This is a genomic window from Enterobacter sp. WCHEn090032, assembly GCF_003986875.1.
Taxonomy (GTDB): domain Bacteria; phylum Pseudomonadota; class Gammaproteobacteria; order Enterobacterales; family Enterobacteriaceae; genus Enterobacter; species Enterobacter sichuanensis.
In genome coordinates this window covers 1-114,271 of the sequence record NZ_RXRN01000001.1, presented here as the reverse complement: position 1 = coordinate 114,271, position 114,271 = coordinate 1, and the positions used below count along the sequence as shown (strand labels likewise).

Here is a 114,271-nt window from a genome sequence, read left to right as displayed (position 1 = left end):
CCGTCAAAGCACCGTGGAAATACGGTCCATACGAAACTACTGAAGAAGCGTTCAAACGCCGCGGCCGCTCGGTTGACGAGTTCTCCGAAGTGATCGGCACTGATGTGGCTGACGCTACGCTGGAAGGCTACGTGAAATACGGCTTGAAGGCCCTGACGGCAGCAATTGGCGCCAACGCGGATATGGTGGTCACCGCCGATATCGAAACAGACGGCAAGAAGACCCTGACACGCGGCCTGCGTAAGTACGGCGACAAGTTCAACCGTGTCGTGCTCTTCGTTATGCACTCTGCCACCTACTTCGACATTGTTGATGAGGCGATTGCCAATAAAATCTACGAAGAAGCGGGCGTGGTGGTTTACGGCGGGCAGCCAGGCACCCTGGGTAAACCTGTGCTGGTGACCGACACCATGGACGCTGATGCGATCCTTGGGCTGGTAGCTGGTGCGGTTACCTTCGGAGCCAGCAGGGGCAATATTTGTCTGCCGCGTATGGTACGGATTCCGGCGACGAATACCAGCATGTTTTACAGCTGCGTTAAATCTGGTGCCGATAACTGATAAAGGTCGCTAACAATCACAGCCCGAAGATAACCGGCATTGGTGATGTTCGCCGGGGTGTTAATCCAACCTTTCATAATCCCACAGCTGAAATGGAAAGAGAAAACTGAATAAAACCGCAGCCCTTCCGGTCTAACCGGAGGACTGCGAAGGATCAATTTACTTAGCGTTCAGTAAATTAAAGCTCGTCATAAGGTTGCGATAATCGGGGATATGATTAGAGAACAGGTTACCCAGACCTTCAATATCATTGCGCCAGTCACGGTGCAATTCACATGCAACGCCAAACCATGACATTAACTGCACGCCAGCGTTAGACATTCGATCCCAGGCGGCATCCCGAGTTATTGCATTGAAAGTACCCGACGCATCGGTAACAACAAACACATCGAATCCTTCTTCAATGGCAGAAAGAGCAGGGAAGGCAACGCATACTTCAGTGACTACACCCGCGATGATTAATTGTTTCTTGCCCGTTGCTTTAACAGCTTTAACGAAATCTTCGTTATCCCATGCGTTAATATTGCCAGGTCTGGCAATATAGGGAGCATCAGGGAATTGTTCTTTAAGTTCAGGAACTAATGGGCCATTAGGACCGTTTTCAAAACTGGTCGTCAGAATAGTTGGAAGACCAAAATACTTTGCCAGATCACCCAGTGCAAGAACGTTATTTTTGAACTTGTCCGGGTCAATGTCGCGTACTAAGGACAGGAGTCCGGTTTGATGGTCTACCATCAGAACGGCAGCGTCGTTTTTATCTAAACGAACATATGGCTTACTCATAATGTCACCTTTTCCCTTTAGTTACAGTGTGTTGGTGGAAGTGTGTTGCCGCGAAGGGTGAATTTATTATAGTTTGTTAAATCCACTTAGAAAGTAATGTTATTAGGACGCATTGTTCAGTTACTGGAACAATGCGCTCTGCAATAGTTTCCGGCTCAGAAATCTTTTTTTCGGAAGCTATCGCGGATGGCATCCCCCATCAGGCAGGTCAGGTTCATCCAGGTTGGCTCGACTGCGAAAGACGCCATGTTCGCGGCCATGTTGTCGAAAGCGCGCTTGTTCGTGTACAGCATGTGCCCTGGTGACATAAACCTGGCTTCCATGATCGCTTTCTCGACGTTTTCGTAATTGAGCAAATTGCCGAAGTTGCCGCGACCAGAAACGAACTTTTTGCCGGCCTCATTTCCGCCCCAGGTAAGATAAGGGTTAAGAAAAATGAAAGATGGCATGGCATTGATGGCGACCGCACCATATTCCAGGTCAGACACAGCCTGTTCGAGTACTTTCTGATGGGCTTTTCTGGTGTCCTCATCGATCAGGATCGCACTGGCGAGCGTGCCCAGTAGCTGCGTGTTGGCGAACTTGACGGCACCAGGGAGGAAGCCCGTGGCATTGGCTGGCAGGTCAAGTGGCACCTCAGCGATTACCAGGCTGAACGCTTCATGTGAAGTGGCGTAGCCGCCGGGCTCAACTCCGGTGATCAATATGACATCGGAATGCGGATACTTGCCGCCTTCTGGGCGCAGTACTTCCGCCTCGGGATAGGCCTGTCGAAAACCCGCCACCACCTTGTCAGCTCCTGGGTAGTACATACCCATCGCCGGGGTCGTCTCCGCGAGTGCGACCCGCAGTGCATCAAGGAATTCCTTGCGCTGAGGCCAGTACTTACTTGTCACCAGGGTCTGAGGACGACCACAGTTCGCACCACCATTGAACTTTGCCATGGTGGCGATCTGCACTGCCTGGTGCTCAATTTCCTTCTTTGTCCAGGGCCGGTCGCCCGGCACGATGATGCACGGGTTGTTTCCGCCACATTCGGAGATCAGAGGCGTCTCAGTGGCTGACATGATGGCTTCGGCCGTTCCGGTTCCACCGGTAAAGTAGATCCTGGAGAGGCGGGGGTCGACGGTCAGGTCTTGTCCCTGATCGGCATCGCAGAAGCTCAGAACGTGCTGATCAATCAGTGGTTGCATGATCTTCGCCCAGATCCTGTCGGTTTCTTCGTTCAGGTGATGCGGCTTGTGCACGACCGCACAGTTCTCGAAGAAGATCGCTTTCAACACCTCGAGCGCCGAACTGTAGTTGCCGGCCCCCAGCACGGCAATAATACCGGCAGGCTTTTCCATCGGATTGATTTGTTTCGGTTCACCTTTCACACGGATGCGACTCTTCTGATCGGCGTACATCAACTTGTCCTTCCGCTCCTGCGGAAAGACATAAATGTCGTAGAGATCCTCGCTAACTTTTTCCACGCTCAGCGGCTGAGGCATCTTGCCGTCGAGAATGGATTCGTAAAGGAGAATGGCGGCCGAGACTGTACTCGCCATAGGAACGACGGTCGCAACCTTAGACAGGGGGTGTGAAAAAAGAGGCGCACCGAGGATGCCATTCTTCATCTTGCTGTCAGCGAGGGCAAGGTCATCACCGTACTTCTTCATGTTTGCACGGATTTCCTCCAGAAGGCGCAAACGTTCTGCGGGAGATGTTTCAGTCCATTTTTGGGGGGCCAGTTGGTTGATAGCGTTGGTAGCATTCATTGGAATTTCTCCATTGTTCAGATTGGACAGTTCAGGACAGATGGAGCGTGTCCGACCTGGTGCGATGTTTACAGCTCACTATAGGACGCAAGCCGCGACAACGCTCTGGCAATCCGCGCCACGTTTAATGCGAGGGATGCCAGTACAGGAGCCAGAACCCCGGAATGCTGCAGCATGGCGCAATGCGCTGTCATTGTGGCGCAGTTTGAAGGAGTATTAGCGCATGACTGCTCTATACTCTGAGCGTCGGTTGAATGAGCAATAATGACGGAGTTCTGAGGGTGCAAAACAAAACGTTTCCAATGGATATCGGCTGGCTGGCCATACTGAAGGACCTGGGTGTTGAGCCTGGTCATGTATTGCGTCGGGCCGGTCTTCCGGACGATTTACTCTCCCGTGCGAGACAAGGACTGTCTACCGAAGACTATTTTCGTTTCTGGCGCGCTTTGGAAGCTGAGGCAAGTAATGTCATGTTTCCCTTACACATCGTCGAGACCCTCTCGGCTGATTCTTTCAACCCGCCACTGTTCGCTGCCCTGTGCAGCGCTAATCTGGTACAGGCCATGCAGCGCCTCGCCAAATACAAGCAACTTGTGGCTCCCATGAGCCTGGAAGTAAACACGGGCGACGCAGGCGAGCTGGTAGTAACGCCTCGCTGGTTGTTGATGCAAACCGATGTGCCCCATTCGCTGCAAGTGGCCGAGATTGCGTTTTTCGTCCGACTGGCCAGACTCGCTACCCGTGAGCCCATTAAGGCGCATCGCGTCATTCTTCCGCCGCTTCCGTCCGCTCATTATCCCCGACGTTACGAGAATTTCTTCGGTGTGCCCGTGCAAAACGGGGAGTGTCCAGGTATCGCTTTCGCCGCTGTGGATGCTTTGCGTCCATTTCTGACGGTCAACGAAAGCATGTTTCGCGCGTTCGAACCTGATCTTCGCCGTCGGCTCAGTGAACTCGATGCGACGGCGTCTACAGCGGATCGCGTGCGTGCTGTCTTACTGGAACTGTTGCCTGGTAATGCGGCTACCATCGAGAAAGCTGCAGAGCGACTGGGCTTGAGCAAGCGTACGCTTCAACGTCGCCTCGAGGAGGAGGGGGAAAACTTTCGAACCCTGGTCAATAGGGTGCGTGAGAGCCTCGCCCGCCACTACCTGGCAAATACCACGATGTCCGGCGCAGAGATCGCGTTCCTCCTCGGCTTCGAAGATCCCAACTCCTTTTATCGCGCATTTCAGCTCTGGACCGGGCAAACACCTGACAGCGCCCGCAATGCCATGCGCTTGAATTGAAGAAAAACATGGCGGTAGCCTTGTTGTTTGAAAGTGTGCACAGATGCAACCTGATTTGAGAGAAAATTACCGATCCCTTATATGGTATTTCTTTGTTTATCAACCATGCTTAAGACGATAACAATTCCACTCTGGTCGAGAACCTTAAATGCGCCATGCATCTATCCCCTTAGCTGCAGCCACGACAATTTTTATCCTGGGCGTTTTTATTATCAATTTACAGGTCTGGTATTCTGCACGAGCTGACAGCCTTGCCGGGGCCAATTATGTCGTCAGGAATATGACTGTCATTCTTAAAGAGGCGCATCATGCCAGCCAGATGGCGATGCAGCTTGCTGAGTATGAGTGTGATGTGGAAGGGCAGTATCGGCTAGGGACTGAGGCAGCGCTACAGCCTCATCTCAGAACGATCGTTATTTTGAAAAATGATGCGGTCTGGTGCTCCTCGTTGCCGGGAAACCGCGTACTGCTGGTCAACAGCTCTATGCTACCTGAAACAACGTTGCTACTGGTTCCTTCCGGCAGTACCGTCAACGGCCTGCCTGTTCTCATCTATCAAACGCATCATGCCGGAAGCCGCGTGATGGTGAGCATCAGCGACAGCCATGTTCGGGATGCCCTGGATATGCCATTAAATGGCGTGAAATATTCACTACGCGTCGGCAATCGTCTTTTAGGTTTGTCGGGCGATGTGGCGACAGCTGCACCTTCAAATAACGAGATTTTAGCGGTTAAAGCATCTGATTATCCTTTCTCAATTGAATTTAACTCTCCGCCATTTTTTAGCCTGACGAGATTATTCAATCGGGCGGGCGGGGTGCTGTTATTCCTGCTGCTTATCTCCGCTTTTTCTGCGTATCTTCTTCAGCGATATCGTTCTAAGGACGTTTCCCCGGCAGAGTCGCTGCGCACCGCCATAGACAGAGATGAAATCATTCCCTATTACCAGCCCGTGGTGAGCGGTAAAGAGGGATCGTTGCGCGGGGTAGAAGTGCTGGCCAGATGGAAGCATCCGCAGTCAGGGTTTATCTCTCCCGCTTCATTTATTCCTCTTGCGGAGAAATCTGGTTTAATCATTCCCTTAACCCAGAGCTTAATGCGCCAGGTTGCCGCGCATATGAATTCAATCTCAACGTTGCTGCCCGAAGGGTTTCATGTCGGTATTAACTTCAGTGCGCCTCACATTGTCTCCTCCACTTTTTTTGACGAGTGTCTGCATTACAAACGCTGCTTTGTTCGACAGGATCTTAACCTTGTCGTTGAGGTGACCGAGCGTGAACCGCTTCATGTTGATGAACATCTCGTGAAGACCCTGAATGCGCTGCATGAGATAGGGTTTGCCATTGCCCTGGATGATTTTGGAACGGGATATTCAGGTTTGTCCTACCTGCAGGATCTGCACATTGATTACATCAAAATCGACCAAAGCTTTGTGGCGAGGGTGAATGCCAGTGAGGACTCAACCGTGATACTGGATTCGGTACTGGAGCTGGCAAAAAAACTGTCAATCAGTATTGTGGCGGAAGGGGTTGAAACACAAGAGCAACTTGATTATCTCACCCGAAATCACATTAAGTTTTTACAGGGTTTTTACTTCTACAAACCCACGCCGTTTAAGGAACTGGTAAAAGTCCTGTTGTCGAAGCCGAAAGTGAAGGTAATGGTGGAATGAGGTTTGTCACATCGTAAAAATGGGGGGACATCACCCCCCTAAAGGTATGCAGACATTATTCTTTTAACTACGGTGATATTTTGTTATTCCTTGACCATCTGGTCAAATTAATTGTGTGCAACAGTAATTTTAAACGCTGGGCATTACGCGACACGCCTGAAAATTCGCTGCCTGTTTTTTAAATTGATCTTCATCAATATTCCCGTTCCCTCTATTTAAACAATCGGTGCATTCGTTTTTATCTTGTTAAAGGTATGCGCGGGCAATGTCTTTTTGCGGTGAGACGTTTCAGGATAATTTTTTAAGAAAAAAATGTTCACTTCCCGATTATAATGAAAGGCGGCTTCACTGATTAATGCTGTTTAAATGTTAATCAGGCTACATCAGGCGTTCAGTCTGTTTTACAGAATTAAACTTCCTCATTTTTGGGTATACTGTGTCGTCGAAAACATTTAACAGCCTCTGGTTTGAACAATGACTCTCAATCGCTTTTGCTATCTACTCCTGATTTTCGCTGCCATCGGCAGTCTGTTGACCCCGAATTCATTGGTTATCTGGTTTCTGCTGATCAATGTGCTGACGATGGCCATGTATGGCGCGGATAAAATAGCGGCGCGTAAAGGGATGCGCAGGGTCCCGGAAGCCACGTTGCTGATCTTCGGCGTGACGGGCGGCTGGCCTGGCGCCATTGTAGGCCAACAACTCTTTCGCCATAAAACCCAAAAACAGCCTTTTAAAACCTGTTTTTTTATCAGCGTCGTTATCAGCATCGCGGTGATGGCGGCTGCTTACCATTTCTTCCCTTTTTCTCCTGTTTGAGCGTAGTGCAGGTCGCTTATTAACTCTCCTTCACTGCCAATAGTGGTAGGGTTATTTTTGAGGGGTTGCTGTTTTTTGCACAATCTGAATAATATGTGCAACAACACGGACGACAACATCCCATGAAAATAGCCTCTATTACACTGGCAGTACTGGTGGCCTTTTCTGCACCTTGCTGGTCTGCTTTTCAGGAGCGGGAATATAATACCTGGTATCTGAAGAATGCGGTGCTTTATGACATGACGCAAACCTCAGAGGGTTTCCCCGTCATGGTCAGCATATCTCAACCCGAGCGGCGTTCTGCCAATTTGCTGGTGTCCTATATCACTGAAGGGCAATGCAGCGAGAATAAACCACTGCTCAACGTTAACGGTAAAGTGCTGCCGGCAAAATATTTTTGTGTTCAGGTCGGGCGAAACAAAATTGAGCATTTTTCTGTGATCGATGCACAGAGCGTCAATGAGATGGTGACGCATCTGAAATCTGATTTCACTATCCTTCTGCAAAACGATATCAAAATTTGGGCCGCCAATATTAAAACGCCAAAATACGGGCTGACGCCGCGTTTTTAAAAATCCTGCTAAGCTTGTGGATTGTACCAGGAGCATGCGCATGATGAATAACGATGAACAAACAGGGCTAGTGGGGCTGGCGATTGGGGCCGCGGTTATTGGGCTGGTTTCAGCACAAACACCGATCCATCGCGATAGCATTGTTGATGAACTCGTCAGGCTCGGCAGGCAAAAAGGCGATGGTGTTGAAGATGAGGTTTTCCTTAAAGCTGCCGAACTGGTAAGAAAAGGGGTATAGCCAATGGCTGAAAAACGTCATGCAAAGTGCCATTGCGGCGCGGTGGCATTCACCGTTGAGCTCTCTGATGGCCTGAACACCGCGCGGCGCTGCAGCTGTTCCTTCTGTCGAATGCGGGGCGCGGTCGTTGTCTCCGCGCCGCTGTCGGGGATTACGGTGACGAAAGGTCAGGATAAGCTCACCGAGTACCGCTTTAATACGGGAACGGCGCGACACTTCTTCTGCTCGGTGTGCGGGATTTACACGTTTCATCAGCGGCGCTCCAATCCCAATGAATACGGCGTGAATGTCGCCTGTTTAGAAAACGTTTCTCCCTTTGATTTCCCGGAGGTCACGGTGATGGACGGTGTTAACCATCCCATGGATGGGGAAAGCGGGGTGTTTGGCTATCTCTCTTTTCGTGAGAAAGGGACGGGTCAGGCGTAATTGCCGCCTGGCCACTCTTTAAAGAGCCTGGCTATAGTGGAGAGTGGTTAACTGAAACAGGAGAAATTATGCTCTGTGTTGAAAAAGACGATCCGCGTGAGGCCCCGGAATCAGGGGATAAAAAGCCACAACCCGTGAAAAAATAACGCAACAGCTGCGTTTATCCGCCACCGGCACTGCTGGTGGCTTTTTATTTGCCAGGCAGTACGGCTAGCTGCCATCCAGGTGATTTAACAGCGCGCCAAGATGCCCGACAATATCAGCAAAATCAAAAATTAATGCTATCCATAGCAGCGCTAAAAGGGCAAGGACGGTAAGGGATACTCGATTAAACAACGCTATTATCCTTAGTGGGTAAAGGCTTTCAGCTTAGTTTAATCACATTTATCTCAACCTACAGTCAACCACGGCATTCAGGAATGCCTTTTTTGCGACGCACGTCAAAAACTGGCGAGCCCGCACCGTGATGCGGGCTCAGCAATCAGAACTGGTAGACCAGACCTAACGCGACGACATCATCCGTGCCGATGCCGTTGTTTTTGTAGAAGCTGTCATCTTCATCCAGCAGGTTGATTTTGTAATCAACGTAAGTGGACATGTTTTTGTTGAAGTAGTAAGTCGCGCCGATGTCAGCGTATTTAACCAGATCCTGGTCACCCTGGCCGTTGCCCAGGTCTTTACCTTTAGACTGCAGGTAGGAAAGGGTCGGACGCAGGCCGAAATCGAACTGGTACTGCGCGGTCACTTCGAAGTTCTGGGTTTTATTCGCCACGGCGTCGGTGTTATCACCATACGGCGTCATATTGCGGGTTTCAGAGTACATTGCCGCCAGATAGATGTTATTGGCATCATATTTCAGACCCGCAGTCCATGCATCCGCTTTGTCGCCACCGGCGGTCGTGTTCATCACCTGCTCGTTGGTACGGTCAGAAGAGGTGTAGGCTGCGCCCGCGGTGATGCCCATGCCAAAGTCATAGGTGGTGGAGATACCGAAACCGTCGCCGTTCTCGTGACGCGTGTCGCGACCGTTGTTGGTTCCTTCCTGATTGTTGCTGGCGTCTTCATTTTTGCCCTGATACTGCAGCGCAAAGTTCAGGCCCTGTACCAGACCATAGAAGTCGGTATTACGGTAAGTTGCCACGCCGTTGGCACGGCCAGTCATGAAGTTGTCGGCTTTGGTGTAGGAATCGCCACCAAACTCCGGCAGCATATCGGTCCAGCCTTCCACGTCGTACAGAACACCGTAGTTACGACCGTAATCGAAGGAGCCATAATCACCCACTTTTACGCCAGCAAAGGCCAGACGCGTCCAGGACTGGTTATCAGATCCTTCCGTGTTGTTGGCCTGAATGTTGTATTCCCACTGTGCATAACCGGTCATCATGTCGTTGATCTGGGTTTCACCTTTGAAGCCCAGACGCATGTAGGTTTGATCCCCGTCAGCGCCTTTATCGTCGGAGAAGTAGTGCAGACCATCTACTTTTCCGTACAGATCTAATTTATTGCCGTCTTTATTATAAATCTCTGCTGCATGCGTTGCGCCAGCCATTAACAGAGCCGGAATCATCAGGGCCAGTACTTTTCTTTGCATTATGATATTCCTTTGCGGTTGTTTTTATTTAATAACCTGTTGAACTTCCCGAATCAGAAAGTTGTCTCATGCTAAATCACTCCTGAGTAAGAGTAATAAATTATAATTGTTACTAATTAAGTAAAATCTAAACCGAATAAATCAGCAGTAATGATCATTGGCTTGATGAATGTTTTAAGGTTAAGTATATTAAATTAAAATTATTAAACTGAACTAAATTACGTTAATCTTAGCGGCGTTATATGCCTTTAAGATTATTTATCCATAATTCCCATGAATGTTATTCAGGAAACTAAATAGATATTCATTAATTATCTGGATGCGCCCGGTGTGAAAATACCGGGCTTTTTTATGGCAAAAAAATGCCCGGACAAGCCGGGCAGAGAAACTAGTCGTTGGTCGATTTTTCGGCTTTACCCGCCATTTGCGCGAGGAAATCATACCGTTTTTGCAGGTCGGCAGCGGCATCTTTCCAGAGCTGTTCAGCCACCTCCGGCTGCTGAGCGTTAAGGCGACGGAAGCGTTGTTCCTGCATTAACGTCTCGGCCAGGGCATCTGACGGCGGACGCGAATCCAGCGTCAGTGGTAATTTCCCTTCGTCCGCACGGCGTGGGTCGAACCGGTAGAGCGGCCAGAAACCGGTCGCCGTCAGCTGTCGCATCTGATCGTGACTAAGCGCCAGGTCATATCCATGCTCTTCGCAAGGGCTGTAGGCAATGATCAGCGACGGGCCTGGGTACGCTTCCGCTTCCTGAATCGCTTTTACTGTCTGGTTAAGCTGCGCGCCCAGCGAGATTTGCGCGACGTAAACGTGGCCATACATCATCATGCTCACACCAAGATCTTTACGCGCTTTGCGTTTACCGTGTTCACCAAATTTCGTGACCGCGCCTAACGGCGTGGCTTTCGATGCCTGGCCGCCGGTATTGGAATAACACTGCGTATCCAGCACCAGGATGTTGACGTTTTCGGTCAGGCTCAGCACGTGATCCAATCCGCCGAAGCCGATGTCGTAGGCCCAGCCGTCGCCGCCAATCAGCCAGATCGATTTTTCAACCAGGGCGTCGGCGTCAGTCAGCAACTGCTGTGCTCCTTCTACGCCCTTCAGGGCATTGCGCAGTGCTGCGACCTGCTCGCGACGAACCTCCGGTGTGGCTTCAGCGTGCAGCGCCGCGTTCAGCTCAACGGGGATGTTATCGGTAAACTGGTCCAGCAGGCGCATCACGCGGGCACGGTGCTGATCGACGGTTAAGCGGAAGCCCAGACCAAACTCGGCGTTATCCTCAAACAGTGAGTTCGCCCAGGCCGGTCCGCGACCGTTGGCGTCGGTGGTGTACGGCGTGGAGGGCAGGTTACCGCCATAGATAGATGAACAGCCGGTCGCGTTGGCAATCAGCATCCGATCACCGTACAGTTGGGTAAGCAGCTTGATATACGGCGTTTCCCCACAGCCGGAGCAGGCACCGGAGTATTCGAACAGCGGGGTGATCAGCTGTGACGTCCGGATATCAATACGTTCCAGTTTGCTGCGATCGATTTCCGGCAGACTCAGGAAGAAGTCATAATTCACTTTCTCTTCTTCGACGTGTTCCAGACGCGACATCATATTGATGGCTTTGATGTCCGGGTTCTGCCGATCCTTCGCCGGGCAGACCTCAACGCACAGGTTACAGCCGGTGCAATCTTCCGGCGCGACCTGCAGTACGTATTTCTGTCCGCGCATATCGCGGGATTTCACGTCCAGCGAGTGCAGGCTGGCCGGGGCGGACTCCATCTCTTCGGGTGAAACCACTTTGGCGCGAATGGCAGAGTGCGGGCAGGCCGCCACGCAGTGGTTGCATTGCGTACACAGCTCTTCTTTCCAGACAGGGATCGCTTCGGCGATGTTGCGTTTTTCCCAGCGGGTGGTGCCCATCGGCCAGGTGCCATCCGGCGGTAGCGCCGAGACGGGCAGGGCATCGCCCAGCCCGGCCAGCATCGCCGCCGTTACGGTCTTAACAAAATCAGGCGCCGCATCGGACACTACCGGAGGACGGTTCGGGCTTGCGGCATTGACCGGCTGTAGCGGGATCTCAAACAGCGACTCGCGGGCCAGCGCCAGCGCCTGCCAGTTGCGTTCTACCAGCTCCTGACCTTTACTGCTGTAGCTTTTGGCAATCGCCCCCTGCAGTTCCATTAACGCGCTGTCACCCGGCAGAATGTTGGTCAGATGGAAGAAGGCCATTTGCATCACGGTATTGATACGCGCGGCCAGGCCACATTCGCGGGCAATTTTCGCCGCGTTAACCACGTAGAAGCGGGCTTTTTTCTGATTAAGCACCGCCTGAACCTCCTGCGGCAGGCGCGCCCAGACCTCCTCTGCGCTGTATGGGGTATTCAGGAGAAAAATACCGCCGGGTTTCAGGCGCTCAGCCATCTGGTATTTATCGATAAACTGCAGCTGGTGGCAGCCAACAAAGTCAGCCTGAGAAATAAGATAGGCAGAACGGATAGGCTGTTCACTTACGCGCAGGTGGGAAACGGTCAGCCCACCGGCTTTTTTGGAGTCATAGACAAAGTACCCCTGGGCATACCATGGCGTCGAATTACCGATGATTTTGATGTTGTTTTTGGTCGCGGAGACGCTCCCGTCGCTGCCCAGACCGTAGAACAGCGCCTCAAGTTTGGCCGTCGAGGGCAGGGTGTTTTCCGGTAAGCTCAGGGACAGATTCGTCACATCGTCATAGATGCCGACGGTAAAGCGCGGCCTCGGCTTCGCTTCGCTGAGTTCGTTGAACACCGCCAGCACGCAGTCTGGTCCGAACTCTTTGGAGGACAAACCATAGCGACCCCCGATCACGCGCGGTAGCGTTTCTCGCTCGCCCTGATTAAAGGCTTCTGCCAGGGCCGTCATCACATCCAGATACAGCGGTTCCGCCTGCGCGCCCGGCTCTTTGGTACGATCGAGTACCGCAATGGCACGCGCACTTTCCGGCAGCGCAGAGAGCAGATGTTTCGCCGAGAACGGGCGATAGAGACGCACTTTCAGCACGCCAACTTTTTCACCGCGCGTAAGCAGTTCATCCACGACTTCCTCGCAGGTACCAATCGCTGAACCCATCAGCACAATAACGCGCTCTGCCTGCGGATGGCCGTAGTACTCAAACGGCTTATATTCCCGGCCGGTGGCAGCGGCAAAGTCATTCATCGCCTGTTCAACATGGTCGTACACCGCGTTGTACCACGGGTTAGTGGCCTCACGAGACTGAAAATAAGTATCCGGGTTTGCCGATGTCCCGCGAATAACAGGGTGTTCCGGGTTAAGGGCACGGGCGCGATGGGCGTCGATCTCCGCCTGCGGCAGCAGATTCAGGATAGTATCGTCAGCCAGCGGGACGATTTTATTGATCTCATGCGAGGTGCGGAACCCATCAAAGAAATGAATAAACGGAACCCGGCTTTTGAGTGTGGCGATATGCGAAATGAGGGCAAAGTCCTGAGCTTCCTGAACGCTGCTGGCGCACAGCATGGCGCAACCGGTCTGGCGCACGGCCATCACGTCAGAATGATCGCCAAAAATAGAGAGCGCGTGGGTGGCAACGGTACGTGCAGCAACATGCAGAACGAAGGGAGTCAGTTGACCCGCAAGTTTGTACAGCGTCGGGATCATTAACAACAATCCCTGAGAAGAGGTAAAGGACGTGGAAAGTGCGCCGGTCTGCAGTGCGCCATGTACCGTCGCAATCGCACCGGCTTCGGACTGCATTTCAACCACTCTTGGGACATCGCCCCAGACGTTTTTTAACCCGTTACCGGCCCAGGCATCTGCCTGCTCAGCCATGGTGGAGCTTGGCGTAATCGGGTAGATGGCGATAACTTCACTGGTGCGAAACGCGACTGAGGCAACTGCACCATTACCGTCAATAGTTTGCATAGGACAACACCCTTACATTGCGCAAAAAATAGGGGTCTGTATTACGGCAACAAACCCTGAATATTATCTGTGTATTCTAGCAAACAGGGGATTTTTCGATTTTCGCTTTTGTGTCCTCGTTATTCTTGCCATCAATGAGTAGATCAAACTTTTGGCAGAAAAATTGCGAGAATTTGTTTCAGAAGCGCATAAATACGCACTTCCGATCTCGACGACACGGGATGGGATGCCTATTATGCATAGGTTTCGCATTATTCATGGGGGAGAGAGCATGCGCTCAGCGTTTTTGGTAGGGTGTGCCGCATTATTGTTGTCGGCATGCAGCAGTGAACCTGTCCAGCAGGCAACGGCCGCCCACGTGGCGCCGGGAATGAAAGCCGCGATGTCCAGCTCCGGTCAGGCTAACTGCGCGATGATTGGCGGTTCGCTGTCGGTGGCCCGCCAGCTCGATGGTTCGGCTATTGGGATGTGCGCCTTGCCAAATGGCAAACGCTGTAGTGAACAGTCGCTTGCCGTTGGAACCTGCGGTAATTACTGATTAGTCTGCACGCTTAAACATCAGCGTTTTATCGGCTGTCGCCAGCGTTAACTGGTCTTCAGTCAGGTCGACCTGCGCCCCTTTGCGCAGCATGTCGCCGATGGCCTGATCCAGTTCGTTAAGCTGTGGTTCAGTACAGAGCTTGCGCGTCATGGCCAGCGTTTTCACCTTCAGCTCGCCTTCGGACAATTTCCCCTGTCCGCTGAAGCGGTTACACATTGCGCCTGAAACGCTGATGTTATTAACCAGGCTGATATCTGACAGTGCGCTAAAACTGATTTCAGGTGGCGTCGTCGTGTTCTTCACGGCCTTACCGTTCACATTTTCCAGCACAAAGCGGTGGCTGGTGAGCTGTTCCGGCTGAACGGAAGCTTTACCCGGATTAACGCAGCCGGTGAGGACAAGACTGATAACACTTAACGCCATGAGCTTTTTCATTTTTCTTCTCAAACTATAAATACCGTGAATCTGTTTCCAGTGTAACGATACGCCAGCGTGGGTTAATGGGGTTTATCTGAAAGTGCGGGGGAGATGTCGGGCAACGCGACGGCTGCCCGGAATAACGTTAGTGTGATTTAAACCCTGCTGCTGTCATCAACATGCGAAAGAGCATACTGACAGCAGCCAGCGCGAGTACGCTGCCGCCCCAGATAATGGCCAGCCACAGTAATCTTTTCCAGACCGGTTGTTGCATCAGTGATAACCCTCCCCATGCTGAACTTTGCCGCGAAATACGTAGTAACTCCAGAAGGTGTAGACCAGGATAACGGGAATGATCAACAGCGCGCCCACCAGCATAAAGCCCTGGCTCTGCGTCGGCGCGGCGGCCTGCCACAGGGTGATTGACGGCGGAATGATGTGTGGCCAGATGCTGATCCCCAACCCGCTAAAGCCGAGGAATATCAGCCCCAGCGTCAGGACGAACGGACGATTATGGCTGTCGGGATTACTCAGACAGCGCCATTGATACAGGCTCAACATCACTACCAGCGCCGGGACGGGCAGCAGATAAAACAGATTCGGCAGCGTAAACCAGCGTGCGGCGATGGCCGGCTGCGCCAGTGGCGTCCAGAGGCTGATCGCCGCAATAAACGCCAGCAGCACGAGTAACAGCATTTTCGACACCGCACGCATCCGCTGTTGCAGAGGATTTTCGCTTTTCATCACCAGCCAGGTCGCGCCTAACAGCGCATACGCGACGACCAGCCCCGCACCGCAGAACAGATTAAACGCGGTAAACCAGTCAAATGGCCCGCCGGTATAGGCCCGGCCGGTGACGGTAAAGCCGTTAATGACCGCGCCGACCGTTACACCCTGGGTAAACGTCGCCAGAATGGAACCGCCTATAAACGCCTTGTCCCAGAACGGACGGTGCGCTGGCGTGGCTTTAAAACGAAACTCAAACGCTACGCCACGAAAAATAAGACCGATCAGCATTAATGTCAGCGGAATGGTGAGGGCATCAATAATCACGGCGTAGGCTAGCGGAAACGCGCCGAACAGGGCGGCCCCGCCAAGGACCAGCCAGGTTTCATTCCCGTCCCAGACCGGCGCGACGCTGTTGACCATCACATCGCGATCGTCGGCGTTTTGCGTGACCGGGAATAAAATACCGATCCCCAGATCAAAGCCGTCCATGACGATATACATCAGCGTGGCGAAGACAATGATGACAAACCAGATAAGGGAAAGATCGATACCCATTATGGCTGCTCCTTATGTTCAGTTGTGACGGCAGAAAGCGGGCGCGCCGGACGTCCATCGGACTCGGTGGCGAAAGATTCATGCGGCTGCGGGCCTTTGCGGATGAGACGCACCATATAGCTGTAACCCACGCCAAACACCGAGGTGTAAACGATGAAGAAAGCCAGCAAACTCACGCTCATATGCAGATCGCCATGGGCGGAGACCGCGTCCTTCGTGCGCTGAAGGCCGTAGACCACCCACGGCTGGCGGCCCACTTCGGTGGTTACCCATCCCGCCAGAATAGCTATCAACCCGGATGGCCCCATCAGCAGGGCAAACCACAGGAAAGGACGGGAAGAATAAACGCGCTTTTTGTAGCGCAGCCAGAGTGCCGTTACGCCAAGCAGCAGCATCAGCATGCCCAGGCCCGCCATGATGCGGAAAGACCAGAAGACGATAGTGGAGTTAGGCCTGTCTTCCCTGGGAAACTCTTTAAGTGCCGGAACCTGTTTATCCAGGCTGTGCGTCAGGATAAGGCTGCCGAGTGCGGGGATCTCCAGCCCAAAGCGGGTGCGCTCCTGTTCCATATCCGGCCAGCCGAACAGCAGCAGCGGGGTAGGCTCACCGGGTGGGTTTTCCCAGTGGCCTTCAATGGCGGCAATTTTCGCCGGCTGGTGCTTTAAGGTATTCAGCCCGTGCATATCGCCAACCATGGCCTGGATGGGGGCGACAATCAGCGTCATCCACAGCGCCATCGAAAACATCGCGCGAATAGCGGGGGTATTATTCCCGCGCAGCAGATGCCATGCCGCGGATGCGCCAACAAACAGGGCGCTACTCAGAAACGCGGCTATCGACATATGCAGCAGGCGATAAGGGAAGGAGGGGTTAAATACCACGGCGAACCAGTCCACCGGTACCACCTGACCGTTGACGATCTCATAGCCCTGCGGGGTCTGCATCCAGCTGTTTGAGGAGAGGATCCAGAAGGTGGAGATGATGGTCCCCAGCGCCACCATACAGGTGGAGAAAAAGTGCAGCCCCGGCCCGACTTTGTTCCAGCCGAACAGCATCACCCCGAGGAACCCGGCTTCGAGGAAGAAAGCAGTGAGCACTTCATAGGTCAGCAGCGGACCGGTAATGCTGCCCGCAAACTGTGAAAACCCGCTCCAGTTGGTACCAAACTGGTAGGCCATCACCAGCCCGGAGACCACACCCATGCCAAAGTTAACCGCAAAGATCTTCGACCAGAAATGGTACAGCGAGCGCCAGACCGGATTTTTTGTTTTTAACCACAGGCCTTCGAGCACGGCAAGATAGCTGGCGAGACCGATGGTGATTGCCGGGAAAATAATGTGAAAGGATACGGTAAAGGCAAACTGTATCCGTGCAAGGTGAAAAGCATCTAAACCAAACATGCAAAACTCCGCGATGTATTTATGTCGATGCCATTCTAAGCCGCGTCTGCTCTGGGTTGCAGAGACAGACCCGGCCTATTTTGCTATAACAGTTTCCAGTCTATTGTGTACATTTCCTCATGCATGGAATATCAATGAACCACTATCGCCATCAGTAGGGGGAGGCATCCAGAAGAATATTGGCGAATTTAGACGTATTATGGAAAGAGTATACGTCCCCACGAACATGCAGATATACACCGTCGTCTTTAACATCGATTTTCACTTCAGGATCGTTAGTCACCATGAATGGCGTGGCCTGGTCAATATGCGATAAAAATTCTGCCTCTTTTGTTTTTGCATCCAGTAAATAGTAGTGATAGGTGTATGATGTCATGGCTCCGGCATTAGCTTGAGTGACATACAATACAGCCCAGTTATTGACTTTCACTTTTGAACGTAGCTCTTGTTCGACAGGGAAGTTCATAAAACAGAAAACCCATCCGGCGTAGGCAAGTGCAAATAATACAGGTATGAGAATATAGCGTTTTTTAAAAACCCGTTCTTGTTGCATAGTCTATTCCGCATTTTATCCAGAGTTGATCAGTCGGATCATCCCCAAAAGGGGGGGAACCATACCAGTGTCCATCTTTTGACTGGCCATTCCCTGACTTTGACTGCGCCCAGCCTGCAGCGCGTAACAGAACGGGGGCAGAAATTCCAGCCGCAGTACCCACCGCACCATAATGAAAATTACCAAAATTCTCGTATTGGCGGCCTATTCTTGTTTTATAATCCCATGGGCCATGTAACCTGACCTGTTGATAAAACCACTCATATGTTAGCGCTGATGGTCCCCGGTGAAATCTTGCTAGCATCATATTATTTAAGATGTTAACGCCTGGGGGAGAGAAAGAGGAAATATCATAAGGTGGGTGAGGGGAGACCGCTAAAGTTGGGTACCTCATGCTTGCGGTCTCTCATTCCAGTTATCGGTAAACATGATGTTACCATCACAGTGCTTCCAGGTGATTTTTTCATATCGAAATTCTACACATTCGAGATGATTGTGTTTTTCCTTTGTTGGATCTTTTGTGTCATGCATCATTGGCGAAATGCCGACGATTTTCACACCTTCTAATAACATGTTAAAGTATTCTACTTCTTGCCCGGCATCATTAATCTTGTACCATCTAAACTCCGCCGATTTAAGGGTTTGACCGGTTGCAACAGCCTTATAAAGATAGGGGGACGATGAATCAAAGTCTTTTTGTATGATTACGGATGAATGTTTGCGAGTTCCGGTTATTTTTCCCGTAAGTCCATCGGTTGGCAGACTGAGGTTGTGGGAAAAGCCATTAACTTCTATGCTCCCTTCGCGATGCTGAACATCAACAGCTCCCTTAATATCTGCACCACCGTCGTCTTTTATCCATAAATATGCTGGAATTGCCATGTAATACTCCTTTTTGATTAAGTCAATGGTATTTTGGCGTAACTTAATACGCCTTAACAGACAAGCTAATTAGGCAAAAAATGTTATTAAAATTCTATATATTTCAATTAGTTATGTTTTTTATTGCAGTTATTGATTTAACCAATATCCGACAGTAATACGAGCAACGCTTTTTTAATCAGTATTTTTATGAATTTTCCGCATAAAACCGCTTGCTTTGTCGTCAGCATCGTGCGTTAATGGTCTTCTGGTTTTGAGTCCAAATAAATATCTGACGTAGTTTTATAAAGCAGTTCTCATCACGTTGTGCCTCTCCGCAGCCTCTCTTGGGTCTTTATCTACATTCCGATTAGTTTTGTTTCAAACCACTGTCGCCTGATCGGCTCATGAGTAATTTTACGTTTTTACGTTTACAGGAGAATCCTATGACTTCTTATATCCATTTTCGCTGCCCTTGCTGTCATGGCTCGCAGTACCGTACCTCAGCCTTTGATGTGTCTGAGAAAAACCCTTACGGCGCGAAATGCATCTTTTGCAAATCGCCAATGATTACGCTGGACCATCTGGCCGCGGCGCGTCAGGCGCAGAACCACGTTACCGGTTACCGTAAGTAATTCATTTAGCAAGCTATAACAGTTACCTAAATCTTCTCTTTTTCTCCTGCTGATATACACTGTCGGTCATAAGGAGAATCTGATGAAAAAATACCAGCGTCTGGCGCAACAAATTATCTCGCAGATCGAACTTGGCGTTTGGCTGCCGGGCGATAAGCTGCCTTCCCTGCGAGAGCAGGTGGCGAGCAGCGGCATGAGTTTTATGACCGTTGGCCACGCGTATCAGATGCTGGAAAGTCAGGGGCGCATTGTCGCCAGACCGCAGTCGGGCTATTACGTTGCCTCGCGCCCGACCGCGCAACAGCCTGCGCCACCCGCTCAGGTCATGCGTGACGAAGCGGTGGATATCAACACCTACATCTTCGAGGTCTTACAGGCCAGCCGCGACCCCTCCGTTGTGCCTTTTGCTTCCGCGTTTCCCGACCCCCGGCTTTTCCCGCTTCAGCAGCTTAACCGCTCGCTGGCGAACGTCAGCAAAACGGCGACGGCGATGAGCGTGATTGAGAATCTGCCGCCGGGTAACGTCGATCTTCGCCACGCCATTGCCCGCCGCTACGCGCAGCAGGGGATGAACATCTCCCCGGAAGAGATCGTGATCACCGCAGGCGCGCTTGAAGCGCTTAATCTCAGCCTGCAGGCGGTCACCGAGCCCGGCGACTGGGTGATTGTCGAAAACCCCTGTTTCTACGGTGCGCTGCAGGCGCTGGAACGCCTTAAACTGAAAGCCCTGGCGATTGCGACGGACGTCCGCGAGGGGATCGATCTCAATGCGCTTGAACAGGCGCTGAATGATTACCCGGTCAAAGCCTGCTGGATCATGACCAACAGCCAGAATCCGCTCGGCTTCACCCTGAGCGCGGAGAAAAAAGCACAGCTTGTCGCGCTGCTGACCCGTCATAACGTGCCGCTGATTGAAGATGACGTTTACAGCGAACTCTACTTTGGGCGTGAAAAGCCGCTTCCGGCGAAAGCCTGGGATCGCCAGGACATGACGCTGCACTGCTCGTCATTTTCGAAATGTCTGGTGGCCGGCTTTCGCATTGGCTGGGTGGCGGCAGGAAAGCACGCGCGGCGCATTCAGCAGCTGCAGCTGATGAGCACGCTGTCCACCAGCTCTCCGATGCAGCTGGCGCTGGTGGATTACCTGGCGACCAAACGTTACGACGCCCATCTGCGCCGCCTGCGGCGCACGCTGGCCGAGCGAAAACAGCAGGCCTGGCAGTCGCTGTTGCGTCATATGCCTGCCGGGGTCAAAATTCACCATAACGACAGCGGCTATTTTTTATGGCTCGAACTTCCGGCCCAGCTGGATGCCGGGCTGTTGAGCGAACAGGCGTTGAGTCATCACATCAGCATTGCTCCGGGAAAGATGTTTTCCACCTCTGACGCGTGGACTCCGTTCTTCCGTTTTAATACCTCCTGGGCCTGGGGGGAACGGGAAGAGCAGGCGGTGATACAGTTAGGGAAATTAATTAGCAGTATGCTGAAATAAATATTCCCGCCTTTTACTCAATAATCATTCCTTATCTTTTTACCGGCGCGGCGACTATTTCGCCGCGCTGCGTCATACGAAATGTGCATACTGCCTCTCACGGCTAACCCCTTGTCTATAATCCAGTTAACGGGGAATGCGCCCCCGGTCACACCTTGATGAAATTTCTTTAAGCCGCACGGTGCGGCGCATTTGCGCGGTCTACGTTTATTAAGGGAGATATTTTTACGGCACGGCTGCCGCTAAATTTCATTGCGACAGGAGTAACTCTTATGAGCAAAAAATTTGCCCGCAGCAGCCTGTGTGCGCTCGGCATGACTATCATGACCGCGCAAGCCGCAGAACCGCCAAAAGCCATTGGCGACGGGGAAGGCCGGCTGGATATTATTGCCTGGCCGGGATACATCGAACGGGGGCAGACGGATAAAAATTATGACTGGGTCACCCAGTTTGAAAAAGAGACCGGCTGTGCGGTAAACGTCAAAACCGCGGCAACCTCGGATGAAATGGTCAGCCTGATGGCGAAAGGGGGATACGATCTGGTCACCGCGTCGGGCGATGCATCGCTCCGCCTGATCATGGGCAAACGCGTTCAGCCGATTAACCCCGATCTTATTCCCAACTGGAAAACCCTCGACGCACGGATAGTAAAAGGGGAATGGTTTAACGTCGGCGGGAAAGTCTACGGCACGCCCTATCAGTGGGGTCCCAACCTGCTGATGTATAACACCAAAACCTTTCCGACGCCACCGGACAGCTGGAGCGTGGTCTTTACCAGACAGGATCTGCCGGACGGTAAAACCAATCAGGGACGCGTTCAGGCCTACGACGGTCCGATTTACATCGCCGATGCGGCGCTGTTTGTCAAAGCCACGCAGCCGCAGTTGGGCATCAAAGACCCGTACCAGCTCACGGAGGAACAATATGCCGCCGTGCTTAAGGTGCTTCGCGACCAGCATGCGCTGATCCACCGCTACTGGCACGATACCACCGTCCAGATGAGTGATTTTAAAAATGAAGGCGTCGTGGCCTCCAGCGCGTGGCCGTATCAGGCGAACGCCCTGAAGGCCGAGAACCAGCCCATCGCCACCGTCTTCCCGAAAGAGGGGGTGACCGGCTGGGCAGACACCACCATGCTGCACGCACAGGCAAAACACCCGATGTGCGCCTATAAATGGATGAACTGGTCGCTCACGCCGAAAGTGCAGGGCGATCTGGCCGCCTGGTTTGGCTCGCTTCCTGTCGTCCCGCAAGGGTGTAAGGCCAGCACGCTGCTGGGCGAAAAGGGCTGTGAAACAAACGGGTATAACGAGTTCGACAAAATCATGTTCTGGAAAACGCCGGTCGCAGAAGGCGGCAAATATGTGCCTTACAGCCGCTGGACGCAGGATTATATCGCCATCATGGGTGGCCGTTAATCGCCCGGGAGCAGAACATGACGTACGCGGTAGAGTTTAACAATGTTTCCCGCCTGTACGGCGACGTGCGGGCGGTGGATGGGGTGACCATTGCAATCCGTGACGGAGAGTTTTTCTCCATGCTGGGGCCTTCGGGCTCCGGCAAAACCACCTGCCTGCGGCTGATCGCCGGTTTTGAGCAGCTGTCAGGCGGCACGATTTCTATCTTCGGCAAAGAGGCGAGCGAGCTGCCGCCCTGGGAGCGGGACGTGAACACCGTGTTCCAGGACTACGCGCTGTTCCCGCATATGTCGATCCTCGATAATGTCGCCTACGGGTTGATGGTAAAAGGCGTCGATAAGAAAAAACGCCATGCGCAGGCTCGTGATGCGCTGGAAAAAGTGGGGCTGAGCTTTGCCGTTGCCCGCAAACCTTCGCAACTTTCCGGTGGCCAGCGTCAGCGTGTCGCCATCGCCCGGGCGCTGGTCAATGAACCGCGCGTGTTACTGCTGGACGAGCCGTTAGGTGCGCTCGATCTCAAACTGCGTGAACAGATGCAGTTCGAGCTGAAGAAACTTCAGCAGGAACTCGGCATCACCTTTATTTTCGTCACCCACGATCAGGGCGAAGCGCTGTCCATGTCAGACCGGGTGGCGGTATTCAATAATGGACGCATCGAGCAGGTGGATACCCCACGCGATCTCTACATGCGTCCGCGTACGCCGTTTGTTGCCGGTTTTGTTGGCACGTCCAACGTCTTCGATACGGTCCTTGCGCAAAAAATATGCGGCATGGAAGGCGCTTATTCACTGCGTCCGGAACATATTCGCCTTAACCAGAGCGGTGACGTTCAGGTTCAGGGATGCGTGCAGGCCGTTCAGTACCAGGGGGCCGCCACGCGTCTGGAACTGAAACTGGATAATGGCGCAAAACTGCTGGTGAGCCAGGCCAACGTCAGTGACGTCTCGTCGCTGAACGGCGTTGCGCCGGGGCAGGTCGTGATGGCGTCGTGGTCACGCGAGGCGATGATCCGCCTTCACGAGGAGAGGTGAAATGGAGATGAGCGTTGCGCATCCTGGTCCCTCTCGTAGCCGCATGAGCCGCATAACCGCACTGTTCTGGCGTAAGCCGTCGCTTGGGCTGTTCCTGCTGCTGCTTGCGCCGCTGATGTGGTTTGGCATTGTCTATTTAGGGTCGTTGCTGACCCTGCTGTGGCAAGGGTTTTACACCTTTGATGACTTCACCATGACCGTCACGCCGGATCTGACTCTGGCGAATATCCTGGCGCTCTTCAACCCGGCAAACTACGACATTATCCTGCGTACGTTAACCATGGCGGTTGCGGTGACCATTGCCAGCGCTATTCTGGCATTCCCGATGGCGTGGTACATGGCGCGATACACTCACGGCAAGTGGAAGGCGTTTTTCTACATTGCGGTGATGCTGCCGATGTGGGCAAGCTACATCGTCAAAGCCTATGCCTGGACGTTGCTGCTGGCGAAAGATGGTGTGGCGCAGTGGTTTCTCAGCCATCTGGGTCTGGAGCCGATCCTGATCTCACTCCTGACGCTTCCGGCTATTGGCGGCAACACGCTTTCCACCTCCGGGCTGGGACGGTTTCTGGTCTTCGTCTATATCTGGCTGCCGTTTATGATTCTGCCGGTCCTGGCGGCGCTGGAACGCCTGCCTGCGTCTTTATTGCAGGCCTCGGCCGATCTCGGGGCGCGACCCCGCCAGACCTTTCGCTACGTCGTTCTGCCGCTGGCCATTCCGGGTATTGCGGCGGGTTCGATATTTACCTTTTCCCTGACGCTGGGGGATTTCATTGTTCCCCAACTGGTGGGGCCGCCGGGCTATTTCATCGGCAATATGGTCTATTCCCAGCAGGGCGCCATTGGCAATATGCCGATGGCCGCCGCGTTCACGCTGGTGCCCATCGTGCTGATTTCGCTTTATCTGGCGTTAGTGAAACGCCTGGGAGCATTCGATGCACTCTGAACGCGCACCACTGTTCCTGAAAGTGGCAGCCTGGGGAGGCGTTATCTTCCTGCACTTCCCACTGCTGATCATCGCCACCTACGCCTTTAACACCGAAGACGCCGCCTTCAGCTTTCCGCCGCAGGGGCTGACGCTGAAGTGGTTTAGCGTGGCAGCGGGGCGCGGAGACATTATTGAGTCCGTGACGTTGTCACTTCAGATTGCGGCGTTATCCACCGCGATTGCCCTTGTCCTTGGCACGCTTGCTGCAGCGGCCCTGTGGCGAAGCGCGTTTTTTGGCAAGAATGCGATCTCCCTGTTGCTGCTATTGCCGATTGCGTTACCGGGGATCATCACCGGACTGGCACTGCTGACCGCGTTCAAAACCATCAACCTTGAGCCGGGCTTTTTCACTATCGTGGTGGGGCACGCCACCTTTTGCGTGGTGGTGGTGTTTAACAACGTGATTGCCCGGTTCCGACGCACCTCCTGGAGCCTGGTGGAGGCATCGATGGATCTTGGGGCCGACGGCTGGCAAACCTTCCGCTATGTTGTGCTGCCCAATCTGGGTTCAGCGCTGCTGGCCGGGGGAATGCTGGCGTTTGCCCTGTCGTTTGACGAGATAATCGTCACAACCTTTACGGCGGGACACGAGCGCACGTTACCGCTGTGGTTGCTTAACCAGCTCGGGCGTCCCCGCGACGTGCCGGTCACCAACGTGGTTGCACTGCTGGTGATGCTGGTTACAACCGTCCCCATTCTGGGAGCCTGGTGGCTAACCCGCGACGGCGAGAGCATTGCCGGCAGCGGGAAATAACATTCATTTCAACAGGACAATGCTATGCAAACACATCTGCTGATTAAGGGTGAACTGGTTGCCGGAGAAGGAGAGGTGCAGCCGGTTTATAATCCGGCCACCGGAGAGGTACTGCTGGACATTGCTGAAGCGTCACCGGCACAGGTCAATGCGGCGGTAGAGGCCGCTGACCGGGCGTTCATCGACTGGGGGCAGACCACGCCGAAGACGCGTGCAGAGTGCCTGCTGAAACTGGCTGACGCCATTGAGGCGAATGGTGAAGAATTTGCCCGGCTTGAATCTCTCAACTGTGGCAAGCCGCTGCACTGCGTTCTGGGGGATGAGATCCCGGCAGTGGTCGATGTTTTCCGTTTCTTTGCCGGGGCGGCCCGCTGCCTGAATGGCCTCGCCGCCGGAGAGTATCTTGATGGCCACACGTCGATGATCCGCCGCGATCCGGTAGGCGTGGTGGCCTCTATCGCGCCGTGGAACTACCCGCTGATGATGGCAGCCTGGAAGCTCGCGCCCGCGCTCGCCGCCGGTAACTGCGTGGTAATCAAACCCTCTGAAATTACGCCGCTGACGGCACTGAAGCTGGCGGAGCTGGCAAAGGACATCTTCCCGGCGGGAGTCCTGAACGTGCTGTTTGGCCGCGGTAAGACGGTCGGCGATCCGCTGACCGGGCATGAAAAAGTCCGCATGGTCTCGCTGACCGGTTCGATTGCGACCGGGGAACATATCATCGGCCATACGGCTTCCTCCATTAAACGCACCCACATGGAGCTGGGCGGCAAAGCGCCGGTTATCGTGTTTGATGACGCCGACCTGGATGCGGTGGTCGAAGGGGTACGGACGTTTGGTTTCTACAATGCCGGGCAGGACTGTACGGCCGCCTGCCGTATTTATGCCCAGAAAGGGATCTATGCTGCGCTCGTGGAAAAACTGGGCGCCGCGGTAGCCAGCATCAAAATGGGCGCCCCGGAGGATGGGGATACCGAGCTGGGGCCCCTCAGCTCTGCCGCCCATCTTTCACGCGTCTGTCAGGCTGTCGATGAGGCAAAAGCGCTCGGCCATATCCGCGTGGTCACGGGCGGGAGCAAAAAAGAGGGGGCGGGCTACTACTTCCAGCCAACCCTGCTGGCGGGGGCAAAACAGGACGACGCCATCGTCCAGCGCGAGGTGTTTGGCCCGGTGGTGAGCGTCACCGAGTTTGATGACGAGGCGCAGGTGCTGGCCTGGGCGAACGATTCTCAGTATGGCCTGGCGTCATCGGTCTGGACCAAAGACGTGGGCCGCGCGCATCGCCTGAGCGCGCGCCTGCAGTACGGCTGCACCTGGGTGAATACCCATTTTATGCTGGTGAGCGAAATGCCGCATGGCGGCATGAAATTATCCGGCTACGGCAAGGATATGTCGGTCTACGGACTGGAGGATTATACGGTCGTCCGGCACGTCATGATTAAGCACTAAGCCTACGCGCCTGGCCGCTTGCGCGGTCGGGCGTTCACCTTGTCCGTGATGAGTGTTAAGCAAGATACTCAATTGTTATTAGCCGTAATTTTTAAGTGGTTATTCTGTAACGAAAAAACTTGATCTGTATCAACATATGACGCATATTGCGTGCGGTTATTTTTTCGGCTCTGGTATACAGAATGACGTTGTATCAAAAAATGTTGGTTTTTTACGCAATCATGGCTTCCATCTGCGCATTAATCACCTGGTTCCTCTCTAAAGACCGCAAACGTATCCGACTGCTCAGTGCTTTTCTGGTGGGGTCAACCTGGCCAATGAGCTTTCCCGTTGCGCTGCTGGTCTCGCTTTTCTGAAGCACGCTTCCATTTTTAAAAGATGAATATGGCATTCCAGATACGGTAACTGTATAAATACACAGTGCATCGTAAAAGGAGTGCTTATGAACAGTTTTTACTCGCAACAGGCCGGTTGCACCGTGCGCTGGCATGATTTGCCCGGCACTGGCGATCCCGTGGTGTTCATTCACGGGTTGGGCTGTGCCGCTTCCTATGAATATCCCCGTGTCGTGCATGACCCTCAGTTCGGGGCGCGCCGGGCCATTCTCATCGATCTGCCGGGTAGCGGCTACAGCGATAAACCTGCGCACTACCGCTACCGAACCACCGATCAGGCTCGTGTCGTCGTGGAGCTGATTAACCATCTCAAACTGGACACCTTCTGGCTGTACGGTCACAGCATGGGCGGCAGTATTGCTATCGAAACGGCGGGGATGTTGCCCACGCGCGTAAAAGGGCTAATGGTGTCGGAACCCAATTTTCATGCGGGTGGGGGCATGTTCAGCCAGTCTATCGCAGCACAAACCGAGCAACAGTTTCTGGAACAGGGCTATGACGCCATGCTGCGCGCCGAAACCACGGCGTGGGCAGGGTGCCTGCAGAGCAATGCCCCTTACGCCGTCTGGCGCGGTGCCTCGAGTCTGGTGGCGGGCGTTGAGCCAGAATGGGAGGCGCAGTTCCTGTCACTCCCGTGCCCGGTAACGCTGATTTTCGGCGAGCGGTCGCTGCCGGATGACGATGTGGATAATCTGAAGCAGAAGGGCGTTGCGGTAAAAATCATCCCTGCAGCGGGCCACTCAATGTCCTGGGAAAACCCCTCCGCGCTGGCGCAGACGCTAGCCGGGTGTATGACGGAGTGATCGACCGGCGGTGACGGATCTGCAGCGGTGAAGAATCCAGGCCGGGTAAGCGCAGCGCCACCCGGCAAGAAAGGCGGCTACAGTGTTAATCCGCCCTCAGCGTAATAACGCCTGCAGAGCCTTGCGGGCCCCCGGCTGAACATCATGCGGGTGCTGGAAATCAATGTTCTCTATGGCGCGGCTATAGAGCGCAACCAGCCAGTCGTAAACGTACGCAGTGGCCGCATGCACAGGCTGTTCCCCCAGGCGCGTCAGGCGGGGACCGGCGCTGCTGACGACCGGCGTGACGAAGATAGCCTGACCCTTGCGGATGCGGCTGGACGGACGTGTCGCCACGGGCGTCTGGTCATAACCCAGCCAGCCAATGAAATTGCCCATCACGGCATGCAGTTGCGCCGCGCTACTCTTATCCGCTTCGACAATACGCTGTAGCTGCTGAGGCAGATCCAGCCGGTAGCTGGTGACCACCAGCACATCTGCGATTTGCTGCAACACGGCGGGTTCCAGCCCCAGACGGGCGGCGGTGGCTTCATTGCGGCTCCACTGACGCAAATGGTTTATCCAGACCCGGTGCGCAAGACGCGCTTTGTCTTTTGTCTGGAACTGCGCGGTATTTTCATGGGCGCTGTCGGCAAACAGGTCAATGGTGTCCGTGAACAGCCCGTTAACCTGTTCCTCACGCGGTTGCTGAACGGCCAGCAGCGTTTCAAAGGCTTTGAGCGGCGGCAGCAGACCATCCAGCAGCTCACCGTGGCGGGCGGCGCTGCTTTGCAGCGTGCGTACCATGTTTTCCGCCTGAGCACGTCGGGTGCCCGGCTCTTCAACCAGCGGTACCAGATAACTTTGCATCAGCGATGAAAGCGCCTGGCGCAACCCATTTTTTAGGGTGCTGAGACGCTTGTGTCGCAGCGCAGGCAGCGTGGCCTGAGACAGCCACTCGATGACGCGCTGCATGCTGTGGCTGTCCAGCGCCTGCAGCGTACCCCAGCGCAAACCCGGCTTGCCGAGCAGGTGTTGAACGGCTTCATCAAGATTCTGCCGGGTAGTGAAGCGGGCGTCATGGGGGGTAATTGCCCAGACCAGGCCCGGCAGAGCAGAGTCTTCCGCGGGCTGCGTCTCCTTGACCCAGTTCATTAACACTTTTGCTTTTTTGGCCGTCTGCTCGTGCTGCGCCGTGGCGTTGCAAATGACCAGCACATCCGGCTCGAGCTGTTGACGGTAATGCTCCAGCAGCCACTGGGATTTCGCCTGACGCAGCGGGTCAGCACCGGTATCTTCAACAAGCGGGATATCAATGATATCGACGTTATCCAGGGCCGCGTTCTCAACCGGCAACACCAGCTCGCGGGTCAGGAAGGCAAGTAGATCGACGGGGATGCTGATCGCGTTAAGCATTTCACCGTCATTCAGCGGATGAAGCAGCGTCTCCTGGGCGTCCTGCAGGGCTGGCGTACCGTCGTGCGTCAGGAACCCTTCACCCGGCAGCCCAAAGCTATCCACCAGCAGGCTCAGCGGGGCGGCGAGGGCGCTGGCATGGCTGGTCTGATGCAGCACATGGGCCAGGTTTAACCACTGCTGAGTCAGCTCCTGTTGCTCGCCCCACAGCAACGACCAGACGCTGGCGCGCGTGCTGAGATCCAGCGACGGCACCAGCTGGGCAAACTCATGCCACAGGGCGTCATCAATTTGATGTTTAGCGGCAGGCACCGTGCTCTGCCAGAAGCGGGCAATCGCCCCCACTTCCTGCGCCGTGATGCCGGGCACGCCCTGCGGCTGGCGCAGGCCGCGCCATTTCTCCAGGCGTGTCTCAATAACCGCCTTATCCACCGCGCGTATCTGCGGATGCAGCGTCGTGCGGGTAATGAACAGCTGTACCAGCTCGGCTTCGGTAACCAGACTCAGACGCAGCGGGAATGCCTCGTCCACCACGTCAGGGGTTTCGCGGGTGAAGCGAACGGCCATGTTGGTCAGGGCATGTCCCGGGTTGATATGCGAAAAATAGTCAAAGCTGCGCTGGCCCGGCGTCACGTTCAGGCGGCCATTCCCGCTGCCGCACAGGGACAACAGCAGGTGTGCTTTCGCGCTCTGGGAATGACCGTAAAGCCCGATACTGCTCTGGCGGGTCATGGCGCGTTCAATGGCCTGCTCACGCGCCTGCACCGCGTTGATGCGGGCAAGCAGGGCGTCGGCATCGTTATCCAGTACAGGGGCGTTCAGGCGCGTCTCATTAATCCACCCGATTAAGGCCTGAGTGGTGGTGGTCGTCGCTGTCATTTCAGGTATACGCTCCCGCTGTCGATCCAGTAATGGCTGCCGCTGTGTCGGCGATCGGCCAGTGTATTCAGTTTGAAGGTTAATGCGTCAGGTGCCACCGGCGTGCCGTCCTGCAGCCAGGCATCGCTCAGTTCAAAGGCCTCCGGGCCCTCCTGCTTGCTGCCGCCGCAGAGTTTGAGCCGAACGTTCAGCACGCCGTCGCCGGCAATCGCTTTCGCCAGTTCAGGTGAGTTAATGCTGAGCGTGTAGAGCGGCGTGGCGGGCCAGCGCGCGTTCGCCAGCTGACGGAAGCCGAGGGTGACGTTACCGCGTAGCGGGAAGTGCAGGCGCGCGTCGAGCTTCGCACCGGGTTTATCGAGGTCGATGTCCTGGTACCAGACGTTTTCCTCGCGCAGGGTATTCACGGTGTTATCCAGCACGCCGAGATAACGCACCGTGGAATACGCCCCAATGTCCGCAGCTTTAAAGTTGAAGCGCGGCAGGCGCAGATCAAGGGCCAGGCTGCAGAGCATGGCTCCCACGGCAGCCGTCGATTTCGGGTTGCCAATCCGCCCCTGCTGGCTGAACGGATACCATTCGTGCACCTGGTATTTATCCAGCCAGACGATGCGGTTAACCGGCACCGGCTGCAGATGGCGAATCAGTGCCTGAACGCCGGGCAGGCAGCCTGGGCGACCGGTGATGAGCAGAATATCGCAGCTGTAATGTGAAATGGCCTCACACACCGCGTGCAACGGCGAGGCCAGCGTAAACTGTCCGCCCAGCATCGCGTCCTGCATTTCGCGGAAATTGACGTGCAGCGGGACGGCGAACAGATCAAAAGCGTCGGAACCGGCAGGCAGGGCATGATCGATGGCCTGCTGCAGATAATTCATCACGTTGCGGGTCGGTTTCTGCGGCAGAAGATCGCCAAAGGTGGCATGCAGTCCGGCCAGTGGATCGTCAACGTCGCTGGATTCCCACGCGGCAAGAATGGCATGACCAATCGGCATAAAGAGCTGAAGGGCCGTTTGCTGGCGAAGTACGGCCTGGGTATCAATGCGCCCGGAGTCGCCGAACAGTGACGCCATCAACAAAGAAGCATCAGCGATGCCCGATTTCTGCAGCTGCGTTTGCAGGGCGGGCAGTACGTAGCGCTGAATCACGTCCAGTAACGTATCGTCGCCCGCCACCTTAAACCCTTCGCGGAACAGGAGCTGCGGAGTGATTTTGACGTTATTGCCGGAGCCGTCATCCAGCTGGTAATGGGTGATCGCCATATCCGTGGTGCCCCCGCCAATGTCGATGGAGGCGACGCGCAACGCCCGGCCCGGCTGCGCACCGGGTTCAGGCTCACGGTCCGGACGAGCAAGGGAGGCGAAGAAGGCTTCCGTCTGACCGCCAAAGCGAGATATTGCTTCGTTATACAGCCAGACCAGTTGACCGCAGCTGGCTTCGTCCCACTCCATCTGGATTTCTGGCACCGGCACCACGCTTTTTTCCTGCTGTTTGCGGGTGACAAAATCCTCATCCTGCGGGTGCCATCCCATCGCTTTCCAGACAATGGCGATGGCTTCGAACATGCGGCGCCGGAAAATTTCGCGCTCCTGCTTAGGCATGGCCGAGGGCAGTGTCAGGATCAGGGTACGCAGCTGGCGCGGCGACGCCGGGAAGCCCAGACGCAGGCGCGTGGCGACGCTGTTGATCTGCCCCAGTGCCTGCGCCAGCAGTTCGCACAGCATGTGCGTCATCAGCGTGCTGCGGCTGTACTGCGGCGAGAAGACCGGCAGTCGCTCATCCTGCGGCAGCGTGAAGAGCGGCTCGCCGTCATCGTTCATCAGGTTCATCAGCGGGAACGCGGTGGCAAGCGGTTCACGCTGGGTTTTGCTGTTCATCTGGCTAAAGCGCCAGTCCTGTACCACCGGTGTTTCATCCCACAGGTAGCGACGCGGGCTGGAGATGCCGCTGTTACCTTCGGTTCCGAGACGCTGCATCGCCAGCTTGCGGGCCTCATCACCGACGCGGACAATCGACGGCCAGACAAAGGCATCTTCGCGACCGCTTTCAACCGAGAAGTGCTGCTTGCCAAAACGCGCCTCCGAAAACTCAAGACGGCTGGTAAACAGCGGCTCATTAAGGAACTGCGGCTCGCTTAATGAGCGTACCTGCAGTTCGGCGGTCTGACGTAGACCATCGTTCGCATCGCCGTGGTCTTCAATAATCACGCCGCAGGTGTGGGTATTCCCCACGTCGAGTATCAGGTCGACCGGAATGGCCGGGGTGCTGAGCGTATGGGTAACAAATTTGACTTCCGGCACGGTGAGCTGTTCACCGAGCATGGTCAACAGGTTAAGCCAGTGCGCCTGATATTCAAAACTGCGCATCGCCTGCTGCAGGTCGCGCTCGGAACGGTTTTCTACGCCATCGGCATACTGGGTAAACGCCTCGCGCAGCCAGCCGTCAATCCAGGTTTGATCGAGGAAATTTTCAACTTCTGCATCGCGCCATGCCAGGGCAAAGCGGGTCCCGTTCAGGATATCGTTCTCAACCGGGGAGAGGGCGGACGTGGCATGTCCGGCAATCTGGCTGTCAAGCGCCAGGGTCACACGGTGGGTATTGCCTGCCGTGTCGGGGGTGTCAAGCTTGCGCACCTGTACGCGGGCCCAGTTATCCGGCCCTTCTACAAAGGTCCGCGGCGGGTTGAAGCGCAGGAAAGGCACGGGGAGCCAGACGCCGTCGAGAACCGCCAGCGACTGATGCAGCGGGATGGTGGTTTCCGGTTTAACCACTTCAGGCTGCCCACCGTTAATGCCCGGCAGGGTATAGCGCCCGTTAACCATGTCGAAATCGAGTCGTAAAAGCGGGCCATTCGCGGTTTTACGTACGAAGCGCCCGTGACTGGCGGTGTCCTGCGGCGTCAGGCCGAAATCCAGGAACTGCACGCCGCTGTTAGCAATAAGCGTGACGCTTTGTTTATAGTCGCAAAGATTTACCAGCATAGGATCAGGCACCTGCTTTCTTGAACGTCAGTGGAACGACGGTGTTGGCATCATAACGCGCGCGACATTCTGCGATATCGCTGGTGCCTGCTTTACAGGCAACTTCCGGCATCGGGTAGCGGGAACCGTCGGTGCAGCGGGCAGTACCGCGACTCTTGATCATCAGTTCGCCATTGCTGTGCAGCCCGGAGAAGACTTCCGCGCGGCAGACAATGTTGTCGCCATGAACAATACGGGCGAAGCCTTTATTGTTCTGGATTTGATAGCGCATTGACGGCGGCTTGCCGGTCACCGGATCTTTTACGTCGAGGATGGCGCGCCAGGTGCCGTTCAGGAAACGCGTGGATCCCGCTTTTACCTGATTCGCTTCCATTACCATGGCATCTTTCGGGATGGCGGCAATCACCACCGGAGCGGGCTGTGGCGCAGGCGCAGGCTCTTTCTCTTTGCTGGCCACCACCTCTGCCTGATGCAGCGGTAACGTCATCGCCAGCGGCTCAACCGCTTTAATCGGCTTTGGCGCAATCTCCACGGGCTGAGGGGCGGGGGCCGGTGCGGGCTCGGCGGAAGGCGCCTGTTTGGGCCACAGCAGCGGCGCGGCGATGGCGGCAACGATCACGGCAGCAACCGGCAGCGTCCACAGGGGGATACGACGTTTTTTCGCGACAACCGCCGGGGCCGGTTCCTCTACGGGTTGCGCAACAACCGGGGCTGGCTCAGGTTCGTACAGCTCTTCCGGCGTAATGCGCACCACTGTAGAAGGGGCGACCAGCGGCTCGTCAGCGTGCTCAAAGGTCACCACCGGTTCGGGTTCCGGTTCGGGCTCAGGATCGTCAATCACAACGGGGTCAGGCTCTGGGATCAGGGATTCACGCAGGCAGTCGAGGACATCGTCGCGCGCATTTTCGTTGAGGTTTACAAATCCCCAGAAGCTGATCACCGGTTTTCCGTTCACAAGGAAAAGGAAATTTTCACCCGGGAACTGAAACGCCTTTGACAACAGAGAGCCAAAAAGCTGTTGCGCAGTTTTGGGCGACTGGAGGCATTTCTTGCTTAACGACTCGACGCTGGCGAGCGTGTTTTCCAGATAGCGCAGAGCGCGATAACGGTCATCTTCACCGGCCGCTTTCCAGCTGGTTACGCTCCCGTCAACAGGAGAATACCAGTCCACGCGGTCACCGCTGTCGTTGACCTGAGGAATAGCCAGACAGTCGACGATGGCCTGCTGTTTGCGCAACCGGAGCGCTTCCCGGATTTGTAACGCTGATTCGAAAACGGCTTGTCCGCCGCCGCCAACGGCCTGAAAATCATCCAGATTACCGCTGCGTAAAAGAGTTTTTGCCACGATTTGATCCCATATACTTCTTCACACCGTTACTTTAACGAAACGAGGAAGCAAACAAACGGAGGAAGAGACGCTAAAAGCGCCGATTTCTTGCGGCATAGAAAGTGACGGTTGTGCTTGACGAATAATGGCACTTAAGACAAATCGCTTTTTCTGACGCTGGCTGCAAAACCAGCGAAAAACGCGACTTTAGAATAACCTGATAGTGTTTCGTTATTTGCCAGGTGATTACGGCTGTGCTGTTATTACTGTTCTATATAATAAAATTGTCAGGGTTATAACCATGTCTACAGGGAAAACACTGCTCGCCCTTGCGCTGAGCGCACTTTTACCAGCCGGTGCCGCATGGGCGGCAAACAACGACACCCTTATTTACTGTTCTGAAGCGTCCCCCGAGTCCTTCAACCCGCAAATTGCCAGCTCTGGACCGTCTTTTGTGGCCAGCTCTCAGGTGCTCTATAACCGCCTGATCAATTTCGACCCGGTGAAAAATACCCCGGTGCCGTCGCTTGCCGAGTCCTGGACGATTTCACCTGATGGCAAGACCTATACCTTTACCCTGCGCAAAGGGGTGAAGTTCAACAGCAATAAATACTTCAAACCGACGCGTGACTTTAACGCCGATGACGTTATTTTCTCGGTCATGCGTCAGAAAGACCCTAAACACCCGTACCACAATGTGTCGCAGGGCAATTACGAATACTTTAACGATGTGGGTCTCGATAAACTGATCCAGGACGTGAAAAAGGTCGATGATTACCACGTTCAGTTCACCCTCAGTGAACCCAACGCCGCATTCCTGGCCGACTGGGGGATGGATTTCGCCTCCATTCTCTCCGCTGAATACGCCGACGCGATGCTGAAAAAAGGCACCCCGGAGAACGTGGACACCTGGCCGATTGGTACCGGGCCTTACGTTCTGCAGCAGTACAAAGTGGATTCGCTGATCCGCTACGTTGCGAACCCGAACTACTGGGAAGGTGAGGTGCCGACGAAGCATCTCATCTTCTCCATCACGCCAAACGTGGAAACCCGTCTGGCGAAGCTGCAGACCAACGAGTGCCAGATCATTCCTGCGCCGTCCCCGGTACAGTTTGATGTTATCAAGAACAACAAAGACCTGACGCTGCACGCCGTCGATGCGCTGAACGTCGGCTATCTGGCGTTTAACACCGAGAAAAAACCGTTTGATAACGTGCTGGTGCGTCAGGCGCTGAACTACGCGACCGACAAGAAGGCTATCGTTAATGCGGTGTTTATGGGGTCGGGCACGGTGGCAAAATCGCCGATCCCGCCAAACATGCTGGGCTTTAACAAAGCGTTGAAGGACTACAGCTACGATCCTGAAAAAGCGAAAGCGCTGCTGAAGCAGGCCGGGCTGGAGAAGGGCGCGGAGGTCACGCTATGGTCAATGCCGGTTCAGCGTCCGTATAACCCTAACTCCCGTCGTATCGCGGAGATGATCCAGAGCGACTGGGCAAAAGTCGGCGTGAAGGCCAAAATTGTCTCTTACGAGTGGGGCGAATACCTCTCCGGCATGCGTAAAGGCGAACATGACTCTGCGCTGTTTGGCTGGATGTCCGATAACGGCGACCCGGACAACTTTGCCGATGTGCTGCTGGGCTGCAACAGCATTAAAACCGGCTCAAACGCCGCGCGCTGGTGTGACAAAGGGTATGATGCCCTGGTACAAAAAGCGAAGCTGACCAGCAACCCGGCGGAGCGTGCGAAACTCTACGGCCAGGCGCAGGAAATCTTCTACCAGCAGGCGCCGTGGATCGCGCTGGCGAACGGCAAAACGTTCTATGCGACCCGCAGCAACGTAACCGGGTACAGCGTGAGCCTGATGGGCAGCGATTTCTCAAAAGCGAAGCTGAATTAAGCATATCATCGCCGGGTGGCGGCTACGCCTTACCCGGCCAACATTTGGCACCCGTAGGCCCGGTAAGCGTAGCGCCACCGGGCACATAACAAGGAGTGACAATGTCACATTTAAACGACGTGATTGCCCGTGTCGATGGCGCGATTAACGAAGGTGTCATCACCCATATGAATGAACTGCTGATTGAACTGAGCGATGATGCTGAGCTGAGCCGTGAAGACCGTTACACCCAGCAACAACGCCTGCGTACCGCCATTTCGCACCACGGCAAGGAGCACAGAGAAGAGATGGAGGCGCGCCACGAACAGCTGACCAAAGGTGGCACGATCCTCTAGCGATTAAAACTGACGTCGCGCCACCAGCCAGGCGCCGACGACCAGCAGCACCGCGCCGCACACCGGGCCGATCAGGGCGCGTAGCGGAATGCCGTTGCTTCTCAGCACGTCCATTACCAGCCCGCCGATAAGCTGGCTTGCCACCAGCACGGCAATCGTCGTCGCCGCGCCAACATTCTGATACCCGCTGATGCTGGCAAACACAAAAAAGGAGCCCAGCAGCCCGGGAATGAGCGTCCACCAGCGTACCGTTGCGGCCAGCTCGCTAAATCCGGCGACGCCCTGTTTCAGCAGCAGAATGCTGACAAACAGCACAATGCCGACCAGGGAATTCAGCAACATCGCGATAAGTATGGTGGAGGAGGACTGGGTGATACGCACCATCAGGGTGTTTTGCACCACCAGGCCTATTCCCGCCGCCACCAGAAATGCCAGCGTTAGCGACTGATTCATGGGATAGCGTCCGGATCGCTGCGCTCATCCAGCTGCAGCTGCATAAAGGTTAAATCCAGCCAACGGCCAAACTTGGTCCCCACCTGTGGCATTTGCCCCGTCGTGACAAAACCGAGCGTTTCATGAAGATGGATCGAAGCCTGATTCTGCGCTTCAATCCCGGCAACCATCACGTGTTTACCGATGGCGCGGGCCTCGTCAATCAACGCTTTCATCAGCGTGCGGCCAATGCCTTTGCCCTGATGATCCGGGTGGACGTAAACCGAGTGCTCAACGGTGTGACGAAAACCGTCAAAAGCGCGCCAGTCGCCAAAGGAGGCGTAACCGGTTATCGCGCCGTCTTCCTCACTGACCAGCACCGGGTAACCCGCGAGCGTGCGCGCTTCAAACCAGGCGATGCGGTTCTCGGTATCGACGGTTTTATCGTTCCAGATCGCGGCGGTGTGCAGCACCGCGTGGTTGTAAATCTCTCCTATCGCAGCGCAGTCTTCTTTGCAGGCATGACGAACGATCATGATTAAACCTCTGTGTGTTGTTCACTATAGTGTTACGTTATGGCTACGATATTACACAACTGTATCGCCCGATCGCTACGGCATAAGCCATATTTTTTTGTTATCAAAACCCCATTGAAATGCCGTTCATACACTATAGTATGACGTCATGAACACCATAACAGACACAATGAATCAACGGATTAGCGCAAGAATTCGCCTGGAACGCGAGTCTCGCGGCTGGTCCCTGAGCGAGCTTGCTGACCGGGCAGGCGTCTCCCGCGCCATGATCCATAAGATAGAGCGTGGGGACAGCAGCCCGACAGCCACCTTGCTTGCCCGCCTGTCTGGCGCGTTTGGCATCAGCATGTCCACGCTGATTGCCCGGGCCGAGATGCAGGAAGGAAAACTGCTGCGCCTGGCAAACCAGCCCGTCTGGCGCGACCCGCAAACGCACTACCTCCGCCGCCATGTTTCTCCCCGCACCGATCTGCCCATCGATCTTGTTCAGGTCGAACTGCCTGCGGGCAGCGATGTTCCGATGCCCGCATCTTCTTACGCGCTGGCACGTCAGCTTATCTGGCTGCAGTCCGGCGAGCTGGTGTTTCAGGAGGGCGATACGCGCCATGAGATGCGCGCCGGAGACTGTCTTGAACTGGGGCCGCCCAATGACTGCCGGTTCATCAATGAAACGAATGAACCCTGTATCTATCTGGTTGTACGGCTGAACCAGTCTGGCTCGTAATGCCAAGGCGAGAACGCCGTTCCTGCGCCAGGCTGTAATGACATTTGTACCAGAAGGAGATCCTGATGAATCAACCTGTTTCGCAAAATCGCCGCTGGGTCCTGGCTTCGCGCCCTCATGGTGCGCCTGTCGCGGAAAATTTTCGTCTGGAAACGCAACCCGTTCCGGAACCTGAGGCGGGGCAGCTTTTGCTTCGCACCGTCTGGCTGTCGCTGGATCCTTACATGCGCGGGCGCATGAGCGATGCGCCATCCTATTCACCGCCGGTTGAGATTGGTGCGGTGATGGTAGGGGGAACGGTCAGCCGTGTTGAACACTCCCGACATCCCGATTTCAGACCGGGTGAGTGGGTACTGGGCTACAGCGGCTGGCAGGAGTATGAACTTTCAGACGGCAGCGGTCTGGTGAAGCTCGGTGAAAATCCCTCTCATCCTTCCTGGGCGCTGGGTGTTCTGGGTATGCCGGGCTTTACTGCCTATATGGGGCTGCTGGATATCGGGCAACCCAAAGCGGGTGAGACGCTGGTGGTTGCGGCGGCAACAGGCCCGGTGGGGGCGACCGTGGGGCAGATTGGCAAAATCAAAGGTTGCCGGGTGGTCGGCGTCGCCGGTGGTGCTGAAAAATGCCGCCATGCCGTCGAGGTCCTCGGGTTTGACCAGTGTCTGGATCACCACGCGGCGGATTTCGCTGAACAACTGAAACACGCCTGCCCGAACGGCATTGATGTCTATTATGAGAACGTCGGCGGCAAAGTCTTTGATGCGGTGCTGCCGCTGCTGAATACCGCTGCACGCGTGCCGGTGTGTGGTCTGGTCAGCGGTTATAATGCGACGGGCCTGCCAGAGGGGCCGGATCGCTTGCCGCTTCTGATGGCGACCCTGCTCAAGAAACGCATTCGTATGCAGGGCTTTATCATCGGCCAGGACTACGGGCACCGCATTCAGGAGTTCCAGCAGGAGATGGGGCGCTGGGTACAGGAAGGTAAAATTCACTATCGTGAACAGGTCACGGACGGGCTGGAGAACGCACCGGAGGCGCTGATTGGCCTTCTTGAAGGGCGGAACTTCGGTAAAGTCGTGATTCGCGTCGCGGACGACAATAAATAAAGAGTACTATGGCGGGGTTTCCCGCCATATTTATTTGTGAAGATACGATATATTGTCTTTAATTACTGGACATGGCATTTCGCGCCATCATCCCGGATGAGCCCGAAATCGATAAAAAATGACGTTTGCTTTTTTTTGCAGTTTTTACGTACTCCCACCACCAGGCATGACGATACAGGATATATCGGACCAGCGTCGTTTTATTAAAACTGGCGTTTAAAAATAGCATTAAGTTTTAGCTACAGGAATTGAACATGCTTGATTTGGATCACTTAGAAAAAGCCCAAAGGGTCAGCCTTACTATGCAAGTTGAACTCAGTTTGAAAGGGGCGTTAATTACAGGCTCACTCAAACCTGGGGCACGACTGATAACGAAAGAGATCGCCGATAAATTAGGTACCAGTATTACTCCGGTTCGCGAGGCGCTTTTGCGGCTGGTCTCTTCTGGCGCGTTACATGCTACCCCCGCGCAGGCATTTCTGGTGCCAGAGGTGACGCTGGAGCGTTATAACGAGATTAACGCCATCAGAAAACAGCTTGAGCCGATGGCCGTTGCCGCCGCCTGTCAGAATATGTCTGACACTAAGCTTGAGACGTTGCGCAAAATGTCAGACGCCTTCCATGAGGCCATGCGCAACGGGCACGTTCAGCAGGCACTGCATGCAAATCGCGTCTTGCGGTTTACGCTGTATCAGTATGCGGAAATGCCAACGCTTAACGCGCTAATTGAACAGTTATGGGTGCGTATCGGGCCATGCATGAACTATCTGCATCAGGAACTCAACGACATCAAAGCCTCGACATATCACTATGACGAACTCCTTTCCGCCCTTGAGCGAAGAGATGTTGAAGCCAGTCAGAAGGCAATTGATAAGTTGATTGATGAAGCTAATACTCTTTTACAGCGACAATATTTTAACTGAGAGATTATTTAACAGAGCGACTATATACCGCACCTGATTATTTATCTGATGAATAACTCCTGATGGTTTATTGCCATCAGGAGCGTTATTTTAGGGATAAAATAAACTTTTCTTATTACTTACTCGAAGCGATAAGAGACCGAGAGTCCTACACCGTAGTTACGTCCAGGTGCAGGCTCGTAATAACGGCCGTTGGACTCGTTGACAATGACTGAGCCGACGTACTCTTTATCGAAGAGATTATCGACGCGACCAAAGACGTCCATGCCCCAGTTGCCATAGTTAAATTTATACCCGGTATTCAGTCCGACCACCGTATACGATGGCGCTTTCGCCGTGTTCTCATCGTCGGCCATGATATCGCTCATGTAACGCACATCTGAACCCGCGTACCAGCCTTCCTCCGGCTGCCAGCCAAACGAGGCGTAACCCATATTACGGGCGATGCCCGGCATCCGGTTACCGTTACAGTTCGTATCGCCGCATACGTTGGTGCGATAAGTGGCGTCCAGATAGGTCCACGCCATCTTCAGCTTCCAGTTTTCAGCGAACTGCTGATCGAGGGACACTTCGACACCCTGACGACGGGTTTTGCCGGCATTTTTATAGCTGGTACGGCCGCCAGAGCTGGCATCCACCACGATCTCGTCATCCGTATCGGTGCGGAACAGGGCGGCGGTCAGCAGGCCATTGCCGATGCGGGTTTTGCTGCCCACTTCATAGGTGTTGTTGGTGGACGGTTTCAGACCAATATTCAGCCCACCCTGGTTATCTGAACGGTAGGAAAGCTCGTTGATGGTTGGCGTTTCAAAGCCACGCCCGGCGGCGGCGTACAGGTTCCACGCGTCCGTCACGGCATACTTCACGGAACCGGCAGGGAGCCATTTGTGGTAGCTCGCGTCGCCGCTGTCATCGCCATTGCCCGGCGTCACGTAGTGGTCATTGGAATCAAACCAGACCGAGCTGTAGCGTACCCCGGCATCCACTGACAGTTTCTGCGTCAGCTGCCAGCTCGTCTGCAGATACGGATCGACGTTCCACATCAAATTGCGTTCATTGCGACGCTTATCACCTTTGACGCCGTAATCCGGTACGCCGTTATCCATGACGAAGTTCTCGTATCCGCGACGATCTTCGCTCATGTTTTCGTAGTTAAGACCGGTGGTGAAGGTCACCGGCACCAGCAGCTCGCCACGGTGCGTCCAGCGGGTATCAATCCCCTGATAGTGGCGCTGCATATCGATCACCCCACCGGAGTGGGAAGGTTTCAGCTGCGGCTGATACGGAATCGACTGGTACTGCGTCATTTCACGCTCACCGGCGTACATCATCACGCTGAGGTCGTCCTGGGTGCTGAGCTGACGGTCGTAACGCAAACCAGCCTGGGTCTGTTTGATGGTTTTACGCGTGTTGTACTGATCGCCGCGCGGGGACTGGCGCGGGTTGTCCCGCCACTCCTGATAGTTCAGTCCGCCCGGATCGTTGGCCTTCATGTCCACGCTGTTAAAGACCAGCGTCAGCTTGCTGACGTCATCAATACGCACGCCCAGTTTGGCGTTGGCAAGGTTCTTACGCGCGCCGCTGTGGTCGCGATAACCTCTGGTGGTGAAACGGGTGGTGGACACGGTGTAATCCACATCGCCCGCGTGGGTGCCATCACCCATCGCGCCAGTGGCTTTCATGCCGTAGCGCCAGGTTCCGTAACTGCCATAATAGCTGCTGGCTTCAATAGTCGGCGGCTGCTGTCCGGTCTGGGTATTGATGTTAATCACGCCGCCAGAGGCGTTGCCGTACAGGGCAGAGAAGGGGCCGCGCAGCACTTCAACACTCTCCACGCTTGAGAGATCGATGTTCGAGGTCTGACCCTGTCCGTCCGGCATGGTGGCCGGAATACCGTCTACGTACATACGGATGCCGCGCACGCCGAAGGTTGAACGGGCACCAAACCCACGCATCGACAGCTGAAGATCCTGCGCATAGTTTTGCCGGTTCTGAATTTGCAGGCCCGGGACGCTGCCGAGAGATTCAGACAGGTTGATACGGGGAGCGGCATGGCGCATGTCGTCGCCATTGACGACGCTGACCGCGGCTGGAGTATCGAGTTCCGATACGGTTTGCGGCGTGGCGCTGACGATCATGGTCTGTTCTTCCGCGCTCATGGCGGTAAGAGGTGCAAAAATAACAGGAACCAGCAGCAGCGGAAGAGAAGCCTTATGGGCAGAAATGATTTTCATGAATAAAACCGGTTGTGGTGTATAAACGAACCAAATGGAACATGTCCATATATGTTAAAGGTTTTGTAAAAGTTTTGAAAACTATAACCGCACATTGCGTTAATGGAAGGCGAAGCGGGAAAGAAAATCTCCACATTTGATTCATTAATGATTACTATTCTCATTATCAAAAGGCAATGCCATGACGTTGCCTGCCGGAAGCGATGTCAGCAGAACCCCTCATTTCAGAAAAGGAATTGTTATGTCTTTACGTCATCTGTGCTCACCGCGCCTGAGCCTGTCACTGCTTTCAGCCACGTTACTGCTTGCCGGAACGTTCCAGGTTCATGCCGCCGAAGAGGTGCTGCGTAAAGCCGTGGGCAAAGGGGCGTATGAAATGGCGGTGAGCCAGCAGGAAAATGCCCTGTGGGTCGCGACGTCGCAAAGCCGTAAAACCGACAAGGGCGGCGTTGTCTATCGCCTCGATCCGGTTACGCTGGACGTGACGCAGGCGATTCACAGCGATCTCAAACCTTTTGGTGCCACTCTTGATAAGGCGACCCAGACGCTGTGGTTGGGCAACACTATCAACGGTGCGGTAACGGCCATCGATGCGAAAACGGGCGATGTAAAAGGGCGGCTGGTGCTGGATGGGCGTCAGCGTAGTGACACCGTTAAGCCACTGCAGCCGCGCCAGCTGGTGGCCGATGACAGCACGAACACCGTGTACATCACGGGTGTGGGGAAAGAGAGCGTCGTCTGGGTGGTGGATGGCGCCACGCTGAAGCTGAAAGCGACCATTGCCAATACCGGGACCTACAGCACCGGCCTGGCGCTGGACGCGCAGGCGAAACGTCTTTATACCACCAATGCGGACGGCGAGCTGGTGACGATTGATACGGCCAGCAATAAAATTATCAGCCGTAAAAAGGTGCAGGATGACGGCAAAGAGCACTTCTACCTGAATCTGAGCCTCGACACTGCCGGTCAGCGCGCGTTCCTGACCGATTCAAAACAGCCGGAAGTGCTGGTGGTGAGCCTGAAAGAGGGCAGCGTGATCGGCAAAATCGCCGCGCCGGAATCGCTGGCCGTCCTGTTTAACCCGGCCCGCAATGAAGTTTATGTGACGCACCGTGAAGCCGGTAAGGTGAGCGTGATTGACGCCACATCGTATAAGGTCACCAAAACCATCGACACGTCGGTCTACCCGAACAGCCTGGCGCTCTCAGCGGATGGCAAAGCCCTGTACGTGACGGTGAAACAGAAATCCACCCGTCAGCAGGAAGCCACCCAGCCTGACGATGTGATTCGTATCGCGTTGTAATAAAAAAAGGGAAGGCTAAATGCCTTCCCTTTTTGTTGACTGCGTATTAACGCGAGGTCTCTTCAACCAGCGGCGCGTCGTGTTTTTCATCATCAGGATGAACCGGCGCGGTGCTGTGGATCTCGTGAACGCGTTTACGCACGCCAAACCAGCCGGCAATCAGCAGCACGGCCAGCAGCGGAATGGTCGCGATGGTGTAGGTGCCGTTCGGGTAGTCGAACGCCATCAGCACCAGCACGCTGAACAGGAAGAGCAGGGTGAGCCAGGAGGTCACCGGTGCACCAGGCAGCTTAAAGCTCACGTCAGCGGCTTTCCCTTCTTTGATCGCTTTACGCAGACGCATCTGGCAGACCACGATAAAGCCCCAGGAGGCGATGATCCCGAGTGCGGCCACGTTCAGCACGATTTCGAAGACCTGAGACGGGACCAGGTAGTTCAGGAACACGCCGAAGACGTAGACCACCAGCGTGGCCAGAATACCGGCGTACGGCACGTGCTGCTTGCTCATCTTCGACATGAACTTCGGCGCAGAACCGCCCATCGACATGGAGCGCAGGATACGGCCGGTAGAGTACAGACCGGAGTTCAGGCTCGAGAGCGCCGCCGTCAGCACCACAATGTTCATGATACTGCCAACGTAAGGCACGCCCAGTTTAGAGAAGAAGGTCACGAACGGACTCTGACCCGCCTGATAGGCGTTCCACGGCAGCAGCAGAACCAGCAGGACCACGGAACCGACGTAAAACAGACCGATACGCCAGATCACGCTGTTGATAGCTTTTGGCACCATCGTCTGCGGATCTTTACATTCACCTGCTGCGGTACCCACCAGCTCGATGGAGGCAAAGGCGAACACCACGCCCTGAACCAGCACCAGCGCAGGCAGCAGACCGTGCGGGAAGAAACCGCCGTTATCGGTTATCAGGTGGAAGCCGGTGGCGTTGCCATCCAGCGGTTTACCGCTGCCAAGGAAGACGGTACCCACGACCAGGAACACCACGATGGCCAGCACTTTGACCAGCGCAAACCAGAACTCCATCTCCGCGAACCACTTCACGCCGATCATGTTCATGGTGCCGACAATGGCCAGCGCGCCAAGCGCAAAGACCCACTGCGGCACATCGCCGAACGCGCCCCAGTAGTGCATATACAGCGCAACCGCGGTGATATCGACGATACCGGTCATCGCCCAGTTGACGAAGTACATCCAGCCCGCCACGTAGGCCGCTTTTTCACCGAGGAATTCACGGGCGTAGGAGACGAAGCTGCCGCTGGAAGGGCGATGCAGTACCAGTTCGCCCAGCGCGCGAAGAATGAAGAAAGAGAAGATCCCGCACACCAGATAGACCAGGGCGAGAGCCGGGCCAGCCATCTGCAGACGTGCACCCGCACCTAAAAACAGACCCGTTCCGATAGCGCCGCCGATGGCGATCATTTGAACCTGACGGTTGCCCATCGCTTTGTGGTAGCCCTCTTCGTGGGAGTTCAACCAGCGACGTTTAGCAGCATGATGATCGGCTGCGCTTTTATTGCTTGTTTTCATTGAGTTACCTGTTTGCCTGTCTGAACCATTATCGTGATAGTCCTGCCTGGCAGAATGCAATACAAACGATTGCTTCTGCGCAAACACATGTCGCCTTCCCAGTCATTCTGCGTATGGATAAGGCGAAACATGGCGAGGCATCCTACCTGCAATTCATAAGCGACGCAAAATATAACCGTGCCGAAAGTGATGCACGTCGAAGGAAATCGTGTGGTCAGAGCAGACGGGGATCACAACACGCTGAATCGTGGTGAGTTTTTAGTCAAAACAATTGCGAGGTTGATTATTTAATCATCAGATTCCCTTAATTATTACCAGATGGTATAAATTTTTGTTGCTGCAGGGCATTGAGCAGCAACCTGAACGCGGTAGTGTGCTGTCGACGGCTCGGATAATAGAGGTGATATCCTTCAAAAATGGGGCACCACGAATCAAGGACCCTGACCAGCCGTCCGTGATGAAGAGCGTCCAGAACCGAGGACTCGGGCACGTAGGCTAATCCGAGACCATTCTCCGCCGCATCGATGCGCTGCGACAGATTATTCAGCGTTAGCTGTCCTTCAACCCGCACGCGAATCTCACGCCCGTCGCGTCCAAACTCCCATTGATACAATCCCCCTCGCGTGGGCAGGCGCATATTGATGCAGCGGTGGTCAGCGAGCTGCTCCGGCACCTGCGGCACCCCAAAGCGTGCAAGATAATCAGCGGAACCGACGACGGCCATGCGCATGTCCGGAGCGATCCGTACCGCAATCATATCTTTTGCCACCTGTTCACCCAGGCGTACTCCCGCGTCGAAGCGGCCGTCCACGATATCCGTCAGGCCGTTATCGATCGTCACCTCGACGTTAATCTCAGGATATTGCGCCATAAACGTTTTCAGTATCGGCCAGAGCACGGCGTCCATCGCGTGCTCGCCGGCGACAATGCTGACCGAGCCAGCGGGTTTGTCACGGGCGCTACGAAGCGCCGCGAGTTCCTGCTCGATCTCCCGCAAATGCGGGCTTAAGCGCATAAAAAGCTGCTCACCCGCCTGGGTGGGCACCACACTGCGGGTTGTACGGGTTAAAAGGCGTACGTCTAACCGCGCTTCAAGCTTGCGCATGGCATGGCTCAGCGCCGATTGCGATACGCCCAGCTGCGCCGCTGCGCGTGTAAAGCTGCGCTCGCGGGCAACCACCATAAAAGAGAGCAGGTCGTTGAAATTGTCTTTTAGCATTGCGGTTGCCTCTATTTATGAATTTCAATCATATTTCCTATCTGATTATGCACGCTAATAGTTCGGATTGCTTTGCGCTACTGTTAACGCAACAGTTAACGAGGAGTACAACATGAAAATTATCCGCAGCGGTTCATTACCTTCAGCAAAGGGGCCAGAAGACTGGTTCACCGGCACCGTCCGCATTGACGCGCCCTTTCAGGCGACCGAACCTGCCCGCGTCGGCGGGGCAACCGTGACCTTTGAGCCGGGCGCGCGCACGGCGTGGCATACGCACCCCCTGGGACAAACGCTGATTGTGACGCAGGGGCGCGGCTGGCTACAGGAGTGGGGCAAAGCGGCGGAAGTGCTGAATCAGGGCGATATCGCCTGGATCCCACCCGGCGTGAAGCACTGGCACGGGGCAAGCGCGCAAACGGCGATGACGCATATCGCCATCGCCGAATCGGAAAACGGCAGCCCGGTAGCGTGGATGGAAAAAGTCACCGACGAGCAGTACCCGAACGGCTAACCGCCAGACACGGCAATCGCCTGCTTAAGGCGCGTCGTGCACTTCGCCTCCCAGGGAAAATTGCCCTGCTGAAATAGCGTTTCGTTAAAAGGATGAAAACGTTATTATTTGGTCAGTTTTTGTTAACGGGCTGAGGCTTGAGTGAAAATTAACGTCATCGGAACCAGCGGAAGTGGAAAAAGCACGCTGGCGAAGCAGATTGCGGCCGAGCTGGACATTCCCTGTATCGAGATGGACCGACTCTACTGGCGCCCTGACTGGCAGGGAACCCCGGACGACGTGTTTCAGGAAACGCTGGAGCAGGCGCTGCAGGCGTCGCCAGACTGGGTGCTTGACGGTAACTATAACCGCACGCGACCGGTCAAATGGCGCCATGTCGATGTTGTGGTGTGGGTCGATTATGGGTTTACCCGCACCCTGTATCAGGCCGTCACCAGGGCCATCAAACGGGCCTGGCATAAACGGGAACTTTGGCCAGGCACGGGGAATAAGGAGAGTTTTCGCCGCGCGTTCCTGAGCAGAGAATCCATTATCATCTGGACGATAAAAACCTGGCGCAACAACCGCAGGCGTTATGAAGCCGATCTGCAAAACCCGCGCTACGCGCACATTCGCTTTGTCCGTATTACCCGCCGCAGTCAGGTGGATGCGCTGATTGCCTCTCTGAAGACATATTCTTAGCGTGGTTTTATATATCTGTTTTCCGGCAAACTAAATGTAAATTAATTGTTTCTCAGTGGTGAAATACGCCTTTAATAATGTCGACATGTTAAGTCAAACGAGAACGCAACATGTCATGGCGAATCAGCATTCTGGATAAAAGCCCCATCGCTGAACACGAAACGGCTGCCGATGCACTGGCGCGTACCCTGGCGCTGGCGCAGCAGGCGGAAAATCTGGGCTATCACCGCTTCTGGATTGCCGAACACCACAACACTCCCCAACTTGCCAGCCCCTCACCGGAGCTGCTGATTGCCTGGATCCTCGGGCAAACCTCGCGCATTCGCGTCGGTTCCGGCGGCGTGATGCTTCAGCACTACAGCCCGTATAAAGTCGCCGAGAACTTCAACGTTCTGGCCGCGCTGGCGCCAGGCCGCGTGGATCTCGGTGTCGGAAAAGCGCCGGGCGGTCTGCCGCTCTCGACCCGCGCGCTGCAGCAGGGGCTGAATCAGCAGGAAAAGGGCAGTTTTGCCGAACAGCTGGCCCAGCTCGACCGCTGGATCCGTCCTGAGCATCAGTCAACGGAGGAAGCCGTTCTGGCCACGCCGCTGCCGCCGTCGCCTGCGCAGGGTTTTCTGCTCGGCGCGAGTCGCGAAAGCGCGCTGCTGGCCGCCAGCCTCGACTGGCACTTTGTTTTTGCCGCACACCTGAATGGCGATCCGGATCTGCTGCGCGAGGTGATCGCCACCTGGCGTGAAAACAGCGTCCGCGATGTGATTGTGGCGGTGCAGGCGATTGTCGCACCGACGCAGGCCGAAGCAGACGCGCTGGCGCAGAAGGTGGAAGTGTGGGGCGTGGAGCTGGCCAACGGCCAGCGCGTCACGGTGGCCAGCGAAGAGCAGGCTTACGCGTTCGCGCGTCAGGCAGGGAGTGAGCCAGTGCGCATTGCGCGTCGGGCGCAGTCGCTGCTGGCCGGCACGGCGAGATCCGTGCTCGAACACCTTAACGCCCTGCATGAAACGTGGGGCATTGACGAATTTATTATTGATACCCCGGTAGCAGACGGCGCCACGCGCGTGGCGTCACTGCGTTTGCTGGCCGAGGCCCGTCTTAACAGGGAGGTTACCGTATGAGCTTTGGCGAACAACTGATTGCCTGGCGTCGCGAGCTGCACCAGAACCCGGAACTGTCCGGTCAGGAAGTCGAGACCACCGCACGCCTGCGCCAGTGGCTGACAACGGCGGGCATTACGCCGCTGCCTTACGATCTGCCGACCGGGCTGGTGGCGGAAATTGGTTCCGGCAACAAGCTGATTGCGCTGCGCGCAGATATCGATGCCCTGCCGATTGAAGAGCGTAGCGGCGTACCGTTTAGCTCGCAGCAGGCAGGGGTGATGCACGCCTGCGGACACGACATCCACACCAGCGTCATCCTCGGTGCGGCGTTAAAGCTGAAAGAGCGGGAAGCTTCGCTTAACGGCCGGGTGCGGATCCTGTTTCAGCCTGCCGAAGAGAACTTTGGCGGCGCGAAGAGCATGGTGCGGGCCGGTGCCCTGCGGGATGTCAGCGCGATTTTCGGTATGCATAACGAGCCCGGCCTGCCGGTCGGTGAATTCGCCACCCGCGGCGGGCCGTTCTATGCCAACGTCGACCGCTTTGTGATTCGCATTACCGGTAAAGGCGCGCATGCCGCACGTCCGCATGAAGGTAACGATGCCATCGTGCTGGCGAGCCAGCTGGTGACGGCGCTGCAAAGCGTCGCCAGCCGCAACGTCAACACGCTGGATTCCGTGGTGCTGAGCGTGACGCGCATTGCGGGCGGCAACACCTGGAACGTGCTGCCGGAAAGCGTCGAGCTGGAAGGCACGCTGCGTACCCATCGCACGGAAGTACAGCAGAACGTGAAAGCCCGCGTGGGCGAGATTGCCGCCGGGTTTGCCAGCGCCTTCAGCGCGCAGATTGATATTACCTGGTATGCCGGACCCACCGCACTGGTCAATGACGAACGCTGGGCGGCATTTGCCACCTCAGTTGCCCGGGAGGCGGGCTATGAAACCCGGCACGCCGAGTTACACATGGGCGGGGAAGATTTCGCGGTCTATCTGCAGTCCATACCCGGCGCGTTTGTCAGCATTGGCAGCAACAGTACGTATGGTTTACATCACCCGGCGTTTAATCCGGACGAAGCATTAATCGAGCCCGCTGCCCGCTATTTTGCACAGCTTGCGGAAAAAGCCCTGCAACACGTTTAATTCTGAAGAGGTGAATATGTCTGCACATCGTCAACTGCGGCTCGGGACCATTTTGCATGGTGCATCCGGGAATATGTCCGCCTGGCGCCACCCTGAGGCCATCGCCGATGCCAGTATCAATTTTGATTTCGTCACAGCGACGGCATTAAAGGCGGAAGAGGGCAAACTCGATTTCTTATTCGTTGCCGACGGTCTTTATATTAACGAAAAATCGATCCCGCATTTTTTAAACCGCTTTGAACCGTTAACGGTGTTATCTGCGCTGGCAAGCATCACCTCGCGCCTGGGGCTGGTGGGAACCTTATCCACCTCCTACAGCGAGCCCTTTACCACGGCCCGCCAGTTCGCCAGCCTCGACCATCTGAGCAATGGCCGCGCGGGCTGGAACGTGGTGACCTCGCCGCTGGAAGGTTCGGCGAAGAACTTCTCCCGCGAAAAACACCCTGAACATGCGTTGCGCTACCGGATTGCCGACGAGTATCTCGACGTGGTGAAAGGGCTGTGGGACTCCTGGGAAGGGGATGCCTTTGTGCGCAACAAAGAGAGCGGTCAATTCTTTGACCCGGCCAAACTGCACACCCTGGATCACCGCGGTGATTTCTTCCAGGTCGCCGGACCGCTGAATATTGGCCGTACCCCGCAGGGACGTCCGATTGTCTTTCAGGCCGGCGCGTCGGACGACGGGAAAAAACTGGCGGCGAAACATGCCGACGCCATTTTCACCCACCATGAAACCCTCGACGAGGCAAAAGCCTTTTACCGCGACGTGAAACAGCAGCTGGAAACTCACGGCCGCCGCCCGTCGGATTTGCATATATTCCAGGGCGTCAGCGTGATTGTGGGAAAAGATGCCGATGACGTGGAAAACCAGTATCAAACCACGGCGGCGCTGGTGTCGATTAATGATGCCCTTAATTACCTCGGGCGTTATTTCGAACATCATGATTTCAGCCAGTATCCGCTCGACGAACCGTTCCCTGATATCGGCGACTTAGGCAAAAACAGCTTCCGCAGCACCACCGATGAGATCAAGCGTAACGCCCGCGAGCGCAACTTAACCCTGCGTCAGGTGGCGCTGGAAGCCGCTTCGCCGCGTCCACGCTTTTCCGGTACGCCGGAAGAGGTGGCAGACGGTCTGCAGGCCTGGTTTGAAGGCTATGCCGCCGACGGCTTCATCATTCAGGGCGGCACGCCGGACACCTTCCCGCGCTTTGTGGACCAGGTCGTGCCGGTACTTCAGGCTCGCGGCCTGTTCCGCACCGACTACCCGGGCACCACGCTGCGCGAAAGCCTGGGTCTGGACCAACCGAAAAATCACTTCACACAACAATAAAAGAGAACACCGCTATGCAGAAAACATCGCTTATTCTGGCGCTCGCGCTGGCCTTTACCCCTGCCGTCTGGGCAGAGAATGTGAACATTAACGGCACCGGCGTGAGCATCGAGGCCAATAAAACGCCGATCAACACCGCCAAAAACGGCGATGCCATCGCCCGGTTGCCGAAAGACTATCGCTTTGCCGTACCGGGAAAATTTACCGTGGCGGTGGCGGGGCTTAACCAGCCGCCGCTGACGGTGTTTTCCGATGACAACAAAACGCTGTTGGGCAGCGAGGTCGACGTTGCTCGTCTGGTGGCGGACAGCCTCGGGCTGGAGCTGAACGTGGTGCCCACCTCGTGGGAAGACTGGCCGCTGGGGGTCGCCTCCGGCAAATACGATGCGGCCATCAGCAATATCACCGTCACCAAAGAACGCAAACAGAAATTTGATTTTGCCACCTACCGGAAAGACTCCCTCGGTTTCTACGTGAAGTCCACCAGTCCTATTACCTCGCTGCAGAAGGCGGAAGACATCGCCGGGCTGCGGATTATCGTGGGCTCCGGCACCAACCAGGAGTCCATCCTGCTGGCATGGAACGCGGAAAACCTGAAGAAGGGGCTGAAACCCTTTACCCCGATCTACACCAAAGATGATGCGGCTCAAACCCTGGCGCTGCAGTCCGGGCGTGCGGATGCCTACTTTGGTCCGAACGTGATTGGCGCATGGAAAGCGGCGCTGAACGGCAAAACCAAACTGGTGGGTAGCGTCGACGGCGGCTGGCCGAAGGCGGCGCATATTGCGGTGACGCTGAAAAAAGGCAGCGGGCTGGTCGAGCCGGTACAAATCGCGCTGAACGGCGTGATCAAAAACGGCGATTACGACAAAGTGCTGAACCGCTGGGGGGAAGGGGTTGAGCGCATTCCTCAGTCAGAAGTGAACCCGGCTGGCCTGGGTGATTAAGGAGGCGCTATGCGCGAACAATTTCGTGATGTCTCGCCGGAAGATGCCGAACTCCAGCCCATCATCGAGGGGCTGTTCGGGGAATATGCCGCCCGTTACGGGGACTACTTCTCTAAAGATGCGGAAGTGGAGCTGACGGAATGGTATTTAGCGCCGCAGGGACTGTTTATCGTCCTTGAACGTGACGGGGAAATTATCGCCACCGGCGCTTACAAGCCCTATGACGAACGGACCGCAGAGATTAAGCGTATCTGGACCAATAAATCCCTGCGTCAGCAGGGACTTGCCGGGCGAGTGGTGCAGGAGCTGGAGCGCAGGGCGGTGCTGGCGGGGTATAGCCAGATCTACCTGACCACCGGTTTTCGCCAGCCGGAAGCGGTCCGGCTCTATCTCAGCCAGGGCTATCAGCCGCAGTTCGATCTGAACCGGGATCCGGAAGAGTATAGCCAGCCGCCGTTTGATGGTCGGTTGCGTTTCACCAAAACGCTGGTACGCGAAGCGTTCAGTAAAACCGCATGAGGAACGACGATGAGCAACGTTGAAACCATAAAGGTGGTCCCGGCGCGTTATCCGCTGCGGACCATCGGCGCCGCGGTGGCGCTGTTTGTCCTGGCGGTCGTAATTCAGTCCGTGGCTTTTAACCCGCGCTGGGAGTGGGGCGTGTTCGCCCGCTGGTTCTTCGACCCGGTGATCCTCGACGGTGTCGGTCAGACCCTGCTGCTGACGCTGATCGGCACCGCGCTGAGCGTCGTGTTTGGCGGCATGCTGGCCCTGGCGCGACTCTCTTCGTCCTGGCTGTTGAGCAGCCTGGCGTGGGCCTACATCTGGCTCTTCCGGTCGCTGCCGCTGATCGTGGTGCTGATCATCCTGTACAACTTTTCCTATCTCTACGACACGCTCTCGCTCGGCGTGCCGTTCACCGGCATCACCTGGGGCAGCTTTGAAACCATCAATGTGCTGGGGCAGTTCTCCACCGCGGTGGTGGGGCTGACGCTGGTACAGAGCGCCTATACCGCCGAAATTATTCGCGGCGGCTTCCTCGGCGTTGACCACGGGCAGTATGAGGCAGCGGCCGCACTCGGCCTGCCGGCCTGGCGTCGTACGGTGCGCATCATTTTACCCCAGGCGCTGCGCACCATTCTGCCGTCGGGATTCAATGAGATCATCAGCCTCGCCAAGGGCACGGCGATGGTGTACGTCCTGGCGATGCCGGAGCTGTTTTATACCATTCAGATGATCTACAACCGCACCCAGGAGGTGATCCCGCTGTTGATGGTCGGGGCCGCCTGGTACCTGGTGATTACCACCGTCTTGTCCGCTATCCAGTACGGTGTCGAACGCGCACTTGCCCGTAGCGAACGCCGTTCTGCCGTTAACCAGAACCGCGCCACCCGGCGCAGTCGTTCTGTTACCGCCACGCCAGCACAGGAGCCCGTCCATGCCAGCCTCTCCTGAAGGACATATTTCGATTACCGGCGTCAGTAAATATTTCGGTCGCCATAAAGCCCTCGACAACGTCACGCTTGAGATCCCGCCAGGGTCCGTGACGGTGATCCTCGGGCCATCCGGGTCGGGCAAATCGACGCTGCTGCGCACCATTAACCACCTGGAGCGCGTCGACGAAGGTTTTATCCAGATTGACGGCGACTACATTGGCTATCGCCGTCAGGGCGACAAACTCTTTGAACTGAAAGAGAAGGAGATCCTTAAGCAGCGGGTCAACGTGGGCTATGTGTTTCAGAACTTCAATCTCTTTCCGCACCTCACGGTGCTGGAAAACCTGATAGAAGCGCCGGTCGCGCATAAAAAACTCAGCAAGAAAGAGGCGGTGGAAAGGGCCTACAGCCTGCTGGATGTGGTGGGGCTGCGGGATAAAGCGGACGCCTGGTCCCGCCATCTTTCCGGCGGCCAGCAGCAGCGCATTGCCATTGCCCGCGCGCTGGCGCTGCGGCCTCGGGTGATGCTGTTTGATGAACCCACCTCGGCCCTCGATCCGGAGCTGGTGGGTGAAGTGCTGGATGTGATCAAGAAGCTGGCCCGGTCCGGCACCACGCTGGTGGTGGTCACCCACGAGATCGGCTTTGCCCGGGAAGTGGCGGATCAGGTGGTGTTTATGGTCGACGGAAAAATTGTTGAGCAGGGCAGCAGCGACGAGGTGTTAAACCGTCCGTCGCACCCGCGAACGCGCCAGTTCCTCTCTAAAGTGCTGTAAGGAGCGACAATGAAATATGGACTTCTGGCGGGGCTGATCCTTTCAGCCGCCAGCCACGCCAGCATTGATTTAAAAGCCAACGAGCAGCCGCTGCCGGTGACGGTGGATCGGCAGGCTGTGGCGAAGATCCCCGCCAGTTACAAATTTGTTGAGCCGGGAACGCTGACGGTTGCCATCTCGATGCTGAACTCCCCGCCGCTGGCGCTGCTGGCCAGCGATAACCGCACGCGGATTGGCAGCGACCCGGATATCGCCCGCCTGCTGGCGGGCAGTCTGGGGCTGAAGCTGAAGCTGGTGCCGACGGCGTGGGAAGACTGGCCGCTGGGGATCGCCTCCGGGCGCTACGACGTGGCGCTGGTGAACATTGCGGTGACCGAACAGCGTAAAGAGAAGTTTGATTTCGCCACTTACCGCGTCGACTCGCTGGCGTTTTCGGTAAAGTCGACCAGTGATATCCAGTCGATTAAACGTTCGGAAGACCTGGCGGGTAAAAAAGTGATTGTCGGCTCGGGCACCAATCAGGAACGTATCCTGTTGGGCTGGAACGAGGAGAACAAAAAGGCCGGACGCGAGCCTGCGTTGCCGGTTTATCTCCACGACGATGCCTCAGGTAATCTTTACATCCAGTCCGGCAGGGCGGATGTGTTCTTCGGGCCGCAGTCGGTCTCGGCGTATAAAGCGGCGCTGACCGGCAAAACCCGCGTGGTCGGTTTGGGGCCGAAGAAAGCTTATGTCGCCACCAAGACCAAAAAAGGCAATCAACTGGTTTATGCCCTGCAGGCCGCGCTCAACGGTGCGATTGAGCGCGGAGAGTACCAGAAAGTGCTGGCGCGCTGGGGGGAGCAGGGCGAAGCGGTGGAACAATCGGAGGTCAACCCGCCTGGGATAACCTACTAATGGTGCTCTACACTTAGGATTTTCACTCCTGAGGGGGCAACATGATTAAACTTTATGGCGTACCCGGCTGGGGCTCGGCAATCAGTGAAGTGATGCTGACCCTGGCAGATATTCCCTATCACTTTATCAACGTGGACGGGTTTGACCAGCCTGGTCCGCAGCGTGAGTTACTGCAAAAACTGAACCCGCTGTGTCAGGTGCCGACGCTGGAGCTGGAAAATGGCGCGATCATGACCGAAACGGCGGCAATAGCCCTGATGGTGCTCGACCGTTGTCCCGATCTGGCTCCGCCCGTGGGTCAGGCTGAACGTCAGCAGTTTCAGCGTCTGCTCATCTGGTTTGTGGCGAACGTCTATCCCACCTTTACGTATGCGGATTATCCCGAACGCTGGGTGCCGGACGCACCGGAACAGCTGCAGAAAAACTGCATTGAGTACCGGAAATCTCTCTATTTGTGGTTCGAAAACCAGCTCAGGGCGGCCCCGTTTGCGCTGGGTGAACGGCTGACGCTGCTGGATGTGTATATTACCGTGGCGCGTACCTGGGGACCTCGTCACGCCTGGTTTGCGGAAAATACACCGAAGCTGACGGCCATTGCGGACACCGTATGTCAGCTGCCGGAACTGCACAAGGTGTTAAAGGCAAACAATATTATCTGATACCGTTTAACCCTCATTCACAACCGGAAGCCTGCACATGCCACACGTAGATATCAAATGTTTTCCCCGTGATTTAAACGACGAACAAAAAAACGCCCTGGCGGCGGATATTGCCGAGGTGATTATTCGCCATTTCAACAGTAAAGACAGTTCAGTGTCGGTGGCGTTGAACCAGGTGAATCCCGAGGACTGGAAAGCGCAGGTCTGGGATACCGAAATAGGACCCAAGCTGGACCAGCTGATCAAAAAGCCCGGCTATTCAATGTAAGATCGTCTGCCGGGGAGCGGCTTCGTCCTTCCCGGCTTTCCGCTTTTCGCAAAAATCGTAAAAATGCGTTTTGTCTTATCCGCTACACTTCACGTTTCTGACTGACATTTCATAAATCCTTAGGAAAGATCTTCAACAGAATCAGTTAAGGACAGACACGTTAAAGGATAATTTTCTGATGACAAAATTACCCCGGTTTTCACTCGCCTTTCTTCATCCCCGGTACTGGCTAAGCTGGACAGGCATTGCCGCACTGTGGCTCATCATGCTGCTGCCTTATCCGCTGTTGTTCCGGATCGGTCATGGCCTTGGCCGACTGGCGATGCGTTTACTCCCTCGCCGCGTCGCGATTGCCCGCCGTAACCTTGAACTCTGCTTTCCTGAGATGAGCGTGGACGAGCGCGAAACCTTGCTGCAGCGTAATTTCGAATCGGTAGGTATGGGCGTCATCGAAACCGGAATGGCCTGGTTCTGGCCTGCGTGGCGGGTGCGGAAATGCTTTACCGTGACCGGTTATGAACATATGGAAAAGGCGCGTGAGAAAGGGAATGGGGTGGTGCTCGTTGGAATGCACTTTCTTACCCTTGAGCTGGGCGCGCGGATCTTTGGCATGCTTAACCCGGGCATTGGGGTCTACCGTCCCAACAATAATGCGCTGCTGGACTGGCTGCAGACCCGCGGGCGTCTGCGTTCCAATAAAACCATGCTCGATCGCCATGATTTAAAAGGCATGATCCGCTCGCTGAAGCAGAATGAAATCTTGTGGTACGCCCCGGACCATGACTATGGCAAAACCAATAGCGTCTTTGTGCCGTTTTTTGCGGTGCCGGATGCCGCCACGACGGCGGGCAGCTATATGCTGGTCAAAAGCGCACGGCCTGCCGTCGTCCCCTTCGTGCCGCGGCGCAAGGCGGACGGCTCAGGTTACGAACTGATTATTCTTGAGGATATCAGCGAGGCGCTGCAGGGCGGCGATAAAGAAGCCGTGGCGACGCAGATGAACAGGGCGATTGAGCACGCGGTACGGATGGCGCCAGAGCAGTATATGTGGCTGCACCGTCGCTTCAAAACGCGTCCTGAAGGGGTACCAGACCGCTATGCCCGCCAGAAACAGACGGCGACACGGCATGATATTCTCTCCGCCGGCGATTTTTCTGACAGCTCAGGCGTACAGCACTGAAACCTCAGCGACGCCCTCACCCTGCGGTGAGGGCGTGACCGGCGCTACAGCGCGGAGCGGCGGTAAGGCGCATAGTCCGCCTGCCACCAGGTCTTCTCGATACGCGCCATCAGCTCCTCATCATCTATTGCCGGGGCAACGCCCTGTGCAATTGCCGCGCGGGCGACGGCAACGGCAATCTGACGTGAGACCGTTTCAATCTGATCTACCGGTGGCAGCAATCCTCCTCTTTCTGTCGTCACCAGCGGAGACTGCGCGGCCAGGCTGCGGCTTGCCGCCATCAACATCTCTTCCGTCACCCGGCGAGCATGACAGGCCAGCACACCCAGTCCCAGGCCCGGGAAGATATAGGCGTTATTACACTGGGCGATCTCGTAGTGCGCATTCTCCCAGAATACCGGTGCGAACGGGCTGCCGGTGGCGACCAGCGCGGCACCCTGGGTCCAGGCGATAAGATCCTGCGGCTGTGCCTCTGCCCGTGACGTCGGGTTAGAGAGCGGCATGATAATGGGGCGCGAACAGTGGCGATGCATCTCTTTGACAATCTCTTCGCTGAACAGCCCAGGCTGGCCGGAAACACCAATCATCACCGTCGGATGCGCGTTCTTCACCACGTCCAGCAGCGAGATATTTTTCGCCTCTACCGGCCAGTGACAAACGGCTTCGCGGGCGGTAAGCAGGTTTTTCTGAAAATCGAGCAGGTTGGTCATGTCGTCGGTCAGCAGGCCGAAGCGATCGACCATAAAGATCCGGTTGCGGGCTTCGGATTCGGTCAGACCGTCATCCACCATCAGCGCGACAATTTTTTCGGCGATCCCGCACCCTGCGGAACCGCTGCCGAGGAACACCACCCGCTGATCGCGTATGCGCGTGCCCGCGGCATGCGCCGCCGCAATCAGCGTACCGGCGGTGACGGCTGCAGTGCCCTGGATATCATCATTGAAGCAGCACAGCTGGTCGCGGTAGCGCTGCAGCAGTCTGGTGGCGTTTTTCTGGGCAAAGTCTTCAAATTGCAGCAGCACATCCGGCCAGCGCGCCTTGACGGTACTGATAAACATATCCATAAATTCCGCGTACTGATCGTCGGTGATGCGCGGATGGCGCCAGCCCATGTACATCGGGTCTTCCAGGTGCTGCTGATTGTTGGTGCCGACATCCAGCATAATCGGGAGAGTGGAGGCCGGATGGATCCCTCCGCAGGCGGTATACAGCGACAGCTTACCAATCGGAATACCCATGCCGCCAATACCCTGATCGCCGAGCCCTAAAATACGCTCCCCGTCCGTCACGACAATCACCCGAATGTCGTTGCGCGAGAAACTTTGCAGCATCTCATCGATACGGTGGCGGTTTGGCCATGAAATAAATAAACCGCGCGCACGACGATAAATGGTAGAGAAATGCTCGCAGGCTTCCCCTACGGTCGGGGTATAGATTATCGGTAACGTCTCTTTCAGATGCGAACGCAGTAGGTTGTAAAAGAGGGTTTCATTGGTGTCCTGAATATTGCGCAGATAAACATGGCGGGAAATATCGCTTTTAAAATGGCAGAACTGCATCCACGCACGTTCGGTTTGTTCCTCAATGGTTTCCACGTTGTGTGGCAATAAACCATGCAGATTAAAATTATCGCGCTCTTCTTTAATAAAAGCGAGACCTTTATTTAATAACGGATTTTCCAGCAGTACGGCTCCATTATAGGGCGTGTACAGAACTTCTTTGCGGGACATGGTTAACTCCTGAATTTATTAATAAAACAGATTGAGAAAACAAGCGGGCAGGCATGAAGTTTGAGGTTTTCATGTCGGTATTTTATCTGTTTTGTTGCAGCGCTAATCTAACGGTTCGCCTGCAGGGCAGGAGTGATAAGGGTCACAATCTCTCTGGTTTTATTAATTTCAAAAAGATTACCTGGATGGCTTTCATTAACTTTAGTTACATAATAATGAATTAAGTTATTTAAAATAAAAGAGCTGTGTTGTTCACATTTCCCTGCGTTTCTCCATGTTAATTTCGCGCTGAGCCTGTTTTAAGAAAAGGCCACGTAAGTCATTATTTTTATATTAAAGAACATTTATTGCTATCAGGAATAGATTCCAGTTTATTCCTTTCTCTGTTTATCCGAACACAATTTTCAGGTGATTATATGAAAGATAATCCTGTACCGACTTCTGAACTGTCGTCCTCGCGTTTCGCCTTTGGCCTCAACAATACCGAGGTGGGCGCGGTTCCGCTGATGCTGTTTGTCGGGATCGCCGCCATTGTGGCGACATCCGCCTGGGCAGGGCTGCTGCCGAAAAATATGATCGGTGGTCTCGCGGTCATCATGACGCTCGGTTTCGCGTTTGCCAAAGTAGGGCGTCAGATCCCCTTGCTGAAAGACATCGGCGGTCCGGCGATCCTCTGCCTGATGGTCCCCTCTGTGCTGGTCTATTTTGGCGTCTTCGGGAAACAGACCCTTGATACGGTGCATCTGTTGATGAAGGAGGCGAATCTGCTCTATTTCGTCATCGCCTGCCTGGTGGTCGGCAGTATTCTGGGGATGAACCGGATACTGCTCATTCAGGGGATGATGCGCATGTTTGTTCCGCTGGTGGCGGGGACATTCATGGCGGTGCTGACCGGGCTCATTGTGGGCTCACTGTTTGGTTATACGCCTTACCACACCTTCTTCTTTATCATTGTGCCTATCATTGGCGGCGGGATTGGCGAGGGAATTTTGCCCCTCTCCCTGGCCTATTCGGCCATACTGGGACAAACGCCGGATGTTTTTGTTGCGCAACTGGCACCCGCTGCGGTCGTGGGGAATATTTTCGCCATTGTGTGTGCAGGCTCGCTGGCGCGTCTCGGGACCAAACGTCCGGCGCTTTCAGGAAACGGCATGCTCACGCGCAGTAAAGAAGACACCAGCCTGTTTGCCGGGGCGCAAAGTGCTCAACAGACGGATTTTCATCTGATGGGGGGCGGATTACTGATGGTGTGCGCGTTTTTCATCGTCGGCGGATTGTTTGAAAAACTGGTCCACATTCCCGGCCCGGTGCTGATGATTTTGATTGCCGTGCTGTGCAAATACTTCAACGTGATCCCGGCCTCCATGGAGCAGGGGGCGCACAGCTGCTATAAATTTGTCTCCGCTGCGCTGGTCTGGCCGCTGATGATTGGCCTCGGGATGTTATACGTGCCGCTTGAGAGCGTGGTCTCAGTCTTCTCGGTGGGGTACGTGGTGGTGTGCGGTTCGGTGGTGATTGCGATGGCGCTGAGCGGCTACTTTATTGCGTCGCGTCTGAATATGTATCCTGTGGAAGCGGCCATTGTCACCTGCTGCCACAGCGGTCTGGGCGGGACAGGGGACGTGGCCATTTTGTCCGCCTCTAACCGGATGTCCCTCATGCCGTTTGCACAGATTGCGACCCGCATCGGCGGCGCGTCGACGGTGATCATCGCCACGCTGCTGATGGGGTGGATAATGTAACGTGCTGCGGGTAAGCCGGGTGACGTTGCCGGGCTTACCCCTTTGGTGTCGGCACAATCTGCACCTGGTGGGGTTTCACCTCATGACCCTGCGTATTCACATAGCCAATATGCAACGGCTCGCCTGTCTCTTTATCCACCAGCGTTAAATGCGGTGCGGTGTGTAACACCTGTCTGTGTCCCCATTCCATCAGCGCCAGAAGTACCGGGGCAAGGGTGCGGCTTTTTTCGGTAAGCTGGTACTCATAGCGTTCCCGTGCCCCTTCTTCCCGGTAAGGTATTCGGGAGAGCAGCCCCAGCTCCGTCATCAGTTTCAAACGCGTCGCTAAGGTTTGTTTCGTGATCCCGGTATGGCTACGCATGGTTTCGAAGCGCGTCACGCCGTAAAACGCCTCCCTCAGGATCAGCAAAATCCATTGATCGCCCACGATTTTTGCCCCTTCAGCCAGACCGCACAGTTCGGGCGAGAGGTAAGGCAACGATTTTTCTTTTGACACCGGCGGTTTTCCTTTCTAATCTGAGTATGATTTTTAGACCTTGGTTATTAGGGAGAATACAATGCCTTTTGTGAATGTACAAACGATTAAAGGGATCATGAACGACGAGCAGAAGAGCGAGCTGCTGCGCCGGATGACGGACTTGATGGTGGAAATCGAGGGGAGAGGGGATCCTGAGTTCCGTCGCTCGGTCTGGATCCGTATTGATGAGCATGACCCTGAGCAGTGGAGCCTCGGAGGATTACAGCCAACCGCTGAAATGATTGCGAAGACATTCGCGACAACACAGCCGTCCTGATGCAAAGTCGGGAGGCGTAATCGCCTCCCGGCACGACCGGGGTTACGGCGTACGCAGCAAAATCTCCATTAGCCCCGGAAAGCGGGCATCCAGATCTTCTCTGCGCAGGGAGATCATATTTTCTCGTCCCTGTGGACGTTGCCAAATCACCCCGCTGTCGCGCAACACGCGCCAGTGATGGGTCATTGTGGATTTCACCACTTCATCCGGACGCAGCGCATTACAGCTGAGTTCGCTGCCATCGGACAGGCGGCGAATAATCGACAGCCGGAGCGGGTTGCCAAGGGCAAACAGCACATTTTCCAGCAATATTTGTTCAGTTTCGGGATGGTTAGGGATCATCGTTTTCCTGCGCAGGGTGTCAGATTGAGCTATATCAACAATAGGTCAACCTTTAAAAAATAGTTCGATAATACTCGTACAATAGGACTATTATAGCAAACGAATGAGTAAGCGACCATCCCGGTCGTCACAGAGACGTCATACAGACTAAGGAAATATCATGCCCCGACCCATTCCTCTCGAACGTTATCGTAACATCGGTATCTCCGCGCATATCGATGCCGGTAAAACGACCACCACCGAGCGCATCCTGTTTTATACCGGGATGAGCCACAAGCTGGGCGAAGTACACGATGGCGCGGCAACAACCGACTGGATGGCGCAGGAGCAAGAGCGCGGGATCACTATTACCTCCGCGGCCGTCAGCTGCTTCTGGCCGGGTATGGACAGAGGCTTTGAACCGCACCGGATCAACATTATCGACACCCCGGGGCACGTGGATTTCACCATTGAGGTGGAACGTTCCATGCGCGTCCTCGACGGCGCCGTGATGGTGTATGACTCCGTCGGCGGCGTTCAGCCCCAGTCCGAAACCGTCTGGCGTCAGGCGAATAAATACCACGTACCGCGTCTGGCCTTCGTCAACAAAATGGACCGTCCGGGTGCCGATTTCTTCCGCGTCGTGCGGATGATGCAGGAGCGCCTGAAGGCGAATCCGGTACCGATTGTGATCCCGGTAGGCGCGGAAGAGCACTTCACCGGGGTGGTGGATCTCATCAAGATGCGCACCATTCTGTGGGACGATGCCACGCAGGGGATGGTGTTCACTTACGCGCCCGTGCCGGATGATTTAGTGGATACCGCCCGGGAGTGGCGGGAAAAAATGGTCTCGGCGGCGGCGGAAGCCAGCGACGAACTGATGGATAAATACCTGGAAACGGGCGATCTGGACGAAGCGGAAATCATCAGAGGGCTGCGTATTCGCACCATCTCGGGTGAAATCCAGCCGATGCTGTGCGGCAGCGCGTTTAAAAACAAGGGCGTGCAGCGCATGCTCGATGCGGTGATTGAGCTGATGCCCTCGCCGCTGGACGTGCCCGCTATCGACGGTGTGGATGAAAAAGGGCAACACGCTGAGCGTCATCCCAGCGATGATGAGCCATTCTCCGCACTGGCGTTTAAGCTGATGAGTGACCCGTATGTCGGCCAGTTGACCTTCATCCGCGTGTACTCTGGCGTGCTGCGCAAAGGCGACGCGGTGTATAACCCGGTGAAAGGGAAGAAAGAGCGGATCGGGCGTATCGTGCTGATGCATGCCAACGATCGCCATGAGGTGGACGAACTGCGCGCCGGAGATATCGCGGCCTGCGTTGGGCTGAAAGATGTCACCACGGGTGACACCTTAACGGACCCGAATGCGGTGATCACCCTGGAACGCATGGAGTTCCCCGATCCGGTTATCTCGCTGGCTATCGAGCCGAAAACGAAAGGTGACCAGGAGAAAATGGGGATCGCCCTGCAGCGTCTGGCAGCGGAAGATCCCTCTTTCCGCCTGCATACTGACGAAGAGTCCGGTCAGACCATTATTTCCGGGATGGGAGAGTTGCACCTGGAGATTATCGTCGACCGCATGAAGCGTGAGTTCGGCGTCGAGGCGAACATTGGCCGTCCGCAGGTCACCTACCGTGAGACCTTGCGTAAAGCGGTGAAGGATATCGAAGGCAAATTTGTCCGTCAGTCCGGTGGGAAAGGGCAGTACGGTCATGTGGTGCTGAGTCTGGAGCCGGCCGAGCCCGGCAGTGGCTTTACGTTTGAAGATGCCACCAAGGGCGGCGTGGTGCCGCGCGAGTATATTCCGTCCGTTGAGAAAGGGCTGCGTGAAGCCATGAACAGCGGTGTGCTGGCCGGATATCCGGTTGTCGATGTCAAAGCGACGCTGACGTTTGGTTCGTATCACGATGTCGACTCCTCGGAGATGGCCTTCCGCATGGCGGCTATCCTCGGCTTTAAAGAGGGGGCGCGCAGGGCGGATCCGGTGATCCTTGAGCCGATCATGCACGTGGAGGTGGAAACACCCGAAGAGTACGCTGGCAATATTATGGGCGATCTCTCTTCCCGTCGTGGCATGGTTCAGGGCATGGAAGAGCAGTACGGAAGCCAGATCATTCGCGCGGATGTACCGCTGGCGGAGATGTTTGGTTACGCCACGACATTACGCTCGATGTCCCAGGGACGCGCGACGTATACGATGGAGTTCCATCATTTTGCGGAAGCTCCGCGAAATGTGGCGGATGAGATTATTGCGCGGCGTGCGAAGTAGTACGGTCGCCCTCTCACTTGAGGGAGAGGGCGGGTGAGGGGGAACATACGGCTGTGGTGGTCATTCCGTTCACTTTATGTTCCTTGCTACTCTGTAGCGACAATACCTGTGAACGTGCCAGGGCGGCTCAATCGCCACCGCCCTGGCGACCCGGGCTCCCGGCGGTAAATCGCCGCTTCGCGGTACCTTCGGCTTATTCCTTTCGGCTTATCGGGTACGGGCGGAGGTAACGTCCCTGTAAAGCCCGCCCTCTCGGCGCATCCATGCGCCTCGCCCCGGCCTGCAGGAAACGCCTCAGCGATTTACAGCCGGACCAGAGCATCGCTATAAGTTATTCATTTCTCTTAAGCAACGTTCATCGCTTTGGGAAAAAAATTACAGGGCCTCAGTCCTGTAGGAGAGGGATTTCTCAATCCAGCGCCTTCACCATCTTCCCACTTGCCACAAACGTTCCGGCCCCAAGATGATGCAGTGTATTCAGCTTATCACCGTCAAACTGCCAGCGTCCTTCGACAAACGCACGCTCATCAGCTGCCGCTGAAACCACTTCGCCAAACAACGTATCGTATTTTTCTGCTGCGGATGTGACGGGTAATAACCGACACTCCATCCACGCCAGACATTTTTCTTCTATGACGGGAAGGCCGAGCGCGGGACCGTCTACCACCGGGATCCCGTAACAGTTGAACTTGTCTTCATCACGTCCACTGACGCTACCCACCGCCCAGGTCCAGTTGGCTGCAGCCACGCCGGGAATGACGATGCCAAACTTCCCGCTGCGTTCAATCAGTTCGCGCGACCAGGTGCTTTTATCCACCACAATAGCGATGCGCGGCGGTTCAAACTCCACAGGCATGGACCATGCGGCGGCCATGACGTTGCGTCTGTCCAGGGTTTCATCCCGACTGGTGATAAGTACGGTGGGGCCGTGGTTCAGCAGACGGCTGGCATGCCGTAATTCAACAGGGCGAAAGTGACTCATAGGATCTCCTCATCTACAAAGATGAGTATGCAGAAAAAGCACGGAAATCAAAGTGGACGCGTAGAATTAGTTTATAAACACAGCATCACTATCAAAGGAAACTGATATATGTCCCCCTTTCTGACTGCCTATTACGCTCGCATCGGCTGGAAGCAGCCGGCCTCTGTTGATATCGACACCCTGCGCGCGCTGCATTTGCATCACAACTGTGCGATCCCTTTTGAGAATATCGATGTCGTCCTGCCGCGCGAAATCCAGCTTGACGATGGGTGCCTGGTCGACAAACTGGTGACAGGGCGACGTGGGGGATACTGCTTTGAGCAAAACGGCTTGTTCGAGCGCGTCCTGCGTGAAGTCGGGTTCACGGTGCGTAGCGTGCTCGGGCGCGTGGTATTAGCTAATCCGTCGCAAATGCCGCCGCGTACGCACCGCCTGCTGTTGGTTGAGCTTAACGGAGAGCGCTGGATTGCCGACGTTGGGTTTGGCGGTCAGACGCTGACGGCGCCGATTCGTCTGCTCGCTAACGAAGAACAGGAGACGCCGCACGGGCTGTATCGTCTGCTGAGCGAAGGCAACGACTGGGTGCTGCAGTTCCGCCATCACGACCACTGGCAGTCGATGTACCATTTTGACCTGACAACGCAGTATTTCAGTGATTATGTGATGGGGAATTTCTGGTCAGCGCACTGGCCGCAGTCGCATTTCCGTCACCATCTGCTGATGTGTCGCCATCTGCCGGACGGCGGCAAGCTGACGCTGACCAACTTCAACTTTACCCACTGGCAGAACGGCCATGTGGAGGAGCAGATCCATCTCCCCGATGCCGCGGCGCTGTATCAACTGATGCAGACGCGCTTTGGGCTGGGCGTTGATGATGCGAAACACGGTTTTTCACTGGCAGAGCTGACGGCCGTGATGGCGGGTTTTGATACGCACGGGAAATAACCTGGACCGCTATCGGCCGCGAAATTCGCGTCGATAGCGGGAAGGCGATGTATTCAGTCGATTGTTAAAGTGACGACGCAAGGAGGTTGTCGAGGGAAACCCGACGCGCTCGGCAATGTCATCCACCGGCTGGTCAGTTTTCTCGAGATAGCGTTGCGCGACGCTAATGCGTTGGTTCAGTAGCCAGCGCGAAAAACTCTCCCCGGTTGTTTGCTGAATACGCCGGGTAAAGCTGCGGCGGCTCATACAGGCCTTTTCCGCCACGCAGTCCAGCGTGAGGGCGAGCGCAAGGTTCTCCGTTGCCCAGGCCAGCGCGTTGGTGAAATTATCCCCGCGACGCGTATTCTGAACCGGTAATTCGACATACTGTCGCTGTCCACCCTGACGATGGGGCGGTACAACCAGCAAACGCGCTACGCTGTTTGCCACTTCTGCTCCCCATGCCTGACGCACCAGATGCAGACAGCAGTCGATACTGGCCGCTGTTCCTGCAGAAGTGACAACGTCACCATCATCGATATAAAGTACGTCATTATTCATTTGCGCACAGGGGTAAAGGCGCTGAAAGTCAGCTGCCCATCGCCAGTGCGTTGTCGCAGGCCGGTTTTTCAATAGCCCGGCGGCCGCGACAACAAACGCGCCCATACACAAACCGACAATACGTGCTCCTGCGGCATGGGCATTTTGCAAGGCCTGCAAAAGTTCTGGTTCAGGAGCATGCTCAGGAACATCCCAGCTTGGGACGATGACCATATCCATTCCGGCCAACGCATCCAGCCCGCGCTCAACGACGATAGAAAAACCCGCATTGGTTTTAAGCACACCAGGCGTCGTGGCGCAAACAACCAGCTGACAAAGTGGCTCACCTTGCGGCGTCAGCGCTTTCTCAAACACGGCATACGGCACCGACAGGTGAAAAGGGATGATGCCATTAAATACCACAATACCAATTTTCAACGTCATATCAGCCTCCATGTGCCAGCCAGTATAGAAGTCTGGCTGGCGACAGGGTTTAAGTCCGGTCTTATTTTGTGACTGGCAGTGCTATAACGTCTTCAGTGGTCATTATCTCAGCGAATACATCGGCAACACCGGCTAATGCCGCACGTTGCAGTGTTTTGTGATCCACCACGCCACCCTGACCATCATCCAGATCGCGTGTTGCTGTTGCATCTTCTGGAATAATCACGCTGTAACCCAGCGGTACGGCGTCACGTGCAGTTGACGAAATGCACATATGCGTCATCAGACCAATCACAATTACTTTTTTAATCCCTTTTTTCTTTAATTGCGCATCCAGATCGGTGCCAACAAAAGAACTGGGAGTCGTTTTGGTGATAATAGTGTCTTGGTCGGAAGGTTGCAGATCTTTATGGAATTGCGCATAGACAGATCCTTCGGCGAACAGGGGGCTATCCTTCGGCCCCAGATGACGCACGAAGTATACCGGCAGCCCGATATGATGGGCATAGCTGACCAGTTTTTGGCTATTCTTAAGGACTTTCTCGCCATCCGGGATAACCATCTGACCGCGAAAATCGTTTGATGCGTAATATTCGTTTTGAATATCCACGACGATTAACGCAGTGTCAGAAGCAGATAAAGATTGCGTTGCCGTTGCGCCCGTCATCGCGCGAATTGTTTTGCTATTCATCCGGGGTGTCTCCTGTTCGGTAGCGTAAGTGGAAAACGTACTTATCATGCCAATCAGCAATGCCGTACGAAAAATGGATATCTTCACGTGAATTCCCTCTGTGTTCTGTTCGGGAGCCATTATTTCGCACAGTCATCAACGACAGGAGTCACCTGGAACACCAATACCGGTACTTTTGGGCCAATATGAGACGGTTACAACTGCGTAAATTTGCCAATCCAGGGGCTGCGGTTTTCACCGGACCACAGATGTAAAACCATCTCCCGGAACTTCTCCGCCGCCGGGCTTAGGGTTGTTTCCCGGCGCTGTACCAGCCCCAGGGTGCGGCGTATGACGGGTTCAATCAGCGGACGGCTGACCAGAATATGATGTTCATCTGTCGGCATCGCCAGGCTGGGAACGACAGAGACGCCGAGACCCGCTTCCACCATCCCCAGTGACGTTGACAGATGACGTACTTCATAAAACCAGTTCGGTTTCCAGGCCATTTTCTCGAACGCCTGATCGATAAGCGAACGGTTCCCGCTGGAACGCCTGACCCCAATCAGCTTCATGCCTGCCAGATCGTCCCAAGTCACCAGCGGTTTTTTCGCCAGTTCATTGTCGCGGCGACATGCCAGAACAAAAGGTTCGTTCACCAGCGGGGCAAAATCGATATTCGGATGTGTGATGTTTATCATATTTATACCGAAATCTGCGTCGCCATTTAAAACCGCTTCGAGACAATCGCTGGCACTGTGCTCAAGGATGCGGATCCGGATGTTTGGGTAGTCATTGTTATAATCTCGTATCACGGAAGGCAGGAAATAGAAGGCGGCAGTAGGGATACAGGAAACCGTAATAACCCCTGCCTGATGCGTCGCCATCTCTTTAATACTCAGGACTGAGCTTTCATAAAAATCGATTAAATTCTTTGCCTTAGGTAAAAATTCTCTTCCCACCGTTGTGAGCTTGACGCTGCGCGTTGAACGCTCAAACAGCATGGTACCCAGACTTTCTTCCAGTTTTTGAATTCTTCGTGTTAACGCCGGTTGTGAAATATGAAGAAATTGCGACGCTTTTGTAAAACATCCGATTTCTGCAATTTTTACAAACGCTTGTATTCCCTGTAATTCATGTTGCATGTCTGCATCCCATTTTCGCTTTTCTTAAACCACGATAACGCAAGGGTTATTAATGTGCAAAACGTATTAATCCCGCTTTTTTTGACATTAGAGTTATCAACTGGAGTGTGAAAACCTTATTGCGCTCCTGATAAAAGTGAAATGAGAAAAAGACATGCTTAAGATCCCATGTGTATTAATGCGTGGCGGGACATCAAAAGGTCCCGTTATTCTGGCCAGCGACCTGCCAGCGGAAACCGAAGCGCGTGATGCGGTTTTACTCAGCCTGATGGGCGCGGGCCATGAACTTGAAATTGACGGTATTGGCGGAGGAAGCCCGCAAACCAGTAAGGTGGCCATCGTTAGTCCTTCCGACAGCCCGGACGCTGATGTGGATTATCTCTTTGCACAGGTGATGGTCAACGAACGTCGCGTCGATACCACGCCCAACTGCGGCAATATGCTTTGTGCCGTGGGGCCCTTTGCGATAGAAAAAGGGCTGGTGAAGGCGCAAAGCCCGGTAACGACGGTGCGGATCCGTAATCTTAATACCGGCACTCTGGTTGATGCGGAAGTGCAAACGCCAGATTTCCGGGTCGTGTATGAAGGCGATACCCAGATTGACGGTGTGCCGGGTACCGCTGCGCCCATTGGCTTAACATTCCTGAATTCTGCGGGTTCTAAAACAGGAAAATTACTGCCAACGGACAGCGTGACAAACGAATTCGACGGGATAGAAGTCACCTGTATCGATATGGCGATGCCCATGGTATTGATTGACGCCTCAGCCCTGGGCAAAACAGGAAGAGAGTCACCCGCAGAGCTGGACGCTGATAAGGCCTTTAAAGAACGACTGGAACATCTGCGTCGTCAGGCTGGCGCCGCGATGGGCTTAGGGGACGTGTCCAACAAAGTGATCCCTAAACCGGTTCTGCTCAGCAAGGCGCGTAACGGCGGAACGCTTCAGGTGCGCTATTTCATGCCACACACCTGTCATAAATCACTGGCGATTACCGGATCAATTGGTATTTCGACCGCGACGCTCATTGAAGGCTCCGTCGCCGCGAAAATCATCGCCGACCGACCAAAGGAACGCTTCACCAATATTATTGATATCGAGCATCCAAGTGGAAAAATATCGGTGTCACTATTGAGGGAAGATAACAATATCGAAAATACCCGTGCGGCGGTTATTCGCACTTCACGTAAATTATTTGAAGGCGTTGTTTGCGTACCTGAGAAAATGCTCTCTGAAGTTGATTAAATAAAGTCCAAAAAATATCTGTCTTACACAACGAATTTCTGTACCTTAACTATAATACTGAGGTTATTATGGCGTTAACGCATGCTAACAATACCCAGAAAGCATCTGAGCCGGTAAAAGCCAGCGCGCATATTCGCGTAATTCTGGCGCTGGCATTATCCGGGCTTGCTGAACTTGCTTCTCTGTTTTTTATTCAACCTCTGCTGCCGACGCTGGCTGTGGAATATAATGTGCCTGTCAGTCAGGTGAGTATTATCCTGTCAGCAGAAACGGCACTGCTGGCAATTGGCCTGTTATTTACCGGAACGTTATCCGATCACTATGGCAGGAAGCGGTTAATTATTGTCTCCCTCCTGCTGGGCGGGATCCTGACGCTGCTCTGCCCGCTGGTGGAGTCCTGGGCGATGCTGGTGGCGCTGCGTGCGGTGATTGGTCTGGCGCTGAGCGGTATCGCGGCAGCGGCAACCGCCTACATCAGTGAGGAAGTCGCACCGGTAGCGGCAGGGATCGTCACGGGGTATTTTGTCTTCGGTAACTCGATGGGCGGCATGTCCGGCCGTATTGTTGCCAGCCAGCTTATCGATCACGTTTCCATTAATGTCATCTTTTACGGCTTTGCCGTCAGCCTGATTGCGGTTGCCATTCTGGTGAAATTCCTGCTGCCTGAATCCAAAAACTTTACCCCTACGCAGAACCTGAACGTGATGCGAATGGTGAAAGGGGCGGCATCGCATTTCAAAAACAAAAATCTGGCGCTGGCGTTTGTCATCAGCTTTATTATCTTCGGCGCATTTACCTCTCTTTATAACTATCTGGCGTTCTTCCTGAAGGGTGAACCGTTCCATATTTCACCGGCTAATGCAGGTCTGCTCTCCTTTAGCTTTGCCCTGAGCTTCTTTACGGCTCCGCAGGCCGGTCGCTTATCCGCGAAATATGGCGCGATGAAAGTCTTGCGCGTGCTGTTCCTGATCATGGCCTTTGGCATGCTGCTGACGCTGACGTCGAATGTTGTCACCTTTATTGTGGGCGCGGTCATTTTTACCGGCTGTTTCTTCGGCTGCCACTCTATCGGCTTAAGCTGGGTCAGTAAAAATGCAACCCATGCAAGAGGCCAGGCCGTCGCGCTCTATTTATTCTTCTACTACATGGGCGGTTCGGTTATTGGTTTTATCAACGGTTTTGTTTTCCATTCAATGGGCTGGCTGGGAATGACAGGATTTATTCTGGCCTTACTCGGGGTTGGCGTTGTGGTGGCAACGTATCTGGCATCCGGTAATAAACCGGTGCTGGTACCCGCGCAGTCAGCAGAATAAAACATCAGGCAAGGTGTTCACGCCTCAGGGCGTGAACACAGAACGAATATGTACATCAATCGGGTATCATCATGAAATTAGCAAGTTATATTCATCAGGGCCGTAAAAGCTACGGGATTTATACACCATCCGGCATTATCGATTTGGGTAATAAAATCGGCCATCACTACGCCACGTTGAAAGATCTCCTTCAGTGGGATGCGGTTGACGTTGCCAGGCAATATCTCGATTGCCCTGTGGATATAATGCCTGAAGAGATTACCTTTTTACCCGTTATTGAAGCGCCAGGAAAGATATTCTGCGTTGGCATGAATTACGCTGAAAAAAGAAAAGAGTTTGTCGAGACTAATAATGCGCCCACGCTGTTTATTCGCTTTCCTGATTCACAAACCGGGCATGCGCAGCCGGTGATAAAACCGGTTCTCTCCAGCGAGTTCGATTATGAAGGGGAGCTGGCCGTTATTATCGGTAAACCTGGCAGCCGGATTGACGTGAATGACGCACTCAGCCATGTCGCGGGATACAGCTGCTATATGGATGGTTCCGTTCGCGACTGGCAGCACGCCTGGTTCACTGCCGGTAAAAACTGGACGCAAACCGGCGCCTTCGGCCCCTACATGACCACGGCGGATGAGATCCCCGATCCACATGCATTGACCATTCATACCTGGCTGAACGGCATGCTGGTTCAGAATGACTCCACCGCCAGCATGATCCACAAAGTGGCGGATCTTATCGCCTACATCAGTACGTTCACCTCTCTCAGCGCTGGCGACGTCATTATTACCGGTTCGCCAGGCGGCGTCGGCAAAAAGCGTAATCCGCCGCTCTTTATGCACCATGGCGATCGCGTTGAAGTTGAGATCGAAAACCTTGGTCGCCTGATGAACACCATTGTGGAAGCTCAACCGCAGCCGGAAGAGCTCGCTGTCTAAACGCCCAGGAGAGAGAAGATGTTCAGCGCCAGAACACCCGAGTTTGAGGTTATTAACGCCGGTAACGCTCAGGCCAGAGAGGAGGTTGCCGCTTTCCTGGCCCGCAACGGTTTAGGTATTGATGACGATATCGCGCAATTTATTGTTGCCCGCTACCAGCGCCATCTTGTCGCCTGCACCGGCATTGCGGGTAACACGTTGAAGTGCATCGCAGTGGATGCCGGGTGGCGGGGCACATCGTTAATCCTGACGTTAATCCATGAGGCCGAACTGCAGGCAGCACAGAACGGTGAACATCAACTCTTTCTCTTTACCTGTCCGGATAACGTGAAGTCATTTCGCGGATGCGGCTTTTATCCGCTGGTGACGGTCGGGAAGCGTGCGGCATTAATGGAGAATACGCCGGTGGGGATTCATCGTTATTGCAGCGAACTTCGCCGTCATCATCTCGTGCCGGGAAATACTATTGGCGCGATTGTGATGAACGCGAATCCGTTCACCCTGGGCCATCAATATCTGATCGAGCATGCAGCAAGCCGGTGCGACCACTTGCATGTTTTCGTGGTTCAGGAAGATGTCTCTGCGTTTTCATTTAATGAACGGTTCGCGATGGTCAGGGACGGTTCCCGGCATATTCCTAACGTCACGGTGCATCCGGGGTCTGCGTATATTATTTCTCGCGGCACCTTCCCGGGCTATTTCCTGAAAGACAAGCAGGTCATTGATAAAGTCTACGCGGCCATTGACCTCCTGCTGTTCAGAAATTACATCGCCCCGGCGTTGAATATTCATCATCGTTTCGTGGGTACCGAACCGTTCTGTCCGTTAACCGCTGAATATAACCGGGCAATGCATCGCTGGCTGGAAGACGAAACCAGCGCGGCGCCCCGTATTTGCGTCCATGAAATAGAAAGAAAAACGGATGGCTTTAATGTGCCGGTCTCGGCTTCAGCTGTTCGTCGATTATTAAAAGAAAACAACATCGCTGCCGCCAGCCGCATGGTGCCAGCCACCACGCGCGCGTTTCTGAATAACGGAGTGCAGCATCAGCGTTGCTTATCCGAGCCGCTGACGGCAGCGGTTTAAGCGCATTACCACAGGAAAATGGATATGAAAATTGTACAAGCCGCGATGGCGGGAACGCTGGAGTCCAGCGACCTCATGGTTAAGGTCAGCCCCGATGAGAGCGGGCTGGACGTGGTCATCCACAGCGAAGTCTATAAGCAATTCGGCGACCGAATTGCAGAAGTGGTGAATGAAACGCTCTCTGCGTTCAACATCGAACAGGGGCAGATCATTATTGATGATAAAGGCGCGCTGGACTGCGTGATCCGCGCCCGCGTGCAGGCTGCACTGCTCAGAGGGACAGCCCGGGAAGACATTGCATGGGAAACGTTATAATGAAAAAATTACGCCGCAGTATGTTATTTATTCCCGGTTCAAGTGCTGCCATGTTGTCGACGGCATTTATCTATAAACCTGACTCTATTATGTTTGACCTGGAAGATGCCGTGGCGCTGAAAGAAAAAGACAGCGCGCGCCTTCTGGTATTTCATGCGCTGCAACACCCGATGTACAACGATATTGAAACCGTTGTTCGAATTAACCCGCTAAATACCCCTTTCGGTTTGAAGGATCTTGAAGCTGCCGTCAGGGCGGGGGTGGATGTTATTCGTCTGCCGAAAACCGACTCTCCGGAAGATATTTATCAGCTCGAACGTGAAATCGTCCGCATTGAAGAAACCTGCGGCCGTCCTGTTGGCTCCACGAAATTAATGGCCGCGATTGAATCAGCCGTGGGGGTTATTAATGCGGTCGCCATTGCGAAATCGTCCGACCGTTTAATGGGTATTGCGCTGGCCGCTTTTGATTATGTGATGGATATGCAAACCGAGCGGGGCGACGGGACAGAGCTGTTCTATGCGCGGTGCGCGGTATTACATGCCGCGCGCGGAGCCGGTATCGACGCGTTCGATGTGGTGTACGCCGACGTGAATGACGAGGCCGGGTTCCTGAAAGAAGTGGATCTTATCCGCCGGATGGGCTTCAACGGAAAATCGCTGATTAACCCGCGACAAATTGAAATTCTTCATAACGCCTACGCTCCCACCCAGGAAGAAGTGGATTACGCACAGCGCGTGCTTGCCGCTGCAGAAGAGGGCGAACGCAACGGACTCGGAGTGGTCTCGCTGAACGGCAAAATGATCGACGCGCCGATTATCAATCATGCCCGGGTTGTTATCGAACGCAAAAATGCCTCTGGCATTCGTCAGTAATCACATTTTTTCGCAAGCGACAGGATGAATAATGAAAAATCTCACTGAAACCCTGCATCACATTCCCGGCACGCGTCGTGAATACGTCGCCTTCAGCGGCGCTAATGCGACGACGCCGTATCTTTCTGATACACAGCAAAAATATCAGCGCAAACTTTTTGCCAGCGTGGACGAGGTGCTGGACCGTTGCGATCTGCATGACGGCATGACCGTCTCCTTCCATCACGCGTTCCGCGAAGGCGACAAGGTGATCAATTATGTGATGGATAAGCTGGCTCAGCGCGGTCTTAAAGGGCTCACGCTCGCGTCCAGTTCGTTAATGTCATGCAATACGCCGCTTATCGGGCACATTCGCAATGGTGTGATTGGCAAAATCTACACCTCCGGGATGCGTGGTGAACTCGCGGACGCAATTTCACACGGATTGATGGACGAACCGGTACAGATCCACTCCCACGGCGGACGGGTGAATCTGATTCAGAAGGGCGAAATTACCATTGATATCGCTTTTCTGGCGGTCTCCTGCTGCGATGAATATGGCAATGCCAGCGGCAACGGCGGTACCTCGCAGTGCGGCTCACTAGGTTACGCCATGGTCGATGCGCAGTATGCCAAAAAGGTGGTCCTGCTTACCGAAACCCTGAAGCCATTCCCTAATCTGCCGGCCAGTATCGTTCAGGATCGGGTTGACTATGTGGTGCAGATTGAGAGCGTCGGCGATCCGGCCAAAATCAGCGTCGGCGCCGCCAGGGTGACCAGTAATCCACGCGAACTGATGATTGCCCGTTCTGCTGCCGACGTTATCGAACACTCTGGTTATTTCCGCAACGGCTTTTCCATTCAGACCGGTTCAGGTGCGGCATCCACCGCCTGTACGCGGTTTATGGAAGCCCGGATGCGCAAACACAATATTGTCGCCCGGTTCGCGCTCGGCGGGATCACCGGCAGCATTGTCGATCTACATCAAAAGGGCTTAATTGAAAAGATCCTCGATACGCAAAGCTTTGACGGTGCGGCGGCGGCCTCCATGGCAGTCAATCCCAACCATGTTGAAATCTCCACTAACGTCTACGCCAACCCGGCGGCCAAAGCCGCCTGCTGCGACAGGGTCGATGTGGTCATCCTCAGCGCGCTGGAGGTGGACACTCGGTTCAACGTCAATGTCCTTACCGGTTCCGACGGGGTGATGCGCGGCGCGTCAGGTGGGCATTGCGACGTCGCGGCGGCGGCCAATCTCACCATTGTGGTTGCTCCGCTGATCCGCAGCCGCATTCCAACCGTTGTCCGGCAGGTTACCACCCTGGTAACACCGGGGGAGAGTATCGACGTTCTGGTTACCGATCACGGTATTGCCGTTAACCCGGCGCGCCCGGAGGTCCGCGAACGCCTGATTCACGCCGGGCTGACCGTCGTCGACATCGAGGCGCTGTATCAGAAGGCGTTGCTTATTTCGGGTGAGCCTAAGCCGGTGGCGTTTACCGACCGGATCGTTGGCGTGGTGCGCTACCGCGACGGCAGCGTAATTGATGTGGTTCACCAGGTGAAGGAGTGATCCCCATGACGGATAACGCATCGAATACCTCTGTTTCGCTGGAACAGGTTCTGACATCAAAAGAGCAGCGCGCACGCCGACAGCAGGCGTGGCTGTTTCAGTCGGATCATACCGTGGTATCCGTCACGCTGGTCTGGCCGGGGGCGGTGAAGGATACCGGTCTGGCCCGACGGGTGATGGCCGTTGCGAATGAGGCGCTCGGTGAGCTATTCCGCACGCATCAGTGGACGGTCTGCCGCCAGCAGACTCTGCAGCCGGTCACCGGGCCGGAAGCGCTCTGGTCGGTGGCGGCCCCGGCCTGGATGATCAAGCACGTCACCGCGCATCTCGAAGATAACCATCCTCTGGGACGCCTGTGGGATATCGACGTGTTGTGTCCGAAAACGGGACTGCTGAAAAGAAGCGCCATCCAGCAGCCGATGCGCAGATGTTTTATCTGTCATGAACCTGCTCATGTCTGCTCGCGTATGCGACGCCATTCCCTGCCCGAGCTTATGCGCGTAATTGAGGCGTTAACCGATGACTACTTCGCTTGCCAGCTGTAATACGCCAACCCCCCAGCAGAGCATCGCGGCGCTGGCGGTCGAGGCTCTGTGCCGGGAAATTCGCTTAACACCGAAACCGGGCCTGGTGGATCGCGAAAACAGCGGAGCGCATCGCGATATGAATTACGCGCTGTTTATGGCCAGTATCGCGGCCATTGCCCCGTGGTTCACCGCGTTCTTTAACGTCGGCAGGGAGACGGCCCGTCTTGCCGGGCCGCAAACGCTGCGGGCAATAAGGCCGGTCGGTCTGGCCTGCGAGCAGGCGATGTTCAACGCCACCGGCGGGGTGAATACCCATAAAGGCGGCATTTTCTCCCTGGGGCTGCTCTGTGCCGCGGCGGGGCGTCTGACGCAAAGGCAGGTAAGCCTCACGCAGCGCAGCCTGTGCGATGAGAGCAGGGCGATTTGCGCTGGCATCGTTGAACTGGAGCTGAAAAATCGCGGCGTTGCGAAAACGAAGGGCGAGCAGCAGTTCCAGGCATACGGTTTAACCGGCGCCCGAGGGGAAGCTGAAAGCGGTTTTGCCACCGTCCGCCACGCCGGGCTGCCTCACTTTGAAAGGGCACTGCGCCAGGGAGCCTCTGAGGACGACGCGTTACTGAGGATGTTGCTCGGGCTGATGGCGGCGAATCCGGATACCAATCTTGTTTCACGGGGGGGACCCGAAGGGCTGAATTATGCCAGACGCTATTCCAGACGACTTTTAGCGGTGAAACATCTGACGCCGGAGAGATTAGTTAACGCCTTAACCCGCATGGACGCTCAGTTTATTCGCCTGAATTTAAGCCCGGGCGGGAGCGCAGATCTTATCGCCGTCGGATGGTTATTGTCGCAATTTCCCTCCGAATAATCGAAAAGGAAAACGTCATGATTGAACAACGCCTCCAGCAGCTCAGTAACGTCTATACCGTGGTTCTGGTGCCGGGTCTGAGAGACAGCGATGAACATCACTGGCAAAGCTGCTGGGGGCGACGTTTTCCTTTCTGGAAGCGAATTCAGCAGAAAAACTGGTTCGAGCCCGATATTGAAAACTGGATCTCCGCCATTACCCGGGAGCTGGCGCAGTGCCCGCTGCCCGCCATCCTCGTCGGGCATAGCTTTGGTGCGCTGGCGTCGTGTCGGCTGCTGCAAACGCGACCGGTAAACGTCGCCGGGGTGGTGATGGTCGCACCGGCAGAGCCCGCGTTTTTCGGCCTTGATGAGGCCATTCAGCCTGCGCCATTACCGGTTCCCTGCCTGATGTTTGCCAGCAGAAACGATCCCCTGATGCGCTTCTCCCGCGCGCAGTTCTGGGCTGCCTGTTGGAAGGGGCTGTTAATCGATATCGGCGAGGCCGGACATATTAATGCCGAATCTGGCCACGGTGAATGGCCTTACGGACTTGAACGACTAACAGAATTTTGTGAACAACTTTAGCTTTAACAGGAGAACCTATGTTAGATGATTACACTCAGCACCTGAAAGCCCGCCAGGAGGTGGGCATTCCGGCGAAACCGTTAACAGCGGAACAGACAGCGGCGCTGATCCAGCGTTTACTTCACGATGCCCCGACACATCACCCGCAATTAATCGATTTATTAACCCACTGCGTCCCACCGGGTGTCGATCCTGCGGCAAAGTTAAAAGCCGAGTTTTTATTTAAGGTGGCGTTGCAGGACTACCGTGTTAACGGTCTCTCTCCCGAAGCGGCCACCACGCTGCTGGGTACCATGCAGGGCGGCTATAATGTCCAGCCGCTGATTGCGCTGCTTGACCATCCGGACCTGGCGCCGTTGGCCGCACAGCAGCTCTCTACGACCATCCTCATTTTCGAAAAATTCAGCCAGGTTGAAGCCAAAGCGATGGCCGGTAACGTCCATGCGAAAGCGGTGCTTCACGCGTGGGCCAATGCCGAATGGTTTACCCGCCGCCCGGCGATGGCTGAAAAAATCACCCTGAAGGTATTTAAGGTGCCCGGTGAGACCAATACTGACGATTTGTCTCCGGCACCGGAGGCATGGTCACGGCCGGATATTCCGCTGCATGCGCTCTCCATGCTCAGTAACGCCCGGGAAGGGGTTGAGCCTGATGAACCCGGCGCGCGCGGGCCGTTGCGCCAGCTGGCAGAATTAAAAGCGGCTGGCTGGCCGCTGGTCTATGTTGGCGACGTTGTGGGAACCGGATCGTCACGTAAATCCGCCACCAACTCCATCTTATGGCACATCGGGAACGATATTCCTTTCGTGCCGAATAAACGCAACGGCGGGTTTGTGTTTGGCGGCAAGATCGCCCCCATTTTCTTTAATACGCTCGAAGATTCCGGTGCCTTGCCGGTAGAGATGGATGTCTCCACGCTGACGACCGGGATGCTGATCGATCTTTATCCCTGGAAAGGCGAAATTCGTGAGACCGAAAGTCAGCGTCTGGTGACGACCTTTACGCTTAAAACCGAGGTGCTGCTGGATGAAGTGCGTGCCGGCGGGCGGATCCCGTTGATTATCGGACGCAGCCTGACGATGAAAGCGCGGGAATCGCTGAAGCTTGCGCCTTCTGAGGTCTTCCGCCAGCCTGCGGCACCTGCGCCTTCCACCGCCGGTTTTACGCTGGCACAGAAGATGGTGGGTAAAGCCTGCGGCGTCGCGGGGATCCGTCCCGGACAGTATTGCGAGCCAAAAATTTCGACAGTCGGTTCACAGGATACCACCGGCGGGATGACGCGTGATGAGCTGACCGATCTGGCGTGCCTGACGTTTTCAGCCGATCTGGTGATGCAGTCTTTTTGCCACACCTCTGCGTATCCAAAGCCGGTGGATGTTCGGCTGCATGAAACGCTGCCGCAGTTTATCACCCACCGTAACGGGGTGGCGCTCAAACCGGGTGACGGCATTATCCACTCCTGGTTAAACCGCATGCTGCTGCCGGATACGGTAGGCACCGGTGCTGATTCCCATACCCGTTTCCCGCTGGGGATCTCATTCCCGGGCGGCTCCGGACTGGTGGCGTTCGCCGCGGCAACGGGCATTATGCCGCTGGATATGCCGGAATCGGTGCTGGTTCGCTTTAAAGGTGAGATGCAAAAAGGCATCACCCTGCGCGATCTTGTTCACGCTATTCCGCTGTATGCCAGAAAACAGGGGCTGCTGACGGTCGAGAAAAAGAATAAGCGCAATGTTTTCTCGGGCCGAATCCTCGAAATCGAGGGGCTGGAAGCATTAAGTGCAGAGCAGGCGTTTGAACTGGCCGACGCGTCGGCTGAACGGTCCGCTGCCGCCTGCGTGATGCGCCTGGCGGAAGAGAAGGTGGCGCAATACCTGCGCTCCAATGCGGCTCTGCTGCGCTGGATGGTTCAGCAGGGGTACGAAAACGCCGCTACGCTTGAACGTCGTATCGCGGAGATTGAGGCCTGGCTGGCTAACCCGTCGCTGCTCTGCGCCGATCCAGATGCGGAATACGCGGCCGTCATTGAGATTGACCTCAATGAGATCACCGAACCGGTGGTCTGCGCGCCGGACGATCCGGATGATGCCCGTCTGCTTTCTGAGGTGGCCAGCACGCCGATAGAAGAGGTCTTTATTGGCTCCTGTATGACCAATATCGGCCATTTCCGCGCGGCCGGGACAATCATGGCCGAGGCCAGCGAAAGTCAGGCGCGTTTGTGGCTCGCTCCGCCGACAAAAATGGATGCCCAACAACTCTCTCGTGAAGGCTATTTTAATCAGTTTATTCAATCGGGCGCGCGCATTGAGCCTGCGGGCTGTTCACTCTGTATGGGGAACCAGGCGAGGGTGCGCGAAGGGAGTCACGTGGTATCAACGTCCACCCGAAATTTCCCGCATAGACTGGGAACAAATGCCAAAGTCTTCCTGGCGTCCGCTGAATTAAGTACCGTTGCGGCCATCCTGGGTAAAATGCCCACCGTTGACGAGTATTTTCGCTATACCGATAAACTTCATGACGCCCATGAAAATATCTATCATTATCTCAGTTTTGACACCCTGGCTGAATATCAAACCACAAAAGGTGATAATATCCAGGTTGTTACCGTGTAATTCTTTATTATTTGTTCGATAAATATTATTTAGCCGGCAGAGACCTCTCGCAGGAGTGGTTTCTGCTATTCAGGGACCCTTTTCTCATGGGTGAGATATGCTTAAATCCAATGTTTTAAAAACAATCTTACTTGCCATTATTATATTATTATCAATATTTATTCCTCCGCCTGATGGATTAACCAAAGAGGCGTGGATCCTGGCAGGCATTTATCTTTCCGCAATCGTAGGGCTGGTGATTAAACCCTATCCTGAACCTGTCATCATGCTGGTCGCGGTCGCATTAACCTGTTTTACCGTGACCAAATTCCCCGATTCTCCCGTGAAATCCATGGATGTTCTTAGCGGATACGCCTCAGGCACCACCTGGCTTGTGTTCAGCGCCTTTACCCTTAGCGCGGCGTTTGTCACCACCGGTCTGGGAAAACGCCTTGCCTACTGGTTTATCCTGAAATTTGGCAGCACGACGCTGAGACTGGGCTATGTAACCGCCTTGCTGGATTTGGTGCTGGCACCCGCCACGCCCTCAAATACCGCGCGGGCAGGTGGGGTGGTTTTCCCTATTATTAACAGTATCGCGACCGTACTGGGGTCAACGCCACAAGAGTCACCGTGCAAGGCCGGACGTTATTTAATGGTCAATGTCTATATGGTGACTAAAACGACCAGCTATATGTTTTTAACCGGTTTTGCCGGGAACGCATTAGCGCTACAGCTTATTTCCGACATTTTCCATATTCATATTAGCTGGATCGGCTGGATGCTGGCGGGTGCTCCGTTGGGATTATTGATGCTGTGTATTATTCCCTATATTTGTTACCGCGTCGCCTCGCCGGAAATTAAAAAGATTGATAATGTCGCGATTGCGACTGATGGGCTGAAAAGCCTGGGGGCGATGAGTCTCAAAGAGAAAGGTCTGGTGGTGATTTTTATCGCCGCGTTACTGGGTTGGATCTTTTCTCGCCATCTTGGATTGAATGAATCCGCTGTCGCCATTATCGCGATGGGGGCGGCACTGCTGTTTAATATTATCGGCTGGAGTGATGTTCAGAAAAATAAAGGTGGCTGGAATACCCTGATGTGGTACGGAGGCATCATTGGTCTGAGCGCCACCCTGAGCAAAGAGGGCTTTTTCCGCTGGCTGGCTGATTTCCTGTCAGCGCATCTGGATTTCCTCAGCGCCGGTAACATGACCATCGTGATTATCGTGTTTCTCAGCGTACTGGTTCGCTATTTCTTTGCCTCCGGCGGGGCCTACGTGGCGGCCATGGTGCCGGTCTTCGCCACCGTGGGTCTGGTCACCGGCACGGCGCCCGTACTGCTGGCGCTTGCCATTCTGTTTTCCAACTCGTATGGTGGCTGTATCACCCACTATGGTGGCGCGGCAGGTCCAATTATCTTCGCCTCCGGCTATAACGACATTAAGTCATGGTGGACAATCGGCACAATCGTGGCGCTGGGCACGTTTTTAGTCCATATGTTCCTCGGCATACCGTGGTGGGGTTTCCTGATGCAGCACGGTATGCTGCAGTATTAATCGCCCGGTGGCGGCTACGCCTTACCGGGCCTACAGTCCACGCGGCGGCATTACTCGAAGGCATGTTGATATGGAAATCGTATTACGAAATAAATTCAGTTCATTGGGAATGTTTCTGGGGGGAATTGCACTCATTCTCTCAATCGTGCAGTTTTCATTCGGACCGTTTTCTCCAAAGCCGCCAGCGCTTGAGGTTATTGTTGCTGAGAAAGTGTCGGCTGTAAAACAAGGGGTAATTTCGGGGCTAAAGGGAGAGCGTCCTGCTGCCCGAACCGAAAAAACGAAGGTTAATATTGACAGCATTCTTCTTAACGCCGGGATTATTCTCGCTGTTGTGGCACTGGGACTTTCGTTCATCGGAGGAATGTGTAAGGAGAGCCGTTGGGGTATCTCTGGGGCACTGCTATTCTCAGGGCTAACGCTTACCTTTCATGCTGTGCTGCTTGCGTTTGGGCTGATCGTCGCGGTGTTGTTGCTGTTATTTATTCTCTCTCTGCTAACCGGAGGTTCACTAAGTTGATTTCAGCCCGGTGGCGGTTATGCCTTACCGGGCCTGGAGAAACCGGAACGTAGGTCGGGTAAGGCGTAGCCGCCACCCGACAAAATCAACGGCGATCAGCGGCATCACGCGCCCAGGTTGCCCAGCCCGTCCTTCAGGAGTATTAACTCAATTCGAGGGAGATCAGCTTGTCGAGATGCTGATTAAACGCCGCGTCATCCATCTCAGGCATATTCAGGACATACATCCCGTCAAGACCACACACCAGCCCGATCAACCGCCAGGCAATATTTTCCGCTCGATCGGTAAGCGTAAACGCGTTGGCCTCCGCCCCGGCGCGGATAATCGCCACGGTCTCCTGATGCCACATCTCCATGGTCATCACATAGGCGCTTTTAATGTCAGCGTCGCGGCTGGCCAGGAGCTGCGCTTCCCGCCACAGGCGAATATAGGGCTCAAACCCGCCATCATCGCTGCCGAGCATAGCGTGCAGCCGCTCCCGCCAGCTGGCGTTTTCACCCACCACGTCGGCATCCAGTAACGCACGGATCAGCTGAACGAAGGCCAGCGATTTTAGCTCCCCACCGGAGGTAAAATGATGGTGAACCTGTCCGGTCGCGACTCCGGCTTCAGCCGCAATGCGGCGTACCGTCATGGCCGTCAGTCCTTCAGCCAGCGCCACGCGCATGGCGGCCTGTAAGATGGCTTCCCGCCGTTCATCCTTGCTCAGATATCGCATGTTGACTCACTCTCAATGGGAACGAAACGAGTGTAACAAAAAGCTGGACACGCGTTCAACTTTCCGTAGGATCGCATTCTGGACATGTGTCCATATTTGCAATGAAAAGGAAATTTATGTTTGGTCAGTGGTTAGCGTTAGTGATTATCGTGCTGGTGTATATCCCGGTGGCGATCGACGCGACGGTGCTGCACGTGGCGGCGCCGACATTGAGCATGACGCTGGGCGCCAGCGGCAATGAATTGCTGTGGATCATTGATATTTACTCGCTGGTGATGGCGGGAATGGTGCTGCCGATGGGCGCCCTGGGCGATCGGATTGGTTTTAAACGCCTGCTGATGATGGGTAGTACGCTGTTTGGCCTGTCGTCCCTGGCGGCCGCGTTTGCCCCGTCGGCAGGGTGGCTGATTGCGGCCCGCGCTTCGCTGGCAATCGGCGCGGCGATGATCATTCCGGCTACGCTTGCCGGGATCCGTACGCTGTTTGTCGATGCGCGTGATCGTAACATTGCGCTTGGCGTCTGGGCGGCGGTGGGGTCCGGTGGCGCGGCGTTCGGTCCGCTGATCGGCGGTATGCTGCTTGAGCATTTTTACTGGGGATCGGTATTCCTGATCAACGTCCCGATCGTGCTGGTGGTGGTTTCGCTGGCGGCGCGTTTTGTACCCCGTCAGCAGGGGCGTCCGGAGCAACCCCTCAATATTAGCCATGCCATCATGCTGATTGTGGCGATTTTGCTGCTGGTCTACAGCGCTAAAACCGCGCTTAAAGGTGTGCTCTCGCCGTGGCTGGTTGTCAGTGCGCTGGTTGCTGGCTCGGTGCTGCTGTTTGTCTTCGTGCGTATTCAGCTTCGCGCCCGCGTGCCAATGATCGACATGCGCCTGTTCTGCCACCGCATCATTCTGAGTGGCGTCGTGATGGCGATGACCGCCATGATTGCCCTGGTCGGGTTTGAGCTGTTGATGGCTCAGGAGCTGCAGTTTGTTCATGGCTTCACGCCGTTTGAAGCGGGGATGTTCATGCTGCCAGTGATGGTCGCCAGCGGGTTCAGCGGGCCGATAGCAGGTTTCCTGGTCGGGCGTTTAGGGCTGCGCATCGTCGCGGCTGGCGGTATGGGGCTCAGCGCCGTCAGCTTTATCGGCCTGTCGTTGCTCGACTTCAGCACGCAGCAGTGGCAGGCGTGGGGGCTGATGGTGCTACTCGGCTTCAGTGCCGCCAGCGCGCTGCTGGCCTCGACTTCCGCCATTATGGCTGCCGCGCCGAAAGAGAAGGCCGCTGCCGCAGGAGCGATTGAAACCATGTCCTATGAGCTGGGGGCCGGGCTGGGGATCGCCATTTTTGGCCTGCTGTTGACCCGCAGCTTCTCGGCGTCGATTGAGCTGCCGCAGGGGCTGCACGCTTCTCTGGTCGATAAAGCCGCGTCGTCTATTGGTGAAGCGATGAAGGTGGCGCAGGAGCTGACGACGCCTCTGGCAGAATCGGTGATTGAGGCGGCAAAAAGCGCGTTTATCACCTCGCACAGCGTGGCGCTGGGCAGTGCAGGAGGCATGCTGTTGTTGCTGGCTGTTGGGATCTGGTTTAGCCTGGCGAAGGTGCCGAAGTCCTGAAACACACCCGGTGGCGCTGCGCCTACCGGGCGTGCGGGCGCGGTGTCGTAAAGCCGGGCAAGCACCCGGCTTATTTTTCCTGGGCGGCGGCCAGCACGCTGTGCAGCAGCACGTTTGCCCCTTTCTCTGACCATTCCGGCAGGATCCTCTCTGCTTCGTTATGGCTGATGCCCTTCACGCAGGGGATGAAGATCATGCTGGCAGGCGCGACTTTGCTGACATAGCAGGTGTCGTGCCCCGCGCCAGAGACCATCGGTTTCGACGAATAGCCCAGTTCGGCCACCGCCTTCTCCGTACGCGCCAGACATGTGGTATCAAACGCAATCGGCGCATAGTCAAAAATGCGCTCAACGACAGCCGTCACGCCGCGCAGGGTGAGGCTTTCAGCCACTTTATGCAGCGCCGCTTCCATGGCTTCCAGTGCCGCCTGCGAAGGATGGCGAAACTCCACGCTGCATACCACACGAGAGGGCACGACGTTGCGCGAGTTCGGCGTAACCTGCGCCATACCGATCGTCGCGCGTCCGTCTGGTGCATGCCGATAGCCAATCTCTTCCACCTTCAGCGCCAGCTCCGCAAAGGCGGTCAGCGCGTCGCGACGGCTGTGCATTGGCGTCGTTCCGGCGTGGGCGGCGAATCCGTCCAGCGTCAGGGTAAACCAGCGCTGGCCCATGGCGGCGCGGACGAGCCCGATATCCAGACCTTCATCTTCCAGAATCGGGCCCTGTTCGATATGCAACTCATAGCAGGCGTGAACCGGAAACGCGCGGGCCGGTATGTCTCCACGATAGCCGATCTCTTCAAGCGCCTCGCGAACGGTCACGCGTTTGCTGTCCATTCGGGCGTAAGCAAATACCTCGGTAAGCTGGCCGGCCCAGACGCCTGAGGCGAGCATGGCTGGCGCAAAGCGGGCACCTTCTTCGTTGGTCCAGTTCACCAGCACAATGTCACGTTCCGTCTCAATGCGATGATCATTGAGGGTACGCAGCAGTTCCAGCCCGGCCAGCACGCCGTAAACCCCGTCGTAGTTGCCGCCGAGCGGCTGGGTATCCACGTGCGATCCGGTCATGACCGGGGCGAGCGCCGGGTTTTTCCCCGCACGGCGGATAAACATGTTGCCCATTCGGTCGACGTCGCAGGTAAATCCGGCGTCCAGCGCCCAGTCGCGCAGCAGGTTACGCGCAATACGATCTTCCTCGCTGAGTGCCAGACGGGTCACGCCACCGGCGGGCGTCCCGCCGATCTGCGCCATCATCGCAAGCGTTGACCAGAGCCGTTCGGCGTTGACGCGGATCATGGCTTGTCCTTAGTGCTGCGGTAGCGGAAATCACAGCATGCGCCGCCCTGCATGATGGTGGTGGTGCGGGTCAGCTTCACGTCCGGGGCATAGCCGACGATGAATTTTTCATCGCGCGCGCAGGAGAGCAGGTGACCAATTTCGCCCAGCCCCATCTCGTGATACATCTCCGCGTAGCGGCAGCGGGTCACGTTGTAGTTGTACTGCTGGTCGTCGGCGTCGATCACCTTCACGTCGAGGGCGTTATCTTTTTCCCACAGATACTGCAGAGCGATAAAGCTCTTCACGTCCGCGCCGTTGGGCTCTTTGCTGGCAAACGCTTTGCCAGCGTCAATCGCGGCCTGCTCAATGGCCTCGCCAATCACCGCCTGGGCGCGGGTTTTCCCTATCTCGCGCACCAGGATTTCATAAATTGGCTTAATAATTTCGGCTTCAATTTTGCGGCGGGCGAGAATGCCCAGCTCGTTATTATCACTCATCACATTGCCTCGCTGCGTTACTTCGCTTTTGCGCCGCCCAGCACGGTCTGCGGCTGCCATTTGCCGTCGACAACCTTGTAGACCGTGAACGACGGTGATTTCAGGTTGCCTTCGTTATCAAACGCAATCTGGCCGGTGACGCCAGCGTAGCTTATGGCACGCAGGGCAGGCAGATACGCGGAAGGATCAACGGAGTCTGCTTTTTCCATCGCCGCCACCAGCACGCGGGTAGCGTCATAGGCGAACGGGGCGTGCAGTTCGATATGGGTGTGGTAGCGGGACTGGTACGCCTGCTCGAACGCTTTACCTCCCGGCATCTGATCAACGGGCAGACCCGGCTCCAGGGCGACCACGCCTTCTCCCTCTTTTTGTGCCAGCTGCAGGAACGTCTGGCTGACGAATCCGCCTGCGCCCATCAGCGTGGCGTTCATGCCCAGCTGTTTGATGCGGCGCGCCAGGGGTGCGGCCTGGCTGTCGACGCCGCCGAAGAAGATCAGATCGGCATTTTTACTGCGAATGGCAGTCAGTACGGCGCTGAAATCGACCGTTTTGTCATCCACGTACTGACGATCGACAATTTTCACGCCCTGTGCTTCAAGCGATTTAATAAACTGGTCTGCCAGACCCTGACCAAAGGCGGTACGGTCGTCGATCACCGCAATGCGTTTGGCTTTCAGGGTGTTCACCGCGTACTGTCCGGCAAGCTGGCCACCGTCGTCGTCGTGCCCCATCACGCGGAAGCTGGTATCAAAACCCTGTTGAGTATAGGCATGACCGGTCGCGACCGGTGCCACCTGTGCGATGCCGGCATCATGATAGACGCGGGCAGCCGGAATGCTGGTACCGGTGTTCCAGTGGCCGACCACGCCCGCCACGCCGCTGTCCACCAGACGCTGCGCCACGGCAACCGCGGTGCGCGGATCGGACTGATCGTCTTCGGACTGCAGTGTGAAAGTCACCGCTTTGCCGCCGATGGTCGGGTGCTGTTTGTTGATGTCATCGATCGCCAGCTGCGCGCCATTCTCCAGATCTTTACCGATACGGGCAGACGGGCCGGTGAGCGGGCCCGCCAGACCGATAACCACGGTTTCACTGTCGGCGGCTCTGGTGGCCGTTGAGGCGAACCCACCGAGCAGAATAGCGGCGCTTAGCGCACTGATTTTTACTGTTTTCATTGTATTTCCCTGGTGTTGGCTGGTGTTGTTAAACGGGCATTTCGCCCAGATAAATCTGTGCAATCTGGTCGTCATCAAGCAGCGCTTTCGATTCGCCATGATGAACGATGCTGCCGCTGTCCATCACCCATGCGCTGTCGGTCACTTCCAGCGCCAGGCGGGCGTTTTGTTCGATCAGCAGCAGGGCAACCCCGCGCTCGCGCAGGCTGGCAATAACCGCAAAAATGTTCTCCACCATCTTCGGGGCAAGGCCCATCGACGGCTCGTCAAGGATCAGCAGGCGCGGCTGGCTGAGCAGGGCGCGGTTCAGGGCCAGCAGCTGTTGTTCACCGCCGGACAGTAGCCCGGCGAGCTGGTGCTGCCGTTCGCCAAGACGGGGGAAACGCTCGAAAATCGCCGCCATCTCCTGTTTTACCGTGACAGTGTCACGTCTGAGCCAGGCCCCCATCTGCAGGTTTTCCAGAACCGTCATGCGGGAGAAGATCCCGCGGCCCTCCGGGACCATCACCAGCCCGTCGCGCAGCAAGGTGTCAGGGCGCAGTTTGCGTACCGCTTTACCGTTGAATTCAATGCTGCCGCCAAAGCGTTCCAGCCCGGTAATGGCGCGCACGGTGGAGCTTTTCCCCGCGCCGTTAGCGCCGATGAGCGTAGCCTGTTCACCCTCGTGCAGGGTAAAGGAGACGCCGCGTACGGCCTGAATGCCGCCGTAATGCACGTCCAGACCTTCGACTTTAAGGAGTTCAGACATGGGCGCTACCTCCAAGCCAGGCGGCGATCACAAGAGGGTCGCGGCGCACGCTTTCCGGCGTGCCGCAGGCAAGCGTTTTGCCGTAATCCAGCACCGTCAGACGATCGCAGATATTCATCACCAGCTTGACGTCATGCTCAATCATCAAAAGGGTTTTGCCGTCATCGCGGATGCGGATGAGCAGCTCGCCGAGGGCCACTTTTTCCGCCGCGTTCATCCCGGCGGCGGGCTCATCCAGCGCCAGCAGAAGCGGATCCGTTGCCAGCGCGCGGGCGATTTCAAGACGGCGCTGGTGACCATAGGCCAGATCGCAGGCGCGATAGTGGGCGAACTGCGCAATGCCGGTATAGTCCAGCCAGTGCCACGCCTGCTCGCGGGTCTGCCGCTCTTCCGCGCGGGCGCGCTTGTGGCGGCTCAGCGCGGCCCACAGACCGTTACGGGTGCGCACGTGGCGGCCCACCATCACGTTTTCCAGCACCGACATATCGTTAAAGAGGCGCACGTTCTGGAAGGTGCGCGCAATCCCGGCGGCAGTGACTTTCTCAATGTGCTTCGGGAAATAGGGCTTACCGGCAATCGAAAACTCACCGCTGTCTGCCGGATACAGCCCGGTGATCAGGTTAAAGCAGGTGGTTTTCCCGGCCCCGTTGGGGCCGATCAGGCCGTAGATCTCGCCCTTGTCCACGGTGATTGAAACATCATCCACGGCCGTCAACCCACCGAAGCGTTTTGACATGTTGCGTACGGTTAACAGACTCATGCCTTCACCTCCTTGTGGCGTACCGGCCAGATGCCAGCAGGACGCACCAGCATCACCAGCACCAGTGCCAGGCCGTAGAACAGCTGACGCAATACTTCCGGGTCAATCAGCACCGTACCGAACAGCGCCTGCTGCACCGGAGCCGCCTGGCTGCGCAGCAGTTCCGGCAGGGCGGTGAGCAGTATCGCGCCGAGGATCACGCCCGGTATGTGTCCCATCCCGCCCAGCACCACCATCGCCAGCACGGCGATGGATTCCTGCAACGTGAAGGATTCCGGGGAGACAAAGCCCTGAAACGCGCCGAACAGTGCGCCCGCCACGCCGCCAAAAGAGGCGCCCATCGCAAAGGCCAGCAGCTTATAGTTACGCACGTTGATCCCCATCGCGCGGGCCACATCCTCATCTTCACGGATGGCGTGCCAGGCGCGGCCGATACGGGAATGCTGCAGACGCAGGCAGACGAAAATGATCGCCACAATCACCAGCATCAGCAGGTAGTACCACAGCCAAAGCGCGGGCACCTTGACGCCGAACCAGTGGTATACGCCGCTGAACTTCAGGCCGAACAGGTTCAGCGTGTCCACTCCGGTAATGCCCTTTGCACCGTTGGTGATGTTTACCGGACGGTCGAGGTTACGCATCAGGATGCGGATAATCTCCCCAAAGCCGAGGGTCACTATCGCCAGATAGTCGCCACGCAGCTTCAGCGTGGGGGCACCCAGCAAAATGCCGCAGACTGCCGCAACCAGCGCGGCGAGCGGAATAATGAGCAGGTAAGAGGTATGCAGCCCGTCCGGGAACCAGACTCCGAGGATCGGGAACACCGCCAGCAAGTGTGGCGACGCCATCAGCGCCGCGAGGTAGGCCCCGACCGCGTAAAAGGCGATAAAGCCCATGTCCAGCAGGCCGGTGTAGCCGACCACAATGTTGAGCCCCAGCGCCAGCATGATGTAGAGCAGGGCGAAGTCGATAACACGCACCCAGTAGTTGCCGCCGAGCTGCGTGGCCACCACGGGCGCAATCAGCAGCGCGAGGCAGAATAACGTCATGCCGGACCAGAACTTGCGCGAGGTCGCCGGAGCCTGGAGTTGAAGAGTTGTCATAGTGCCCCTTACGCTCTGTTTGCCACGCGTTCGCCCAGCAGGCCTGCCGGACGGAAGACCAGCACCAGGATCAGCACGATGAACGCAAAGACATCCTGATAATTGCTGCCAAACACGCCGTGGGTCAGCTCACCCAGATAGCCCGCGCCCAGCGCTTCGATAATGCCGAGCAGGATCCCGCCAATCATGGCGCCACGAATGTTACCAATGCCCCCCAGTACGGCGGCGGTAAAAGCTTTGATTCCGGGTAAAAAGCCCATCGAGAAGCTGGCATTACCGTAGTTGCTGGCCATCATCACGCCGGCCAGCGCGGCAAACGCGCCACCAATGGCGAACGTCAGGGTGATAATGGCATTTGGGTTAACCCCCATCAGCGTGGCCACGCGCGGGTTTTCCGCAACGGCGCGCATGCCACGACCCAGGCGAGTGTATTCCACCAGCAGCCACAGCCCGGTCATCACTGCAAGCGCCAGCGCCACGGTGACAATGCCGGTGACGGTCACAATCGCAGGCGGATGCAGTTCGCTTCCCGAGGTAACGGCAATGGGGTCCATGGGCAGGATCTGCGGGAACATTAATGGGTTTCGCGTCCAGATAATCATTGCCACGGTTTGTAGCAGGACCGAGACGCCGATACCGGAGATCAGCGGCGCCAGGCGCGGGGCATTGCGCAGTCGGCGATAGGCAAAACGTTCCACGGCCATGGCCAGAAGGGAGCAGACGACCATGGCAATCGCCAGAGCCAGGCCAAGCAGCAGCAGCAGCGGCATATGAGGGAAGGTGGCATTCAGGGCGTTAATGGCGGAGAGCGTGGTGAGCGCACCGACCATAAGAATATCGCCGTGAGCAAAGTTAATAATGCGCAAAATGCCATACACCATGGTATAGCCCAGCGCGATCAGCGCGTAAATGCTTCCCAGCATCACACCGTTGATCAATTGTTGTATGAGTGTGTCCAACGTCTGTACCCGCAAAGTGCTCTTTCTGCGGCTACCTTCCGATAAATGAATTAAATTGTAAAATACACATATATTATTTCTTATGATAAACCGGTATTGCGTTATCTCTATGATTTATATAAATATAGTCAATCCCTGCTTTCGGCAGAAAAGCGTAAAGAAATCAACATATGAATAAAACAGAACAATTGGCCGTTCTCCCGGCGTATGCAGAAAGTCGTCTGGCGAACGACCCGCCGCTTCGGGCTGTGCGCGCGTTTGAAGCCATCGCCCGGCTGGGCAGCGTCACGCTGGCCGCGCAGGAGCTGGCGATCTCACCGTCAGCCGTGAGCCATCAGCTCAGGGTGCTCGAAGGGTATCTGCAAATGCCGCTGACGGAGCGTCAGGGGCGCAGGCTGGTGTTAAGCCAGCACGGACGTGAATATTACCGTTCAATCCGGGCGGCCTTTAACGTGTTGCGTCAGGCGACGGAGCACCTGGCAGAGCAGGCGCATACGCGACAGGTCACTATCAGCCTGATCCCGCTTTTTGGTATGGGGTGGTTTATTCCGCGGTTGCCCGCTTTTATGCGCGCCAATCCGCAAACCGAAATTAACGTGGTGTATGCCAACCATCGCAACTATCTGAGCGATGCGTCGGATATGTCGATTCGTTTTGGCAACGGTCAGTGGGCGGGTTATCAGAGTGAAAAGCTGATTTCCGGACAGATGGTACCGGTGTGCAGCCGCACATTTTTGCGCATCCACGGCCATATCGACACCCCTGAACAGCTGCTGCAAATGCCACTGCTGCACGATGAGGAGCGAACCAGCTGGCCGCAGTGGTTTCAGTTGCAGGGGGTAAAACGTCCTCTCCGGCGCAGCGGCCCTCTGTTCGAGGACGGGCTGTTGACGCTGGCGGGCGTGCAGGCCGGGCTGGGTTGCGCGTTAATGCGTGAACCCCTGATTGCACCGTATCTTGAGAGCGGTGAACTGGTGAAGATCCTTGACTTACCCATTGATGACGGGCGCGACTATTACCTCTGCGTGCGTTCAGATTCAGAGATGACCGAGGACGGTAAGCTGCTGCAAAACTGGCTTCGTCGGGAAGCCGGTGTTCATCCTGTTACAGCGTAAGCAGGCAGTGTTTATCCAGCGCTTCAATTTCTGCGCCGGTGTAGCGCGCGTATTGCCCGGTCAGACCAAAAAACGCCGGTTGGGTTTCGGTATAGATTTCTGCTGCCAGCACCAGCCGACGTCGCTCATCTTCGCTCATCTCAAGCAGTGTCCAGGGAATGAAATAGCGCGAAGCTGAAGTCAGTTTGAACCACAGTGGGCAGCCGCAGCCGGGGCAAAACCCGCGCTCTCCACGATCCGATGAACTGAAATGAGAAGGGGCGATGGAGTCCTGCTCGACAAGCGGCTGGCCCGACGCCTCCACATACATGGCGATCCCCCCGGACCACTTCTGGCATTGCGTACAGTGGCAGGCGACCACGTCGAAATTGTTGAGGCTCACGCTGAATTGACTCATTCCGCACAAGCAGCGTCCTTTGAAAATGTGCATGGCGTACTCCTTTTTGACGCCAGAAATCCGTATAAAAAAAGCCAGCCACATGGGCTGGCTTTCTGGCGTGGCATATCTTAGAACTGGTAGGTCAGACCTACAGCGACGATGTTATCGGTCGCTACGCCAGTTGCTTTGGTGAAGCTGTTGTCGTCAACCAGGTTGATTTTGTAATCAACATAGGTAGACATGTTTTTGTTGAAGTAGTAGCTCGCGCCAACGTCAACGTATTCAACCAGATCCTGGTCGCCGTATGAACCCAGGTCTTTACCTTTGGATTTCAGGTAAGCGATGGATGGACGCAGGCCGAAGTCGAACTGGTACTGAGCAACAACTTCAAAGTTCTGTGCTTTGTTCGCGATATAACCATCACCGAAGTTGGTCATGTTGCGGGTTTCAGAGTAGGTGGTTGCCAGGTAGATGTTGTTCGCATCGTATTTCAGGCCAGCAGCCCATACTTCTGCGTTTTCACCGCCAGCGTTAACGGTGTTTGCAACGCGACCGGCAGCAACCTGACGGTCAGTACGGTCAGATTTCGCGTAGGTTGCGCCAACACCGAAGCCGTCCATTTCATAGGTAGAAGACAGACCCCAGCCGTCACCGTTCGCTTCGGTGATGTCATTACGGTCGTTTTTACCCTGGTACTGAGCGGCAACGTTCAGACCGTCAACCAGACCGAAGAAGTCGGTGTTACGGTAGGTTGCAACGCCAGTCGTACGGCCAGTCATAAAGCCATCAGTCTGAGTCCAGGTATCGCCACCGAACTCTGGCAGAACGTCAGTCCATGCGCCGATGTCGTAAGCAACACCGTAGTTACGACCGTAGTCGAAAGAACCGAATTCGTTGAATTTCAGACCTGCGAAGGCCAGACGGGTTTTGTTGCCGTCAGAGCCCTGAGATTCAGAACGGTTGCCTTTGAACTCATATTCCCACTGGCCGTAACCGGTCAGCTGATCGTTGATCTGAGTTTCGCCTTTGAAGCCCAGACGAACGTAAGTTTTGTCGCCGTCGTTATCGCTATCGTCAGAGAAATAGTGCAGACCTGTCACTTTACCGTACAGATCCAGCTTGTTACCGTCTTTGTTATAAACTTCAGCCGCGTTTACAACGCCTGCTGCCAACATGGAAGTCACTGCCACTGCAACTAATTTAAGTTTCATCTTAAATATTCCTTATAATTTTCTTCAGTATTTCCTGAGCCACTTTGAACGATTTCTAAACGAGGCTGATCGTCAATGGCATGTTATTTTTAAAAATCTTGTAGTCGCCTTTCAATAATAAGTTTCAAATTATTAGCAATAATTTCAGTTAGTGTGATCGAGATCGGATTAATGAGCGTGATAGTGAATGAATTGGTGGGTATTTGCGCAATTTTCCGGGGATTTTATTGCGGTCAATATAGTTTCATTGTGGTTTTATAATATGCGGTAATTATCGGTATTTTCGTTCTTTATCTTGCAAAAACTTACCTGGATACCCCGTTAACCCTGTTTTTTGGCCTAAATCAACGGCATTTTCGAGGTGTGCGCAGAAATACACAGAAACATACTATTGCACTTCGTGCTATTAAAAAGGTGAGTATTTGCATGGGACTAATCACGCAGCGGTGTCAATTTGTGTCAATAACAGACAACGTGTATTTACGAAAGGGCGATAATATAAACAGAATATAAATACCTCTTCGGCTGTCCTGAAGAGTATTCTGGCGTGATGATATTAAATTTATGTTAATAATTTGCTGTCGGGCTGAAAATAACCCGACAGCAAAATCGACATTATTGTTTTGTCGCGTACCAGCAGAGTAATGACCCGGCGCAGACCATCAGCGCGCCTTGCCAGAAGGAGAATGAGAGGGGCGAACTCAGCACGGCGGCGGCAAGCGCGGCTGAAAGGACCGGGGTAAAATAGGAAATGGCGGCCAGTATCGTGACGTTCCCGTGAAGAATGCCAATATTCCAGGCGGCATAACCCAGACCAAGGGCAACCCCGCACATCACAAGTTTCACCACCACCGGAAGGGTGAATACCATATCGGGCTGTTCGCTCAGGGCATATTTCATCCACAGACTCAGTGCGGTCAGCAACACAAACAGCGTGATACCGTTTTGCCCCTGCGCAAATTTACGCGTAACGGTGCAGTAGGCCGCCCAGATAAATGCCCCGGCAAATGCCAGCGCATAGCTCAGCGGGCTGGAGATGATATTGCGGGTAATTTCATCGAGGTGTAATCCCTGTTCACCGCCTAATACCCAGCAGACTCCCAGTAATGAGATGGCTAACCCCGGGATCACCCACAGGGTGGATTTTTGTCCGTTGAACAAAATAGCGAAAACAATGGTCAGGCTTGGCCAGAGGTAATTGACCATACCGACCTCAATGGCCTGCGATCGCGTGGCGGCATAGCCCAGCGACAGCGCCAGACATATTTCGTAGCTGACAAACAGAACGCTGCCCGCAATAAGGTACCGGGACGAAAACCGTCTGATATCAGGAAATCCTACCGTCACCAGACACAGTAATCCGCTGAGGGTGTATATCATCGCCGCACCGCCTACCGGCCCCAGCCCTTCGCTCACGCTGCGAATAAGGCCGACCATGGTGCTCCATAACAGTATTGCCGCCAGCCCAATAAGCGTTGCTCTCTTTCTGTCCATGACTTCGCCATTGCTAAAAAACAAAGGGAAAATGTAGCGCATTCATCCTGACGCTGTCGCGAATTATTCTCTTAAGCCGTTAATCAAAAAGAGGTATTTAACCGTAACGGCAGTGACTATTAAGGGGGTGAAGGCAGGCGACCTTGATTTGACGCAAAAAAATCAGGGGCTTTGCTGTTAGTTTGCGCCACGAAGTCTTATCAGATAACGAGGACAACAATGGACGTCAGCCGCAGACAATTTTTCAAAATCTGCGCGGGCGGTATGGCCGGAACAACAGCCGCTATGCTGGGGTTTGCTCCCAAAATGGCACTGGCTCAGGCACGCAACTATAAGCTGCTGCGCGCAAAAGAGATCCGTAACACCTGCACATACTGCTCCGTAGGTTGTGGGCTTTTAATGTATAGCCTGGGCGATGGCGCGAAGAGCGCCAGAGAAGCGATTTACCACATTGAAGGGGACCCGGACCATCCGGTGAGCCGCGGGGCGCTGTGCCCGAAAGGGGCAGGGCTGCTGGACTACGTTCACAGCGACAACCGCCTGCGCTACCCGGAATACCGCGCGCCGGGCTCTGGCAAATGGCAGCGTATCTCCTGGGATGAGGCCTTCTCTCGTATTGCCAGATTAATGAAAGCCGACCGCGACGCCAACTTTACTGAAAAGAACGCGCAGGGCGTGACGGTCAACCGCTGGCTTTCGACCGGCATGCTGTGTGCCTCTGCGGCAAGTAATGAAACCGGCATGCTGACGCAAAAATTTGTGCGCTCTCTCGGCATGCTGGCGGTAGACAACCAGGCGCGCGTCTGACACGGACCAACGGTAGCAAGTCTTGCTCCAACATTTGGTCGCGGTGCGATGACCAACCACTGGGTTGATATTAAAAACGCAAACGTCGTGGTGGTGATGGGCGGAAACGCCGCTGAGGCTCATCCGGTGGGCTTCCGCTGGGCGATGGAAGCGAAAAACAATAACGATGCGACGCTTATCGTCGTCGATCCGCGCTTTACGCGTACGGCATCGGTGGCGGATATCTATGCGCCGATTCGCTCCGGGACGGACATTACGTTCCTCTCTGGCGTTCTGCGGTACCTGATAGAAAACAACAAAATTAACGCGGAATACGTTAAGCACTACACCAACGCGAACCTGCTGGTGCGGGATGATTTTGCCTTTGAGGACGGCCTGTTTAGCGGCTATGACGCCGAAAAACGCCAGTACGATAAGTCCTCCTGGAACTATCAGTTTGATGAAAACGGCTACGCGATGCGCGATGAAACGCTGACGCATCCGCGCTGCGTATGGAACCTGCTGAAACAGCACGTGTCACGCTACACGCCGGACGTGGTGGAGAACATCTGCGGCACGCCGAAAGCGGACTTCCTGAAAGTGTGTGATGTGCTGGCCTCCACCAGTGCTGCAGACAGAACCACCACGTTCCTGTATGCGCTGGGCTGGACGCAGCATACCGTTGGCGCGCAGAACATCCGCACCATGGCGATGATCCAGCTGTTGCTCGGCAATATGGGCATGGCGGGCGGCGGCGTGAATGCCCTGCGCGGTCACTCCAATATTCAGGGTCTGACCGACCTTGGCCTGCTCTCCACCAGCCTGCCGGGCTACCTGACGCTACCGTCTGAAAAGCAGGCGGATCTGCAAACGTACCTGGCGGCGAACACGCCAAAAGCGACGCTGCCGGACCAGGTGAACTACTGGAGCAACTATCCGAAGTTCTACGTCAGCCTGATGAAATCCTTCTACGGCGATGCGGCGCAGAAAGAGAACGACTGGGGTTTTGAGTGGTTACCGAAGTGGGACCAGGCTTACGACGTCATCAAGTATTTCAACATGATGGATAAAGGCGACGTCACGGGGTACATCTGCCAGGGCTTTAACCCGGTGGCCTCGTTCCCGGACAAAAACAAAGTGGTACGTAGCCTGAGCAAGCTGAAGTACATGGTGGTTATCGATCCGCTGGTTACAGAAACCTCCACCTTCTGGCAGAACCACGGGGAAGCGAACGATGTCGATCCGGCGTCGATTCAGACCGAAGTGTTCCGCCTGCCGTCCACCTGTTTTGCGGAGGAGGACGGCTCCATCGCTAACTCCGGCCGCTGGCTGCAGTGGCACTGGAAAGGTCAGGATGCGCCGGGGGAAGCACGTAACGACGGCGAGATCCTGGCCGGGATTTACCATCGCCTGCGCGAGATGTACCGCACCGAAGGCGGCAAAGGGGCTGAACCGCTGCTGAAGATGAGCTGGAGCTATAAACAGCCGGATCGCCCGGAGTCTGAAGAGGTCGCGAAAGAGAACAACGGCGTGGCGCTGGCGGATCTTTATGACGCCAACGGCACCCTGGTGGCGAAAAAAGGCCAGCTGTTGAACAGCTTTGCACTGCTGCGCGACGACGGGACGACGGCGTCCTCCTGCTGGATCTACGCCGGCAGCTGGACGGAGCAGGGTAACCAGATGGCCAACCGTGATAATGCCGATCCTTCCGGGCTGGGTAACACGCTGGGATGGGCCTGGGCATGGCCGCTTAACCGTCGCGTGCTGTACAACCGCGCGTCCGCAGATATCAACGGCAAGCCGTGGGATCCGAAGCGCATGCTGATCGAGTGGAACGGGGCGAAGTGGACGGGGAATGATATCCCGGACTACAACACCGCCGCGCCGGGCAGCAACACCGGGCCATTTATCATGCAGCCGGAAGGGCTGGGGCGCCTGTTTGCCCTCGACAAACTGGCGGAAGGTCCATTCCCGGAGCACTACGAGCCGATGGAAACGCCGCTGGGGACGAACCCGCTGCACCCGAACGTCATCTCAAGCCCGGTGGTGCGTATCTACGAAGACGATGTGCTGCGCTTAGGCAAAAAGGACAAATTCCCGTACGTGGGGACAACCTACCGCCTGACCGAGCATTTCCACACCTGGACCAAGCATGCGCGGCTCAACGCTATCGCACAGCCGGAACAGTTTGTGGAGATAAGCGAAACGCTGGCGAAAGCGAAAGGGATCGCCAATGGCGACCGGGTGAAGGTGAGCAGCAAGCGAGGCTTTATTCGCACGGTGGCGGTGGTGACGCGTCGTCTGCAGACGCTGAACGTGAACGGTCAAGAGGTGGAAACCGTCGGTATCCCGCTGCACTGGGGTTTTGAAGGGGTGGCGCAGAAAGGCTACATCGCCAATACCCTGACGCCGAACGTCGGCGATGCCAACTCGCAAACGCCGGAGTACAAGGCGTTTCTGGTCAACATCGAGAAAGCATAAGGAGCGAGTAAATGGCGATGGAAACACAAGACGTGATTAAACGCTCCGCGACTAACCCGATAACCCCTGCGCCTCGCGCGCGGGATTACAAGGCAGAGGTCGCCAAGCTGATCGATGTCTCCTCCTGCGTGGGCTGTAAGGCCTGCCAGGTGGCCTGTTCGGAGTGGAACGATATCCGCGACGAGGTGGGACACTGCGTTGGGGTTTATGACAACCCGGCGGATCTGAGCGCTAAGTCCTGGACGGTGATGCGCTTTAGCGAAACCGAGCAGAACGGCAGGCTGGAGTGGCTGATCCGTAAAGACGGCTGTATGCACTGTGAGGATCCGGGCTGCCTGAAGGCGTGCCCGTCCGCCGGGGCGATTATTCAGTACGCCAACGGGATCGTCGACTTCCAGCAGGACAACTGCATCGGCTGCGGCTATTGCATTGCGGGCTGTCCGTTCAATGTGCCGCGACTCAATAAAGAGGATAACCGGGTATACAAATGTACCCTGTGCGTGGATCGGGTCAGCGTCGGACAGGAGCCTGCCTGCGTGAAGACGTGTCCTACCGGTGCCATTCACTTTGGCACCAAAAAAGAGATGCTGGATGTGGCGCAGGCGCGGGTGGATAAGCTGAAAGCACGCGGCTATGAAAATGCAGGCATCTATAACCCGCAGGGCGTGGGCGGTACGCACGTGATGTATGTACTGCACCATAACGACCAGCCGGCGCTTTACCACAATCTGCCGAAGGACCCGGCTATCGATACGTCCATTAACCTGTGGAAAGGGGCGCTTAAACCGCTCTCTGCGGCGGGCTTTATCGCCACCTTTGCGGGGCTGATTTATCACTATATCGGTATCGGGCCAAACAAAGAGGTAGATGACGAGGAGGAGCATCATGAGTAAGTCGAAAATGATTGTGCGCACGAAGTTTATCGACCGCGCCTGTCACTGGACGGTTGTGATCTGCTTCTTTCTTGTGGCGGTGTCGGGGATTTCGTTCTTCTTCCCGACGCTGCAGTGGCTAACCGAAACCTTCGGTACCCCGCAGATGGGGCGCATTCTGCACCCGTTCTTCGGGGTGCTGATTTTCGTGGTGCTGATGTTTATGTTCGTGCGCTTTGTTCATCACAATATCCCGGACAAGCAGGACATTCCGTGGGTGAAAGGGATTGTTGAAGTCCTGAAGGGCAACGAGCATCACGTCGCGAGAGTGGGGAAATACAATGCCGGGCAGAAAATGATGTTCTGGACCATCATGAGCATGATTTTTGTGCTGCTGTTGACCGGGGTAATGATCTGGCGACCCTATTTCGCGCCGTATTTCCCGATTCAGGTGGTGCGCTACGCGCTGCTGATCCACGCGACGTCAGCCATCATTCTGATTCATGCCATCCTGATCCATATGTATATGGCGTTCTGGGTAAAAGGATCGATTAAAGGGATGATTGAAGGGAAGGTGAGTCGTCGCTGGGCGCAGAAACATCACCCACGCTGGTATCGTGATGTGGAGCGGCTGGAAGCGAAACAGGAAAGTACGGAAGGGTTGAAGTAAGACCTGCGCCGTCGGCTGTGCCCGGCGGCGCTGCGCTACCCTGCAGGCCTTACGTCATGTGTTAGTGAGTAAACGATCGATTGCCGCTATAACGTCATGACGTGCGTGACGTAGATTGCACACAAAATTTTCAGGATTAATTTTTTGATTATTAATATTCGTTATCATTGGCGAATAAATCAGTAGCGTTTCAAAATCGATATTAACGCCAGGAGCCAATTGGCTCTGCCATAACGGTAGTCTGTTATTTCTGGCAAGAGGTACGATTACACGTGTGGCAAGGTCATCATAGCAATCATCCTGAATAAGCATATAGTAAGGAAGCCTGTCCCGGGTTGCGGCAGACGTATTACGATAAACGTTGAATTGTTTCAGCATTAAAGCACCCTGAAAAAATCATCATCAGTAATCGTTCCATGTTTCTCAACAAACTCATTCATTGCCCGTATAAATGCACCATCTTCTTCTGATAGCTGATGTCGTCTGGTAGCGCTTTGTTCAGCATGACAACAGGGCTTACGCGATGAGATGTTCTGACCCTGTTTTGTTTTTGCGGTATGTTTCATTTTTACCTCCTTTGTTGGTGCGGCCATTATCAACCGCAGCCAACAAAAAACAATACCGTTTCCCCTGGTAATCTATATTCTGCGAGACGTCTTCCAGTTATATCAAAACCGCTCTTCCACATACCGGAACGGATATTTCGTTGGCTTCACTTTACCAATTTTACGTTTCGGTAAATCGACCTTTTCAACGTGCAGTTCTTTGTACGGGATCTGCGAAAGCAGGTGCGAAATAATATTCAGGCGCACGCGTTTTTTATCTTCTGAACGTGCCACAAACCATGGCGCCCAGGCGGTATCGGTGGCTTCAAACATGGCGTCGCGTGCGAGAGTGTACTCGTCCCACAGGTTAAAGGACTTAATGTCCATCGGCGAAAGCTTCCAGATCTTACGACCATCGTTAATCCGGTCGCGCAGGCGGCGCTCCTGCTCCTTCGGCGTCACCTCCAGCCAGTATTTCAGCAGGATAATGCCGGCATCGACCATTGCTTTTTCCATGACCGGCGCGCCGTCCAAAAATTTCTCAACCTGTTCCTCCGTGCAGAATCCCATTACCCGCTCCACGCCCGCACGGTTGTACCAGCTGCGATCGAAAATCACGATCTCGCCTGCCGAAGGCAGGTGGGGCACATAGCGCTGGAAGTAGAGCTGGCTTTTTTCTTTTTCCGTCGGGGCTGGGAGGGCAACTACGCGAAATACGCGAGGACTGACGCGCTCGGTGATGGCTTTAATGGTGCCGCCTTTACCGGCGCCGTCGCGACCTTCAAAAACGATACACACTTTTAATCCCTTGGCGACGACCCATTGCTGGAGCTTAACCAGTTCAACGTGCAGACGGCGGAGCTCTTTTTCATACTCTTTATTTTTAAGCGGTGTATTCACTTCGACATCAACAGCGACACTGGTTTTCTTTTTGCTTCCCATGATTGTCATCCTCAGGTTGTCCGGCGCGAGAAAAAGCGAGGCCGCACTATGAAGTGTAATCCACCTGAATAAATGGATTAACGTGTCAGCCAGCTGATTTGAACTGGCTCACCATACAAGATTGTTCAATAATGCCCGCTGCGAATTTTTCACACGTGGTTGTGGTATGAAAAAGACAATTTTCTCATTAGCGCTGAGCACCTTTGGCCTGGGCATGGCTGAATTTGGCATTATGGGTGTCCTGACCGAACTGGCGCAGGACACGGGTATCTCCATTCCCTCCGCCGGAAATATGATTTCGTTTTATGCCTTCGGCGTCGTCATCGGCGCGCCGATTGTGGCGCTGTTTTCCGGCAAATTCTCGTTAAAAACCACGCTGCTGTTTCTGGTGGCGATGTCCGCCGTCGGAAACACCTTGTTTACCTTTTCAACGTCATATTTCTGGCTGGCGGCGGGGCGCTTAATTTCAGGATTCCCTCACGGCGCGATTTTCGGCGTCGGGGCAATTATCCTCTCGAAAATTGCGCCACCGGGGAAGGTGACGGTCGCGGTGGCCGGGATGATTGCTGGTATGACGGTGGCCAACCTGATGGGCGTTCCGCTGGGCACCTGGCTTGGGCATCAGTTCAGCTGGCGCTATACCTTTTTCGTGATTGCCGCGTTCAATGCGCTGGTGATCCTCTCGGTGCTGCTCTGGGTGCCGGATATTCATGACAAATCAGAAATTAAATTGACCGAGCAGTTCCAGTTTCTGAAGAAGCCCGAACCCTGGCTGATTTTTGCCGCCACGATGTTTGGCAACGCTGGCGTGTTTGCCTGGTTTAGCTTCGTTAAACCGTTTATGGTCAACGTGTCGGGCATCGAAGAAGGGGCGATGACCCTCATCATGATGCTGATGGGCCTGGGTATGGTGTTGGGCAATCTGCTGAGCGGTAAGCTCTCGGGGCGTTTTAGTCCGCTGCGCATTGCGGCCACCACCGACATGGTGATTGTCGCCTCGCTGCTGCTGCTTTTCGCCTTTGGCGAACTGAAAACGGCCTCGCTGGTGATGGGCTTTATCTGCTGCGCCGGGCTGTTCGCGCTCTCTGCGCCGCTGCAAATCCTGCTGCTGCAAAATGCGAAGGGCGGGGAGATGCTGGGGGCCGCGGGCGGGCAGATGGCGTTTAATCTCGGCAGCGCGATTGGCGCATACTTTGGCGGAATGATGATTACCCTCGGCTTTAGCTGGCGCTACGTCACGCTGCCTGCGGCGTTCCTCTCGTTTTCGGCCATGAGTGCGCTGCTGATCTACGGTTATCTGCGGGCCAGAGAGGCTCAGGCTAACGCTCGCGCGCTAGCCTGAAACGGGTCAGGCAAGCCAGGGCTCGCCGAGGGTCAGCATCAGGCGGTTGGCCCAGGCGAAGAACGCCGCGGACTGCACCAGATCAAGCTGCGCTAAGGTATCCAGCCCCTCTTTTTCCAGGGCGGCAAGGTGCAGCGGCGTGGCGGCAGGCGGTGTAACCGACAGCGCCGCCGCGAAGTTAATTTCCGCCTGCCAGCGTGCAGACTGCCCCTCACTGAGGGATTGCCCGGGACGTACCGCCAGCAGTGCTTCCACCGCGCCGTCATCCTTAGACAGCTGGCTGGCTTTACGCGCATGGACAGATGCGCAGTAGATGCAGCCGTTGATTTTACTGGCGACCGTTGCAGCCAGCTCACGCTCGGCACGCGGCAATCCTCCCGGCGTATAAAAAATGCCTTTATCCGTCAGCGTGCGCTGTTCAAGCACCGGCAGGTTGCGCCCCAGCAGGCGGAAATAGTCGGAGTCCGTGTGGCCAAATTTCGCCAGGATCGCCACCTCATCGTCACGGAATTCCGCCAGCGGTTTGGCGGCTAACCATGGCTCCCAGCCCAGCTCCTGCTGGGTGAAGGCGACGGGTGCCGCCTTCCCGGTGACCGTGGTTGGCGTTGTATGCCAGATACCCGCGGCCACCGGTGCATCGCTTGTGGCAACGGGCCTGTCGTTAAGCAGACGCAGTCCGGCGATCAGTCGACTCTGGAAGCTGACAAACGCGATAAGCTGCGCCAGGGTGACAACGCCTTCCTTACTCCATCCTGCATGGGTCAGCGCCTTTAGCGCCGCCGGCGTGGCTTCAACGGGGGAGAAGGTCAGCAGGCGCGCGAAGTTCAGCGCCGGGGTCAGGCGGTCTGAAGTCGGGTCAGCCAGGCCAAACCCGGCGTAGTGCGCAGCCAGCGCCTCCGCGTTGTGCCACCTGGCCACTTTCGCCGCCACGGCGAAACGCTCGTCGAGTGCAAAATCTTCATCCTGCTGGCTAAAGAGGATTTCATAGCTGCCCTGTGCATGGCGCGCGGCGGCGTCCCGCGTGGCGCGCGCCTCTGCCAGAGGGGAACCGGGTTTAATTTCCGCCAGCTCGGCAAGAATATCCTGACTTAATGACATAGGTCTCTCCTCAAAGAATGTGGGGGGCAATATGTTCGGCAATCAGCTCAATGGAGCGTAGGGTGTCGCGGTGCGTGGGCTCGACCGAATGGACCTGGAACGAGATATCCGTGGCGCGCCTGAGAATGGAATCGGCGTGCAGTGAACGCAGTACCGTGTCGGGTGAACCGATATGGGCGTCAAACTGACGACGATAATCCGTGACGGTGTCACCTTTAACTGCGTGTCCGGCAGCGCGATGCTGCTGTGCCTGTTTCGTGAGACCCGGCGTCGCTACTTTCAGCGCATAGTCATCGCTGTCGGCGACGAACGCGGTGCGTGAGGCGAGTATACGCGGCGCGATGCCTGCCGGTAGCGCCTCAAGGTAGGCATCCACAATCGGGTTCTGGATAGCGTCGAGCGTGAGATCAGGCTGTTCTGCCGGGCGCGGCTGCGTGCGCGAGAGCATTAAGCCGTGTCCGGCCTGGGCTGCCCGCACGGCCCCCTCCACGGAGAAGGTGGCAATCCAGATGCGGTCAGCCAGCTGCGGTGCCGGTGGGTATAAGTGGTTATCCGGATGGGCGAGCGAATCCCCACGCCAGGCGCTCTGGAGCACGTGCAGGTTCTCGGCAAACGCGGCTGCGCGCGCCTCAAACGTCAGGCCGAACGGCAGGAATGAGGTGGGCGTGCCGCCTGACCCCAGCCCGACTTCAAGACGTCCATCGGCGAGTAAATCAAGCACCGCGGCATCTTCCGCCACGCGCAGCGGGTTTTCCATCGGCAGGGTAATAATGGCTGTGCCCAGACGGATGGTTTCGGTATGCGCCGCAACGTGGGCCAGGAACAGCAATGGCGACGGCAAACCGCCTTCACTTTCATGAAAGTGGTGCTGCGCAATCCACGCGCTGTCAAAGCCGTGGCGTTCAGCGTGGCGGATCTGTTCTGTGGCCAGACGATAACGCACCTTCGGTGTGGCATCGTCAAGCAGGCGGGTGAAAAACCCCAGGCGTTTTCGCGTCATGCGAACTCCTCCGTAGCGGGTGAAAAATGGGGAATGGCGTCAATCAGTTCGCGGGTATAGGCGCTCTGCGGCGCAGCGAACAAGGTTCCGACGTCACCGTGCTCGACCACCTGACCGCTGCGCAGCACCGTGACGCTGTGAGCGATCCGGCGCACGGTGGAGAGATCGTGCGTAATGAAGAGATAGGTCAACCCCAGCTGCTGCTGCAGTTGCTGCAGCAACGCCAGGATCTGCGCCTGAACGGTGACATCCAGCGCGGAGGTGGCTTCGTCCAGCACCAGAATGGTCGGCTCCAGGATCAGCGCCCGGGCGATGGCCACGCGCTGGCGCTGCCCACCTGACAGCTCACGGGCGGTGCGGGTCAGGAGGTCGACGGGCAAGGCCACTCGCTGCGCCACGGTCTCCACCCGGATTTTGCGCTCCGCTTTGCGCAGGCGGGAAAAGTTCTTCAGCGGCTCTTCGATAATCTCAAACAGGGTCTGACGCGGGTCGAGCGAGGCAAACGGGTTCTGGTAGACAAACTGGATCTTCTGGCGCAGCTGGCGACGGGCCTCGCGGCTGAGCGTGGTGGCATCAATATCGTCAATAATGACCTGCCCGCTGTCGGCCTGTTCAAAGCCCAGCAAAATACGGGCAAGGGTGGTTTTCCCGGAGCCCGATTCACCCACCAGGGCATGCGTACTGCCGCGCCTGACGTCGAACGTCACCTGATCCAGCGCCTGCAACTGATGGCCTTTGCCCAGCGAGAAACGTTTGCTGATGGCGCGGGCGCGAATGGCCGGTGAGGCGAGCGGCAGACCGGCCACCGGGGCGATGGTCAGGCGCTGGCCCTGGAGATCGCTCAGCAGCTGGCGGGTGTAGGCGTGCTGCGGCGTACGGACGATATCGGCGGTGTTTCCTTGTTCCTGAACCTCGCCATCGCGGAAAACCAGCAGCCGGTCCGCGCGCTCAGCGGCCAGTGCCAGATCGTGGGTAACAAACAGGACGGCGGTCCCCGATTCCTGGCGCAGGCGATCCAGCAGGTCAAGAATGCGTTTTTGCACGGTCACGTCCAGCGCGCTGGTGGGCTCGTCGGCAATGATGACGTCCGGGCGCAGCGCTATCGCGATGGCAATCAGCACCCGCTGTTTCATCCCGCCGGAAAGCTGATGGGGATATTGCTTCATGCGCTGTTCGGGATGGCTCAGGCCAACCTTAGTCAGCAGGGCGAGCACCTGCTCGTCGCGCTGGAGTGCCGTTACCTTTTGGTGCAGCTGAATAATTTCGCCAACCTGCGCGCCGATGGTTTTTACCGGATTGAGCGAATTTCCCGGATCCTGCGGTACCAGGCTGATGCGCGCCCCGCGGAGGGTATCAAGACGCTTAGCGGACCACTGGCTTATCTCCTCACCGTTGAGTACGATTTTTCCCGCATCACGCCGGGCGTTGTCGGCCAGCAGACCGATGATCGCCTGCGCCGTGGTCGTTTTGCCGGAGCCGGATTCACCGACAAGCGCCAGCATTTCCCCCCGACGGAGCGTGAAGCTAACGTTATGCACTACCTCCCGCCACTGGCGCGCGGTACGGTAGCTAAGGGTCAGGTTTTCTACCGAGAGTACGGTCATTTCGGGCCTCCGCTGAACTGCTGGCTGATTCGGTTGGTCGCCAGCACCACGGCGATGACAACCACACCGGGGAAGGTGGTTAACCACCAGGCGGTAGAGAGATAGTTACGGCCTTCGGCAATCAATAAGCCCCATTCCGGCACGGGCGGCGGGGTGCCGTAGCCGAGAAAGCTCAGCGTGGAGAGTGCCAGGATGGCCTGACCAAACTGCAGCGTGGCAAAGGCGAGGACGGCGGTTAAGGCGTTAGGCAGGATATGTCGCCACAGCACCGCCAGGAACGTCCCGCCGCTGCCAAACGCCGCCTCGACATAATCCGTATGGCGGATGCGCACCACTTCACCGCGCGCGAGGCGGGCGAAGCTGGCAATGGAAGCCACGCCCACGGCAATTGCGGCATTAACGGTGCCAAACCCGAGCAGAATGATCACCGTCAGCGAGAGCAGCAGGGACGGGATGGAGAGCAGCACGTCGACAAAACGCATCAGGAAAGACTCAACGCGTCCGGCGAACGCCCCGGCAACCACCCCTAAACCGGTGCCCACCAACAGACCCATCGTGACGGCGGCCAGCGCCGCGCTCAGGGAGTGGGACGCACCATATACAATACGGGTGTAAACATCGCGGCCAAGCTGATCGGTGCCGAGCCAGTGGCCGGCTTGCGGGGCCAGACGCTGTGCGCCCGCGATGCCCTCAATCGGGCTGTAGTGGGTTAACAGGCCCGGCGCCGCGGCGGCGAAAATCGCAATCACAATGACCGCCCATGCCAGCCACAGTCCGGGCTGCCACGCGACGCCCTGCCAGCTGGGGACGCGTTTACGCGCGGCGGCAGCGTAATCGACCAGACTCATGAAGCACCTCCGGATAGGGGTTGCAGCCGGGGATCCAGCAGCGGCATCAGCAGATCCACCAGCAGATTGATCAGGACAAAACCGAGCGCGGAAATCATCACCACCGCCTGAAGCACGGCGATGTCCTGGTTATTGACCGCCTGCTGGGTCAGTTGCCCCAGCCCGCTGCGGCCAAAAACGGTTTCGGTGATCAGCGCTCCGGCAATCAGCTCGCCCAGCAGCAGCCCGGCAATATTCAGCACCGGCAGCAGGGCGTTGCCGGTCACGTGACGCCACAGGACGGCGGTTTCACTCAGCCCTTTGGCCCGGGCAACGGCGACAAACGGCTGGGTCGCCACCTGGTCCAGGCTGCGCATCAGGATTTGTGCCAGCGGGGCGGAGATGGGGATGGCGACGGTGACGATGGGCAGGATCAGCCCCTGTAACGGCGTCGGGTTAATCACCGGGATCAGCCGCAGCTGAAAAGAAAAAAGCTGGATCAGGGCAATCCCCAGCCAGAACGTCGGTAAGGAGATAAACAGGACCGGCAGAGACTGGAAGGTATTGCTCAACCAGCGCAGGCCCGGTAGCCGCGACGCAAAGGCCAGTGCGAAGGCCAGTACAACCGCGAGTAAAAAGGCGGGCAGGGCGAGGCTCAGGGTATCCGGCAGATTGCTGGCAATCAGCTCACTGACCGGCACGCCTGCCTGTAACGAGTAGCCGAAATCGCCGCGCAGCATCGCCAGCAGCGTATGGCCATACTGCTGCCACAGCGGACTGTCCGCGCCATAGGCCACGCGCATCTCCTCGATTTGCGCCGGGCTTAAGCCCAGGTCCGGGTTCTGAAATTTAATCAGCACCGCGTCGCCCGGCAGAACCTGGAGCAACACGAACGAGAGGGTAAAGGCGGCCCACAGCACCAGCAGCCCATGCCCGAAACGTTGAAGAAGTGCGTGGCGCATCGTCAGCTCCTCAGTGTTTCTCAATCCACGCGCCGTAGAACGACGGGCGGCCTACCGCTTCGAAATTCACGCCTTTCAGCCACGGGGCGCCGGCAAAGACCTGCGGCTCCTCGAAGATCGGGATGACGTAGGCGTTATCCAGCAGATAGCGCTGGGCGTCGCCCGTCAGCTGCAGGCGTTTTTGCGGATCGACTTCCGCAGAGATGTTTACCAGCAGCGCATTCAGCTTGTCGTCGCGGAAGTTTTTAACCTTGTCGCTGGACCCGCCTTTTTGCAGCAGCGCGTCGCGGTTAGCGGGGTAGAACATACTCTTCACCACATCCGGATCGGCGCGGCCGACTTCGGAGACGGTTAACGGGGTTTTCAGCGGGTCAAGGTTATCCAGCGTGCGGCTGCCTGCGTCACCGGCTTTGACGCTCAGGGCCACGCCCACCTGCCGCCACTGCTGGGCAACCAGCTGCAGCACCTCTTTGTTTTGCGGCTGCGGCAATGATTCATAGACCGTCAGCGCCAGCCGCTGGCCGTCTTTCGCGCGAATGCCGTCGCTGCCTGCTTTCCAGCCTGCCTCATCGAGCAGCTGGTTGGCTTTTGCCGGGTCAAAGGTCAGTTTGTCGCTGAGATCGACAAAGCCTGCGGCAGAACCGGCAATCACGGACTTCGCCTGCGGATAGTTAGCCGAGAAGAGGGTTTCGACCACCTGTTTCGCATTGGTGGCGTGCAGCAGCGCCTGGCGAACGCGAACGTCGGAAACCAGCGGGTTGTCCGGGCGGAAGCTGATGCTGTCGTTCACCCCACGCGTCGGGGCGGCATAGATTTTATAGCCCTGATCGGTGGCCTGCTTTTCGTCATACGCCTGTACCTGACGAATAAAATCCGCCTGACCGGCCAGCAGAGCGCCGATGCGCACGCTGTCTTCCTGGGTGACGATAAACTTGATGCCGTCCAGATTGGCCGGACCCTGCTGCGGCAGATTTTTTGGCCCCCACTGGTAATCTTTGCGGGCTTCAAGCGTCACTTCGCGCCCCAGCTTTTCGTCTTTCACCACAAACGGGCCGGAGCCAATGATGTGGCGCGCATCCCCCAGCTCTTCAAAGTTGCGTTTCAGGGTGCTGAGCGAGACCAGACCCGAGCCAATGGTGGCAGTCCCCTGCAGGAACCCCGGCGACGGTTTTTTGAAGTAGAACTTGACGGTCAGCGGGTCGACCACCTCGCTGCGATCGTAGTTATTGATCACTTCGGACACCGGCAGACGCTGCGCTTTGTTACCTAAGCCGTAGGTATCAAAGTTTTTCGCTACGGCGTTTGCGTCCAGCGGCGTGCCGTCGGAGAAGGTGATACCAGGGCGAAGTTTAAAGGTGTATTCGGTTTTATCGGCGTTGGTGGTCCAGCTTTCGGCCACCCAGGGCTCAACCTGTAACGTTTTCGGGTTCTGCCAGGTCAGTTTGTCGGTGATCTGGTTCAGAATGCCGCCGTTGGGGTAAAAGCCGCCCGCAGGCGGATAGAGGTTGGTGTGGGCCTGTTGCTCCAGATAAATCAGCGTGCCGCCTTTGACGGGCGCATCAGCGGCCCAGGCTGCGGTGGTCGTCAGAATTAACGCCGTCAGCAGCGGCAGACGAAATGGGGTTTGCATGGTGAATTCCTTTGTTATCTTCTTGTTAGCGTCGGATTCATCATCGGGCGCGGGGGAAAACAAGGGAACAAAGGAATTAAGATAAGGATTGCCGGAAAATGGCTATAAAAAAACCGCCCCGGAGAGGAGCGGTGATGAAAGGTGGACGATTATGAACGTAAGTCGATCACCATACGGCCACGGATCTGGCCCTGTTCCATCTCTTTGAAGATGGCGTTGATGTCCTCGATCGGACGCATCGTGACCTTAGGCACCACTTTGCCTTCCGCGGCGAACTGGAACGCCTCCTGCAGATCCTGACGGGTGCCGACCAGGGAACCGACCACCTGAATGCCGTCCAGCACCAGACGCGGAATATCGAGGCTCATGGCTTCCGGTGGCAGACCCACCGCCACCACGCGGCCACCGGCGCGCACGGCATCCACTGCCGAGTTAAACGCCGCTTTTGCCACGGCCGTCACCACGGCTGCATGCGCGCCGCCGGTTTTTTCCTGCACAATTTTCGCGGCATCTTCGCTGCGGGAGTTGATGGTTAAATCCGCGCCCATGCTGGCCGCCAGCTTCAACTGTTCGTCGTTAACGTCAAGGGCGATGACTTTGGCATTAAAGACGTTTTTGGCGTACTGCAGCGCGAGGTTACCCAGCCCGCCCAGACCGTAAATGGCAATCCACTGGCCCGGTTTAATACCCGATACCTTCACGGCTTTGTAGGTGGTGACGCCAGCGCAGGTAATGCTGCTGGCCGCCGCCGAATCCAGACCGTCCGGCACTTTTACCGCGTAATCCGCGGTGACGATGCACTCTTCCGCCATGCCGCCATCCACGGAGTAACCGGCGTTTTTCACATCGCGGCACAGGGTTTCGTTGCCGGTATTACAGTATTCGCAGTGGCCACAGCCTTCAAAAAACCATGCCACGCTCGCGCGATCGCCGACTTTCAGCGATTTCACGCCAGGGCCGACCTCTTTGACGATCCCAATCCCTTCATGGCCCAGGATCACGCCGGTTTTATCGCCGAAATCGCCGTTCTTCACGTGAAGATCGGTATGGCATACGCCACAGCACTCCATCTTCAGCAGGGCTTCTCCGTGCTTCAGCGGGCGTAAGGTTTTTTCGGTGACATTGACCTGATGATCCTGAGTGACAACAGCAGCCTTCATGTGTATCTCCTTGTTCATGATAAGAATCTGCATAGCAGGTGTAATACCCCTTAAGGATTAATACATTAGCCTGGTAATGCAAGGCTGCGGCAACATAATGTCATCATTTAATCCGATTTCAGATTAAGAATACGGCGTTCCTCTAATAATTAAGGGGGAAAATGCTGGCCCGGCGAGGCGCTCGCCGGGCGCAGATTTACAGCTGTGCTTCTATCTCCTCTATCTCTTTACGCCATTGCGCCTGAAGCTGCGGTTTTTGATGTTTCGGTTTGCGCGCCAGATCGTCTGCCAGCAGCGTTTCCAGCGCGACCAGTCGTTCAAGCAGATCGTCATACGGCGAGGGTTGAACCGTCGCGGCGGCAGCGGGCGCAGTGGCCATTACCAGCCCCGCGCTTTCACGCAGCCGCGCAAACACCGCTTCCGCGTCGTGCCATTCGCTCAGCGTACCGTCCTCTATCAGCCAGAAGCGGTTGCAGCTTTGGCTAATTAACTGACGATCGTGGCTGACCAGCAGCACGCCACCTTCAAACTGCTGCAGCGTTTCTGCCAGCGCCTCTTTGCCTTCCATGTCCAGATGGTTGGTTGGCTCATCGAGCATCAGCAGGCTATAGCGGGCGAGCGTCAGGCCCACAAACAGCAGGCGTGAACGCTCGCCGCCGCTGAGCGTGCTGACTTTCTGCCCGTGACGGGACCACGGGAATCCGGCGCTGATAAGCGCCATCTTCCGGTTTTGCGGGTCGGGCGCGAAAGGCTCCAGCGCATCAAGCAGCGTGGCGTCATCCGGGAGCTGGTTCAGCGTCTGATCGTAATAGCCCGGCGAGACGCGCGGATGGATTTTCAGCCCGCAGTCCGCCGGTTCATCGGTAAAATGTCGCCAGATAAGCTTCATTAACGACGATTTACCGCAGCCGTTACGCCCGACAATCGCCACGCGATCGCCGCTTTTCAGCCGTGCCGTTTCGATGTTAAACAGCGGCGGTAGCCCTGGCGCAGGCGGGACGCTGAGGTTTTCCATCTCCAGCAGACGGTCTGCCCGCAGCGCGTCACCGCGCAGGCTTAACGTCCACGGGCTACCCGCCGTGAGCGAGGTCTGGCTCTCTTTCAGGCGTTCGACCTGTTTTTCCATCTGTTTAGCTTTGCGGGCCAGGTCTTCGTTGTCGTACACCTTGCCCCAGGTCGCCAGCCGCTTCGCGCTGGCGGTCACGCGGTCGATCTCCTTTTGCTCCGCCTTGTGGCGTTGCGCGTCGCTTTCATCCCTGGCTTCCAGCGCCTTGCGTGCCGCCGTGCAGGGAAGGGCAAAGTAGTGCAGCGTTTTATCGCGCAGGATCCAGCTGCCGTTGGTGACGGCATCCAGCAGCTGTCTGTCATGCGAGACCAGCACGAAACTGCCTGACCAGTGCTGTAAAAAATGCTCCAGCCAGAGCATGGTTGGCAGGTCCAGGTGGTTGCTGGGTTCATCAAGCAGGAGCAGATCTGGCTCGTGGATCAGCGCCCGCGCCAGCAGCAGGCGGGTGTGCTGACCGCCGCTGAGCGTGGCGGCGTGCAGCGCCATATCCTGCGGCGTAAAGCCCATGCCCGCCAGCAGCGTTTCAGCTTTCCAGCGCAGGCTGTCGCGTTCCGCAGAGGGCAAGCGGGCCAGAACGGCATCCAGCATGGTCAGCGGATGAATCGCCTCCGGCAGATGTTGTTCCACGCGCGCCATCAGGCAGTGCCCGGCCAGCGCTACCGTCCCCGCAGCAGGAGAGTCAGTGCCGTCCAGCACCTTCAGCAGCGTACTTTTGCCACAGCCGTTGTCGCCCAGCAGACCAATGCGGTCGCCTTTTTTCAGCGTAAAGGAGAGAGAGTCGAAGAGCGTGCCAAACGCCGTATCAACGCGTAAAGATTGTGCAGTGAGTAAAGTGCTCATTGTTGCTTACCCAGGAGTTACAGGCATGTTTATGCCTCGTCAAACATCGCTGACGATAACTCAGTAAGCCCGAGAGAAGGGATTTCAGGGGTTGGTGTCTTCGCTCAAGCAGAAGTTATCGCAGCACGATACCGATAACGCTTGAGCAGGTGCGATCACCAAATGTATGTGAAACATTGAAAATTTCACAGTACAGCATAATTGGCCTCCTTATATATTCAGTGGGTTAATGGATGAAAGGAGTGTAGCGGGGGAAAAGGGGTTTGGCTAGTGGGGCGTGAATGTGTGATTCATATTGAGGGTTCGGAACCATTCCCTCTCCCGAAGGGCTGAGGAATCCCCAGTAATTTTTTACCTGAAGCGATGAACGTTGCTTCAGCAAAATTAATGACTTACAGCGATGCCCTGGTCCGGCTGTAAATCGCCGAAGCGTTTCCGTAAGGCCAGGGCGGTGGCGATTGAGCCGCCCTGGCACGTTCACTGGTCATG

Annotated in this window: 105 protein-coding genes and 3 pseudogenes (1 of these 108 cut by a window edge); 59 read left to right on the top strand and 49 right to left on the bottom strand. The window is 55.8% G+C overall.

Features of this window, described 5'->3' with window-relative positions:
• Positions 1–470 (top strand): annotated as a pseudogene (locus tag EKN83_RS00535) (major capsid protein) (its annotated part extends 118 nt beyond the left edge of the window); the annotation flags it as partial.
• 9 nt (positions 471–479) lie between these two features.
• On the opposite strand, the pseudogene EKN83_RS23435 reads toward EKN83_RS00535, so the two are convergent.
• The 3 genes and pseudogenes from EKN83_RS23435 to EKN83_RS00525 all read right to left on the bottom strand — a co-directional run.
• Positions 480–563 (bottom strand): annotated as a pseudogene (locus EKN83_RS23435) (hypothetical protein); the annotation flags it as partial.
• A gap of 156 nt (positions 564–719) precedes the next feature.
• A complete protein-coding gene (ycaC, locus tag EKN83_RS00530) occupies positions 720–1,343 on the bottom strand; it encodes an isochorismate family cysteine hydrolase YcaC (protein ID WP_025759492.1) in 624 nt (207 codons plus the stop codon).
• A 155-nt stretch (positions 1,344–1,498) separates the two neighbouring features.
• Entirely contained in the window at positions 1,499–3,100 is a 1,602-nt protein-coding gene (locus EKN83_RS00525) for an aldehyde dehydrogenase family protein (RefSeq protein ID WP_126800116.1), read from the bottom strand.
• A gap of 281 nt (positions 3,101–3,381) precedes the next feature.
• Between EKN83_RS00525 and EKN83_RS00520 the strand changes: the two genes are divergently transcribed.
• The 7 genes from EKN83_RS00520 to EKN83_RS23430 all read left to right on the top strand — a co-directional run bounded on the left by EKN83_RS00520 (position 3,382) and on the right by EKN83_RS23430 (position 8,262).
• Complete coding sequence (locus EKN83_RS00520; RefSeq protein WP_126800115.1) at positions 3,382–4,389, top strand: AraC family transcriptional regulator; 1,008 nt, start codon at positions 3,382–3,384, stop codon at positions 4,387–4,389.
• 148 nt (positions 4,390–4,537) lie between these two features.
• Entirely contained in the window at positions 4,538–6,061 is a 1,524-nt protein-coding gene (locus EKN83_RS00515; protein WP_126800114.1) for a cyclic diguanylate phosphodiesterase, read from the top strand.
• 474 nt (positions 6,062–6,535) lie between these two features.
• Complete coding sequence (locus tag EKN83_RS00510; protein WP_126800113.1) at positions 6,536–6,880, top strand: DUF1294 domain-containing protein; 345 nt, start codon at positions 6,536–6,538, stop codon at positions 6,878–6,880.
• 122 nt (positions 6,881–7,002) lie between these two features.
• On the top strand, positions 7,003–7,452 hold the full coding sequence (locus EKN83_RS00505; RefSeq protein WP_025759102.1) for a hypothetical protein: 450 nt from the start codon (positions 7,003–7,005) through the stop codon (positions 7,450–7,452).
• 40 nt (positions 7,453–7,492) lie between these two features.
• Positions 7,493–7,690 carry a hypothetical protein gene (locus EKN83_RS00500; protein ID WP_025759104.1) on the top strand — a complete coding sequence of 66 codons (198 nt, stop codon included), beginning with the start codon at positions 7,493–7,495 and terminating at the stop codon, positions 7,688–7,690.
• Between the two features lie 3 nt (positions 7,691–7,693).
• On the top strand, positions 7,694–8,116 hold the full coding sequence (locus tag EKN83_RS00495; RefSeq protein WP_045285061.1) for a GFA family protein: 423 nt from the start codon (positions 7,694–7,696) through the stop codon (positions 8,114–8,116).
• A gap of 68 nt (positions 8,117–8,184) precedes the next feature.
• Complete coding sequence (locus EKN83_RS23430) at positions 8,185–8,262, top strand: hypothetical protein (protein ID WP_223239581.1); 78 nt, start codon at positions 8,185–8,187, stop codon at positions 8,260–8,262.
• 335 nt (positions 8,263–8,597) lie between these two features.
• Here the strand turns inward: EKN83_RS23430 and ompC (EKN83_RS00490) are convergent, their stop codons facing one another.
• Both ompC (EKN83_RS00490) and nifJ read right to left on the bottom strand, forming a co-directional pair.
• Positions 8,598–9,707, bottom strand: a complete 1,110-nt coding sequence (gene ompC / locus EKN83_RS00490; RefSeq protein WP_025759106.1) for a porin OmpC — start codon at positions 9,705–9,707, stop codon at positions 8,598–8,600.
• 388 nt (positions 9,708–10,095) lie between these two features.
• The gene (gene nifJ / locus EKN83_RS00485) at positions 10,096–13,620 is read right to left on the bottom strand and encodes a pyruvate:ferredoxin (flavodoxin) oxidoreductase (protein WP_126800112.1); all 3,525 of its coding nucleotides are present in this window, start codon (positions 13,618–13,620) and stop codon (positions 10,096–10,098) included.
• Between the two features lie 271 nt (positions 13,621–13,891).
• On the opposite strand from nifJ, the gene EKN83_RS00480 reads away from it, so the two are divergent.
• Positions 13,892–14,158: a DUF333 domain-containing protein gene (locus EKN83_RS00480; RefSeq protein ID WP_025759109.1), complete on the top strand. Its 267-nt coding sequence runs from the start codon at positions 13,892–13,894 to the stop codon at positions 14,156–14,158.
• Here the strand turns inward: EKN83_RS00480 and hslJ are convergent, their stop codons facing one another.
• The 7 genes from hslJ to EKN83_RS00445 form a co-directional block, all read right to left on the bottom strand.
• Positions 14,159–14,596: a heat shock protein HslJ gene (gene hslJ / locus EKN83_RS00475; protein WP_095449061.1), complete on the bottom strand. Its 438-nt coding sequence runs from the start codon at positions 14,594–14,596 to the stop codon at positions 14,159–14,161.
• A 127-nt stretch (positions 14,597–14,723) separates the two neighbouring features.
• Positions 14,724–14,852 (bottom strand): DUF2474 domain-containing protein, encoded by a 129-nt coding sequence (locus EKN83_RS00470; protein ID WP_008501283.1) that lies wholly within the window; start codon positions 14,850–14,852, stop codon positions 14,724–14,726.
• On the bottom strand, positions 14,852–15,862 hold the full coding sequence (gene cydB, locus EKN83_RS00465) for a cytochrome d ubiquinol oxidase subunit II (RefSeq protein WP_126800111.1): 1,011 nt from the start codon (positions 15,860–15,862) through the stop codon (positions 14,852–14,854). The genes EKN83_RS00470 and cydB overlap by 1 nt, the downstream gene beginning before the upstream one ends.
• Complete coding sequence (locus tag EKN83_RS00460; RefSeq protein ID WP_094917086.1) at positions 15,862–17,262, bottom strand: cytochrome ubiquinol oxidase subunit I; 1,401 nt, start codon at positions 17,260–17,262, stop codon at positions 15,862–15,864. The genes cydB and EKN83_RS00460 overlap by 1 nt, the downstream gene beginning before the upstream one ends.
• Positions 17,263–17,413: 151 nt before the next feature.
• Complete coding sequence (locus EKN83_RS00455; RefSeq protein ID WP_126800110.1) at positions 17,414–17,815, bottom strand: hypothetical protein; 402 nt, start codon at positions 17,813–17,815, stop codon at positions 17,414–17,416.
• Positions 17,793–18,119: a polymorphic toxin type 44 domain-containing protein gene (locus EKN83_RS00450; protein ID WP_260591094.1), complete on the bottom strand. Its 327-nt coding sequence runs from the start codon at positions 18,117–18,119 to the stop codon at positions 17,793–17,795. Before EKN83_RS00450 ends, EKN83_RS00455 begins: the two co-directional genes overlap by 23 nt.
• Positions 18,120–18,205: 86 nt before the next feature.
• Complete coding sequence (locus EKN83_RS00445; RefSeq protein ID WP_045285055.1) at positions 18,206–18,697, bottom strand: Hcp family type VI secretion system effector; 492 nt, start codon at positions 18,695–18,697, stop codon at positions 18,206–18,208.
• A 425-nt stretch (positions 18,698–19,122) separates the two neighbouring features.
• Here EKN83_RS00445 and EKN83_RS00440 point away from each other — a divergent pair, with 425 nt between their 5' ends.
• From EKN83_RS00440 to EKN83_RS00400, 9 genes are all read left to right on the top strand, one after another.
• Positions 19,123–19,311 (top strand): hypothetical protein, encoded by a 189-nt coding sequence (locus tag EKN83_RS00440; protein WP_032672600.1) that lies wholly within the window; start codon positions 19,123–19,125, stop codon positions 19,309–19,311.
• A gap of 82 nt (positions 19,312–19,393) precedes the next feature.
• A complete protein-coding gene (locus tag EKN83_RS00435) occupies positions 19,394–20,803 on the top strand; it encodes a PLP-dependent aminotransferase family protein (RefSeq protein ID WP_025759115.1) in 1,410 nt (469 codons plus the stop codon).
• Positions 20,804–21,075: 272 nt separating this feature from the next.
• Entirely contained in the window at positions 21,076–22,221 is a 1,146-nt protein-coding gene (gene ydcS / locus EKN83_RS00430) for a putative ABC transporter substrate-binding protein YdcS (RefSeq protein WP_045285054.1), read from the top strand.
• Between the two features lie 17 nt (positions 22,222–22,238).
• Positions 22,239–23,252 carry an ABC transporter ATP-binding protein gene (locus EKN83_RS00425; RefSeq protein ID WP_045285053.1) on the top strand — a complete coding sequence of 338 codons (1,014 nt, stop codon included), beginning with the start codon at positions 22,239–22,241 and terminating at the stop codon, positions 23,250–23,252.
• A 1-nt stretch (position 23,253) separates the two neighbouring features.
• Positions 23,254–24,198 carry an ABC transporter permease gene (locus EKN83_RS00420; protein ID WP_126800108.1) on the top strand — a complete coding sequence of 315 codons (945 nt, stop codon included), beginning with the start codon at positions 23,254–23,256 and terminating at the stop codon, positions 24,196–24,198.
• Positions 24,188–24,994, top strand: coding sequence for an ABC transporter permease (locus tag EKN83_RS00415; RefSeq protein WP_045285051.1), 807 nt, complete (start codon positions 24,188–24,190; stop codon positions 24,992–24,994). The genes EKN83_RS00420 and EKN83_RS00415 overlap by 11 nt, the downstream gene beginning before the upstream one ends.
• A gap of 24 nt (positions 24,995–25,018) precedes the next feature.
• Positions 25,019–26,443 carry an aminobutyraldehyde dehydrogenase gene (gene patD, locus EKN83_RS00410; protein ID WP_126800107.1) on the top strand — a complete coding sequence of 475 codons (1,425 nt, stop codon included), beginning with the start codon at positions 25,019–25,021 and terminating at the stop codon, positions 26,441–26,443.
• A 182-nt stretch (positions 26,444–26,625) separates the two neighbouring features.
• On the top strand, positions 26,626–26,799 hold the full coding sequence (locus tag EKN83_RS00405) for a GhoT/OrtT family toxin (protein WP_013096478.1): 174 nt from the start codon (positions 26,626–26,628) through the stop codon (positions 26,797–26,799).
• Between the two features lie 86 nt (positions 26,800–26,885).
• The gene (locus EKN83_RS00400) at positions 26,886–27,641 is read left to right on the top strand and encodes an alpha/beta fold hydrolase (RefSeq protein WP_126800106.1); all 756 of its coding nucleotides are present in this window, start codon (positions 26,886–26,888) and stop codon (positions 27,639–27,641) included.
• 96 nt (positions 27,642–27,737) lie between these two features.
• On the opposite strand, the gene EKN83_RS00395 is transcribed toward EKN83_RS00400, so the two are convergent.
• The 3 genes from EKN83_RS00395 to EKN83_RS00385 are packed head-to-tail and all read right to left on the bottom strand — an operon-like array spanning position 27,738 to position 34,238.
• The gene (locus EKN83_RS00395; protein WP_126800105.1) at positions 27,738–29,915 is read right to left on the bottom strand and encodes a virulence factor SrfC family protein; all 2,178 of its coding nucleotides are present in this window, start codon (positions 29,913–29,915) and stop codon (positions 27,738–27,740) included.
• Complete coding sequence (locus tag EKN83_RS00390; protein WP_095451228.1) at positions 29,912–32,893, bottom strand: virulence factor SrfB; 2,982 nt, start codon at positions 32,891–32,893, stop codon at positions 29,912–29,914. The genes EKN83_RS00395 and EKN83_RS00390 overlap by 4 nt, the downstream gene beginning before the upstream one ends.
• 4 nt (positions 32,894–32,897) lie before the next feature.
• Entirely contained in the window at positions 32,898–34,238 is a 1,341-nt protein-coding gene (locus tag EKN83_RS00385) for an SrfA family protein (protein WP_126800104.1), read from the bottom strand.
• A gap of 283 nt (positions 34,239–34,521) precedes the next feature.
• On the opposite strand from EKN83_RS00385, the gene EKN83_RS00380 reads away from it, so the two are divergent.
• On the top strand, positions 34,522–36,120 hold the full coding sequence (locus tag EKN83_RS00380) for an ABC transporter substrate-binding protein (protein WP_045285046.1): 1,599 nt from the start codon (positions 34,522–34,524) through the stop codon (positions 36,118–36,120).
• A 101-nt stretch (positions 36,121–36,221) separates the two neighbouring features.
• Complete coding sequence (locus tag EKN83_RS00375) at positions 36,222–36,455, top strand: YdcY family protein (protein ID WP_025759130.1); 234 nt, start codon at positions 36,222–36,224, stop codon at positions 36,453–36,455.
• Positions 36,456–36,458: 3 nt separating this feature from the next.
• Here the strand turns inward: EKN83_RS00375 and EKN83_RS00370 are convergent, their stop codons facing one another.
• Together EKN83_RS00370 and EKN83_RS00365 are read right to left on the bottom strand one after the other, a co-directional pair.
• A complete protein-coding gene (locus tag EKN83_RS00370) occupies positions 36,459–36,908 on the bottom strand; it encodes a DMT family transporter (RefSeq protein ID WP_025759133.1) in 450 nt (149 codons plus the stop codon).
• The gene (locus tag EKN83_RS00365) at positions 36,905–37,423 is read right to left on the bottom strand and encodes a GNAT family N-acetyltransferase (RefSeq protein ID WP_025759134.1); all 519 of its coding nucleotides are present in this window, start codon (positions 37,421–37,423) and stop codon (positions 36,905–36,907) included. The genes EKN83_RS00370 and EKN83_RS00365 overlap by 4 nt, the downstream gene beginning before the upstream one ends.
• Before the next feature lie 148 nt (positions 37,424–37,571).
• Here EKN83_RS00365 and EKN83_RS00360 point away from each other — a divergent pair, with 148 nt between their 5' ends.
• The 3 genes from EKN83_RS00360 (at position 37,572) to EKN83_RS00350 (ending at position 40,176) form a co-directional block, all read left to right on the top strand.
• Complete coding sequence (locus EKN83_RS00360; RefSeq protein WP_025759136.1) at positions 37,572–38,147, top strand: helix-turn-helix domain-containing protein; 576 nt, start codon at positions 37,572–37,574, stop codon at positions 38,145–38,147.
• Between the two features lie 65 nt (positions 38,148–38,212).
• Positions 38,213–39,253 carry an NADP-dependent oxidoreductase gene (locus EKN83_RS00355; RefSeq protein ID WP_126800103.1) on the top strand — a complete coding sequence of 347 codons (1,041 nt, stop codon included), beginning with the start codon at positions 38,213–38,215 and terminating at the stop codon, positions 39,251–39,253.
• Positions 39,254–39,507: 254 nt separating this feature from the next.
• The gene (locus tag EKN83_RS00350) at positions 39,508–40,176 is read left to right on the top strand and encodes a GntR family transcriptional regulator (protein WP_047958705.1); all 669 of its coding nucleotides are present in this window, start codon (positions 39,508–39,510) and stop codon (positions 40,174–40,176) included.
• Positions 40,177–40,295: 119 nt separating this feature from the next.
• On the opposite strand, the gene pqqU is transcribed toward EKN83_RS00350, so the two are convergent.
• Positions 40,296–42,410 (bottom strand): TonB-dependent receptor PqqU, encoded by a 2,115-nt coding sequence (gene pqqU / locus EKN83_RS00345; RefSeq protein ID WP_126800102.1) that lies wholly within the window; start codon positions 42,408–42,410, stop codon positions 40,296–40,298.
• Between the two features lie 241 nt (positions 42,411–42,651).
• Here pqqU and EKN83_RS00340 point away from each other — a divergent pair, with 241 nt between their 5' ends.
• Positions 42,652–43,713: a YncE family protein gene (locus tag EKN83_RS00340; protein WP_126800101.1), complete on the top strand. Its 1,062-nt coding sequence runs from the start codon at positions 42,652–42,654 to the stop codon at positions 43,711–43,713.
• A gap of 46 nt (positions 43,714–43,759) precedes the next feature.
• Here EKN83_RS00340 and ansP read toward each other — a convergent pair whose 3' ends face one another.
• Both ansP and EKN83_RS00330 read right to left on the bottom strand, forming a co-directional pair.
• On the bottom strand, positions 43,760–45,256 hold the full coding sequence (ansP, locus tag EKN83_RS00335) for an L-asparagine permease (protein ID WP_008501774.1): 1,497 nt from the start codon (positions 45,254–45,256) through the stop codon (positions 43,760–43,762).
• Between the two features lie 304 nt (positions 45,257–45,560).
• Positions 45,561–46,475, bottom strand: a complete 915-nt coding sequence (locus tag EKN83_RS00330; protein ID WP_126800100.1) for a LysR family transcriptional regulator — start codon at positions 46,473–46,475, stop codon at positions 45,561–45,563.
• Between the two features lie 112 nt (positions 46,476–46,587).
• Here EKN83_RS00330 and EKN83_RS00325 point away from each other — a divergent pair, with 112 nt between their 5' ends.
• The 12 genes and pseudogenes from EKN83_RS00325 to EKN83_RS00265 all read left to right on the top strand — a co-directional run bounded on the left by EKN83_RS00325 (position 46,588) and on the right by EKN83_RS00265 (position 57,393).
• Entirely contained in the window at positions 46,588–46,986 is a 399-nt protein-coding gene (locus tag EKN83_RS00325) for a cupin domain-containing protein (protein WP_025759145.1), read from the top strand.
• Between the two features lie 141 nt (positions 46,987–47,127).
• The gene (locus tag EKN83_RS00320) at positions 47,128–47,667 is read left to right on the top strand and encodes an AAA family ATPase (protein WP_045285038.1); all 540 of its coding nucleotides are present in this window, start codon (positions 47,128–47,130) and stop codon (positions 47,665–47,667) included.
• A 110-nt stretch (positions 47,668–47,777) separates the two neighbouring features.
• A complete protein-coding gene (locus EKN83_RS00315; RefSeq protein WP_095449033.1) occupies positions 47,778–48,779 on the top strand; it encodes an LLM class flavin-dependent oxidoreductase in 1,002 nt (333 codons plus the stop codon).
• Positions 48,776–49,897 (top strand): amidohydrolase, encoded by a 1,122-nt coding sequence (locus EKN83_RS00310; protein ID WP_126800099.1) that lies wholly within the window; start codon positions 48,776–48,778, stop codon positions 49,895–49,897. The genes EKN83_RS00315 and EKN83_RS00310 overlap by 4 nt, the downstream gene beginning before the upstream one ends.
• A gap of 16 nt (positions 49,898–49,913) precedes the next feature.
• A pseudogene (locus EKN83_RS23425) lies at positions 49,914–52,177 on the top strand (NtaA/DmoA family FMN-dependent monooxygenase).
• Positions 52,178–52,186: 9 nt separating this feature from the next.
• Positions 52,187–52,696, top strand: coding sequence for a GNAT family N-acetyltransferase (locus EKN83_RS00295; protein WP_045285035.1), 510 nt, complete (start codon positions 52,187–52,189; stop codon positions 52,694–52,696).
• 9 nt (positions 52,697–52,705) lie between these two features.
• Entirely contained in the window at positions 52,706–53,632 is a 927-nt protein-coding gene (locus EKN83_RS00290) for an amino acid ABC transporter permease (protein ID WP_126800097.1), read from the top strand.
• Positions 53,616–54,389 (top strand): amino acid ABC transporter ATP-binding protein, encoded by a 774-nt coding sequence (locus EKN83_RS00285; RefSeq protein ID WP_045285033.1) that lies wholly within the window; start codon positions 53,616–53,618, stop codon positions 54,387–54,389. The genes EKN83_RS00290 and EKN83_RS00285 overlap by 17 nt, the downstream gene beginning before the upstream one ends.
• Before the next feature lie 9 nt (positions 54,390–54,398).
• Positions 54,399–55,286, top strand: a complete 888-nt coding sequence (locus EKN83_RS00280) for an ABC transporter substrate-binding protein (RefSeq protein ID WP_126800096.1) — start codon at positions 54,399–54,401, stop codon at positions 55,284–55,286.
• Positions 55,287–55,327: 41 nt separating this feature from the next.
• The gene (locus EKN83_RS00275) at positions 55,328–55,945 is read left to right on the top strand and encodes a glutathione S-transferase family protein (RefSeq protein ID WP_025760199.1); all 618 of its coding nucleotides are present in this window, start codon (positions 55,328–55,330) and stop codon (positions 55,943–55,945) included.
• Between the two features lie 37 nt (positions 55,946–55,982).
• A complete protein-coding gene (pptA, locus tag EKN83_RS00270) occupies positions 55,983–56,213 on the top strand; it encodes a tautomerase PptA (protein ID WP_126800095.1) in 231 nt (76 codons plus the stop codon).
• A 178-nt stretch (positions 56,214–56,391) separates the two neighbouring features.
• Positions 56,392–57,393 (top strand): Kdo(2)-lipid IV(A) acyltransferase, encoded by a 1,002-nt coding sequence (locus tag EKN83_RS00265; RefSeq protein ID WP_126800094.1) that lies wholly within the window; start codon positions 56,392–56,394, stop codon positions 57,391–57,393.
• 44 nt (positions 57,394–57,437) lie between these two features.
• Here EKN83_RS00265 and EKN83_RS00260 read toward each other — a convergent pair whose 3' ends face one another.
• Positions 57,438–59,123: an NAD-dependent malic enzyme gene (locus tag EKN83_RS00260; RefSeq protein ID WP_126800093.1), complete on the bottom strand. Its 1,686-nt coding sequence runs from the start codon at positions 59,121–59,123 to the stop codon at positions 57,438–57,440.
• A 416-nt stretch (positions 59,124–59,539) separates the two neighbouring features.
• Between EKN83_RS00260 and EKN83_RS00255 the strand changes: the two genes are divergently transcribed.
• Positions 59,540–60,865 carry a 2-hydroxycarboxylate transporter family protein gene (locus tag EKN83_RS00255; RefSeq protein ID WP_126800092.1) on the top strand — a complete coding sequence of 442 codons (1,326 nt, stop codon included), beginning with the start codon at positions 59,540–59,542 and terminating at the stop codon, positions 60,863–60,865.
• A 34-nt stretch (positions 60,866–60,899) separates the two neighbouring features.
• On the opposite strand, the gene EKN83_RS00250 is transcribed toward EKN83_RS00255, so the two are convergent.
• On the bottom strand, positions 60,900–61,361 hold the full coding sequence (locus EKN83_RS00250; protein WP_126800091.1) for a winged helix-turn-helix transcriptional regulator: 462 nt from the start codon (positions 61,359–61,361) through the stop codon (positions 60,900–60,902).
• A 61-nt stretch (positions 61,362–61,422) separates the two neighbouring features.
• Here EKN83_RS00250 and EKN83_RS00245 point away from each other — a divergent pair, with 61 nt between their 5' ends.
• The gene (locus EKN83_RS00245; RefSeq protein WP_025760193.1) at positions 61,423–61,659 is read left to right on the top strand and encodes a tautomerase family protein; all 237 of its coding nucleotides are present in this window, start codon (positions 61,423–61,425) and stop codon (positions 61,657–61,659) included.
• Positions 61,660–61,701: 42 nt separating this feature from the next.
• On the opposite strand, the gene EKN83_RS00240 is transcribed toward EKN83_RS00245, so the two are convergent.
• Positions 61,702–62,001: an ArsR/SmtB family transcription factor gene (locus tag EKN83_RS00240; RefSeq protein ID WP_025760192.1), complete on the bottom strand. Its 300-nt coding sequence runs from the start codon at positions 61,999–62,001 to the stop codon at positions 61,702–61,704.
• 160 nt (positions 62,002–62,161) lie between these two features.
• On the opposite strand from EKN83_RS00240, the gene fusA reads away from it, so the two are divergent.
• The gene (gene fusA / locus EKN83_RS00235; protein ID WP_126800090.1) at positions 62,162–64,261 is read left to right on the top strand and encodes an elongation factor G; all 2,100 of its coding nucleotides are present in this window, start codon (positions 62,162–62,164) and stop codon (positions 64,259–64,261) included.
• Positions 64,262–64,670: 409 nt separating this feature from the next.
• Here the strand turns inward: fusA and EKN83_RS00230 are convergent, their stop codons facing one another.
• The gene (locus EKN83_RS00230; RefSeq protein WP_095449024.1) at positions 64,671–65,243 is read right to left on the bottom strand and encodes a flavin reductase family protein; all 573 of its coding nucleotides are present in this window, start codon (positions 65,241–65,243) and stop codon (positions 64,671–64,673) included.
• A 108-nt stretch (positions 65,244–65,351) separates the two neighbouring features.
• Between EKN83_RS00230 and nhoA the strand changes: the two genes are divergently transcribed.
• Positions 65,352–66,188, top strand: a complete 837-nt coding sequence (gene nhoA, locus EKN83_RS00225) for an N-hydroxyarylamine O-acetyltransferase (RefSeq protein ID WP_126800089.1) — start codon at positions 65,352–65,354, stop codon at positions 66,186–66,188.
• A gap of 9 nt (positions 66,189–66,197) precedes the next feature.
• Here the strand turns inward: nhoA and EKN83_RS00220 are convergent, their stop codons facing one another.
• From EKN83_RS00220 to EKN83_RS00210, 3 genes are all read right to left on the bottom strand, one after another.
• Positions 66,198–67,151 (bottom strand): GlxA family transcriptional regulator, encoded by a 954-nt coding sequence (locus EKN83_RS00220; protein ID WP_126800088.1) that lies wholly within the window; start codon positions 67,149–67,151, stop codon positions 66,198–66,200.
• Between the two features lie 61 nt (positions 67,152–67,212).
• Positions 67,213–67,890: an isochorismatase family protein gene (locus EKN83_RS00215; protein WP_260591093.1), complete on the bottom strand. Its 678-nt coding sequence runs from the start codon at positions 67,888–67,890 to the stop codon at positions 67,213–67,215.
• Between the two features lie 146 nt (positions 67,891–68,036).
• A complete protein-coding gene (locus tag EKN83_RS00210; protein WP_095449021.1) occupies positions 68,037–68,966 on the bottom strand; it encodes a LysR family transcriptional regulator in 930 nt (309 codons plus the stop codon).
• Between the two features lie 154 nt (positions 68,967–69,120).
• On the opposite strand from EKN83_RS00210, the gene EKN83_RS00205 reads away from it, so the two are divergent.
• The 13 genes from EKN83_RS00205 (at position 69,121) to EKN83_RS00145 (ending at position 82,915) form a co-directional block, all read left to right on the top strand.
• The gene (locus EKN83_RS00205; protein ID WP_126800086.1) at positions 69,121–70,209 is read left to right on the top strand and encodes a 4-oxalomesaconate tautomerase; all 1,089 of its coding nucleotides are present in this window, start codon (positions 69,121–69,123) and stop codon (positions 70,207–70,209) included.
• A 68-nt stretch (positions 70,210–70,277) separates the two neighbouring features.
• Positions 70,278–71,522 (top strand): MFS transporter, encoded by a 1,245-nt coding sequence (locus EKN83_RS00200; protein ID WP_126800085.1) that lies wholly within the window; start codon positions 70,278–70,280, stop codon positions 71,520–71,522.
• Positions 71,523–71,593: 71 nt separating this feature from the next.
• Positions 71,594–72,457, top strand: a complete 864-nt coding sequence (locus EKN83_RS00195; RefSeq protein ID WP_126800084.1) for a fumarylacetoacetate hydrolase family protein — start codon at positions 71,594–71,596, stop codon at positions 72,455–72,457.
• Between the two features lie 18 nt (positions 72,458–72,475).
• Positions 72,476–73,543 (top strand): [citrate (pro-3S)-lyase] ligase, encoded by a 1,068-nt coding sequence (citC, locus tag EKN83_RS00190; protein WP_126800083.1) that lies wholly within the window; start codon positions 72,476–72,478, stop codon positions 73,541–73,543.
• A 24-nt stretch (positions 73,544–73,567) separates the two neighbouring features.
• The gene (gene citD / locus EKN83_RS00185; RefSeq protein WP_047958684.1) at positions 73,568–73,858 is read left to right on the top strand and encodes a citrate lyase acyl carrier protein; all 291 of its coding nucleotides are present in this window, start codon (positions 73,568–73,570) and stop codon (positions 73,856–73,858) included.
• Positions 73,858–74,733 carry a citrate (pro-3S)-lyase subunit beta gene (citE, locus tag EKN83_RS00180; RefSeq protein ID WP_025758897.1) on the top strand — a complete coding sequence of 292 codons (876 nt, stop codon included), beginning with the start codon at positions 73,858–73,860 and terminating at the stop codon, positions 74,731–74,733. Before citD ends, citE begins: the two co-directional genes overlap by 1 nt.
• A 31-nt stretch (positions 74,734–74,764) precedes the next feature.
• Positions 74,765–76,285: a citrate lyase subunit alpha gene (gene citF / locus EKN83_RS00175; RefSeq protein WP_126800082.1), complete on the top strand. Its 1,521-nt coding sequence runs from the start codon at positions 74,765–74,767 to the stop codon at positions 76,283–76,285.
• Between the two features lie 5 nt (positions 76,286–76,290).
• The gene (citX, locus tag EKN83_RS00170) at positions 76,291–76,830 is read left to right on the top strand and encodes a citrate lyase holo-[acyl-carrier protein] synthase (protein WP_095449014.1); all 540 of its coding nucleotides are present in this window, start codon (positions 76,291–76,293) and stop codon (positions 76,828–76,830) included.
• A complete protein-coding gene (gene citG / locus EKN83_RS00165) occupies positions 76,805–77,680 on the top strand; it encodes a triphosphoribosyl-dephospho-CoA synthase CitG (protein WP_126800081.1) in 876 nt (291 codons plus the stop codon). The genes citX and citG overlap by 26 nt, the downstream gene beginning before the upstream one ends.
• 17 nt (positions 77,681–77,697) lie before the next feature.
• On the top strand, positions 77,698–78,246 hold the full coding sequence (locus tag EKN83_RS00160) for an RBBP9/YdeN family alpha/beta hydrolase (protein ID WP_126800080.1): 549 nt from the start codon (positions 77,698–77,700) through the stop codon (positions 78,244–78,246).
• 17 nt (positions 78,247–78,263) lie between these two features.
• Positions 78,264–80,858: a bifunctional aconitate hydratase 2/2-methylisocitrate dehydratase gene (gene acnB / locus EKN83_RS00155; protein ID WP_126800079.1), complete on the top strand. Its 2,595-nt coding sequence runs from the start codon at positions 78,264–78,266 to the stop codon at positions 80,856–80,858.
• Positions 80,859–80,955: 97 nt separating this feature from the next.
• On the top strand, positions 80,956–82,395 hold the full coding sequence (locus EKN83_RS00150) for an anion permease (RefSeq protein WP_095449010.1): 1,440 nt from the start codon (positions 80,956–80,958) through the stop codon (positions 82,393–82,395).
• Between the two features lie 70 nt (positions 82,396–82,465).
• On the top strand, positions 82,466–82,915 hold the full coding sequence (locus EKN83_RS00145) for a hypothetical protein (RefSeq protein WP_126800078.1): 450 nt from the start codon (positions 82,466–82,468) through the stop codon (positions 82,913–82,915).
• 142 nt (positions 82,916–83,057) lie between these two features.
• Here the strand turns inward: EKN83_RS00145 and EKN83_RS00140 are convergent, their stop codons facing one another.
• Positions 83,058–83,633 (bottom strand): TetR family transcriptional regulator, encoded by a 576-nt coding sequence (locus tag EKN83_RS00140; protein ID WP_126800077.1) that lies wholly within the window; start codon positions 83,631–83,633, stop codon positions 83,058–83,060.
• Between the two features lie 116 nt (positions 83,634–83,749).
• On the opposite strand from EKN83_RS00140, the gene EKN83_RS00135 reads away from it, so the two are divergent.
• Positions 83,750–85,237: an MFS transporter gene (locus EKN83_RS00135; RefSeq protein ID WP_126800076.1), complete on the top strand. Its 1,488-nt coding sequence runs from the start codon at positions 83,750–83,752 to the stop codon at positions 85,235–85,237.
• 70 nt (positions 85,238–85,307) lie between these two features.
• Here EKN83_RS00135 and EKN83_RS00130 read toward each other — a convergent pair whose 3' ends face one another.
• From EKN83_RS00130 to EKN83_RS00100, 7 genes are read right to left on the bottom strand one after another with little or no spacing between them, the layout of a single operon-like run.
• Positions 85,308–86,534, bottom strand: coding sequence for a Zn-dependent hydrolase (locus EKN83_RS00130; protein WP_126800075.1), 1,227 nt, complete (start codon positions 86,532–86,534; stop codon positions 85,308–85,310).
• Positions 86,531–87,013, bottom strand: a complete 483-nt coding sequence (locus EKN83_RS00125; RefSeq protein ID WP_095449006.1) for an L-2-amino-thiazoline-4-carboxylic acid hydrolase — start codon at positions 87,011–87,013, stop codon at positions 86,531–86,533. Before EKN83_RS00125 ends, EKN83_RS00130 begins: the two co-directional genes overlap by 4 nt.
• A 17-nt stretch (positions 87,014–87,030) precedes the next feature.
• On the bottom strand, positions 87,031–88,188 hold the full coding sequence (locus tag EKN83_RS00120) for a branched-chain amino acid ABC transporter substrate-binding protein (RefSeq protein ID WP_095449005.1): 1,158 nt from the start codon (positions 88,186–88,188) through the stop codon (positions 87,031–87,033).
• 28 nt (positions 88,189–88,216) lie between these two features.
• A complete protein-coding gene (locus EKN83_RS00115; protein WP_025758883.1) occupies positions 88,217–88,936 on the bottom strand; it encodes an ABC transporter ATP-binding protein in 720 nt (239 codons plus the stop codon).
• Entirely contained in the window at positions 88,929–89,696 is a 768-nt protein-coding gene (locus EKN83_RS00110; protein ID WP_047958670.1) for an ABC transporter ATP-binding protein, read from the bottom strand. Before EKN83_RS00110 ends, EKN83_RS00115 begins: the two co-directional genes overlap by 8 nt.
• On the bottom strand, positions 89,693–90,799 hold the full coding sequence (locus tag EKN83_RS00105) for a branched-chain amino acid ABC transporter permease (protein ID WP_095451255.1): 1,107 nt from the start codon (positions 90,797–90,799) through the stop codon (positions 89,693–89,695). The genes EKN83_RS00110 and EKN83_RS00105 overlap by 4 nt, the downstream gene beginning before the upstream one ends.
• Before the next feature lie 8 nt (positions 90,800–90,807).
• Positions 90,808–91,758: a branched-chain amino acid ABC transporter permease gene (locus EKN83_RS00100; RefSeq protein ID WP_126800074.1), complete on the bottom strand. Its 951-nt coding sequence runs from the start codon at positions 91,756–91,758 to the stop codon at positions 90,808–90,810.
• A 170-nt stretch (positions 91,759–91,928) separates the two neighbouring features.
• Between EKN83_RS00100 and EKN83_RS00095 the strand changes: the two genes are divergently transcribed.
• Positions 91,929–92,873, top strand: coding sequence for a LysR substrate-binding domain-containing protein (locus EKN83_RS00095; RefSeq protein WP_126800073.1), 945 nt, complete (start codon positions 91,929–91,931; stop codon positions 92,871–92,873).
• On the opposite strand, the gene EKN83_RS00090 is transcribed toward EKN83_RS00095, so the two are convergent.
• From EKN83_RS00090 to yddG, 3 genes are all read right to left on the bottom strand, one after another.
• On the bottom strand, positions 92,863–93,303 hold the full coding sequence (locus tag EKN83_RS00090) for a GFA family protein (RefSeq protein WP_025758878.1): 441 nt from the start codon (positions 93,301–93,303) through the stop codon (positions 92,863–92,865). The two genes, EKN83_RS00095 and EKN83_RS00090, sit on opposite strands and share 11 nt — an antisense overlap.
• Before the next feature lie 77 nt (positions 93,304–93,380).
• Positions 93,381–94,463 carry a porin OmpC gene (gene ompC, locus EKN83_RS00085; protein WP_025758877.1) on the bottom strand — a complete coding sequence of 361 codons (1,083 nt, stop codon included), beginning with the start codon at positions 94,461–94,463 and terminating at the stop codon, positions 93,381–93,383.
• Between the two features lie 615 nt (positions 94,464–95,078).
• Positions 95,079–95,957, bottom strand: coding sequence for an aromatic amino acid DMT transporter YddG (gene yddG / locus EKN83_RS00080; RefSeq protein WP_045286744.1), 879 nt, complete (start codon positions 95,955–95,957; stop codon positions 95,079–95,081).
• Between the two features lie 219 nt (positions 95,958–96,176).
• Here yddG and fdnG point away from each other — a divergent pair, with 219 nt between their 5' ends.
• Genes fdnG through fdnI form a run of 3 tightly spaced genes read left to right on the top strand, consistent with a single transcriptional unit; the run spans position 96,177 to position 100,766 of the window.
• Positions 96,177–99,224 (top strand): formate dehydrogenase-N subunit alpha, encoded by a 3,048-nt coding sequence (gene fdnG, locus EKN83_RS00075; protein WP_126800072.1) that lies wholly within the window; start codon positions 96,177–96,179, stop codon positions 99,222–99,224.
• An 11-nt stretch (positions 99,225–99,235) separates the two neighbouring features.
• On the top strand, positions 99,236–100,117 hold the full coding sequence (fdxH, locus tag EKN83_RS00070) for a formate dehydrogenase subunit beta (RefSeq protein ID WP_025758872.1): 882 nt from the start codon (positions 99,236–99,238) through the stop codon (positions 100,115–100,117).
• A complete protein-coding gene (fdnI, locus tag EKN83_RS00065; protein WP_126800071.1) occupies positions 100,110–100,766 on the top strand; it encodes a formate dehydrogenase-N subunit gamma in 657 nt (218 codons plus the stop codon). Before fdxH ends, fdnI begins: the two co-directional genes overlap by 8 nt.
• Positions 100,767–100,820: 54 nt before the next feature.
• Here the strand turns inward: fdnI and EKN83_RS00060 are convergent, their stop codons facing one another.
• The 3 genes from EKN83_RS00060 to ppk2 all read right to left on the bottom strand — a co-directional run bounded on the left by EKN83_RS00060 (position 100,821) and on the right by ppk2 (position 102,253).
• The gene (locus EKN83_RS00060) at positions 100,821–101,144 is read right to left on the bottom strand and encodes a CcdB family protein (RefSeq protein WP_045286740.1); all 324 of its coding nucleotides are present in this window, start codon (positions 101,142–101,144) and stop codon (positions 100,821–100,823) included.
• Positions 101,144–101,332, bottom strand: a complete 189-nt coding sequence (locus tag EKN83_RS00055) for a hypothetical protein (protein WP_126800070.1) — start codon at positions 101,330–101,332, stop codon at positions 101,144–101,146. The genes EKN83_RS00060 and EKN83_RS00055 overlap by 1 nt, the downstream gene beginning before the upstream one ends.
• Positions 101,333–101,434: 102 nt before the next feature.
• Positions 101,435–102,253, bottom strand: a complete 819-nt coding sequence (gene ppk2, locus EKN83_RS00050; protein WP_025758869.1) for a polyphosphate kinase 2 — start codon at positions 102,251–102,253, stop codon at positions 101,435–101,437.
• A 166-nt stretch (positions 102,254–102,419) separates the two neighbouring features.
• Here ppk2 and araJ point away from each other — a divergent pair, with 166 nt between their 5' ends.
• Positions 102,420–103,595 carry an MFS transporter AraJ gene (gene araJ / locus EKN83_RS00045; RefSeq protein ID WP_126800069.1) on the top strand — a complete coding sequence of 392 codons (1,176 nt, stop codon included), beginning with the start codon at positions 102,420–102,422 and terminating at the stop codon, positions 103,593–103,595.
• 6 nt (positions 103,596–103,601) lie between these two features.
• Here the strand turns inward: araJ and EKN83_RS00040 are convergent, their stop codons facing one another.
• The 8 genes from EKN83_RS00040 to EKN83_RS00005 all read right to left on the bottom strand — a co-directional run bounded on the left by EKN83_RS00040 (position 103,602) and on the right by EKN83_RS00005 (position 113,782).
• The gene (locus EKN83_RS00040; RefSeq protein WP_126800068.1) at positions 103,602–104,693 is read right to left on the bottom strand and encodes an alkylhydroperoxidase domain protein; all 1,092 of its coding nucleotides are present in this window, start codon (positions 104,691–104,693) and stop codon (positions 103,602–103,604) included.
• Positions 104,694–104,703: 10 nt separating this feature from the next.
• Complete coding sequence (locus EKN83_RS00035; RefSeq protein ID WP_126800067.1) at positions 104,704–105,693, bottom strand: putative FMN-dependent luciferase-like monooxygenase; 990 nt, start codon at positions 105,691–105,693, stop codon at positions 104,704–104,706.
• A complete protein-coding gene (locus EKN83_RS00030; protein ID WP_126800066.1) occupies positions 105,690–107,297 on the bottom strand; it encodes a dipeptide ABC transporter ATP-binding protein in 1,608 nt (535 codons plus the stop codon). The genes EKN83_RS00035 and EKN83_RS00030 overlap by 4 nt, the downstream gene beginning before the upstream one ends.
• Positions 107,294–108,145, bottom strand: a complete 852-nt coding sequence (locus tag EKN83_RS00025) for an ABC transporter permease (protein ID WP_126800065.1) — start codon at positions 108,143–108,145, stop codon at positions 107,294–107,296. Before EKN83_RS00025 ends, EKN83_RS00030 begins: the two co-directional genes overlap by 4 nt.
• Positions 108,142–109,086: an ABC transporter permease gene (locus EKN83_RS00020; RefSeq protein WP_088244206.1), complete on the bottom strand. Its 945-nt coding sequence runs from the start codon at positions 109,084–109,086 to the stop codon at positions 108,142–108,144. The genes EKN83_RS00025 and EKN83_RS00020 overlap by 4 nt, the downstream gene beginning before the upstream one ends.
• Before the next feature lie 10 nt (positions 109,087–109,096).
• Positions 109,097–110,716 (bottom strand): TIGR04028 family ABC transporter substrate-binding protein, encoded by a 1,620-nt coding sequence (locus tag EKN83_RS00015; RefSeq protein ID WP_045286731.1) that lies wholly within the window; start codon positions 110,714–110,716, stop codon positions 109,097–109,099.
• Positions 110,717–110,865: 149 nt separating this feature from the next.
• On the bottom strand, positions 110,866–111,876 hold the full coding sequence (gene adhP / locus EKN83_RS00010) for an alcohol dehydrogenase AdhP (protein WP_032647362.1): 1,011 nt from the start codon (positions 111,874–111,876) through the stop codon (positions 110,866–110,868).
• Between the two features lie 196 nt (positions 111,877–112,072).
• On the bottom strand, positions 112,073–113,782 hold the full coding sequence (locus EKN83_RS00005; RefSeq protein ID WP_126800064.1) for an ABC-F family ATP-binding cassette domain-containing protein: 1,710 nt from the start codon (positions 113,780–113,782) through the stop codon (positions 112,073–112,075).
• Positions 113,783–114,271 lie beyond the last annotated feature (489 nt).

What these genes read in the sequence shown, in the direction of transcription:
- nifJ (WP_126800112.1), bottom strand. Translation starts at nt 13,620, where the DNA reads ATGCAAACTATTGACGGTAATGGTGCAGTTGCCTCAGTCGCGTTTCGC.
- EKN83_RS00195 (WP_126800084.1), top strand. Translation starts at nt 71,594, where the DNA reads ATGAAATTAGCAAGTTATATTCATCAGGGCCGTAAAAGCTACGGGATT.
- EKN83_RS00265 (WP_126800094.1), top strand. Translation starts at nt 56,392, where the DNA reads ATGACAAAATTACCCCGGTTTTCACTCGCCTTTCTTCATCCCCGGTAC.
- EKN83_RS00395 (WP_126800105.1), bottom strand. Translation starts at nt 29,915, where the DNA reads ATGACAGCGACGACCACCACCACTCAGGCCTTAATCGGGTGGATTAAT.
- EKN83_RS00450 (WP_260591094.1), bottom strand. Translation starts at nt 18,119, where the DNA reads ATGCTAGCAAGATTTCACCGGGGACCATCAGCGCTAACATATGAGTGG.
- hslJ (WP_095449061.1), bottom strand. Translation starts at nt 14,596, where the DNA reads ATGAAAAAGCTCATGGCGTTAAGTGTTATCAGTCTTGTCCTCACCGGC.
- EKN83_RS00230 (WP_095449024.1), bottom strand. Translation starts at nt 65,243, where the DNA reads ATGAGTCACTTTCGCCCTGTTGAATTACGGCATGCCAGCCGTCTGCTG.
- EKN83_RS00380 (WP_045285046.1), top strand. Translation starts at nt 34,522, where the DNA reads ATGTCTACAGGGAAAACACTGCTCGCCCTTGCGCTGAGCGCACTTTTA.
- EKN83_RS00445 (WP_045285055.1), bottom strand. Translation starts at nt 18,697, where the DNA reads ATGGCAATTCCAGCATATTTATGGATAAAAGACGACGGTGGTGCAGAT.
- ycaC (WP_025759492.1), bottom strand. Translation starts at nt 1,343, where the DNA reads ATGAGTAAGCCATATGTTCGTTTAGATAAAAACGACGCTGCCGTTCTG.
- EKN83_RS00220 (WP_126800088.1), bottom strand. Translation starts at nt 67,151, where the DNA reads ATGACGTTGAAAATTGGTATTGTGGTATTTAATGGCATCATCCCTTTT.
- EKN83_RS00525 (WP_126800116.1), bottom strand. Translation starts at nt 3,100, where the DNA reads ATGAATGCTACCAACGCTATCAACCAACTGGCCCCCCAAAAATGGACT.
- EKN83_RS00105 (WP_095451255.1), bottom strand. Translation starts at nt 90,799, where the DNA reads ATGACAACTCTTCAACTCCAGGCTCCGGCGACCTCGCGCAAGTTCTGG.
- ppk2 (WP_025758869.1), bottom strand. Translation starts at nt 102,253, where the DNA reads ATGGGAAGCAAAAAGAAAACCAGTGTCGCTGTTGATGTCGAAGTGAAT.
- fusA (WP_126800090.1), top strand. Translation starts at nt 62,162, where the DNA reads ATGCCCCGACCCATTCCTCTCGAACGTTATCGTAACATCGGTATCTCC.
- EKN83_RS00145 (WP_126800078.1), top strand. Translation starts at nt 82,466, where the DNA reads ATGGAAATCGTATTACGAAATAAATTCAGTTCATTGGGAATGTTTCTG.
- EKN83_RS00495 (WP_045285061.1), top strand. Translation starts at nt 7,694, where the DNA reads ATGGCTGAAAAACGTCATGCAAAGTGCCATTGCGGCGCGGTGGCATTC.
- EKN83_RS00500 (WP_025759104.1), top strand. Translation starts at nt 7,493, where the DNA reads ATGATGAATAACGATGAACAAACAGGGCTAGTGGGGCTGGCGATTGGG.
- EKN83_RS00040 (WP_126800068.1), bottom strand. Translation starts at nt 104,693, where the DNA reads ATGTCATTAAGTCAGGATATTCTTGCCGAGCTGGCGGAAATTAAACCC.
- ansP (WP_008501774.1), bottom strand. Translation starts at nt 45,256, where the DNA reads ATGAAAACAAGCAATAAAAGCGCAGCCGATCATCATGCTGCTAAACGT.
- EKN83_RS00515 (WP_126800114.1), top strand. Translation starts at nt 4,538, where the DNA reads ATGCGCCATGCATCTATCCCCTTAGCTGCAGCCACGACAATTTTTATC.
- EKN83_RS00015 (WP_045286731.1), bottom strand. Translation starts at nt 110,716, where the DNA reads ATGCAAACCCCATTTCGTCTGCCGCTGCTGACGGCGTTAATTCTGACG.
- adhP (WP_032647362.1), bottom strand. Translation starts at nt 111,876, where the DNA reads ATGAAGGCTGCTGTTGTCACTCAGGATCATCAGGTCAATGTCACCGAA.
- yddG (WP_045286744.1), bottom strand. Translation starts at nt 95,957, where the DNA reads ATGGACAGAAAGAGAGCAACGCTTATTGGGCTGGCGGCAATACTGTTA.
- EKN83_RS00390 (WP_095451228.1), bottom strand. Translation starts at nt 32,893, where the DNA reads ATGCTGGTAAATCTTTGCGACTATAAACAAAGCGTCACGCTTATTGCT.
- EKN83_RS00285 (WP_045285033.1), top strand. Translation starts at nt 53,616, where the DNA reads ATGCCAGCCTCTCCTGAAGGACATATTTCGATTACCGGCGTCAGTAAA.
- EKN83_RS00025 (WP_126800065.1), bottom strand. Translation starts at nt 108,145, where the DNA reads ATGAGTCTGGTCGATTACGCTGCCGCCGCGCGTAAACGCGTCCCCAGC.
- patD (WP_126800107.1), top strand. Translation starts at nt 25,019, where the DNA reads ATGCAAACACATCTGCTGATTAAGGGTGAACTGGTTGCCGGAGAAGGA.
- EKN83_RS00030 (WP_126800066.1), bottom strand. Translation starts at nt 107,297, where the DNA reads ATGACCGTACTCTCGGTAGAAAACCTGACCCTTAGCTACCGTACCGCG.
- EKN83_RS00280 (WP_126800096.1), top strand. Translation starts at nt 54,399, where the DNA reads ATGAAATATGGACTTCTGGCGGGGCTGATCCTTTCAGCCGCCAGCCAC.
- EKN83_RS00435 (WP_025759115.1), top strand. Translation starts at nt 19,394, where the DNA reads ATGAAAAAATACCAGCGTCTGGCGCAACAAATTATCTCGCAGATCGAA.
- pqqU (WP_126800102.1), bottom strand. Translation starts at nt 42,410, where the DNA reads ATGAAAATCATTTCTGCCCATAAGGCTTCTCTTCCGCTGCTGCTGGTT.
- citF (WP_126800082.1), top strand. Translation starts at nt 74,765, where the DNA reads ATGAAAAATCTCACTGAAACCCTGCATCACATTCCCGGCACGCGTCGT.
- citD (WP_047958684.1), top strand. Translation starts at nt 73,568, where the DNA reads ATGAAAATTGTACAAGCCGCGATGGCGGGAACGCTGGAGTCCAGCGAC.
- EKN83_RS00205 (WP_126800086.1), top strand. Translation starts at nt 69,121, where the DNA reads ATGCTTAAGATCCCATGTGTATTAATGCGTGGCGGGACATCAAAAGGT.
- EKN83_RS00405 (WP_013096478.1), top strand. Translation starts at nt 26,626, where the DNA reads ATGACGTTGTATCAAAAAATGTTGGTTTTTTACGCAATCATGGCTTCC.
- araJ (WP_126800069.1), top strand. Translation starts at nt 102,420, where the DNA reads ATGAAAAAGACAATTTTCTCATTAGCGCTGAGCACCTTTGGCCTGGGC.
- EKN83_RS00260 (WP_126800093.1), bottom strand. Translation starts at nt 59,123, where the DNA reads ATGTCCCGCAAAGAAGTTCTGTACACGCCCTATAATGGAGCCGTACTG.
- ompC (WP_025758877.1), bottom strand. Translation starts at nt 94,463, where the DNA reads ATGAAACTTAAATTAGTTGCAGTGGCAGTGACTTCCATGTTGGCAGCA.
- EKN83_RS00355 (WP_126800103.1), top strand. Translation starts at nt 38,213, where the DNA reads ATGAATCAACCTGTTTCGCAAAATCGCCGCTGGGTCCTGGCTTCGCGC.
- EKN83_RS00470 (WP_008501283.1), bottom strand. Translation starts at nt 14,852, where the DNA reads ATGCAACAACCGGTCTGGAAAAGATTACTGTGGCTGGCCATTATCTGG.
- EKN83_RS23430 (WP_223239581.1), top strand. Translation starts at nt 8,185, where the DNA reads ATGCTCTGTGTTGAAAAAGACGATCCGCGTGAGGCCCCGGAATCAGGG.
- EKN83_RS00035 (WP_126800067.1), bottom strand. Translation starts at nt 105,693, where the DNA reads ATGACGCGAAAACGCCTGGGGTTTTTCACCCGCCTGCTTGACGATGCC.
- EKN83_RS00375 (WP_025759130.1), top strand. Translation starts at nt 36,222, where the DNA reads ATGTCACATTTAAACGACGTGATTGCCCGTGTCGATGGCGCGATTAAC.
- EKN83_RS00510 (WP_126800113.1), top strand. Translation starts at nt 6,536, where the DNA reads ATGACTCTCAATCGCTTTTGCTATCTACTCCTGATTTTCGCTGCCATC.
- EKN83_RS00420 (WP_126800108.1), top strand. Translation starts at nt 23,254, where the DNA reads ATGGAGATGAGCGTTGCGCATCCTGGTCCCTCTCGTAGCCGCATGAGC.
- EKN83_RS00365 (WP_025759134.1), bottom strand. Translation starts at nt 37,423, where the DNA reads ATGATCGTTCGTCATGCCTGCAAAGAAGACTGCGCTGCGATAGGAGAG.
- citG (WP_126800081.1), top strand. Translation starts at nt 76,805, where the DNA reads ATGACTACTTCGCTTGCCAGCTGTAATACGCCAACCCCCCAGCAGAGC.
- pptA (WP_126800095.1), top strand. Translation starts at nt 55,983, where the DNA reads ATGCCACACGTAGATATCAAATGTTTTCCCCGTGATTTAAACGACGAA.
- EKN83_RS00240 (WP_025760192.1), bottom strand. Translation starts at nt 62,001, where the DNA reads ATGATCCCTAACCATCCCGAAACTGAACAAATATTGCTGGAAAATGTG.
- EKN83_RS00125 (WP_095449006.1), bottom strand. Translation starts at nt 87,013, where the DNA reads ATGAGTGATAATAACGAGCTGGGCATTCTCGCCCGCCGCAAAATTGAA.
- EKN83_RS00135 (WP_126800076.1), top strand. Translation starts at nt 83,750, where the DNA reads ATGTTTGGTCAGTGGTTAGCGTTAGTGATTATCGTGCTGGTGTATATC.
- EKN83_RS00290 (WP_126800097.1), top strand. Translation starts at nt 52,706, where the DNA reads ATGAGCAACGTTGAAACCATAAAGGTGGTCCCGGCGCGTTATCCGCTG.
- EKN83_RS00340 (WP_126800101.1), top strand. Translation starts at nt 42,652, where the DNA reads ATGTCTTTACGTCATCTGTGCTCACCGCGCCTGAGCCTGTCACTGCTT.
- EKN83_RS00055 (WP_126800070.1), bottom strand. Translation starts at nt 101,332, where the DNA reads ATGAAACATACCGCAAAAACAAAACAGGGTCAGAACATCTCATCGCGT.
- EKN83_RS00310 (WP_126800099.1), top strand. Translation starts at nt 48,776, where the DNA reads ATGAGCTTTGGCGAACAACTGATTGCCTGGCGTCGCGAGCTGCACCAG.
- cydB (WP_126800111.1), bottom strand. Translation starts at nt 15,862, where the DNA reads ATGGGTATCGATCTTTCCCTTATCTGGTTTGTCATCATTGTCTTCGCC.
- EKN83_RS00415 (WP_045285051.1), top strand. Translation starts at nt 24,188, where the DNA reads ATGCACTCTGAACGCGCACCACTGTTCCTGAAAGTGGCAGCCTGGGGA.
- EKN83_RS00130 (WP_126800075.1), bottom strand. Translation starts at nt 86,534, where the DNA reads ATGATCCGCGTCAACGCCGAACGGCTCTGGTCAACGCTTGCGATGATG.
- EKN83_RS00150 (WP_095449010.1), top strand. Translation starts at nt 80,956, where the DNA reads ATGCTTAAATCCAATGTTTTAAAAACAATCTTACTTGCCATTATTATA.
- EKN83_RS00200 (WP_126800085.1), top strand. Translation starts at nt 70,278, where the DNA reads ATGGCGTTAACGCATGCTAACAATACCCAGAAAGCATCTGAGCCGGTA.
- EKN83_RS00370 (WP_025759133.1), bottom strand. Translation starts at nt 36,908, where the DNA reads ATGAATCAGTCGCTAACGCTGGCATTTCTGGTGGCGGCGGGAATAGGC.
- EKN83_RS00090 (WP_025758878.1), bottom strand. Translation starts at nt 93,303, where the DNA reads ATGCACATTTTCAAAGGACGCTGCTTGTGCGGAATGAGTCAATTCAGC.
- fdnI (WP_126800071.1), top strand. Translation starts at nt 100,110, where the DNA reads ATGAGTAAGTCGAAAATGATTGTGCGCACGAAGTTTATCGACCGCGCC.
- EKN83_RS00425 (WP_045285053.1), top strand. Translation starts at nt 22,239, where the DNA reads ATGACGTACGCGGTAGAGTTTAACAATGTTTCCCGCCTGTACGGCGAC.
- EKN83_RS00275 (WP_025760199.1), top strand. Translation starts at nt 55,328, where the DNA reads ATGATTAAACTTTATGGCGTACCCGGCTGGGGCTCGGCAATCAGTGAA.
- EKN83_RS00325 (WP_025759145.1), top strand. Translation starts at nt 46,588, where the DNA reads ATGAAAATTATCCGCAGCGGTTCATTACCTTCAGCAAAGGGGCCAGAA.
- citE (WP_025758897.1), top strand. Translation starts at nt 73,858, where the DNA reads ATGAAAAAATTACGCCGCAGTATGTTATTTATTCCCGGTTCAAGTGCT.
- ompC (WP_025759106.1), bottom strand. Translation starts at nt 9,707, where the DNA reads ATGCAAAGAAAAGTACTGGCCCTGATGATTCCGGCTCTGTTAATGGCT.
- EKN83_RS00095 (WP_126800073.1), top strand. Translation starts at nt 91,929, where the DNA reads ATGAATAAAACAGAACAATTGGCCGTTCTCCCGGCGTATGCAGAAAGT.
- EKN83_RS00315 (WP_095449033.1), top strand. Translation starts at nt 47,778, where the DNA reads ATGTCATGGCGAATCAGCATTCTGGATAAAAGCCCCATCGCTGAACAC.
- acnB (WP_126800079.1), top strand. Translation starts at nt 78,264, where the DNA reads ATGTTAGATGATTACACTCAGCACCTGAAAGCCCGCCAGGAGGTGGGC.
- EKN83_RS00120 (WP_095449005.1), bottom strand. Translation starts at nt 88,188, where the DNA reads ATGAAAACAGTAAAAATCAGTGCGCTAAGCGCCGCTATTCTGCTCGGT.
- EKN83_RS00400 (WP_126800106.1), top strand. Translation starts at nt 26,886, where the DNA reads ATGAACAGTTTTTACTCGCAACAGGCCGGTTGCACCGTGCGCTGGCAT.
- EKN83_RS00060 (WP_045286740.1), bottom strand. Translation starts at nt 101,144, where the DNA reads ATGCTGAAACAATTCAACGTTTATCGTAATACGTCTGCCGCAACCCGG.
- ydcS (WP_045285054.1), top strand. Translation starts at nt 21,076, where the DNA reads ATGAGCAAAAAATTTGCCCGCAGCAGCCTGTGTGCGCTCGGCATGACT.
- EKN83_RS00160 (WP_126800080.1), top strand. Translation starts at nt 77,698, where the DNA reads ATGATTGAACAACGCCTCCAGCAGCTCAGTAACGTCTATACCGTGGTT.
- EKN83_RS00005 (WP_126800064.1), bottom strand. Translation starts at nt 113,782, where the DNA reads ATGAGCACTTTACTCACTGCACAATCTTTACGCGTTGATACGGCGTTT.
- nhoA (WP_126800089.1), top strand. Translation starts at nt 65,352, where the DNA reads ATGTCCCCCTTTCTGACTGCCTATTACGCTCGCATCGGCTGGAAGCAG.
- EKN83_RS00215 (WP_260591093.1), bottom strand. Translation starts at nt 67,890, where the DNA reads ATGATAAGTACGTTTTCCACTTACGCTACCGAACAGGAGACACCCCGG.
- EKN83_RS00140 (WP_126800077.1), bottom strand. Translation starts at nt 83,633, where the DNA reads ATGCGATATCTGAGCAAGGATGAACGGCGGGAAGCCATCTTACAGGCC.
- EKN83_RS00505 (WP_025759102.1), top strand. Translation starts at nt 7,003, where the DNA reads ATGAAAATAGCCTCTATTACACTGGCAGTACTGGTGGCCTTTTCTGCA.
- EKN83_RS00350 (WP_047958705.1), top strand. Translation starts at nt 39,508, where the DNA reads ATGCTTGATTTGGATCACTTAGAAAAAGCCCAAAGGGTCAGCCTTACT.
- EKN83_RS00455 (WP_126800110.1), bottom strand. Translation starts at nt 17,815, where the DNA reads ATGCAACAAGAACGGGTTTTTAAAAAACGCTATATTCTCATACCTGTA.
- EKN83_RS00480 (WP_025759109.1), top strand. Translation starts at nt 13,892, where the DNA reads ATGCGCTCAGCGTTTTTGGTAGGGTGTGCCGCATTATTGTTGTCGGCA.
- EKN83_RS00330 (WP_126800100.1), bottom strand. Translation starts at nt 46,475, where the DNA reads ATGCTAAAAGACAATTTCAACGACCTGCTCTCTTTTATGGTGGTTGCC.
- EKN83_RS00020 (WP_088244206.1), bottom strand. Translation starts at nt 109,086, where the DNA reads ATGCGCCACGCACTTCTTCAACGTTTCGGGCATGGGCTGCTGGTGCTG.
- EKN83_RS00115 (WP_025758883.1), bottom strand. Translation starts at nt 88,936, where the DNA reads ATGTCTGAACTCCTTAAAGTCGAAGGTCTGGACGTGCATTACGGCGGC.
- fdxH (WP_025758872.1), top strand. Translation starts at nt 99,236, where the DNA reads ATGGCGATGGAAACACAAGACGTGATTAAACGCTCCGCGACTAACCCG.
- citC (WP_126800083.1), top strand. Translation starts at nt 72,476, where the DNA reads ATGTTCAGCGCCAGAACACCCGAGTTTGAGGTTATTAACGCCGGTAAC.
- EKN83_RS00245 (WP_025760193.1), top strand. Translation starts at nt 61,423, where the DNA reads ATGCCTTTTGTGAATGTACAAACGATTAAAGGGATCATGAACGACGAG.
- citX (WP_095449014.1), top strand. Translation starts at nt 76,291, where the DNA reads ATGACGGATAACGCATCGAATACCTCTGTTTCGCTGGAACAGGTTCTG.
- EKN83_RS00295 (WP_045285035.1), top strand. Translation starts at nt 52,187, where the DNA reads ATGCGCGAACAATTTCGTGATGTCTCGCCGGAAGATGCCGAACTCCAG.
- EKN83_RS00360 (WP_025759136.1), top strand. Translation starts at nt 37,572, where the DNA reads ATGAACACCATAACAGACACAATGAATCAACGGATTAGCGCAAGAATT.
- EKN83_RS00440 (WP_032672600.1), top strand. Translation starts at nt 19,123, where the DNA reads ATGACTTCTTATATCCATTTTCGCTGCCCTTGCTGTCATGGCTCGCAG.
- EKN83_RS00255 (WP_126800092.1), top strand. Translation starts at nt 59,540, where the DNA reads ATGAAAGATAATCCTGTACCGACTTCTGAACTGTCGTCCTCGCGTTTC.
- EKN83_RS00210 (WP_095449021.1), bottom strand. Translation starts at nt 68,966, where the DNA reads ATGCAACATGAATTACAGGGAATACAAGCGTTTGTAAAAATTGCAGAA.
- EKN83_RS00460 (WP_094917086.1), bottom strand. Translation starts at nt 17,262, where the DNA reads ATGTTTGGTTTAGATGCTTTTCACCTTGCACGGATACAGTTTGCCTTT.
- EKN83_RS00110 (WP_047958670.1), bottom strand. Translation starts at nt 89,696, where the DNA reads ATGAGTCTGTTAACCGTACGCAACATGTCAAAACGCTTCGGTGGGTTG.